Source organism: Bradyrhizobium sp. CB2312 (assembly GCF_029714425.1).
Taxonomy (GTDB): Bacteria; Pseudomonadota; Alphaproteobacteria; order Rhizobiales; family Xanthobacteraceae; genus Bradyrhizobium.
Genome location: NZ_CP121668.1, coordinates 6,671,252 through 6,783,920 on the forward strand (window position 1 = coordinate 6,671,252; position 112,669 = coordinate 6,783,920).

Consider the following 112,669-nt stretch of genomic DNA (forward strand, 5'->3'; position numbering starts at 1 on the left):
TGGACCGGCCATCGGCATGACGAGCTCGCCGCGACCGGTGGCGAGGCCTATGAGCAGTTCTGGAGCGATCCAGCGCGTGGAAGGCCGCCGGGCGGCGAAAGCTTTGAGGATCAGATCGCGCGTGTCCGGCTCGGCCTGTCACGGATCGGCGCGGGGCCCGCCGCGATCGTCGTCCATTCTGGCACGATCCGCGCTGCGCTCTGCATCGCGCTCGACCTGACGCCGCAGGCAGCCCTGCGCTTCGTCATCGATCCGCTGTCGCTGACCCGGATCGACCGGCTCGCGACCGGCTGGCGAGTCGTTTCCGTCAATCAGCGGATCAGCTATGCATGATCCGGAAAAGTGCGCAGCGGTTTTCCGAAAAGATCATGCTCAAACAACAACCTAAAGCGCGATGATCTCATCGCGCTTTAGGCCGATCCGGCACGTTCGCCTGCGCGAACGTCGCCATGCCGTTGTGAAGCGCGCAGGCCGACCGCACCAGCGGCAGCGCGATGGCGGCACCCGATCCCTCGCCGAGCCTGAGATCGAGGCTGATCAGCGGCTGCACGTTCAATGCGCGCAGCACCAGCCGATGTCCCTGCTCCGCCGACTGATGCGAGGGCAGCAGGAACGGCTGGCACGACAGATTGAGCCGCGCTGCCGTGAGCGCCGCGACCGACACGATGAAGCCGTCGATCAGCACGGGAATGCGGCGCTGCGCGGCGGCGATGATGGCGCCGCAAATCGCGGCGATCTCGAGCCCGCCGACGGCGCACAGGATTTTTTCGGGCGCCGCGCCCGCAACGCCGTGGCGTGCAATCGCGGCATCGATCACCCGCGCCTTGTGCGCGCGGCCCGCCGCATCGACACCGGTGCCGCTGCCTGCGATCTCCTCGGCGCTGACGGCGAGCAGGCTCGCGGCGATCGCCGCCGATGTCGTGGTGTTGCCGATGCCCATCTCGCCAAAAATCAGGAGATCGGGTTTGGTGGCCTCCGCGCGCGCGACCGCGCGCTGGCCGGCTTCGAACGCAAACGCCAGTTCGGCAGGCGCAAGCGCAGCCTCGACGCTGAAATCGCGGGTGCCGCTGCGCGGCTTGTCGGTGACGACGCCTCCCATCGCCTCCTGCGCCAGCGTGCCTGCGTCAACCACTTCCAGAGTCGAGCCGAGCTCGCGCGCCAGCACCGAGATCGCCGCGCCGCCGGAAGCAAAATTCGCCATCATCGCGATGGTCACTCCTTGCGGATAGGCAGACACACCCTGCGCGACGATGCCGTGGTCGCCGGCAAAAACGATGATCGGCACCCGCGCGGCGCGCGGCTGCTCGGTCGCTTGCAGGCCCGCAAGCTCGATCGCGAGCTGCTCGAGCCGGCCGAGCGCGCCGGTCGGTTTTGTGAGCTGCGCCTGACGCGCAATCGCTGCCTCGCGATGGACCGCGGAGACGTCAGGGCACTTTTGGTAGACCCATTCGGGAAGCATGCTGCCTCGCTTAACGCCCGCGCTTGAGAATGTAGCTGTCCATGATCCAGCCATGCCGCTCGCGCGCTTCCTGCCGCGCGGCGACGATGCGCGGACCAATCTCGGCCAGCGCGCCGGATAGGATGATCTGATCGGGCATGCCGAGATAGGCGCCCCAATAGATGTGAAGCCCCGCCGGATCGAGCGACCGGAACGCGGTGCCACCGTCAAGCATCACCGCCACGGTATCGACGCCCTGCGGCCAGCCGCCTTCGCGCAGGCGGCGTCCCGTCGTGACAAGGAACGGCTCGCCGATCTCGTTGAGCGGCAATGCATGGGCCGCGCACAGCGCCTGGATCGAGGTGATGCCGGGCACGACCTCGATATCAGGCAACGGATTGAGCCGGCGCGCGATGCGCAGCGAGGAATCGTAGAGCGAGGGATCGCCCCAGATCAGCAGCGCAACCTTGCCGTCACGCCCGAGATGATCCGCGATCGTCTGCGACCATGTCGCGGCAACCGCATCGTGCCAATCATCCACGCCCTTGCGGTAATCGGCTTCGCCCGCGTCGCGCACGGGGAGATCGAACTCGGCAATGCGGGTCTTGTCGCTGGTGAGCACATCCGCGCAGATCGTGCGCCTGAGATCGGCGAGATCGGATTTCGCGGTGCCCTTGCGCGGGATCAGGATCAGATCGGCGGCGTTGATGGCTTGAATGGCGGCGCGCGTGAGCTGCCCGGGATCGCCGCAACCGATGCCTATCAGGGAGAGCGTGAGCATCGCGAGCGCGAGGGGCGGCCATGACGGCCGCCCCTTAATCTCTTACGCCGCGTTGTGCAGACGCGGAGTGACGAGGCCGGGCGCGGTGACACCGCGCAGCGACTTCGCCAGCGCCAGCACCGCGAGATCGGCAAGCGGCTCGATCATGATGACCAGCGCATAGGACGCCGCGAACGTCGCGATATTGGCGAGGTTGCTCATCGCAAAGCCAGAGCCATAGAGCGCCCAGAATGCCACCCAGGCGATCACGCCGGCCTGGTAGGTCGTCGAGAGCGCCAGCGCCTGGCGATACCTGAGGTCCACATAGGCGGTGTTGCGCGAGATGATCCGCGTGGCGATCGCCTGGATCCCGAACAGCGGCACCAGCAGCGTCGTGACGTTCATGCCGTATTGCGGCAGGTCAGCGGGCTCGAAGAACACGCCCTGCAGCAGGAGTCCGAACGCAAGGCCAAGAGCCGCCGGCGCCGCACCGAACAGCAGGAACAAGGTCGAGCCAAGGATGAAGTGCACCTCGGAGACGCCGACCGGGAAGTGCGGCAGGATCTCGAAGAAGGTGAAGACGAGCGCGGTGGTCGCGAGGGTGCGCACGGCGAGCGAGCCGATGCCCTGCTCGCGCACGGTCTCGACCGCGAGCTTCAAGGCAACGCCGCCTGCGGCGATGCCGGTTGCGTAACTCAATACGAGCTTGGCGCCGGTCACGACGCCGGGTTCGATATGCATGGTTCAGTTCCTTCCTGCCGTCACACCCGACGGCCTTGGCCTCAAAACATGCACGGCCGGTCTCCTGGCTCGCGGTTCGCTGGGGTTCTCCGGCCTTCCCGGACCTTGCGGCCCAGTGGCGGTTCGGAGCCCCTCACCGCTTACAGTCGCGGGGGCGGCTGGGGTTTTGGGCGCCGCAACTGGGTCCGCCCATCCCCATTCCCGATTATGCTCCGGCGCTTTGCGCCGCGTTGAGCACCATGCCTCTCCTGTGTGCCCCTTCCGCCAGCCGGGCGTCAAGGGCCGAGAGGCAGCCCGGGCCATCATGACGGATAATCCCCCGCCAGCGCGCCGAACAGGATAACGGCCGCCGTGGAAGCCGCCCCGCCCCGCGCAAGCTGCTCGGCAAGCTCGGCAATCGTGGTGCGGACCAGCCGTTCGTCGGCGCGGCCAAGGGATTCGGCGAACAGCGCGGGGGTATCAGGGGCGAGACCGTGCGCGATCAATTTTGCGGCAAGATCCGGGAAGGTGCGGCGGCCCATATAGACCACGGTCGTCGCTTCGGGGTCGGCCAGCGCCGTCCAGTTGAGATTTTGGGGCAGCTCGCCGGTGACGTCGGCCCCGGTGACGAACTGCACCCGGCGCGAGGTATGGCGCCGGGTCAAGGGAATGCCGGCTTGCGCGGCGGCCACGCAGGCCGAGGTGACGCCGGGAACGATCTCGTAGCCGATGCCGGCGTCGCGCAGAGTCTCCAGCTCCTCCTCGAGCCGGCCGAAGATGCCGGCATCGCCGGACTTCAGCCGCACCACGCGCGCGCCGGTGGCGGCGTAGTCCACCAGCAAGCGGTTGACGTGGTGCTGCCTGGTCGAGGGCCGCCCTGCCCGCTTCCCCACCGCAACGAGATTGGCGCCGGGCCGCGCCAGGTCGAGGATCGCGCCGGAAGCAAGATCGTCATAGAGCACGACGTCAGCCTCGCGCAGCCGCGCGGCGCCCTTCACGGTCAGGAGCTCGGGATCGCCGGGGCCGGCGGAGACGAAGGAGACAAAACCGCTCACCGGTCCTCCGCGATCAGATGAAAGAACGTACCGGTGGCGTGGCCACGCCGCGAGCCGGTCTCAGCGATGACCGCGCCGGTTGCATCATGCACGACCGCCAAGGGCGTGTCAGGCTGCGCAAAGATCGTCGAATAGTGGAATTCGTGGCCGCGCAAGCGCGCGCCCGCCTGATGCCCCGGCATCGGCGCTGCGAGCGCGGCCAGACGATAGCCGAGATGCATGCGGCGCCTGGCAAAGCTCGTCTCCAGGCCAAGCAGGCCTGTCATCTCGTGGCGGACGCCGTCGGCATCGGTCAACGCGGTGCCCAGCACCATATAGCCTCCGCATTCGCCGTGCACCGGACGCGTTTCGGCGAAGGCGCGCAAGCCGGCCCGAAAGCGTGCACTGGCCGCGATCGTGCCGGCATGGAGCTCGGGATAGCCGCCGGGCAGCCAGCACACATCCGCGCTCATATCAGGGCCTTCATCGGCGAGCGGCGAGAATGTCGCAATCTCCGCGCCAGCCGCGCGCCAGGCTTCCAGCATGTGCGGATAGACGAAGGAGAACGCGGCATCGCGCGCCAGCGCAATGCGCTGACCGGGCGGCGTCACGTTGAGGCCGTTCGACGCAGCTTGCGGCGACCAGCTCGCTGCCGATCGCAGCACCGCATCGAGATCGACATGCTCGCCGACGAAGCGCGCGGCCTCGTCGATCAGCTTGCCGATCTCGGCCTGCTCCTCGGCCTGCACCAGGCCGAGATGCCGTTTCGGCAGCGAGATCTCGGCATGGCGCGGCAGCGCGCCGAACACGGCGATGCCGGCATCGTTCAGCGCACGGCGCACCAGGTCCTCGTGGCGCGGGCTGGCGACACGATTGAGCACGACGCCGGCAAGCCGCACGCCGGGGCGATAATCGCGCAGGCCTGCGGCGATCGCCGCCGCGGTCTGCGCCTGGCCGGAGGGATCGATCACCAGCACCACCGGCCAGCCCAGCATCTCCGCGATATCAGCGGTGGCGCCGGTGCCGGAGACACCGCGCGCGGCGACGCCGTCGAACAGGCCCATCGAGCCCTCCGCGAGCACGACATCGGCATCCGCGCCGCGGCTGACGAGATGGGCGATCGTGCCACGATCCATCGCCCAGCTATCGACGTTGACAGAGGCGCGGCCCGTCGCGGCGGCGTGGAAGGCGGGATCAATATAGTCGGGCCCACTCTTGAAACATTGCACGTTCAATCCGCGATGGCGCCAGGCACGCGCGAGCGCCAGCGTCAGCGTGGTCTTGCCGACGCCGGAGGCCGGTGCGGAGATGACGAGGCCTGCCGGCATCACGACGCCTCCGGAAAGCGCGGCTCGGCGCCGACGGGGCGATAGCGGCGGTCGTAATCGACGGCATAAAGGCGGCTCTCGTCGAAATCCGCAGCACCAAGCGTCCTGCCGACCAGGATCAACGCGGTGCGCTCCATCTCGGCACCCACAGCAGCATCGAGGGTTGCGAGCGTGGCGCGCACGATGCGCTGGTCCGGCCAGCTCGCGCGCCAGACGATCGCGACCGGGCAGTCCGCGCCGTAGTGCGGCGAAAGCTCAGCGACGACCTTGTCGAGCAGATGGATCGACAGATGGATCGCGAGCACCGCGCCGGTCGCGGCGAACGCAGCGAGCTTCTCGCCTTCAGGCATGGCGCTGGCCCGGCCCGGCGTGCGCGTCAGCACCACGCTCTGGGCAAGGCCGGGCAGCGTCAGCTCGGCCTCCAGCGCCGCCGCGGCGGCCGAGAAGGACGGAACGCCCGGCGTGACCGTGAAGGGAATGCCGAGCGCGCGCAAGCGGCGGAGCTGCTCGCCCATCGCCGACCAGATCGAGAGATCGCCCGAATGCAGCCGCGCGACATCCTTGCCCTCGGCATGGGCCGCAGCGATCTCCGCGATGATCTCGTCGAGCGACAGTGGCGCGGTGTTGACGATGCGCGCGCCGGACGGGCAATGCGCCAAAACGCCTTCAGGCACCAGCGAGCCGGCATAGAGGCAGACCGGACAGGCCGCGATCAAATCGCGGCCGCGCAGCGTCAGCAAATCTGGCGCGCCCGGCCCGGCGCCGATGAAATGCACCGTCATGCGCCATCTCCTTCCGCGATCGCGGCGGTCGCGGTGCGATCCTGCGAGACTACGCGCGTCGCAATCAGGCGCGCGCAAGGGCCAGCGGCGGCGAGTGCAGCCGCCTCAGCAACCGAGCCCGTGCCAAACATTTCCCCGACGAGCTTCGACTGCGTTGGCGTGTCGATGCTCGTAAGCACATCAGCGGCGACGGCCTTGATCGGCACACCGCATTCCCGCGCGAGCTGCTTCAGGACCTCCGCGTCGGCCTTGTCGCTGACAGTTGCCACCGCCGCGAGGCCTTCAGTGCCGCCAGCGGCCAGCAACGCCTCGCGCAGCGAAGCCAGCGTGACATCCTTCTTGAATCCGAGCCCGGCGACCTTCATCGCACTGTACTCCACTGCACAACCGGCCGCGCTGCCTCCCAGGAGCGATAGCGGCCGAGCGGGGCTGCATGCGCGATCTCGACCCGCATCAGCTCGCCGCCATGGCGCTGATGCAGCTCGCCGAGCAGCGCTTCCGTCTCAAGCGTGACTGAATGCGCAACGAGCCGCGCACCCGGCGAGAGACGAGACCAGACAGCATCGAACAACGCGCGATCGAGACCACCGCCGATGAAGACGGCATCCGGCACCTCTTGGCCAGCAAGAGCTTCAGGCGCCTTCCCCGTAACGACGGTGATCCGATGCGCCAGTCCAAATGCGGCTGCATTGCTGCGGATGTTCGCCGCGCGGTCTTCGCGCGCCTCGATCGCGATCGCCGTTCCCCCGCACAGCGCCCACTCCACCGAGATCGAGCCCGAACCGGCGCCGACATCCCACAGCCGTTCCCCGGCACGCGGCGCCAGCGCCGAGAGCGCGAGCGCGCGCACCGGCCGCTTGGTGATCTGGCCGTCGTGGACGAAGAGATCGTCCGAAAGTCCGGAGCTGCGGGAAATGCCACGCCCGCCTCTCGCCTCGAGGGCAATTGCGACCAGATCTTCGGCGAGATCGCCCGCAAAGCCGTCGGCGCGATGTTCAACGATGCTTTCGCGCGGCCCACCGAGCGCGGCGAGCGTCCAAAACGCCGAGGCGCCCCATCCGCGCTCGCTGAGCCATTTCGCGAGGTCGCCGGGCGCCTTCCCGTCACGCACGAGGCAGAGGATGCGAGCATCATTCGCCAGATGCGGAATGAGACGCTCGAATGGTGCGGCGTGGAGGCCGAAACAGGCAGCAGTTTCGAGACGCCAGCCTAGCCGCGCGGCGGCAAGCGAGAAGGTCGACAGCGCGGAATGCGCGATCCACTCTCCTGCATCGAGCTTCTCGGCAAGGCTTGCGCCGGCGCCGTGCCAGAACGGATCGCCCGAAGCGAGCACCGCCGTCGGCCGGCCGCGACAGCTCAGCACGACATCTGCATCGAACGGCACCGGCCAGGGGTGGCCGCGGCTGCCAACGTCTGCAAGCGCGAGGTGACGCTCGCCGCCAAAAACAGTTTCCGCTTTGGCAAGCGCGTTTCGGCTTGCCTCCGACAGCCCGTCAAGGCCATCTTCGCCGATACCGATGATGGTCAGCCAGGGATCAGCCATGATACGCGCCCTCATACTGGGCGGAACTGCCGATGCGAGCGTGCTCGCGGCGGAGATCGCGCGCACACAGATCGACGCCGTCTATTCCTACGGCGGCCGCACCCGCACGCCCGCCGATCAGCCGCTGCCGACCCGCATCGGCGGGTTCGGCGGCGTCAGCGGGCTCGCCGACTATATCCGCAGCGAGGCCATCACGCATGTGATCGACGCGACGCATCCCTTCGCCGCCGAGATGAGCCACAACGCGGTTGCGGCGTGCGCCGAGACCGGCACGCCGCTGATTGCGCTCGAACGTCCACCCTGGACGAAAGTGCCCGGCGACAACTGGATCGAGATTCGCGACGTCAATGCGGCGGTCGCCGCGCTGCCCGACGCGCCGGCAAACGTGTTCCTTGCCATCGGCCGCCAGCACATCGCCCCGTTCGCGAGCAAGCCGCAGCATGCCTACACGCTGCGGTTCGTCGATCCGCCCGAGGCGCCCCTGCCCTTCGCAGCCGATGTGATCGTGTCGCGCGGACCGTTTACGCTCGAGGGCGAGCTCGAGATGCTGCGCGGTCGCGGCATCGCCTGGATCGTTGCCCGCAATTCCGGCGGCGACGGCGCCCGCGCCAAGATCGACGCCGCCCGCAGGCTCAGCCTGCCCGTGGTGATGATCTCGCGAGCGCGGCTGCCCGAACGGCCTTGCGTGGAGAGCGTGGCCGAGGTGATGGAGTGGCTCGGTCATTCTACCCGCCTCGGCGCATAGACCCAGCGGCCGACACGGCGCGTCTGCGAGTTGCCGATGATCACCAGCGTGCGCATGTCGGCCATTTCAGGCGTCGCTTCGTTCAGCGTGACAGTCTCGATCTTCTCCTCAGCCGAGCTGATCGCGCGCGCGAAGATGACGAGGCGGTCGCTACAACCAGCATCCCTCAAAACTGCGAGCGCACGACCAAATCCCTCCGGCCGGCTCGCCGAGCGCGGATTGTATATCGCAATCGAAAAGTCGGCTTCGGCCGAGAGCCGCAAGCGTTTCTCGATCACCGCCCAGGGCTTGAGATTGTCGGAGAGATTGATCGCACAGAAATCATGGCCGAGCGGCGCGCCGGCGCGCGCCGCCGCCGCCAGCATCGCGGTGATGCCGGGCAGCACGCGGATCGGCAGTTTTTGATATTGCGGCGCCTGCTCCAGTGCCTCGAACACGGCCGAGGCCATCGCGAACACGCCGGGGTCGCCGGAGGACACGACAACGACGTGGCCGCCTTCGGCGGCAAGCCGCAAGGCGTCGCCGGCACGCTGCAACTCCTCGCGATTATCCGACGGATGCAGCGTAAGTCCCGGCCGCAGCGGCACGCGCGCGACATAGGGCGCATAGCCCAAAATATCGGTCGCGGCGGCAAGCGCGGCGGAGACCTCGGGCGTCACCAGCGCATCGCTGCCCGGCCCGAGGCCCGCGATGGTTAGCGTGCCCGTCATTCGGCCGCGTCCAGATGCCGGCCCTTGCCGTGCACCAGCACGATAGCAAAGTAAGGACAATCGGCGGCATCGATCTCGGCGAGCCGCACCACGCGCTCGCCGGGCATGGTGCCGCGCTCGACCAGCCAGGCATCATCGAGCCGCCCGGCGGATGCGAGCGCACGGCGCACCTTTGCGAGATTGCGCCCGGTCTTCATGATGACCAGCGCATCGGAATCGCGCATGCGGCGTTCGAGCTCATCCTCGGGAAGCGTGCCCATCAGCACCGTCGTCACGTCGTCGCCGAGCGCGATCGGCTGGCCCACGCCGTTCCAGCAGCCGACCATGCCGGGAATGCCCGCGATCACCTCGATCTCGACGCGGCCCTGCAGGCGCATGTGCAGATGCATGAAGGAGCCGTAGAAATAGGGATCGCCCTCGCAGAGCACGACAACGTCAACCGCACGCGCAAGCCGTGCGAGGCGCTCGACCCATTCGTCGTAGAAACCGGCGAGCAGCTGAACGTATTCAGGGCTGTCGAAGGCAATTTCTGTCGTGACCGGATATTCCATGGGATATTCGGTGACGTCGGCCGCCAGCATGCCCTCGACGATGCGCCGCGCCTGGCCGGGCCGGCCCTTCTTGCGGAAGTAGGCGACGTGCTTGGCGCCGCGCACCGTGCGATCAGCGCGCACGCTCATCAAATCAGGATCACCGGGGCCGAGACCGCAGCAGATGATGCGTCCCATCTCTATTCGCTCCGGCTCGCGAGCGCGTTCACGGCGGCAACCGTGATCGCGGAGCCGCCGAGGCGGCCCTCGACCGTCAGCGCCGGCACCGGCGGATCCGCCATCAGCGCCGCCTTGGACTCGGCCGCGCCGACAAAACCGACCGGGCAGCCGATGATCGCCGCGGGCCGCGGACAGCTTTGGTCCTCCAGCATGTTGAGCAGATGGAACAGCGCGGTCGGAGCATTGCCGATCGCAACGATCGCGCCTTCGAGATGCGGGCGCCAGAGCTCGAGCGCGGCGGCCGAGCGCGTGTTGCGCATGGACTGTGCCAGCGCCGGAACGGCCTCGTCGCCGAGCGTGCAGATCACAGCGTTGGCCGCAGGCAGTCTGGCGCGCGTGATCCCTTCCGAGACCATGCGCGCGTCGCACAGGATCGGCGCGCCCTTCTGCAAGGCGGCGCGCGCGGCGGTCGCCATGCCCGGCGTGAAACGGATATGCGCTTCCAGCCCGACCATGCCCGCGGCATGGATCATCCGCACCACGACCTGCTCCTCGTCGGGTGTGAACCGCGCAAGATCGGCTTCGGCCCGGATGGTCGCAAAGGACTGCCGGTAGATCGCCGCGCCGTCGGTTTCGTAAATGTGCGGCATCAGTGCCCTCCGACCAGAATGGAGGGATCGCTGACGATGTCGGCACAGTTCAGGCCGCGCAGGACCGGCTCGTCGCGGGTCGAGCCGTTCCGCACGAGATCGAAGCCGGCGCTGGTCGCAACCAGCGTCACCGGCGACGCTCCGGAGCGGGCGCAGCCCTTGGCGCAGCCGGAGACATGGAGCTTCGTGTCGAGGGCGATGCGCGGTGCCAGCGCGGCCGCCAGCGCGCGCGTGTCGGCATGCGCTTCGCGGCAGCGCGGCGCGCCGCTGCAGGCGATCACGCGCAGCGCCGGATCGTGAGGCTCGGTGATGAGGCCAGCCGCGGTCGGCATCTCGCGCTTGCCTTCGCTCAGCACCATCCGCCATGGCGTCATGCGTAGCGCATGACCGCAACCGGAAAACTGATGCAGCGTGGTGTGCAGCATCTGCCCGAACGCAACGCCGACCAGGGCGCCATGCGGATAATGGCCGGGCCGCGACGCCGCCATCACGGGCGCCGGCTCGGTCTCGCCGCGCAAGGCCGCGGGCAATGCCGCGCCGGCCGCGATGTGGGCGGCCATGCGCCCACGTCCGCCCTTCGCGCCGCCGGAGGCGATGAACCAGCCTGCGAGCGCAAGCGCCGCATTCACCGCCTCTCCGCGCGCGACGGAACAGCCAAACCTTGCGCCATCGGCCCGCACCAGCAGATGGCCGCCGTGATCGCGCTCGATCCGCACGTCGGCGGAATCGCCGGCGAGCACACGCGACTTGCCGTCGTCGATGGCGAAGCCGAATTTGGTGGGAAGATCGAGCGCGCTGTCGGCGAGCGCTTCTTCAAGCTCCGCGGCAAGCGCCTGCGTCTCGTCACCGGCAGTCCAGAACGGCGTCACCAGGATGTTGCGGCGGGCTTCGATGTCAGCGTCGGGATCGAGCAATTGCAACCGCGCAAGGCCGTCGATCAGCGGCCGATGGCTCTCCTCGCTCACACCCCTGATCTGGAGGTTGGCGCGGCTGGTCACGTCGATGAGACCGTTGCCGTGGCGCTCGGCGAGCTCGGCAAGCCCGGCGATCTGGTTTGCCTCGAGCCGTCCGCCGAACGGTCGCACGCGGACCACGAGCCCATCGCCCGATTGCATCGGGCGCAGCGCGCCGGGGCACCAGCCCTTGACCATCGATGCGCTCATGACGCCTCCCGCAGCGCAGCCGCGATCGAATTGCGGCGCGTTCGCCAGAGCGAGGCCTCGTGCAGGCGCGTGAAGCAGATCTCCATGGCGGCGAGCGCCGCCGGGTTTTCGTGGGCCATGAAGGCGCGAACGTCGGCATCGCCAAGCGTCGCGTCATAATAGAGATCGAACAGATGCGGCGGCACGGCGCCGGCCAGATGCGCGAAAGCCGCCATGTGCTCGAGTGTCGCGGCGATCTCGGCGGCCCCGCGAAAACCGTGACGCATCATGCCGGCGATCCAGGTTGGGTTAGCCGCGCGCGCGCGAACCACGCGCGAAATCTCTTCCGTCAGCGTGCGCGCATGCGGCTGCTCGGGGCGCGTCGTGTCGAGGTGATAGAGCGAAGGTCCGGCCGCGCCGAGATGCGCGGCAGCCGCCGCGACGCCGGCTTCGTGCGCGGCATAGTCGGCGGCGAGCAGCAGATCGGTCTCCGGCAAATCCTGGACGTGAACGAAGGCATCGGCGGATGCCAGTCGCTGCTCGATGCCGGCGCGATCGGGCTTGATCTCGCCATCGGCGGAGAATGCCCAGGACGATGCCGACAGCCAGGCTTCGCCGGCGGAATCGCGCGTCTCTTGCGTGAAAGCATCGGGGATCGCCGAGAGGCCAACGCCGTATTGTCCGGGCCGCGGCGCGAACACGCGCGAGGCGCGCTGGCGGTACGGATTCTCGTCGCCCTCTTCGACGCGCGATGCGAGCGCCTCGGATGCCGCCTCGAACAATTGCGCGAGGCCCGAAAAGACATCACGGAATAGGCCCGACACACGCAGCGTCACGTCGATGCGGGGACGCCCGAGCTCGGCCGGCGCGATGATGTCGTAGCCGGTGACGCGGCCGGAGGCGTGATCCCAGCGCGGCGCGAGACCGGCCAGATGCAGCGCCATCGCAAACTCCTCGCCCGCGGTGCGCATCGTCGCCGAGCCCCAGAGGTCGACCACGAGGCCGTTCGGCCAGTTGCCGTGATCCTGCAAATGGCGACGGAGCAGTTCTTCAGCGAGTTTTACCCCCTGCGCATGTGCCGACGGGGTCGGCACCGCGCGCGGATCGACGGCGAACAGATTGCGCCCCGTCGGCAGCACGTCCTGACGTCCGCGATAGGGCGAACCCGACGGCCCCGGCGCGACGCGCTGCCCAGCGAGCGCGGCGCGCAGCGCGTCCCGCTCCGCCTCACCGCAGGCGCCGCGACCAAACACGTGCAGGCCATCGCCGAATTGGCTTTCCTTGAGATCGCAGACGAAGCGGTCGATGCGCGGAATGGCTTCGGCCGGCGCAGCCGATGCATCGAGACCGAGATCGTCTTCGAGGCCCGCCGCACGGGCCTCGTCACGGATCGCCGCGATCAGGCGCTGGCGACGGGCGGGATCGAGACCATCGGCGGTCGAATATTCATCGAGCAGGCGTTCAAGCCGGCGCAAACCTTCCGGCACCGTGGATTGCTCCAGCGGCGGCGGCAGATGGCCGATGGTGACAGCACCTATGCGCCGTTTGGCCTGCGCAGCCTCGCCGGGATCGTTGACGATGAAGGGATAGATGACGGGGAGATCGCCGATCAACGCTTCCGGCCAGCATTGCGACGACAGCGCCACGGATTTCCCCGGCAACCATTCCAGCGTCCCGTGCGCGCCCATGTGCACGACGGCATCAATCCCCTGCTCGCGGAGCCAAAGATAGAACGCGACATAGCCGTGGCGCGGCGTGCGGGCGAGATCGTGATAGTCGGAATCGCGCGTGGTCACATCGCCGCGCTCCGGCTGGACCGCGATGATCGATTGGCCGCATTGGATGGCTGCGAAATGAAACGCACCGTCGCGGCAGCTCGGATCAGCCTCCGGCGCGCCCCAGGCTTGCGCGAGATCGTCCTGCAGGGTTTGCGGCAGGCGCGCGAGCGCGGCGCGATAATCGGCGACACTCCAGGTCAAATGCTGTTTCAGCAGCGTCTCGCCGAGCAGATGGACCGGCGCAACATCGAAGCCGGTCGCCGCGAGGTCGGACACCAAGGCCTCGACCGACGCCAGCGCATCGAGACCAACGGCATGTGCGATCTGGTGCGGACGGCCCGGATAGTTCGAGAGCACGATCGCCAGCCGCTTTTCGCCGGCCGGCGTCTTCGCGAGGCTACGCCAGGCCGCAACGCGCGCGGCGACAGCTTTCACGCGTTCCTCGTCCGGCCGATGCGCCAGATGCGAGAATTGCAGATCCGGATCGCGCTCCGCCGCCGATTTGAAGCTCACGACGCCCGTGAACAGACGGCCGTCAACCTCGGGCAGCACGACATGCATCGCGAGGTCGCCCGGCGAGAGGCCGCGCAGCGATTCTGCCCAGTCCTCGCGCCGCGCGGTGGAGAGCGCGACCTGGAACACCGGACACGGCGCGGCATCGAACGGCGTCGTGCCGTCGTCGCCCACGGCAGAGAACGCCGTCGCATTGACGATCGCAGCCGGAGGATGCTGTGCGAGATGCTCCCGCAGCCAGTCCGCAGCGCCCGGGGCCTTCAGCGAGGTGACGAACACGCCATAGGCGTCAAAGCCCTTCTCGCACAGCGCAGCGATCAGGGCATCGATCGGACCGGTGTCAGCGGCAGTGAGATAAGAGCGATAGAACGTCACCAGCGCGAGCGGCTTCCCCTCGCCCGACGCCGGCGCGGCAATGACACCACGCGCGGGATCATAAAAGCCCATTTCGGGCACGGTCATCTCGCCGACGACTGGACCGGCATAGAGGCCCGAGGCCAGCGCGAGCTGAGCAATCGCGGCTTGGGCTGCAACGGGACCGCCGGTGTCACAGAGCACCTTCAGCCGCCGCAGCGTCGAGACCAGCAAGGTCGAGTAGGCATCGAGCCGCGTGTCGTCGCGGCCGTCGGCCGGCAGCACCGCCAGCACGATGTTGCGATCCTTCGCGAGCTGTTGCAGAGCCGCAAGGCCATAGGGCCAGTAGGACTCGCCGCCGATCAGACGCACCAGAATGCCGCGCGCCTGCGACAGCGTGCGCTCGATATAGGTGTCGACCGAGAGCGGATGACGCAGCTCCGCGAGATTGGCGAGCCGCAGCGACGGCAGGCTGCTCCGGCCGCGCCGCCAGCCTGCCGCGAACGCGGCAAGGTCGGAATCCGAGTACGAGAGCACCACGAGATCGGCCGGGTCCTGGCCGATGTCTCTTGGCGTCGCGGTCTCCTCGAGACCCCGGCTCTCTCGGAAGACGACGTGCATCAGACTCCCAATCCCGCCTTGATCGCGGCCTCGTCGATATCGCCATGCTCGCCGATCACGACGAGCTTCGACTGCCTGAGACCTGCGCCCCAGGGCTTGTCGAACTGGTGGCGCACGCGCTCGCCGACGGCCTGCAACAGCAGGCGCATCGGCTTGCCCGCGACCGCGATATAGCCCTTGGCGCGCAGCACGTTCTGCTCGCGCGCCAGCTTCTGCACCGAGGCGACCAGCGCATCGACGTCGGCGACTTCCGGAAGATCGATCACGACCGATGCGAAATCATCGTGCTCGTGCCCCTCCTCGCCATCATGATGCGAGGGGCGCGCGGCGAGATCGTTCTCCGCGGCAGCGCCAAGCCCGAGGATGACGCGCGCATCGATCGCGCCGTCGGTGACGGGGAGCATCGGCACACGGCGCGGCATCTCGGCGGTGATCGCGGCCTTGGCGGCTTCAATGCCGGCGGCGCCGGCCAGATCCGCCTTGGTCAGCAGCACGATATCGGCGCAGGCGATCTGGTCCTCGAACACTTCCGACAGCGGCGTCTCGTGATCGAGATTCTCGTCCGCCGCGCGCTGGGCTTCGACCGCATCCGGGTCCGGCGCAAAGCGACCGGCGGCAACGGCCTCGGCATCGGCGAGCGCGATCACGCCGTCGACGGTGATGCGCGAGCGGATCTCCGGCCAGTCAAACGCCTTCAGCAGCGGCTTTGGCAGAGCGAGGCCCGAGGTCTCGATCAGGATGTGATCGGGCCGCACCGGCCGCGCCAGCAATTGCTCCATGGTCGGAATGAAATCGTCGGCGACGGTGCAGCAGATGCAGCCATTGGCGAGCTCGACGATGTTCTCCTCCGGGCAGTTGGCGTCGGCGCAGGACTTCAAAATCTCACCATCGACGCCCTCGCTGCCGAACTCGTTGACGAGCACCGCGAGCTTCTTGCCATTGGCATTGCTGAGCAGATGCTGGATCAGCGTCGTCTTGCCGGAGCCGAGGAAGCCGGTGACCACCGTCACAGGGACTTTTGCGAGCGAGTTCATTCGGCGGCCTCCGGCAACACGGCAATGGGGGGAATGCGCGCAAGCGACTGCTTGCGGAAGATTTCGGGCCGGCTGCGCCAGGGCACGAGGCCGTCGGGCGCGGCCGCATAGGCCGCAGCACCGGCGATCACGTCTTGCGCATTCGCATCCGACAGGCGGCCATAGACATAGGACCAGCGCCCCGGCGCGCTGAGCGCGACCGAACAGCCCTGGCTGCATGCAGACAGGCATTCGACGGGAACCACGCGGACGCCCTCCGGCACGCCGGCCTCGAGGATCGCGCCGTGCAGGCGCTTGCCGGGCGTCGTCTCGCCCTCGCCAAGCGTCTGGCCGGCGCGGCAGGTGATGCAGACGTGAAGTGTGACGGTCATCGCCTCTTCCAGAATAACAGCGGGAGGCGAAGAGGCACACGGACCATTCTCCTGAAGGCCCGTTCCCCCGTCGCGGAACACCCCGTCCGCCGGTCCAAAACTCGTCCGCGCTGGCAGGTCTCCCGGCTTGCGGAGCAGGGTTTTGGCCCTTCGATCCCCGCCTTCCCGATCCCGGGGGATCAGTGGCTTCGGGCATCTCTCCGGTCACGGTCGCGGGGGCGGCTGCATTTTGGACCCAAATCTTGCCGATTCGGACCCTATCGCATTCCCTCTTCGCCTGTCATAGGACAGGAACCAGTGCCGGGCCACCATTTGCCCCCGGCCGCCTCTTGTCAAGCCGAAGGACCGGGACCAATGACGCCTGAACCGGATACCCAAACAGCTGAGGAAACCGACGCCCGGCACGCCCAGAAAATGGCGAAGAAGAAGGCCGCCCGCGACAAGATCATCGCGACCAAGAGCGGCGAGAAGGGCCTCATCATCGTCCACACCGGCGCCGGCAAGGGCAAGTCGTCGTCGGCCTTCGGCATGATCGTCCGCTGCGTCGCCCATGGCTTCCCCTGCGCGGTCGTGCAGTTCATCAAGGGCGCCTGGGACACCGGCGAGCGGCGCCTGCTCACCGGCCATTTCGGCGAGCTCTGCCAGTTCCACGCCATGGGCGAAGGTTTTACCTGGGAGACGCAGGACCGGGCCCGCGACATCGCGGCCGCCCGCGCCGGCTGGGAGAAGGCCAAGGAGCTGATATCAGATGAGAACCTGCGCATGGTCGTGCTCGACGAGATCAACATCGCGCTGCGCTACGACTATCTCGATATCGCCGAGGTGGTCGAATTCCTGACGACCTCGAAGCCGCCGATGACGCATGTCGTGCTCACCGGACGCAACGCCAAGGACGAGCTGATCGAGATCGCCGATCTCGTCACCGAGATGACGCTGGTCAAGCATCCGTTCCGCTCCGGCATCAAGGCGCAGGCCGGCGTCGAGTTCTGAAGTCGATGGCACGCGCGCTGATGATCCAGGGGGCCGGCTCGGACGTGGGCAAGTCGCTCATCGTCGCCGGTCTCGCGCGCGCCTTCACACGGCGGGCCTTGCGCGTGCTTCCCTTCAAGCCGCAGAACATGTCGAACAACGCGGCCGTCACCGTCGATGGCGGCGAGATCGGCCGCGCGCAGGCGTTGCAGGCGCTCGCCGCCGGCGTCGAGCCGCACACCGACATGAACCCGGTGCTGCTCAAGCCCGAGACTGATGTCGGCGCGCAAATCGTCGTGCATGGCAAACGCATCGCGACGGCGCGGGCGCGCGAATATGCGTCGATGAAGCCACAGCTGATGGGCGCCGTGCTGGAGAGCTTTGAGCGGCTCAAGGGGCGTGCTGATCTGGTGCTGGTCGAAGGCGCCGGCAGTCCGGCCGAGGTGAATTTGCGCAAGGCCGACATCGCCAATATGGGCTTTGCGCGCAAGGCCGATGTGCCGGTCGTGCTGGTCGGCGACATCGACCGCGGTGGCGTCATCGCCCAGCTCGTCGGCATCAAGACGGTGATCGACCCCGACGATGCCGCGATGATCCAGGGTTTTGTCATCAACAAGTTCCGCGGCGACCCCACACTGTTCGATGACGGCTACAGGCTGATCGAACAGAAGACCGCATGGCGCGGCCTCGGCGTGCTGCCCTGGTTCGCCCGTGCGGGCGAACTGCCGGCCGAGGATGCGCTGGGCCTCAGTGACGCGCGCAAGCCCGGCCAGTGCAAGATCGCCTGCCTTGCGCTCTCGCGCATCGCGAACTTCGACGATCTCGATCCGCTCAAGCTCGAGCCTGGCATTGACTTGGTGATGGTACGCCCGGGCGAAGCGATCCCCGGCGATGTCAGGCTCGTCATTATCCCCGGCTCAAAGTCCACCCGCGGCGATCTCGCCTTTTTGCGCGCGCAGGGCTGGGACATCGATCTTTTGGCGCATCATCGCCGCGGCGGCCATGTGCTCGGCCTCTGCGGCGGCTATCAGATGCTGGGCCGCAGCGTTGCCGACCCCGATGGCATTGAAGGCCCCGCAGGCGACACGCCGGGCCTCGGGCTTCTCGATGTTGAGACGGTCATGAGCCCGCAGAAGACGCTGACGCGTGTCGCGGCCGTGCATGCCGCCACGGAGCAGCCGATCAAAGCCTACGAGATCCACATCGGCCGTACCGAGGGGCCCGATCGTGCCCGGCCGTTCGCGAAACTGAACGGCGCGCCGGAAGGCGCGATCTCCAGGGATGGCCGCGTGCAGGGCAGCTATCTGCACGGCCTGTTCACGTCGGATGATTTTCGCAAGGCGTTTTTGGCGAAGCTCGACATCTGCGCCGGAGACGAGCCGTATCAAGCCCGCGTCGAGAGCGCGCTCGACGCCCTCGCCGATCACATCGAAAAACATCTCGATGTCGAGGGGCTACTCGCGCTAGCGCGCTAGGATTTCGGCGAGGCGCGTCCACTCGGCTTCGCTGCCGGGAAGCCCGAGCCGCAGCCATGTCGGCTCTTTCGCGAACACACGCGACCAGATCTGGCCGCCTGCCAGCTTCTCCCGCGCGGCAAGCGCGCCCGGAGTTTCGTAGAGACGAAAGAGCAGCGCACCGCCGATGAGCCGCCAGCCCTGTCCTCGCGCCATCTCGTCGAGGCGAGCACAATCCTGCAAGAGCCGCGCCGATGTCGCCTCGGCCCACGCATCGTCACGCAAGGCGCGGCTGCCGATCGCGATCGCTGCGCCCGACACCGGCCATGGACCTGACGCCGCCGCGAGCTTGCCGATGTCGGCCGCATTGCCGATCGCGAACCCAAGCCGCAGGCCGGCAAGACCATAGAACTTTCCGAACGAGCGCAGGATCAGCAATCCCGACCGATCCGCCTCCGGCGCCAGCGACAGATGCGGAACGGCGTCGACAAAGCTCTCGTCGATGATGAGCCGGCCGACGCGCGGCAGCAACGCCAGCAAATCCTCTGGCGCAAAGCTTCGGCCATCAGGATTATTGGGATTGACCACGATGGCAAGGTCCGCGCCCGCCAGCGCGTCGAGTTGCGCGACCTCCTGGACGTTCCAGCCCGCGGCCGACAGCACGCCGGCATATTCATTGTAGGTCGGCGTGAGGATACACGCGCGGCCGGGCACAGCGAGTTGTGGCAGCAATTGAATGGCGGCCTGCGCGCCGCCCATCGCGACGAGCGGTGCGCTCGTATGGTAGGCATGCCGCGCCGCCTGGTGCAACGTCTCGATCTCGGCCCGCGACGGCAGCGCACTCCACGCACGCGCGCTCACCTCGCCCACGGGATAAGGCAGCCGGTTGATCCCGGTCGACAGATCGATCCAGTCCTCGGCGCGGCCGCCGAACCGCTGCTGGGCCAGATCGAGATTTCCACCGTGCTCGCGCATGTCCCGTTCTTTCACGCGAAGGCGAGGATCGCAAGCAGGCCGGCGAGCAGCAGCATGGCGCGGCGGTAGACATTCAGTCCCTCGCCGATGTCCGCGGGACGCGGATCGCGCGCGCCTTCGTTGAGCCAGGGCTCGTTCGTGACGCTGCCATGGTAGATCCGGGGGCCGCTGAGCCGCACACCGAGCGCACCGGCCATCGCCGCTTCCGGCCAACCGGCGTTGGGAGAACGGTGACGGCGTGCATCCCGTGTCATGCACGCCAGCGCCTCCGATCGCTTGGGAGCCAGCAACACGAACAGAAACCCAGTCAGGCGCGCCGGAATGAAGTTGGCGACATCGTCGATGCGCGCCGCGGCCCAGCCGAAGGCCTCGTGCCGTTCGCTGCGATGACCGATCATGGAATCCAGCGTGTTGATCGCCTTGTAGCCCAAAATGCCGGGCAGGCCGAACAGTGCGCCCCAGAACACCGGCGCGACGATGCCGTCGGAGGCATTTTCCGCAAGACTCTCGATCGCCGCGCGCGCGATACCGGCTTCATCGAGCGCCGCTGGATCGCGACCGACGATGCGCGAGACCGCGTCGCGCGCAGCGGCGATGTCACCGGCCTGCAGCGGCTGCGCGACGGCGGCGACGTGATCATGCAACGAACGCAACGCGACCAGCGGCCAAGCCAGGATGCCCACCAACACGATCTGAATCCAGCTCGAGCGCACCAAGGATTGAAGTACCCAGCCGACCGCGACCGAGAGCGCAATCACCACGAGCGCGCCGGCAATACCCGCAGCGCGGCGGAGCGCCGGCGGGTCGGAATCGCGATTCCAGGCGGCATCGATGGCACCGATCAGCCGGCCCAACCAGGTCACGGGATGGCCGATCCGCGCGAACAGCCATGAAGGCCAGCCCGAAAGGGCATCCACCGCCATCGCCACCACCATCGCACCCGCAAAGCCCAAGCCTGCCTCCTGTCCCGCCCCTGTTGCGCAAAGCGAGCGGCGAGCGCAAGCCCCTGCCCGCCTGATTTCGGCTTTGTCTTTGGCCGCGTTTGGTGGTTAGTCAGGCCCAAGGAGACTTTGATGGCCGTCATCTTAATCACCGGCGGAGCGCGATCGGGCAAGAGCAAGCGTGCGGAAATGCGCACGCGCGCCTTTCCGGGGCAGCCCGTCTATGTCGCGACGGCCGAGGCGCTCGATGCGGAAATGGAGGCGCGCATCGCAAAACATCGCGAGCGGCGCGGAACAGACTGGATCGAGCGCGAGGTGCCGCTCGATCTCGTGCCCGCGCTACTCGCAACCGATGGCAGCGGCGCAAGGCTGGTGGACTGCCTGACGCTGTGGCTCTCCAACCTGATGCATACAGAGCGCGACTGGGAACGTGAAGTGAGAGAACTCGCCGGCGCCCTGCCCCGCCTGAAAAGCCCCGTCGTCTTCGTCACCAACGAGGTCGGCCTCGGCATCGTCCCTGACAATGCGCTGGCGCGCAGCTATCGCGACGCCGCCGGGATCATGAACCAGACCATCGCCGCTGTCGCCGACGAGGTCGAGTTCGTCGTTGCCGGCCTGCCGATGAAACTGAAATGATTCCGCGCGCCGAATTGTTGAAAGACATCATCGCCGATCTCAGGATGGCGGCGTCATTCGTCACGATCCTGCCCGTGGCATCGTCAAAACCCGCGGGCGACGGGGCGGTCGCGCGCGCAACCTGGGCCCTCCCCGTCGCGGGATTGCTGGTCGGCCTTGCCGGCGCCTTGGTCTACAAGCTCGCCACCCGCTTCGGGCTGACACCGAACCTTGCCGCCCTGCTCGCGCTGGCTGCGACCACACTCATCACCGGCGCGCTGCACGAGGACGGGCTTGCCGATACCGCCGACGGGCTCGGCGGCGGCCGCACCCGCGAGCGCAAGCTCGAGATCATGCGCGACAGCCGGATCGGCACCTATGGTGTCTGCGCGCTCATCCTGTCGTTCGGCCTGCGCTGGAGCGCGCTCGCGGCGATCGCCAGTCCCGCGGCCGTCACGCTCGCGCTCTGCGCCGCGCATGCCGCGGCGCGCGCGGGCGTGCCGGCGTTCATGTCGCTGGTCCCGCCGGCGCGGGCGGACGGATTGGCGGCCAGCGCGGGAGTGCCGCCGGGCCGCAGCGTCGCTATCGCCTTCGCGTTTGGAACGCTCGCGCTCGCTCTGGCGTTGGGGCCGGGCAAGGCGCTGGTCGGCCTGATCCTGCTTTCGCTCGCCGGGCTGCTGCTGGCACGGCTTGCGATTCGCCAGATCGGCGGGCAGACCGGCGACATTCTCGGCGCGTTCGAGCAGATCGGCGAAATCCTGATCCTGCTGGTCGCCGCAGCCTTTCAGATCGGACGTTGAGGCGATGGTCGAGTTCGACGACACCTTCCGCCGGCAATTGCACGAGCTGTTCGTGTGGCGCCGCGACGTGCGCCGCTTTTGCAGCGATTCCTTGCCGGACGGCGCCATCGACCGCCTGATCGAGACCGCCTGCCTCTCGCCCTCTGTCGGCCTCAGCCAGCCCTGGCGCTTCGTCATCGTCGACGATACCGCCCGGCGCGGCGCTGTGATCGACGATTTTAGGGCGTGCAACGCCGATGCGCTCGGTGCGTATGCCGGCGAACGCGCCGCGCGCTATGCCACGCTCAAACTGTCGGGGCTCGAACAGGCGCCCGGTCACCTCGCCGTGTTCGCCGACAAGGCCAGCGACATCGGCCACGGCCTCGGCCGCGCCACCATGCCCGAGACGACGGAATATTCCGTGGTCGCCGCGATCACCGCGATGTGGCTCGCCGCGCGCGCCGAAGGCATCGGCCTCGGCTGGGTATCGATCCTGAATCCCGATCGCATACACGCCATTCTCGACGTGCCGGACACGTGGAAATTCATCGCCTATCTCTGCGTCGGCTATCCGGAAGCTGAATGCGACCAGCCCGAGCTCGAGCAGGCGAAATGGGAGCATCGCCGCGGCGCGGGCGAGTTCACGCTGCGGCGCTAAGGCCGCACTCTCCATCGTCATTGCGAGCGTAGCGAAGCAATCCAGAGTCCGTCCGCGGAGGGAATTTGGATTGCTTCGTCGCAAGAGCTCCTCGCAATGACGACGGAGAGAGACAATCTTTCGCTACGACTTGCTCTTGCCGGCCGCCGCCGCCACCGGCGCGGCGCTTTCCTGTTTCTGGAACATCAACAGCGGCCGCAAGATGACGCGGCCATAGGCCTCGTAATGGTTCTGGGTCGAGACGGCCATCCTCAGCGGCGTCGCGTAATTCGCCTCGAACGTCATGAACGGCGCGTAGGTCCAGGAGAAGCCGACGCCGACCGAGGCCATTTCGATGATGCCGGGGAAGGTCGAATACACCGCACCCCAATCGGTGAAGATGTAGGTGTCAAAACCCCTCAGCCATTGCGACCAATTGTAGTGCAACTCGGCGTTGAAATAATAGCCGCTGTCGCCGGACGCCGCGTTGGAGGGATAGCCGCGCACGGTGGTCGGGCCGCCGATCGAGAAAATCTGGTCGCCCGGCAGCAGCTTTTCCTGCGTGTGTTGCCAGCTCGCCAGTGGCCGGTGTTCGATGTCGCCGCGATCAGGCTGGCGGATCCATGGGCATTGATCGATCCCCCCGCCAGCATGCCGGTAGCGGCGATGATGCCGACGGCGCCGGCATCGCTCGGCGCGCCGTCGGTGGTGAGCTGGCTGAACGTCACGTTCTGCCGGGCCTGCAAGGTCATGCTGCCGCCGCTATGGGCCGTATCGAGCGTGATGCTGCTGCCGCTCGAGGTCATCGCGAGCGAGGCTCCGGCGTCGAGCGTGTTCCAGTTCACGAGGCCGCCGCCGGTGATCGCGCCGGAGCCGGTGGCTGCGGTCAGCACCCTGCCGGTGTTGGTCGTGCCGGCGCTCAGCGAGGCCGAGCCATTGGCCGCGACCGAGCCCTGCGTCGCCGTCCCGTTCACCAGGACCGTCTGCGCCAGGACGAACCCGTTGGTCGCCGTCACCGCGATATTGCCGGCGTCGGTGCTGGCGCCCGTTGCGGCCAGACTGTTGAAGGTGATGTTCTGGCCCGCCCGAATGGTCTGCGTGCCTGGCCGCGTAGGCTTACGGTATCGGGCTGCCAAAGGCTGCGAATGAGCATTCATAAACGCAGTTTTTCATCAATTGTGGTTGCTGGCCATTCGGGATATGCACTGCGTCAGGGACAATTTTTGCGAAACATTTCATGATTGAGCGGCCCGCTTCTGCCCGCGCTGTGCCGGCGGTCGCCCGCCGCGATTTCCTTCGCCTCGCCGGCGCAGCTGCCGCGGGCTTCTTCGCGCTCGGCGCAACACCGGATCGCATGCGTATCGTCGCCACGCTGACGGCATTGGCGCTCGACGACGAACTGACGAGGCGCAGCATGACTGAAGCTGCAACCACCCGGCTCGGTGGTCTCATCGCAGGTCTGAGGCAACGCGGCTGGGTCGAAGGGATCAATTACCGCTTCGAGCTCCGCTCGAGCTTCGGCGGACCCGACAAGTTGAAGACGGCGATCCAGGAGCTCATCGATCTCAAGCCCGACGTCATCCTGACCGGCTCGACAGGTGAGACCGCGGCCGTGCTCGCGGCGACCAAGACGATCCCGATCGTGTTCGCCACCTCCAACGATCCCGTCGGCAACGGCTTCGTCGAGAGCCTCGCCCATCCCGGCGGCAACGTCACCGGCTTCACCAGCAGCACGCCCGAGATGGGCGGCAAATGGCTTCAGCTCATCAAGGAGGCCGTGCCCGACATCGCGCGTGTCGGCGTCCTGTTCAATCCGGCGACGACGCCGCGCGCCGGGCGCTACTATCTCGACTCCCTCGAGGCAGAGGCCGTGACATGCGGGGTCGAGGTGGTGCTCGTCCCCGTCGGCAAGGCCGCGGAGATCGAGAGCGCGATCAGCCGCTTTTCCGAGCCGCCCAGGGCCGCGATGATCTCGCTCGTCGACAGCTTCCTGGTGGTGAACCGCCAGGCGATCGTCGCGGCAACTTCAAAATATCGCGTCCCGATGATCTATCCGTTTCACTACTTCGTGGACGCGGGCGGGCTGATGAGCTACGGGCCGACGCTCGAGGTGCGCTCGGCCGACTATGTCGATCTCATCCTGCGCGGCACCAAGGCTGGCGACCTGCCGGTGCAATCGCCGCGCAAATACGAGCTATTGATCAACCGCAGCGTTGCCAACACACTCGGATTGAGGATTCCATTCACGCTGCTGGCGCGTGCCGACGAGATCCGCGAGTGAACGATCAGGTCGACCAGGGACATTTGCGGACGCCTCCCGGCCGGCTGTTCCGCAAATATCTCGTCTCGATCGTCGCCCTCGCCTTCGCCGCGCTCGCCATCAACACCGGATTCGACGTCTGGTTCTCCTATCGCGAGCAGAAGCAGCTGCTCGCGGCGATCCAGCGCGAGCAGGCCGCAAGCGCGGCGATCCAGATCGGCCAGTTCATCGGCCAGATCGAGAACCAGATCAGATGGCTCTCGCGCCTGCCGCCGGAGCTGTCGACCAACGAAGACGATCGCCTCAACGCCATCCGCCTGCTGCGCCTCTCGCCCGCGATCGCGGAGATCGCCGAGCTCGATGCACAGGGCCGCGAGCAGGTGCGCGTGTCGCGTCGCATCGCCGACAGGATCGGCAGCAAGGCCGATCTCTCGACGTCACCCGCCTTCCGCGGCGCCAATGAAAGCCGGGCCTATTACGGGCCCGTCTACTTCTTCGGCGACACCGAGCCGTTCATGACGATCGCCACGCGCGGCACCGGCCGCAACCCCAATGTGGTCGTCGCCGAGGTCAATCTGCGCTTCATCTGGGACCTCGTCGCCGGAATCAGGGTCGGCAATACCGGCAATGCCTATGTGGTCGACCGCGAGGGGGTCTTGATCGCGCATCCCGATCTGTGGCCAGCACTGCAACGCAGTGATCTCTCTCGGCATGCGGATGTGCGCACCGCGCTCGACGGAGTGGGACCGCCCTCGGGGGGCCTCGTCAAGGAGGACCTGTCGGGCCAGCGCGTGCTGTCGACTTATGCGACGGTCCCCTCGCTCGGCTGGCTGGTGTTCGTCGAGCTGCCGCTCAGCGAGGCCTATGCGCCGATCTATGCATCGATCGGGCGATCAACCTTTTTGCTTGTCATCCTGCTCGCCGGTGCGGTGCTGGTCTCTCTCTTCCTCAGCCGGCGCATGACCGTGCCGATCCAGATCCTGACGCAGGGCGCACGCCGGATCGGCAGCGGCGATCTCGGCCTGCGGCTCGCGATCAAGACCGGCGACGAGCTGGAAGCGCTCGGCGACCAGTTCAACCGCATGGCCGCGCATTTGCGCGAATCCTATGCGACGCTGGAGCGCAAGGTGACCGAGCGCACCTCCGAGCTGGAGAAGGCGCGCGATCAGGCCCTTGCCGAGCACGATGCCGCCGAGCGCGCGCGCAGCGCGGCGGTGGCGGCCAACGAGACCAAGTCGCGCTTCCTCGCCGTCGTCAGCCACGAGCTGCGGACGCCGCTGAACGGGGTCATGGGCGTGCTGCAACTGCTCGACGACGGCAGCCTCAGCGAAGCGCAGCGTCGCCAGCTCGCGACCGCGGCCGCATCGGGCGAAACGCTGATCGCGCTGGTCGATGCCATCCTGGAATATGCGCGCCTGGAGGCCAGCACCGAGACGCTGGAGACACGCGATTTTCGTCTGGACCAACTGATCGAAGCCGCGGCCGACCTGATGCGTCCGCAGGCCTTCGGCAAGGGCCTCGCCTTTGACCTCGCCTGCGGGGCCACGGCCGATATCTCGGTACACGGCGATCCCGTCAGGCTTAACCGCATCCTGCTCAACCTGATCGGCAACGCGATCAAGTTCACCCCGCACGGCGGGATCGCTGTCAGCGCAGCCGCCGAGCAGCACGACGATCGTGTGCTGCTGCGCATCACCGTCCGCGATACCGGCATCGGCATCGCCCCCGACATGCACGAGCGGATCTTTGAGGATTTCGTGCAGGCGGACGACAGCATCGCGCGCAGGTTCGGCGGGACCGGCCTCGGCCTTGCGATCGCACGGCGCCTCACGCGCCTGATGCGCGGCGAGCTGACGGTGGCGAGCACGCCGGGCGAAGGCAGCACATTCACGCTCGAAGTGCCGCTCGGCCGCGCCGCGAGCGGCGTCGCGCAAGGTGCAATTCCGCCGCCGTCGCGGCAGCTCAGCGTGCTGCTGGTGGACGACGATCCCGTCAATCGCGAGGTCGGCGAAGCCATCCTGAACCGGCTCGGCCACCACCCTACCCTCGCCGGCAACGGCGCCTCGGCCATCGCGCTTGCCCGCGATCGGGCCTTCGACGTCATCCTGATGGACCTGCACATGCCCGACATGGATGGCGTCGAGGCGGCATCAAAGATCGGCAAGCTGGCCTTGCCGAAGATGCCGCGCATCATCGCCGTGACCGCCGACGTTTCGCGCAGCGCCCGCGAGCGGCTTGCAGGCGCAGGAATCGCCAAGGTGGTCAGCAAGCCGATCCTGATCAATGCGCTGCGCGAGGCGATCGAGGACGATCTCGAGGGCGAGCCGGCAGAAGTGCAGCTCGCCGCGGGCGCATTGATCGACCGGCACTTCCTCGACGACCAGAAGGAGCTGCTGGGCGCGGCGCAAATCGCAAAGCTCCACCATCTGCTGGAAGACACCAGCGCAGGGCTGATCGATGACATCGCCGAGGCCGCAGCAATTGGCGACCGCGCGCGGCTCGCGCGATCCACGCACCAGCTCGGCAGCGCCGCCGGCGCGCTCGGCCTCGTCCACCTGTTCGAGCGCTGCCGCGAGGTCGAGCTGGCAGCACCGTCGATGTCCCCGCCGGAGTGCCAGAGCGCAGCCCGCGATCTCGCCGCGCTTCGGAAGGCCTCGATGAGCGCGCTGGACGACTTGCTCCGGCCCGTGGAGCAAGGGTCAGTCCGCTAGCGCGCCGCCTGCTGGATGGGGTTGCTATCCCATCCAATGTGGGGTGGGCAGATTCTTCTTGCGCAGAAATTCCGGGTTGAACAGCTTGGATTGATAGCGCTGTCCGCCATCGGCGAGGACGGTCACGATGGTCTTGCCGGGGCCGAGGTCGCGCGCAAGTCGCATCGCTCCGACGATGTTGATGGCGCTCGATCCACCGAGCACCAGCCCCTCATGCTCGATCAGATCGAACAGAACGGGCAACGCTTCCTGGTCCGTGATCTGATACGCCGCATCAATTGGCGTGCCTTCCAGGTTCCTGGTCACACGCACTTGCCCTATTCCTTCGGTGATGGAGTCACCTTCGCTCGTCAGCTCCCCCTTTGTGAACCAGTTATAGAGCGCGGCTCCCATGGGGTCGCTGAGCGCAATCCTGACCGCTGGATTGCGCTCCTTGAGGGCGCGCGCAACCCCACCCAAGGTCCCGCCGCTGCCGACGGCACAGGTAAAGCCATCGATCTTTCCGCCCGTCTGTTCCCAAATCTCCGGCCCGGTCGTGCGGTAGTGGCCCTCGCGATTGGCAGTGTTGTCGAACTGGTTGGCCCAGAATGCACCGAGTTCTTCCGCGAGTTGACCCGAATAGCGCGCGTAATGACCGGGATTTGAATAGGGAACGGCGGGGACCAGTCGCAGGTCCGCACCACACAACCGCAACATGTCCTTCTTCTCCTGACTTTGTGTGTCAGGCATCACGATCACGCTGCGATAGCCGCGTGCATTCGCGACGAGCGCGATGCCGATGCCGACATTTCCCGCCGTGCCGTCGACGATGACGCCGCCGGGCTTGAGCCTGCCACTTCGCTCGGCATCGTTGACCATGGCGAGGGCCGCGCGATCCTTGATCGATCCGCCGGGATTGAGAAATTCGGCCTTGCCGTAGATCTCGCAGCCCGTGGCCTCCGACGCCCTTCGCAGCCTGATCAACGGCGTATTGCCGATGGAGTCCAAAAATCCCGTTCGGATAGCGTTCATCACCCCCTCACTTTCGCTCCCCAACCTTAGGCTGCCGAGCGGACAATTTCGTTCTCTAGTTCAGGCGATACGGGCAACAACTTTGGCGTTCAACCGACCGGACCGGCAATTCCATTCCCTGCACTGTGCATCCACCGACGTAGTTTCCGCCGATGATGGGAGCGCGCCGGTCTGGTCAGCGTCGGTGGCATTCCCTAGACTGTCTATATCCGGTGGATCAAAGCGCGAGCAGTTCAGATGGCGATGGAGCAGAGGGGTGCGACAGGTGCGGGATTTGCGACCATTTCGACTGACGGCCGCGTCCTGGATTCCTGGTTTCTTCAGTTGCGCCTGAGTGCGGAGGCAGGCCGAGCGGCGACGGCGCGGTTGACGGAGCAGGAGATCAGGGGATCATTGGGCGAGCCGGCAGGTGGATATGCGCGGCACGACGATATTCGCAACGTCGACATCGTTCCGATCCGTACCGAGATTGGGTCGCTCGCATCCGCGCCCGTTGACGTGCACGACGCGTACCTTCGGCTCCACCTGCTTAGCCATCGGCTTGTCGAGCCCAATCGCCTGAACCTCGAAGGGATTTTCGGCCTGCTGCCGAACGTTGCCTGGACCACTCTCGGTCCGTGCGAAAGCTCTCGTGTGCCGGAAGCGCGCATGGAGGCACGAAAGCGCGGCCTCAATTTCGAGGTGGCCGGCGTGGATAAATTTCCGCGCATGACCGACTATGTGACGCACGCGGACGTGAGAATTGCAGATGCGGATCGCGTGAGGCTTGGAGCCTATTTGGCACCGGGCACGACCGTCATGCATGAAGGCTTTTGCAATTTCAATGCAGGCACGCTTGGTCACTGCATGGTCGAAGGCCGGATCAGTGCCGGAGTGGTCGTGGGGAGCGGCAGCGACATTGGTGGCGGAGCGTCGATCATGGGGACGCTGTCAGGAGGAGGAAAAGAGAGGATTACAGTCGGCGAGCGCTGCCTGATCGGCGCCAACGCCGGCATCGGCATTTCACTGGGCGATGATTGTGTGGTCGAAGCAGGCTGTTATGTCACGGCAGGCGCCCGCATCCTTTTGGAGGATGGTCGAGTGGTGAAAGCCAGAGAGCTCTCGGGTCAGAAGGGCCTTCTTTTTCGTCGGAACTCGCAGAGCGGCGCTCTTGAGGCAACCAGACGCACACCCAATTGGAACGGCCTCAACTCGCAGCTTCACGGCTAAAGCGTGATCCGGACCCGGAGGGCCGCGTTAGTGCAAAGTGCGTAGCGGTTTTCCGAAAAGATCATGCGCAAACAACAAGCCAAAGTGCGATGACGATTCTTCCTGATCTCATCGCGCTTTAGGCGGATCACGCGAAGAATTCGTCGGCGACCATTGTGGCGGGGTTAGCCCGCCTTCTCCTCGCGCCCAAAGCTCGGGAAATTCACTGCGAACTCTAAGGGTATGATCGGATCATCATCCGGAACGCTGAAGTTATAGTTGGCTCCGATGCCTTCCACCCCAAGGGAGCACAGGTGAGCACTCACCCAACGAGCAGTACAGGAGGACTCCGATGTACCGTATTCTGTTTGCTGCGGTCTCCGCAATTTTGATCCTGGTCACGGTCGGATCACTCTCGCCCGCGGTCGCGGCCGCAGATCGCTACTGCCTGCAAGGCCGCCGCTGGGGCCATCCCGGCAACTGCCAGTTCGCGACCCTCCAGCAGTGCAGGGCGGCTGCCTCCGGCACCCATGCGTCCTGCGGGGTCAATCCGCGCCATGCATTCGGACGCTCGCAGCAGGGTAGACAGTGATTGAGCGCCGCGGGCACAGCGGACGAGGCTCTCGCTTGAGTTCGGCTCCTGGCCTTTGGTCGACTTGCGTCAGTTTCGGCTGAGGCACGCGTGCGGCCTGATGATTGAGAAATTCGTCGACCTGGACGAGTCCGTCTGCCTGACTTTCAAGGAATCAAATGGAGGGATGAGAATGTCGGTCCCCTGCAAGCTCGAACGCAGCCTCCTCAGCCACGAAGAATATGAGGCGATCCGCCTCACGCACCATCCCGCCATCTATGACGTCGACATCGCTGAGCTTGAGGCCATGCGACCCCGCTTGCGCAAGATGCGCGACAAGGAACGAACGCTCGGCCGACAAAGGCAGCGAGAGGGGCGCGGAAAGGCCGAGGCTCGCGGAGCCAGCTTTCCGGGAACCGCTGCGCATGCATCAGAACGCAAGCAAGTCTTCGCCGCGGCGTTGAAGCGGTTGAACAACGAGCTTAGGCGTCTTCACAACCTGGCAGCTCGGACCGCGCATGTCGAAGCGGCGCGAAAGGCTCTCGCGCTGCATCGCGCCGCGAACTTCACGACCTATCCCCCAGCCGGAGCTAACGCGAACGAAGGCATGGTGCCGAAGGCAAGCACACGCCGAAGAAAGATCATTGCAGGCGCAAAGATCGGACGAGTGTCGCAGGCGACGAAAGTCGCGCAGGCGGTACGTGACGCGCGAGCTGGATGAGCCCAAGGCATGATTCGGAAAAGTGCGCAGCGGTTTTCCGAAAGATCATGCTCAATGAACAACCTAAAGAGGATGACGATTCATCCGAATCTCATCGCGCTTTAGGCCGACCATCTGATCCGAACGTGGTTTCCGCTTGTGATCCCGTGTCTGACCTTAGCTCAGAGCGCGAGTTCTGCTTTCTGAAGGTGACCGAGCAGGGCAATGCGGGTGGGCCAAGGCAGCCTTTGATCATTGTTGGGCCGGCCGACGGCGCGGACGAACGTAGCCGCGCTTTGAGCCGTCGCTTGCAATAACGCGATGACACGGGACCGATGGGTCGTCATTCGTGCGCATGATGGCACCAACCGCGCGTGCAGCTTTCGGATTGCCGGCTTTGGCAGCGACGGCTTTGAACGTCATGGTGTTCCCCTTTGGGATCTTGCGCACGATGTCGCGGACTTTATCCGAAAACGTTTTCATGGGCCCTCAATGTGCCGCCAGCTTTCTGTATGCCGCGATGGCGCGCTTGAGATCGTCATATTCCTCGCAAGGAAGAAGGAGGCAGAGATTTTCCAATGCAGCCAGATGTTGCTCAGCTCTGGTGGGCTCGCCGAGCACCAGATAAGCCTCGCCAAGATGCTCGTGTGCGCTGCGGTGACGCGGATTTAGCATGAGCGCCTGCTGATAGTGTCCAATAGCCGGCCCGAGTTGGCGAAAGCGTCGATAGGAATAACCGAGGTAGTTCTGGATATCGGCATTGAGCGGGTCACGCAGGGCGGCGCGCGTGAACGATACAATGGCCCCATTCCAGTCCGCAGCGGCAAGCGCCCTCTTGCCCGCCTTGAAATCGGGATCGAGCTCCACCCACTCGGCTTCCGCCGCCACCGGTCCCATGGTGGTGCAGATCGGCCAGGCTTCGGGCGTGACTGCGGTCGTCCCTTTGCCGGTGGACCCGCTGACCAGCTGCATAATCCCCCATTCCGTCCGGTCATTCCCGTAGACGGCGAAATAAGCGACAAGCCCACCGAGCACCGTCGCCGCAGCAATTGCCGGGATCAGCCTTGTCATTCCTACATTGACGGCGCTCTTGGGCATGGTCGGACAGCCGAAGCATCATTGTCGGGAAGTACCCACGGTGTCGTTCCGCAGTTGCGCTTTGGCTTCACGGATTTCCTGCCGCTCCGTATCGGCGTTCCCAGCGAGCTCTATCAGCTTGCTATAATACTCGGTTGACTTCTGACGGTCGCCGGAGCGGTCGGCAGCGCGCGCGGCGCCCCAGAACGCGCGGAAGCGATTGGGAGTTTGCTTGAGTGCGGTCTCATACTCGTTCAGTGCGGCTGTGGGCTGTCCTGTCTCCAGGAGCAATTCCGCCAACAGTTCGCGCAACGGAAAGAGGCGGTTCTCCATGGCCACGTGTTTGACACTGCCGTCTTCGCTGTCGGCGGCTGCCCTCATCAACTTGAGGGCCCGATCGTGGTCGCCTTCCTTCAGTGCCACCCACGCGGAAACCGCAAGCATCTGCTCTTCGGTGCGTTCGGCCCAGTAGGATTGGTCAGCACCCTGCAGCATCGTGCGCAACACTTTCATCTCCTCGATCTCTTTATTGGCGCCGGCGATATCGCCGACACGCGCCATGCCGAGACCGCGCGTGAAGCGGATCAACGAATCCGCCATGGGATATTTGGTCGGCGTCATCGCCAGGTTGGCAGCGCCGGCCCAGTCGGCACGCTCCAAGACATAGCGCGCCGGCATGGCGGCCTTGGCAGTGAAATTGACGAAGTTGATCGGTCGGTCGCCGCGATCGGCGGTGGCCAGCGACTTTTTGATCATCGCGTCGGCTTTGGCGTCTTGCGCGAGCTGCAGATGCGCATACACCGTGAAGTCCGATGCGTGATAGTAGTCGGGCTGAATCTCGAGCGCTAAGGCGTTTGAGGCGATGGATTCCTCCCAGAGCCCGACCATGGAATAGATGTGAGACGGCATGTGCCGCGCATGCGGCACCGCCGGAGCGATGCCGGCGTAGCGACGCGCTGATGCAATACCCTTTTCGGCAAGCGGAGCGAAATCGTAGGCGTGAATGAGGTAATGCGTCACACCCGGATGTTGAGGGTTCTCTTCGAACAAGCTTTCCAGAAGTGCCGCGGATTTCAGCTGGTTGGTGTATGAGAGGTCGTTCTTCTTCGCGGAAGCTTGCAGCGTGAGAGCGTAGTACGCCTTCGCCTCGTAGTCGTCAGGATAGGTCTGCACCATGCGCTCCATCGCAGCATTGTAGGCCGTCAGACGGGCATCAACGGGAACCTTATTGTAGTCGCGAAAATAGGCGCTCAGCGCCTCGATCCAGTCCCGCTCACGTTGAGTCTTCGCCCCGACCGACCGTGCCTTTTCAAGTGCATCCCAGGCTGCTTGTGCCTCGGCATTTGATGGCGTGGTCGCAAGCGTGTTGCCAAGGAGGTCCATCGCCACACCCCAATATGCCATGGCGCAGCCGGGATCTTGTTGCAGTATCGCTTCGAATTTCCGGCGGGCGATCAGGAACCAATATGAATGCAGCATGGCGACGCCGCGGTCGAATTCGGCTTGCACACCGGGATCGCAGGAGGTGGGGAATGTCACCTTACCGAGCTGTTGGTCTTGCTGACCAATTGCACCGCTCGTGATGGCAGCACCTAGCAGGGCTGTCGCAAAAGATATCCTTATCGAGTGAGTCCTCATCTAACTCTCCTCTCCAGAATGCACGCGGTGACGCGCGTGACCTGCCGCGTGCAAAGTTGCGACAAAGACCAAGCCCAGGGAGGCGTATTGCTGAATTGGTTGAACTCGATCGGAGCTTACTACACGCGCCACCTCCTTAATAGGACAGCGAAATTTCCGTTATTGGCCCGAAGCTGTCCCCGCTGAGCGCCGAGCAAGGGTCCGCTTTCAAGGCGAGAACGGACGATTGTTGCCGTCGCCAGGGTTGTCCGCCTTTGACCCCATTGCAGACTTCGCGGACCGCAGTCAGCAAGTCCAATAATCGTTAACTCAAGCCCCCTTATGAGCCGCCTATCCACTTCCTCATATGAAGCCTAGACACGATTGAGCAAGCTGCAATCTTAAGCTTAATATGCGTCCGCTTGCCCGTTTCGAACGTTGCAGGTGGGAGATAGCTGATGGGTGACGAGACAGCTGAACCGGCAAGAAAACCGCTGTTTGGGCCACTGGCGGCGTTACTAAAAAAGGACAGGCCTGTTTCTAACTGGGCCCAAATAGCCTCGGCGTGCTTCGCTGGCGCAAGTTTTGCCCTCGCACTTGGCGCGCTTGGTGCAGTCCTTTATCAGGTTACGTTGATAAAAAATAACGCCGCTATAGCGTCGGCTCGACAGGTCTTCATGGAGTATTCCAAAGCGGGAATTAAGTATCCGATGTTTGCGGACCCAGATTACAAAAAACTAAAAGCTGGAGATGCGACAGAGTTTGCTCGCTATAAGCTCTTTGTGACTCTCATGCTCTGGGCATACGACGAGATGCTGCTCGTATATGATGATCCAGAGTGGAGAAGGAGCTTCGAGAATGACATTGATGGTCACCGTGAGTATATCTGCGCGGAGACTAAGCCAGGTGATTTTTTGGCTCTATCGAGACAGATGCGAAAGCGATTGACTGAAGTACGCTCGCAGTGTCGCCCCTAAGGAAAACTGCCTTCAGCTTCCATCACTTTTACAGGGCTTTGGAGTGACGAGACAAACTTTGGGTGTCTCGCGATTTGTAAGGTGTGCTGGCGGCGATTGCTTGGTTTATTTCGGCCCGTATAAAAGCACCGAACTTCCAAGGCCTCGCCACCCTTCGTTGATAACGGCTCAGGCACCGCCCCTGTAAACCGTTATCTGAAGGATTTTGGATGACGAAAAGAAATAGACAGTGGCGGGCGCGTATAGATGATCCCATTCCCGAACAGCATCGCCCGGGACCGGCCTTCCAGCGATGGAGCGAAAGCTGGCAAGGTCGGCCCTCATTTCCGGTACTGGGCCCTTTGCCGTCATCGAGCAATGTCCGGCTCAGGTCGGCGGTATGGAGAAAAGCCGACGTTGGTACCGTCCGTGCTAAAGCCACGTCAGTGTGGGACGCAGACCTGCATGTGGCCGGTCGTGGTGTCGGGCTACTTGCGGCTCAGGCGCTGGCCTCTCTCGTGGAGGCGTGTACGCGTGATGCGTTGCCGCGCGGGCGCGTTTGGCGCGGCTTCGCGTGCCCATTGCTGGCACATCTTCAGCCCGATCTATTGAACCCTATGACCGATGATCACCGAAAAGGCTCCAATGGCGCCGCCAACGATAATTTTTATCAAGTCCATGAATACCGGAATAGCAGCGCTTAGCTGCGGAGTCGCGGTCGGTGCGTAAACTGAAAAGATGACGGTAAAGACGTAGAGGGCGAGTATCGGCAATAAGATACCCAGATACAGTCCAATAACTCTTTTAATGGGCACGCGCGGCCTCCCATTGCAATTGCAACCTTTGCTGGTAGGCTAGCTCAGCTTGATATTTCGCGCCAGCCTGCGGGAGCGCCAAGCCATGACCCGTTTTGCCACCGGAATCATCGAAATATTCTTCAGCACGCTTATGATTTCCGCCGCGCTCGCGGAGCCGACGGAGGAGCAGGGGCTTCGCCGCTCGTATGCTGCCCGCGATCTCTGCGTTGGGCCGATTGCCAGGTTTGCCAACACCCCTGATCCTGAATCAGCCGTGAGCTACGACCAGGGCAAATTCAAGATCATAAGGTCGAAGGAAGGCATAACCGTGCTGGAAGATAACGTCCAGATCGCGCAATTTCCCAAGTTCGACTACAGCAAATACACTGAGTGCCTGGAGAAATTTAAATAGCCGTGAAATTGCTCCGCCTTTTTGTCATCGGCTCGGCACTTATCGCGAGTGCAGAAGCGGGGGCCCAGAGTTCTTCCTCTGACGAACGACGCGCCCTCATTGCGAGAGACGTATGCGTTGGACCGCTCGCCAGGTTTGCGAACGCGGATAGCGGAAATATTTCCTTTCAGGATGGACGATTCAGAGTTGAGCGAGCAGGCTCCTCCGTCACTGTTTTTGAGAACTCGCTTCGAGTTACCGAGCTGCCCGGATTCACCTTTACTTCCTACGATAATTGCGTTGAACGCTTCCTCTCGGGTGCGGAGAGAACGCGTAAGGCGGAGGACTCGAAGCGGCAGAACGATGCATTCCTTGCAGGCTATGAACTCGGTGAAATCCTCAGCGTCGGAATCTGCCTCCGTTCGGCAGCGATGGGAGGATTCTATTTCGGAGACAGCCAGAGTGGTAACATTCCTTACCAGGAGGAGCAGCTACGAAAGCTTCTCCTGTCGACAGGCAAGAGCATCGCTCGAAGAATGCGACGGCTCAATAATCAGGCGCCCCAATTGGATCTGGAAGGCGGTCTCAGTTTCTATCATTTTGTGCGCGATAGGCCCGTCCCTTATTTCGAAGTGCGTGACGCGCAAGACTATGCTGACCAGCTCACCGACGCTGCCTCCGCTTCGGCTGACGATGAGGATCACGTAAAGCTTGGCCTGATTGTGGGACGAATGAATAAGACGTTTCAGTTCTCAGGCGGTATTTCGGCGTTATATCAGGCGCTTCGGGGAGGCTTCGACGCTCGTTCAGCGAGAGCAGATCAGTTTTTGCCGCCCACATTGGACTGCTTGGCAAATACGTATTCGCAAGATGCTCCCAGGCTGAGGCAGGCCCTCGCCGCGGTTGGAATTCAAAACGTTAAGCCTCCTCCCTTGATGATTGCTACGAGCCAAGAGGTCGTGGAGCGCTTCAATAACGATGTGACCGGCGTTGTAAGGCAATACATTGCACAGCGCCGCTAGCGCGGGATGAAGGCCTGCATTGACTGTTGTATGGTGAAGGTTTCGGCTTTTTCAATCTTCTCGGGCAGAAGGCTTGGGGGAGGCTATGCGATTCTTGAAGAGTGTACACAGACATATCTCCGCATTCATTTCGCATAGCGCAGCAAATAATGACGAAGCTCAGCGTTATGGGAAAGTTCTGAAGGATGGAGGCTTCTCCGTCTTTCAATATGGCGACGGTCTACGTCCCGGCGATCCGATAGGAAGCGTGTTGCGGGAGAAGATCTCGAAGTGCCATTTCTTCATGTTGGTAATCAGCGAACATTCGCTAAATTCGCAGTGGGTTCAGCGCGAGCTTGGCCTTGCCCTGTCGTTGCAGAAGGAGCGCCACAACTACAGGCCTATCATTATTCCGATTTATGCGAAGGAGGCGACTTGGCGAAGAACCGGCGAGCGACCAAAGCAGTTTCCGGTGCTGGACTTCGAGTCCGGCAAGATGGTTGGTCAGTTCGATTTGACCGTGCGAGGATGGGACAAATATTCAAGCCCTTCGGCTGACTCCGATAAGAACTTGATTTCGTTTCTCAAACCGAACTTCATCGTTTCAAGGTCGGATTTCGACAGCTCCGCAGCCTTCTTTGATACGGGCGTGTTCAAGCTGTACAAGGACCTGTTTCCACCAGTCGAGCGTGATGACGAGCAAGACATCATGCGTTGGGTGCTGACCGGAGATGTTGGCCAGAAGCGAACCTTTGTTATCTCAGAAGGAAATGAGATTTCCTACACACTCGATTCTCGCTATTTTATCCTAAAACTGGCCGGTAGCGCGATTGGGCTCGGATTCTTCACATATGACTATGCCCATGACCTGATCTACGGAAACTACATCGGCGTCCAGGAGTGCTGGCGTGGCGGCGACATCGCGCGGGCTTTTTTCTTGGAGATCATGAAATTTCTCGAAGAGCTGTTTCCGCAATATCAAGGCATGGTTTTCGAGGTCGAGAAATTCGACCACCGGCGGGTAGAGCAGATCATTGCGGGCCTGGAGAAGTCTAGACCAAGACCAGACCACATTAAGGATCCGAAGGATCTCAATGAAATCCGCAGATTTCTGCGAGTCACCTGGTATCACAGCTTGAATTGTTTCTTCTTCTTCGACCAACTCGCCAAGGAGCCGTTGTTGTGCAGGTCTCCATGCATCGATCCGTCATTGTCACGCGAGGAATGGTCGAGGGAAGAAGAGGACTACTGGATCATGTGGTACCGGCCGATGCACTCACGTGTGAACTTTTCCAATGCGAAGGAGCTTTGGTCCAAGGCCGTCAAGAGCATCTATATCGAGATCCTCGCGAAGTCCCTCTGCGATTCCTCTCCGCAATGCGCTCAGCAATATTGGGATTACGTCAACGCCATCACGCATAAAACGTTGAAGGATGTCGAACTCAACGATGTCTGCTTCAGCAAGTTCCTGGATCGCCACAGTAGCCCGCTTCTCGCGCGATGGATGGCGCTCGAAATCGACGTCCCGATTTAGCGCGATTGGCGGGCTTCCTTCAAAGTCGTGGTTTGGTTGTCCAATGAAACCCATCGTGCGCCGCGGCGCGGCGGGTTCGTTACTCCCTGTCTAGGCGCTCGCGGATTTCGTAGAGGCGTTCCCTGGTTATCCTTCCGCCGCGCGTGTAGCGTAGGAGTTGCGTTGAGAGTGTTAGGGGCGGCGGATCAAAGCCGGTCGGCCTTACCGAATGGCCGAAAGACATCCGTCGGTTACAGCCGACTTTTGCAACAAAATCGGCCCAGAGGCGAAGTCGCCGCACGCCCCGTTTTTCGTCGCTGCTCGAGGTGAAGCGGACACCGGCAAGCCCTGCGTTTGACATGAGTCCACATGGCCAGCCTCAGCGCGTCGGCCCGCCTCCTCCTCGCGGCCAAAACGCTCCACGAGAAAATCGATGAACAGCCGGACCTTCACCGACAAATGCCGTGTCGGCGGATAGACCGCGTAGAGTCCAAGCGGCGGCGCTGAATAGTCGTCCAGCACCGTGCGCAGCTCACCCTTCTTCAACGCATCGGCGGCGATGAATTCGGGCAGCAGCGCGAGCCCCCTGCCCTTGATCGCGACGTCGCGCACCAGCTCGGCAGCGCCGCCGGCGCGCTCGGCCTCGTCCGCCAGTTCGAGCGCTGTCGCGAGGTCAAGCTGGCGGCCGGCTCGATGTCGCCGTCGGAATGCCCGAGCGCCGCGCGCGAGCTCGCCGCGCTCCAGAAGGCCTCGATGAGCGCGCCGGACAGGTTGCTTCAGCCCGACGAGCAGCGTACGGACACTCCCTGAACTTCAAGACGATAGGAGTCGCCGGTGCGCGCAAAATGTCTCGCCATTCTTCTCATGCTGCTCGCACCTGCCGCGCGCGCCGAAACGGAGTCCTTCCCGTCCAGCTTCAAGACCAAAACCATCCCGGCCAACGGCACGCAGATTCATGTGCGCGTCGGCGGCCAGGGTCCCGCCGTGATCCTGATCCATGGCTTCGGCGACACCGGCGACATGTGGACGAAGCTTGGCGCGGACCTTGCGCGCGATCACACCGTCGTGGTGCCTGATCTGCGCGGCATGGGCCTCTCGGACAAACCCGACAAGGGCTACGACAAATGGAGCCAGGCGGCCGACATGCGCGGCGTCCTGCAGTCGCTCGGCATCGACAAGGCCGTCGTCATCGGACATGACATCGGCACCATGGTGGCCTACGCCTATGCCGCGCGCTATCGCGACCTCACCGAGAAGCTCGTCGTCATGGATGCGCCGGTGCCCGGCGTGCCGCCGTGGGACGAGGTCGTTCGCAGCCCGCTTCTGTGGCACTTCGACTTTGGCGGCCCCGACATGGAGCGGCTGGTCAAGGGCCGCGAGCGCATCTATCTCGACCGCTTCTGGAATGAATTCGCCGGCACGCCCTCGAAGATCACCGAGGCCACGCGCCGTCATTACGCGGAGCTCTATGCGCGGCCAGGCGCGATGCGCGCTGCATTCGCCCAATTCAGGGCGATCCGCACCGACGCCGAGGACAACAAGAAGGCGATCGCGACCAAATTGACCATTCCCGTGCTTGCTGTCGGAGGTGCAAAATCGTTCGGAGCGATGGAAGCCGTCGTAATGCGGAACGCGGCGACCGATGTCACGGAGGTCGTCATTCCCGATGCCGGTCACTGGCTGATGGAAGAACAGCCGGTGGCGACGGTGAAGGCGGTGCGCGAGTTTCTCGACGGCAAAAAGTAGATCGGCGCGACAAGCCGATCATTTCGATCGGCTTGTCGCCTCCTCCTCGCGGCCAAACCGCTCGACCAGGAAATCGATGAACAACCGCACCTTCACCGAGAGGTGCCGCGTCGGCGGATAGACCGCGTAGAGCGCAAGCGGCGGCGCAAAATAGTCGTCCAGCACCATCCGCAGCTCGCCCGTCTTCAACGCATCCGCAGCGATGAACTCGGGAAGCAGCGCGAGCCCCCTACCCTTGATCGCGACATCGCGAAGCACCTCCGCATTGTTGACGCAGAGCGACCAGGCCGGCTGGATCCAGTGGTCGCCATCGCGGCCGGTGAGCTTCCACTGATTGCCTGTCAGCAGGAAGCCGTAGGTAAGCGAGGCGTGCTCGCGCAGATCCTGCGGATGCCTGGGCGTGCCGTGACGCGCGAGATAATCCGGCGAGGCGCAGATCATGCGAGCCACCGGCATGATTTTTCGCGCGATCAAGCTCGAAGATTCCAGTTCGGCAATCCGCAACGTGACGTCAAAGCCGTCCTGGACAGGGTCGAGCAGATCGTCGCTGAGCACGATCTGGAGCTGAAGCTCGCCATGGCGCGCCATGAATTCGGCGAGCACGGGACCCAGCCGCATCGTCCCGAACGACATCGGCGCGTTGACGCGCAACAGGCCGCGCGGCGCCGACTGGGCCTGCGTCACTGCCTGATCGGCGGCCTCGATCTCCGAGAGGATCACGACCGCCCGCTCGAAATAGCGCTGGCCGTTCTCGGTCGGGCTCGCATGCCGCGTGGTCCGGTTCAAGAGCTGGACGCCGAGGCTCTCCTCGAGGTCGGCGATGTATTTGCTGATCGCCGAACGCGACAGCCTGAGCTGCCGGCCCGCTTCGGCGAAGCTGCCGCTCTCGACCACCTTCACGAAGGCCCGGAGGCTGGCGACCTTATCCAAGGGCCGGCTCCGGCGATTGTTTCCAAATCGTAGACATAGCCGTCATATTTGCATGGATTGTCTCCAATCCAAAGCGGAACGATATTTCCACCCAGAGCAAGACCGCTCCCCGCCTTTGGAGGACGACAATGTCTGGACTGCACCACGTCACCGCGATCGCCGGCGATCCCATCCGCAATTTCGGCTTTTACACCCGGGATCTCGGCCTGCGCTTCGTCAAGAAGACGGTCAATTTCGACGATCCTGGCACCTATCACTTCTATTATGGCGACGAGACCGGCCGCCCCGGCACCATCCTGACCTTCTTCCCCTGGGCCGGCGTTCCGGCCGGGCGCCGCGGCGTCGGCGAGACCCATCAGACCGCCTTCCGCGTGCCGCAGCTCTCGCTCGGCTACTGGACCCAGCGTTTCATCGAGAAGGGCATTGCCTATGAGGCGCTCGAAAAGCGCTTTGGCGAGTCCGTGCTGCCGTTCACCGACCCTGACGGCATGGCGCTCGCCCTCGTCGGCATCCCCGGCGCCGAGAACGAGCCCGGCTGGAGCAATGGCGACGTCCCGGCCGAGCACGCGATCCGCGGCTTCCACGGCGTGACCCTGCTGCTCGACAGCGCGGCGAAGACGGCTGCCGTCCTCACCGACGTGTTCGGCTTCAAGGAGACTGGGCGCGAAGGCTCGGTGATCCGCTTCAAGGCGCCGGGCGATGCCGAAGGCAGCGTCGTCGACATCTACGAGGCCAAGGGTTTTCTGCGCGGGCATCAGGGCGGCGGCTCGGTGCATCACATCGCCTTCCGCGCGGCCGACGATGCCGAGCAGGGCAAGATGGCGGAGAAGCTCGTGAGCAATCACGGCCTGCATCCGACCGAGCAGAGGGACCGCAACTACTTCCGCTCGATCTACTTCCGCGAGCCCGGCGGCGTGCTGTTCGAGATCGCGACCGATATCCCCGGCTTTGCCGTCGACGAGCCCGTCGCGACGCTGGGACGTGACCTGAAGCTGCCGGCTTTCCTGGAGCAGCATCGCAAGCAGATCGAGGGCGTGCTGCCGAGCCTGGAGGAGAGCGTATCGTGACCGAGTTCATCCATCGTTTCGAGCCCGCGACCACCGCGGGCTCCCCTCCACTGCTGTTGCTGCACGGCACCGGCGGTGACGAGAACGACCTGCTCGGGCTCGGCAAGATGATCTCGCCCGGCTCCGCTCTGCTCTCGCCGCGCGGCCGCGTGCTCGAGCACGGCATGCCGCGCTTCTTCCGGCGTCTGGCCGAAGGCGTGTTCGACGAGGACGACGTGCGGCGACGCGCGATCGAGCTCGGCGACTTCATTGCGGATGCACGGAAGCAATACGGCATCGCCGCGCCGGTCGCGGTCGGCTTCTCCAACGGCGCCAACATCGCAGCCGCGCTGTTGCTGCTGCAGCCGGAGGCGCTGGCGGGCGCGATCCTGCTGCGCGCCATGGTGCCGCTGTCGGATCCGCCCAAGGTCGAGCTCGACGGCAAGCCGGTGCTGCTGCTGTCGGGGCAAGGCGACCCGATCGTGCCGGCCAGCAATTCGGGACAACTTGCAGCGCTGCTGCTGGAGGCGGGAGCGCGTGTCGACCACAGGGTGCTGCCCGCAGGCCATCAATTGTCGCAGGCCGACGTGACGCTGGCCCGCAACTGGATCGGCAGTGTCGAGGCGAAAGCGGCATAACTCAGAAGCGGCGCATCGTTGCGAAACGGTGCGCCGCTTCCGTCACTCGAACCAGCCGCGTCGCTTGAACCAGATCAGCGGCAGCAAGGCGCTGGCGATGACCGCGAGCCAGGCCAGCGGATAACCAAACGTCCAGTCGAGCTCGGGCATGCGCTTGAAGTTCATGCCCCAGATGCCGACCAGGATGGTCGGCGGCACGCCGACGACCGAGACGATCGTCAGGATCTTGAACAGCTCGTTTTGCTGGATGTTGATGAAGCCGAGCACCGCATCGAGCAGAAGCTGAATCTTGTCGGTCAATCGCGTCTCGTAATCGCTGAGCGAGGCGACGTCCTTCGAGACGGCCTGAAGGCGCTTCTTCGATGCAGCCGTGATCCAGTCGCTCCCGACATCGTGGGCGAACGAGGCGACGCGGCCGACCCCGAGCAGGACGTCCCGCACCTTGGCGAGACGATCGGCGAGATCGCCGATGTTCTCCAGCGCTTCCCGCATCCTGCGGCTGGAGCGCACCGGCCGCTTGGTCCGGACGAGCCCGCCCTTGAAGACACCATGCGATAGTTTGTCGACCTTGGCGCCGAGATGCTCCAGAACATCTGCGCCGCGGTCGATCATGGCTTCCAGCAGGCTGGTGAACACGCACATGCCGTTCTCCAGGCTGTCGTCGGAGCCGATGCGCTTGCCGACGTCGTCGAAGGTCGGCAGTTGCGCGAAACGCACCGTCACCAGCACGTGCGGGCCGATGAGAAACCCCACCGGCGTGATCTCGGCCTCGTTGTCCTCGTTGTGCCGGACCGCAGGCGAGCTGAGATAGAGCGTGCCGTGGTCGAAGATCAGGCGGCTCGACGCCTCGATCTCGCTGAGCGACTCCTCCGATGGAATGCGTATCTTCAGCAAGCGTTCGACGAACTGCTTCTCCTCCGCGGTTGCATTCAAAAGATCAGCCCAGATGATCTCCGAGGGCATTTCCGTGTGGATGCTTTGCCAGTCGTCGGACGGCCACCTGTATAGTTTGAGCAATGAGCGAACTCCGCAAACCCTCGCGCCGGATCGCACGGCAAGCGACCATCCTGCGGGCTAACGCATCAGGGTTTCAATCGTTCAAGGTGGGGAGATCAACAGAGGCGGCGCTCAGGGGCAGCCTGCTTCGATGATGCCATCATGCCAGTGTTTTGCCCGACGGGTCAACCGGCACCGAGGATTTTGCGCATGGCATCGAGCGGATCGCGCAAGCCATTGAAATGACTACCCCCGGCTACTGTGCATGGGGTTGTTTTCAGATTTTTTGTCGGGCGACCCTTCCTTCTCCCCTTGTGGGAGAAGGTGGCACAGGCGGCCAGCGGCCGCCGTTCTTAAGAACGCCGAAGCGCAGCTTCGGCTATGGCGCCGGATGAGGGGTTCTCTCCGCGGGTAAAGCTGTTGAGATTGAGAGAGAAGCATCCGCGGAGACAGACCCCTCACCCAAGTGAGTTCGCGTCTACCGGCGTCGATGCCCTCTCCCGCAAGGGGAGAGGGCGCAGTCACGGGCCGCAGTCCCTACTCCCAGGACCAGGTCGAAAAGTCGTTCTCGAACTGCGGGACTTCCTTCCAGACGCCCTTGAGCTTCTTGTTGATGACGGTCGGCCATTGCGGCTGGAACAGGTAGGCGGAGACGGCGTCGGTCGCCAGCATGCGCTGGGCGTCGCCGAGCAGTTTTGCGCGCGCAGCTTCGTCCGGCGTCGAGACGATCTGCTTGTAGAGCGCGTTGAACGCCTCGTTGTTGTAGCCGAGATAGTAGTCCGGCTCGGTGATCTTGACGAGGTCGAACGGCTCGACATGGCTGACGATGGTGAGGTCGAAATTATGCGGGCTGTTCGGCGCGAACACCTGCGACAGCCACTGCGCCCATTCGACGTTCTCGATCTTGGCGATGATGCCGACCTTGGCGAGCTGGGCCGCGACGATCTCACCGCCCTGGCGCGCATAGGGTGGCGGCGGCAGCTTCAGCGACAATTCCAGCGGCGTGGTGACGCCGGCTTCAGTGAGCAGCTTCTTGGCCTTCTCAGGGTCGTAGGGATTGATGCCGGTGGTGTCGACATAGCCGAGCGATCCCGGCGTGTAGAAGCTGCCGATCGGCGTGCCGAAACCTTCGACCGCACCGTCGATCAACGCCTTGCGGTCGATCGCAGCGAGGATGGCGCGGCGAACGCGGACGTCATCGAGCGGCTTCTTCCGCTCGTTGATCGCGACGATGGTTTTCGCCTTGGAGCCGCCGATCAGGACCGTGAAGCGCGGGTCGCTTTTGAACTGGGCCACGACGCGGGTGGCGATGCGCGGAAATGCGTCGACGTCGCCCGAGAGCAGTGCCGCCGCCTGCGCTGCGGGATCGGAGATGAACCGGATCGTCACCTTCGAGAGCTTGACCGCGGAGGCGTTGCGGTAGTCGGCCCATTTGTTCAGCGTGATCGAGGAGCCTTTGGCCCACGCCCCCAATTGATAGGGTCCAGTGCCGACCGGCTGCGTGACATTGATGGGGGCGCTCTTCGGCTCGACGATCGAGCCGCTCGCCTGCCCGAGCAGGAACGGCAAGTTCGGCTCGCCATATTTCAGGGTGATCACCACCGTGTCGGCGTCGGGCGCATCGACCTTCTCGAACGCCTGGAACAGGCTCTTGTCCTTGTTGGTGCTAGCAGGCGCCGCGTTGCGCTCGAACGAGAATTTTACCGCGGCGGAATCGAACGCCTCGCCGTTGTGGAATTTGACGCCCTTGCGCAGCTTGAACGTGTAGGTCTTCAGATCAGGCGATGCGGTCCAGCTCTCCGCCAGCAAGGGGGCGACGGAGCCGTCCTCGTTGATCTTGGTCAGGGTCTCATAGATGTTGTAGAGCGTGACCTCGGCGATCGCTGCCGCGGCCGCGTTGGTTGGATCGAGCCCGGGCGGCTCCAGCGTCATCGCCATGACGACGCTGTCCTTCTTGCTCTGCGCCAGCACCGGCAGCGGCGCCGCGGCGAACGCTGCAGCAATAGCGACGATCGATAGCTTCCTGAACATCTCGTAACTCCCCGGCCTGCTTTCTTTGAGCCTACGCCAATCCTGCGGCGGACACTAACCTTGCATGGCCGCCTGCGGCAACGCCATCACCGCCTCCGCCTTGTGGCAGGCGGCAAGGTGCCCCTCGCCCACCTTGCGTAGCAAGGGCGGAACCTCGCGGCAATGCTGGTCGGCGAGCGGACAGCGCGCCACATATGGGCATCCGCTGGTTGCCGCCGATTGCGAGGCGATCGCCTGTGCCCCGCGCCGCCGCCGGCCGCCCCCGGCACGCGCCCGGGGCACGGCATCCAGCAGCGCCCGCGTATAGGGATGGGCACAGCGCTCGAACAGATCCTCGGGACGTCCCTGCTCGACGATCCGGCCGAGATACATCACCGCGACCTCGTCGCAGAGATAATCGACGACGGCGAGGTCGTGGCTGATCAGGATGTAGCTGAGGCCGAACTGCTCCTGCAGGTCCTGCATCAGGTTGAGCACCTGCGCCTGCACGGAGACGTCGAGCGCGGAGACCGGCTCGTCCGCGACGATCAGTTTTGGTTGCGTGATCAGCGCACGCGCGATCGCGATGCGCTGGCGCTGGCCGCCGGAGAATTCGTGAGGATACTTGTCCATGTCGGCATCGCGCAAGCCGACCTGCCGAAGCACCGTCGAAACGCGTGCGCGGAAGGTGGCGCGGTCGGCGCCTTCCAGCACGGTGAGCGGCTCGGCGACGATGCGGGCGATGGTCTGGCGCGGATCGAGCGAGCCGTACGGATCCTGGAACACCATCTGGAAATCGCGGCGCGCGCGGCGCAGCTCATCGGCCGGGATGCGGTTGAGATCGCGGCCGAGCAGCGTGACCGCTCCCGATGTCGGCCGCTCCAAGGCCATCACGACGCGCGCGAAGGTGGACTTGCCGGAGCCGGACTCGCCGACGATGCCGAGGCTCTTGCCGGCCGCGACCGTCACGCTGACGCCGTTGAGCGCGCGCACCTCGCCCGGCGGGCGGAACAGGCTTTCCCGCGGCAGCATGTAGCGCTGCTCGAGATCCCGGACGTCGAGAAGCGGCGCGGTGCTCATGCGGACAGTGCTCCGACATTCGCAGCCATCGAGATGTCGGTCCGGATGCAACGAACGCCATGCCCGGGTCCGACATCCACCATCGGCGGCAGCGCAGCGCGGCAGGCATCGATCACGAGCGGGCATCGATCGGCGAAGGTGCACCCCGCAGGCAGATCGGCAAGCTCCGGCACGGTACCCGAGATCGTCGTCAGCCGTGTCCCTTTGCGCGCGCCGAGTTTGGGGCGGGCGCGGAACAGGCCCTGCGTGTAGGGATGTCCCATGCGGCGGAACACCTCGTTGGTCGGGCCGCTCTCGACCACGGTGCCGCCATACATCACCATCATGCGCTGCACGTTCTCGGCGATGACGCCGAGATCGTGCGAGATCAGGATCATCGACATGCCGCGCTCCTCGACGAGATCGGCGATGAGGTCGAGGATCTGGCCCTGGATGGTGACGTCGAGTGCGGTTGTGGGCTCGTCCGCGATCAAGAGATCAGGCTCGCAGGCAAGTGCCATGGCGATGGTGACGCGCTGGCGCTGGCCGCCGGAGAACTGGTGCGGATAGGCATCGACGCGCCTCGCCGGATCGGGCAGCCCGACGCGGTCGAGCAAGGCGATCGCCTCCTTGCGCGCCTGTGCCGCCGAATATTTCTTGTGACGCCGCAGCGGCTCGGCAATCTGATGGCCGATCGTGTGCATCGGATTGAGCGCGGTCATCGGCTCCTGAAAAATCATGCTGATGCGGTTGCCGCGCAGGCGGCAATACTCCGCATCCGATAGTCCCGCGAGCTCGCCGCCGTCCAGCTTGATGCTGCCGGTGACCACGGCACTGTCCGGCAACAACCCCATCAGCGACAGCGCGGTGACCGACTTGCCGCAGCCGGATTCGCCGACGAGCCCCAGCGTCTCGCCGCGCTTGAGCGCAAAGCTGACGCCGCGCACGGCCTGTGCCGGGCCGCGGCTGGTGTTGAGGCGGACGCCGAGATTGGCGACCTCGATCAGCGGCATGTTTGCGCCCTCGCCCATCGTCACCGCTCCCGCGCCAGTCTGGGATCGAGCAGATCGCGCAAGCCATCGCCGAGCAGATTGAGGCCGAGCACGGCGATCGCGATCGCCGCACCCGGATAGACCGCGAGCATCGGCGACTGGAACAGCAGCGTCTGCGCGTCGTTCAGCATGCGGCCCCAGGACGGTTGCGGCGGCTGCGTGCCGAGACCGAGATAGGAGAGCGCAGCCTCGGCAAGAATGGCGAGCGCGAACTGGATGGTCACCTGCACGATCAGGATCGACAGGATATTTGGCAGCACGTGCTCGATGGTGATGCGGAATTTACCCTTCCCCGAGGCGCGCGCGGCCAGCACGAACTCGCGCGCCCAGATCGCGTTGGCCGAGCCGCGCGTCAACCGCGTCAGCGTCGGGATCTGGAAGATGCCGATCGCCACGATCGAGGTCACCATGCCCGGCCCCACGACCGCGGCGAGCATGATCGCCGACAGCACGGCCGGGAAGGCGAAGGTGAAGTCGGAGAAGCGCATGATGATCTCTTCGGTCCAGCCGCGCTTGGCCGAGGCGATCAGGCCGAGGCAGACGCCGAAGGTGAGACCGATGCTCACGGCGATGATGCCGACCAGGATGGTCGAGCGCGCGCCGGCGAGCAGCAGCGAGACGATGTCGCGGCCGAAGGAATCGGTGCCGAGCCAGTGCGCCGCCGAGGGCGGCCGCAGTTTCGAGGCGATGTCGATCTCGTACGGAGACCATGGTGTCCACACCAGCGACAGCAGCGCGGAGGCCAGCACCAGCAGGCTGAGCGCACCACCCAGCACAAAGCTGCGATGGCGCAGTGCACGGCCCCAGAAGCTCTTGGCCGGCAGTCGGTGCGGCGGCGCGTCAATGGTCAGGGGCGCGCTCACAGGTCGTGGACCTTGATCCGGGGATCGATGAAGGCATAGAGCACGTCGACCACGAAATTCACGACGACGACCATGGCCGCGAGCAGCATCACGCAATTGCGCACCACGATCAGGTCGCGGTTGGCGATCGACTGGAAGATCAGCCGGCCGAGGCCCGGCAGATAGAACACGTTCTCGATCACGATGGTGCCGGCGAGCAGATTGGCGAATTGCAGGCCCATCACCGTCATCACGGGGATCATGGCGTTGCGCAGCACGTGGCGCCACAGCACCTCGCGCTTGCCGAGCCCTTTTGCGCGCGCCGTCCGCACGAAATCCTCACGCAGCACTTCGAGCACGGCCGAGCGCGTCACCCGCGCTAGGATCGCGGCCTGCACCACCGCCAGCGAGATGGCCGGCAGCAGCAGCGACTTGATCCCCGGCCAGATGCCGTCCTCCCAGCCGGCAAAGCCGCCGGCCGAAAGCCATTGCAGCCGCACCGAGAACAACAACACCAGCAGGATCGCGAACCAGAAATTCGGCAGCGCGATGCCCACTTGCGTCAGCGACATCACGCCGACGTCGCCGAGCTTGTTGTGGTTGGCGGCAGTGTAGATGCCGGCCGACAGCGCCAGCGTCACCGTGATCAGCATCGACATGATCGCGAGCGGGATGGTCAGCACCAGCCGCTCCGCGATCAGGCTCGCGACCGGCGTGCCGTAGACGTAGCTGTTGCCGAGATCGCCGACGAAGGGACCCTTGATCCATTGCAGATAGCGGACCGCCAGTGGCTGGTCGAGCCCGAGCTTGACGGTGAGCGCGCGCACTGCGTCGGCCGAGGCGTCGGCGCCCATCAGCATCTGCGCGGCATTGCCCGGCAGCGCGTCCAGCACCAGGAAAATGATCACGGATGCGCCGACCAGCGTCGCCAACAAGGTCAGGACACGTCGAAGGACAAATACGCTCATGCGCGTTCAGGTTCGGGGCTCATCCGGGGCACGATCAACATGTCCGGGCGGCCAACGCAAGTCCTTTGCGGCATGGTCCTCACCTCAGCCGGGCCGGCGGGACAGAAGGTCGGTTGAAGCCTCGAACAGCGCGCTGACGCGCAGCAATTCTGCGTCAGTGCGGAAGCGGCCGACGAGCTGGAGCCCGATCGGCAGGCCGTCACGACCGAAGCCGCAGGGCAGACTGATCGCGGGGTGTCCGGTCATGTTGAACGGCATGGTCCAGGGGAACCAGTGCGGGCGGACGCTGTCGAAGAGCTTGCCGTCGATCTCGATGGTGCCGAACAGGTCCTGCTCGATCGGCAGCGCGGTGCGCGTCAGCGTCGGCATCGCCAGAAGATGCCCACGCGCAAGCAGCGATTGCACGCGGCGGAACAGCGCGGTGCGCGCGAACATTGCCTCCTGATAGTCGACGCCGCTGACATGGGTCGCGAGCGCGACCTGCTTGACGAAGGCCTCGCTCAGCGCGTCGCCATGTTCGGCCACGAGCTTGGCGAAGCGCGTGCGCCAGACCGTGTGGTTGATCGCGCGCCAGATCGGCTCGACGTCAAATCCCTCGCCGGAGAATTCCTCGAGCTCGGCGCCAAGGCCCGCCAGCCGATCGAGGCTCGCCTTGAAGCTGGCCGCGACATCGGCGGACACCGGGCGGCCCGGCGGCGTCAGGCAGTACAGGATTTTTTGCCCGCGCAGGTCGCCGCGCGGCGCGGCCGTACCGACGAAATCGGGCACGGGCACGCCGATCGACCAGGGATCGCAGGCATCCTCGCCCGCCATCGCCTGCATCATCAGCGCGGTGTCGGCGACGGAGCGCGTCGTCGGCGTGACATAGGTCTGGTTGCCGAAGGCGTCGAGCGCCTGGCTGTGCGCGATCACGCCGTTGCTTTGCTTCAGGCCTACCACGCCGTTACAGGCAGCGGGAATCCGCGTCGAACCGCCGCCGTCGGTCGCGATCGCGAGCGGCGCGATGCCGCTCGCCACCGCCACCGCCGCGCCGCCGCTGGAGCCGCCGGAGGAACGCCGCGCGTCCCACGCATTGCGGGTGCGGCCGAACAGCGGCGAGTCGGTCAGGCACTTGCTGCCGAATTCCGGCGTCGTGGTCTTGCCGATCAGGATCGCGCCCTCACTGCGCAGCTTTGCGACCGCGGCGGCATCTTCCGTAGGCACATTGTCCTTGTAGGGAACGGCGCCGAAGGTGGTCTTCACGCCGCGCGTGTTGACGATGTCCTTGACGGTGACGGGGAGCCCGTGGAGCAGGCCGAGCGGCTCGCCGGCCATTACCTTGCGCTCGGCCTCGCGCGCCGCCGCCATCGCCTCGTCGCCGCACAGCGTGATGAAGCAGTTCAGCTCCGGCTGAAGCGCCTCGGCGCGCGCGAGCGCGGCGCTGACGACCTCGACCGGCGAAATCTTCCTGGCGGCGATGAGGCCGCGCAGCTCGGTTGCGGACAGGAGACAGGGATCGCCGTTCATCGTCACATCACGCTCCGAAAGCCCGCCACCGTTGGCGGGCATTGACAGCGAGAATGACAGTTTTGTTAACTCGACGTCCAATACGTTTTTTGACATCAACCCATACGTTTTCGGTATGCCAATGGATCTCCGCCGGCTTCGCTATTTCGTCGCGGTCGCCGAGGCGCGCAGCGTCGGCAAGGCCGCCGAGCGGCTGCGGATGGCGCAGCCGCCGCTCTCGGTGCAGATCCGCAAGCTCGAGGCCGAGGTCGGCGCCCCGCTGTTCCGCCGGGGCACGCACGGCATGGACCTGACCGAGGCCGGCCAGGCGCTGCTGGCGCGCGCCGGGGAAGCGCTGGCGCTGGCGGCCGACGGCATCGAAGCCGCGCGCGCGGTCGCCTCGGGCCGGCGCGGGCGGCTGTCGGTTGGCTACATGTTCGTGCTGGCCAATGCGATGCTGCCGCGGCTCATTCCCGAGCTGCGCCGCTCGATTCCCGGCGTCGACCTCGAGTTTGCCGAGCTCAGCGCCTCGACCCGCGAGGCACGGCTGCTCGACCGCAGCGTCACGGTCGCGCTGTGCATGCCCGCCATCAACCATCCCGAGATTCAGGTGGCGCGGATAGGCGCGCAGCCCTTCATGCTGGTCATGCCGACCACCTCGCCGCTCGCCCGCCTGAGCTCCGTGCCGATGGCGAGGTTGCAGGGCCGTCCGCTGATCGCGCTCCCGCATCCCGACCATGGCCCCGCCTCCTCGGCCGTCGTGGCCTTGCTGCGCCGGCACCAGGTGGTGATGCCGATCGCGAGCCGGGTGGAGACGGTGCATTCGGCGATGAGCCTCGTCCTCGCCGGCGAAGGTTTTGCGATCCTGCCGGCCTGCGCGCAGCTCGGCGCACCACGCGGCATCGTGTTCCGGCCGCTGCGGGATGCGACCGATTCCATCGACATTGCGGTGTGCTGGCGGCGCGACTCGCACAGTCCGCTGATCCGCACCTTTCTCAAATGTGCCGAAAAGGCCGTAGCGCGGCTGTGACGCGAGTTAGACGCTCCACGTCACCTCATGGCTCCGGGGCGGATCGGCGCCCGGACGGGTGCAAGTCAGCCCAGCGCAGTTGGCGGCGAAGGACAACGCGCGGCGAAGCTCGTCGGCACCGATGTCCTTCAGCCTGTCGCGGGCGATGCGGCCCTGCTTGTGCAGGGCAAACAGCAGCGCCGCCTGAAAACTGTCACCGGCGCCGATGGTGTCGGCGACCTCGACCTTGGGCGCTGCGACCTCGATCTGCCCTGCGCCCGCGTGCCAGGCGACCGCGCCATCCTTGCCGCGGGTGAGGACGACGAGACGCGTCCCCTGCCCGAGCAGCATCTCCGCGCGCTGCTGATAAGGCTCCTCGCCGAACAGATAGGCGAAGTCGACATCCGACATCTTGATGAGATCGGCGCTGGCAGCGAACGCCATCATGCGCGCGACATAGGCCGGCTTGTCCTTGACGAGATTGGGCCGGCAGTTCGGATCGAAGGAGATGGTCGACGAGGCCTGCGCATCAGCGATCAACGCTTCGGTCTCGGCCGCGCCCTTGTCGTTGACCAGCGTCGTCGAGCCGACATGGACAGCCTCGATGTCCGCGAAGGGAACTGTGCCGCGCCGGTAGCTCCAGTTCCGCGTCGCGGTCCCGACATCGTAAAAGGCGTAATGCGATTCGCCCGCGACGATGCGGACGAAGGCGAGCGTGGTCTGGTGATCGCTGCGGGTGGCGAGGCCAAGCTCGACATGCGAAGCCGCGGCATGATCCGCGATCATCTGCCCGAAGAGATCTTTCGAGACGCCGCCGACAAAGCCGGTCGGCGCGCCCAGCCGCGCCATTCCGATCGCGACGTTGAGACAGGAGCCGCCGACGGCCGGCATCACCGCTTCGCGCCCGGCGGCGTTACGCGTCGGCACGAAATCGATCAGCGCATCGCCGCAAGAAATCAACATCAGTTTCAACCTTTGGCGATCTCGCGCATCGCGGCGCGGCTGCCGCGATCGACCTCGCGCAGCAGCTTGTAGACCTTGCGCTTGCGGGCGTGGAAGGCGGCCATGTCGGGCGTCGTCGGCTCGCTCTTGCCTCCGAGCGCCGACATCTTTGCCATGGTCTCGCCGATCGAGGCATAGGCGCCGCCCGCGACCGCGCCTAACATAGCAGCGCCCAGCAGCACCGGCTCTTTGGTTTGCGGCAGCGCGACCGTAAGACCGGTCGTATCGGCCATGATCTGCCGCACCAGAGGGCTGCGGCTGGCGCCGCCGCCCATGATCATCAGACTGGAATGAACGCCGTGCGCGGCAAAAGCCTCGATCACCTCGGCGAGGCCATAGGCGAGCCCGCACAGGCCGGCGATGAACAGCCGCTCCATCGAACCGATATCGGTGTCGAGATCGAGGCCGGCGATCACCGCGCGGGTGTCAGGGTCGGCGTAGGGCGAGCGATTGCCGATGAATTCTGGGAGGACGTGAACGTCGCGGGCGAGCAGCGCGGCGCGGCTGGCACTGCCGGCACGCGCGATGATGCGGCGCTCGAGGAAGTCGATGAGGTCGAGACCCTCGCCGTGCGCCGCCGCGCTCGCCTCGGCGTGACCGGGATGCGATTTGAGCAGATGGTCGATCGCAGCGCCCGCGGCCGACTGGCCACCCTCGTTGAGCCAGAAGTCCGGCACCATGCCGGAATAATAAGGGCCCCACACGCCCGGCACGAAGCACGGCTGCTTCGTCGTCGCCATGATGCAGGCCGACGTTCCCATGATATAGGCGAGGCGATCGGTGACATCCGTCGTTCCGCCCGAGCCGTCGCGGCCGCCGATCGCGCCGATACCGCCGGCATGGGCGTCGATCAGGGACGCGCCGACCGGCGTGCCCGGCGACAGGCCGAGATCAGCCGCAGCGGCCGGGGTGAGCCCTTCGCCGAGGCGGGTGCCGGGCGCGACGATCTCGGTGCCGATGCGGGCGTATTTTTCGTTGACGAAATCCGCAAGCCCAATGCGCTTGAAGAACGACGCGCTCCAGCCGCCGCCGTCATGGGCAAGATAGTTCCACTTGCAGGTGACGGTACACGTGGAGCGCTGGAGCGAGCCGGTGGCGTGCCAGGTCAGATAATCCGCCAGATCGAAGAAGTGGCCGGCGCCATCAAAACTCGCGCGCAAATGCCGCTTCAGCCAGAGCAGCTTCGGCATCTCCATCTCGGGCGAGATCGAGCCGCCGACATAGCGCAGCACGGCGTCCTCGGTCTCGTTGATCAGCCGTGCCTCGGCGATGGCGCGATGGTCCATCCAGACGATGACGTTGCGCTGCGCCTCACCGGAGGCGCTGACCGTGAGCGGCTCGCCCTGCTTATCGAGGACCACCAGGGAACAGGTGGCGTCAAAGCCCATGCCGCCGACGCTGTCGGGCGCGACGGCGGCTTCCGCCATCGCCGCCCGCACCGATTTGACGCAGGCCTCCCAGATGTCCCGGGACGATTGCTCGACGATATCGCCGGCCTCGTGCCAGATCCGGATCGGATGCCGCGCGGTCGCAAGCAGCGTGCCGGCCTCGTCGAACACCCCTGCCCGCGTGCTCGTGGTTCCCACGTCGACGCCGATATACGCTCGCGGCATGGTCGCTCCCGGTCGCTTTCCGTCGGTTTTGACGGTGAGCCTACCAGCAAGTGTAGCCGCCATCCACCAGCACGATGCTGCCGGTCATCAGGCTCGCGGCCTCCGAGGAGAGGAACAGCACGACGGAGGCAATCTCCTCGACCTGCCCCATCCGCGCCATCGGGGTTCCACCGATCCAGGCGTCGTACATTTTGGGGTTACTCTTCACGAAGGCATTGAGCGGCGTCTCGATATAGGTTGGCGCCACCGCGTTGACGCGGATGCCGCGCGCGCCCCATTCGGCGGCGAGCGACTTTGTCAGGTGATGCACGCCGGCCTTGGAAGCGTTGTAAAAGCACTGCTCCTGCGGCTTGTTGACGATGAAGCCGGACATCGATCCGACATTGACGATGGCGCCGCTTTTCGCCTTCAGCATGTGCTTGCCGAACTCGCGGCAGCACCAGAAGGTGCCGTTGAGATTGACGTCGATGACGTTGAGCCAGTGCTCGTCGGTGACGGTCTCGGCCGGCGTCTCGCTGCGCGCGATCCCGGCATTGTTGACGAGGATGTCGACCTTGCCGTGACGGGCGACGATATCGTTCGCGACCTCCGCCACCCGTTTGGTGTCGGTGACGTCCATGATCGCGGTCTCGACGTCGAAACCCTTGGCCTTCAGGGCCGCTTTCGCGTCATCCGCGACCTTGCTGTCGCGGTCGCCGATGATCACCTTGGCACCGGCCTCGGCCAGTGCTTCGGCGCAGCCGAGGCCGATGCCCTGCCCTCCGCCGGTGATGAACGCGGTCTTGCCGTTCAGCTTGAATTTTTCCAGGTACATGGTGGTCTTCCGTTTCTTGTTAGCCGCGAAGTGCGTTCCCGCTCTGGTCGAAGCGATGGATGCGCGCGGGGTCCGGCACCAGCGACACGCGGTCGCCGGCATGCAGACTTAGTTCGCCGATGTAGCGTGCCGTCAGCATGCCGAGCGGGCCCGCGTCGACATACAGGAAGGTGTCGCTGCCGAGATGTTCGGCGACCGAGATCGTTCCCGGCCAGCCGCCTCCGCCATCGCGCTCGATCTTCAGATGCTCCGGCCGCACGCCGATCGTTGCCGCCCCCTTCTGCAATGCAGGCTCACCGGTGACGAAGTTCATCTTGGGCGAGCCGATGAAGCCGGCGACGAAGAGATTGGCAGGCCGTTCGTAGAGCTCCAGCGGCGAGCCGTATTGCTCGATCTTGCCGGCGTTGAGCACGACGATCTTGTCGGCCATGGTCATCGCCTCGACCTGATCGTGGGTGACGTAGATGGCGGTGGTGCCGAGCTGCTTCTGGAGCCGCGTCACCTCGATGCGCATCTGCACGCGCAGCGCGGCGTCGAGATTGGAAAGCGGCTCGTCGAACAGAAATCCCTTGGGTTCGCGGACGATGGCACGGCCAATCGCAACGCGCTGGCGCTGGCCGCCGGAAAGCTCGCGCGGCTTGCGGTCGAGATAGGGCGTGAGGTTCAGGGTCGCGGCCGCCGCCTCGACCTTGCGGTTGATCTCATCCTTGGGCAATCCCGCCATCTTCAGGCCGAAGCCGATATTGCCGCGCACGCTCATATGCGGATAGAGCGCGTAGGACTGGAACACCATCGACAGCCCACGCTTGGCCGGCGGCGTGTCGACGACGTTCTTGCCGTCAATCAGGATGGCGCCGCCGGTGACGTCTTCGAGCCCGGCGATGAGCCGCAGCAGCGTGGTCTTGCCGCAGCCGGAGGGACCGACAAAGACGACGAAGGAGCCGTCGGCGATGTCGAGATCGGCGCCCTTGATGATGTGCACGGGGCCGAAGGATTTCTGCACGCCCTGAAGTGTGATCTGACCCATCGCAGCCCCCTTACTTCACCGCGCCGAAGGTGAGCCCGCGCACGAGCTGCTTCTGGCTGAACCAACCGAGGACGAGAATGGGCGCGATCGCCAGCGTCGAAGCCGCCGACAGCTTTGCCCAGAACAGCCCTTCCGGGCTCGAATAGGAGGCGATGAATGTCGTGAGCGGCGCGGCATTCGAGGTCGACAGATTGAGCGTCCAGAACGCCTCGTTCCAGGCGAGGATCAGGTTGAGCAGCAGCGTCGAGGCGAGCCCCGGAATCGCCATCGGCGTCAGCACGTAGACCAGCTCGCGGCCAATCGTGGCGCCGTCCATGCGCGCGGCTTCGAGGATGTCGCGCGGGATCTCCTTGAAATAGGTGAACAGCATCCAGATCACGATCGGCAAGTTTCCGAGGCACAGGATGAAGACGAGGCCGATGCGGGAATCGAGCAGGCCGAAATTCTTGAAGATCAGGTAGATCGGTACGAGCACGCCGACCGGCGGCATCATCTTGGTCGAGAGCATCCAGAGCAGGGTGTCCTTGGTGCGCTTGGTCGGCGAGAACGCCATCGACCAGGCCGCGGGAATGGCGATCAACAGCGCGATCAAGGTCGAGCCGCCGGCGATGATGATCGAGTTCATCGCGTGGTGGAAATAGTCGCTGCGCTCCTGCACCGTTGCATAGTTCTCCGTGGTCCAGTGGAAGAACAGGAAGGACGGCGGAATGGCAAAAGCCTCGAGCTCGGTCTTGAAGCTTGTCAGCACCATCCACAGGATCGGGAAGAAGATCAGGAAGCCGAAGAACCACGCCCCGATCGTCGAGACCACCACCCGCTGCGTCGTCGCCATCCGTGCCATGTCAGGCCTCCAAATTGCGGCCGACGATGCGGACCAGGAAGAAAGCGACGATGTTGGCGATCACGACAGCAACGAGGCCGCCCGCCGAGGCGCTGCCGACGTCGAACTGGATCAGCGCCTGCGAATAGATCAGGAAGGCGATGTTGGTGGTCTGCAGGCCCGGCCCGCCGCCGGTGGTGACGTAGATCTCGGCGAACACCGTGAGCAGGAAGATCGTCTCGATCAGGATCACCACGGTGATGGGCCGCGCCAGATGCGGCAGCGTGATGTAGATGAAGGTCGAGACCGCGCTGGCGCCATCCATCTCGGCGGCTTCCTTCTGCTCCTCGTCGAGCGATTGCAACGCGGTCAGCAGGATCAGCGTCGCGAACGGCAGCCATTGCCACGCCACGATCAGGATCACCGAGAACAGCGGCACGTCGTTGAACCAGTCGATCGGCGTCAAATGGACCAGCGAGGCGAGCCAGGCGAACAGCCCGGAGACCGGGTGCATCAAGAGGTTCTTCCAGACCAGCGCGCTCACCGTCGGCATCACGAAGAACGGCGCGATCACCATCAGCCGCACGAAGTTGCGCCCCACCACGGGCTGGTCGAGCAGCAGCGCGAGCGGAATGCCGAGCAGGATCGTCAGCGCCAGTACCGAGCCGACCAGCACCAGGGTGTTCCGGAGCGAGGCGAGGAAGGCGGGATCGGTGAGGAAGTAGCGGAAGTTTTCAAGCCCGACGAACGATTCCGAACCGGGATCGAGCAGACTGTAGTGCAGGGTCGAGAAATAGATCGTCAGCGCGAGCGGAACGATCATCCAGATGAACAGCAGCCCGACGGCCGGGGTCAGGAGCGACCGCGCAAGGAATTGCGTCTGCCGGGTTGCCATTCCTGAGGTCTCCTCTGGGGGAAGAAGGCGGCCATCCAACCGGGGCTGGGCTGGTGGATGGCCGCTAGTTTGAGCTCAGGAGGAAGAGCTCAGGTTCACTTGATGTAGCCGGCGCGCTTCATCTCGCGCTCGGTGGAGGACTGTGCGGCGGAGAGCGCCGCATCGACGCTGGTCGAGCCCGCGAGCGCGGCGGAGAACTGCTGGCCGACCTGCGTGCCGATGCCCTGGAATTCGGGGATCGCGGCGTATTGCACGCCGACATAAGGCACCGGCTTCACCGTCGGCTTGTTCGGATCGGCCGCGTCGATGGAGGCCAGTGTCAGCTTGGCGAAGGGCGCGACCTTCAGATACTCATCGTTCTGGTAGAGCGAGGTGCGCGTGCCCGGCGGCACGTTGGCCCAGCCCTCCTTCGATGCGACGAGCTTGGTGTAGTCCTTGCTGGTCGCCCAGGCGATGAACTTCTCGGCGGCTTCGGTTTTCTTCGAACCGGCGGGGATCGCGAGATTCCAGGCCCACAGCCAGTTGGCGTTCTTGCCGAGCCCGGTGTTGGGCGCGAGCGCGAAGCCGACCTGGTCGGCGACCCTGGAATCCTTGGGGTTGGTGACGAAGGACGCCGCGACCGTCGCGTCGATCCACATCGCGCACTTGCCGGCGTTGAACAGCGCGAGATTCTCGTTGAAGCCGTTCGAGCTCGCGCCGGGGGGGGCCGGCCTCCTTCATCAGATTGACGTAGGTCGTGAGCGTCGTCTTCCATTCAGGCGTATTGAACTGTGGCTCCCACTTCTCGTCGAACCAGCGCGCGCCGTAGGAATTGGCCATCGCCGAGAGGAACGCCATGTTCTCGCCCCAGCCGGCCTTGCCGCGCAGGCAGATGCCATAGACGCCGGCGCTCTTGTCGGTGAGCTTCTTGGCGGCGTCGATGACGAAGTCCCAAGTCGGCTTTTCCGGCATCTTCAGACCGGCCTTCTCGAACAGGTCGGTGCGGTACATCACCATCGAGCTCTCGCCGTAGAACGGCGCGGCGTAGAGCTTGCCGTCGACGGAGACGGCATCCTTGATCCTGGGCAGGAGGTCGGCGACGTCGTAATCCGCGCCGAGATTGGCGAGCGGCACCAGCCAGCCCTTCTTGGCCCAGATCGGCACCTCATAGGTGCCGATGGTCAGCACGTCGAACTGGCCGCCCTTGGTTGCGATGTCGGTGGTGACCCGCTGGCGCAGCACGTTCTCCTCCAGCGTCACCCATTTGACCGAGATGTCCGGGTTCTTCTTGGTGAACTCACCGGTCAACCCCTGCATGCGGATCATGTCGCCGTTGTTCACGGTGGCGATCGTCAGGGTGGTTTCGGCCATCGCGGGGACGGCCAGCAGGACAGACGCGCCGCAGACGGCGCCGAGGAATCGTTTCACGGTGACCTCCCTAAGCTCGCGCTTTTGAGCATATGCTCACGCGTTGGGCGTATGTTCAACCCAGGGGCGGCGGTTGTCAAGCAGGGGTGCGTGTGTTCGCGCAACTTATGAGTGCTGCGGTGCGGGAGTGGAGGGAGGTGATTTTCACATGAGGTCGTCATGCCCGGGCTTGTCCCGGGCATCCACGTTCTTAGTGCGGTAGGAAAGGCGTGGATGGCCGGGTCAAGCCCGGCCATGACGATGTGGAAACAGAGGAGCGCCCTACCGCTCCAGGATCGCCCTTGCGGTCGCCTCGTCCGTGATCAGGCCGTTGATCAGCCGCCCGTCCAGCGCTGCCGCGATCGCCGGCACCTTGGCGGCCCCGACGGCGGCGCCGATGGTCGTGGTCTTGGTCGGCACTTCCGGCGGAATGCTGGTGAGGCGCTTGTTGGTGCCGGCCTTGAGCAGGCGGCCCTTGGCATCATAGGCCCAGCCGGTGATCTCGCCGATGGCACCTAACCGCATCATCTCGAACAATTCGTCGCGGGTGACGAAGCCGTCGATGTGGACCTGCGCCTTCTGGTCCATCTGGCCGATGCCGACGAGGCGCAAGTCGGCCTTGGCCGCGACCGCCTTCACCTTCGCGATCGGCTCGATCCGCACCATCTTGTTGCGCTCGTCCTCGGACGACATCAGGAACGGCAGCGGCATCGGATAATGCCGCGCGCCGGTACGGTCGGCGAGCCGGCCGACGGTGTCGTAGAAGCTCGCCGAGCCGTCGGCGGAGATGTTGCCGACCAGCGAGACGATCTGGTGATTGGGCCGGTCGATGGGTGTGACGCGCTCGACCGCGGCGCGCACCGCCCTCCCCGTGCCGAGCGCGACGATCACCGGCGTCTCCGAGCGCAGCGTGGAGTCCAGCAGATTGGCGCAGCGCTCGGCGATGCCGGCGGTGGCCTGCGGCGCCGCGGGATCGGCCGGCACCACCTCGCAATGGACGAGATCGAATCGCTCCTTCAGCCGTGCGGCCAATTCCATGCAGGCCGCGATGGGATGTTCGAGCCGGAAGGTGATGAGACGTTCAGCGAGGCACAGCGAGACCAGCCGCTGCGCCGAGGCGCGCGAGACCTGGAGCATTTTTGCGATCTCGTCCTGGGTGTGGCCGGCAATGAAATAGAGCCAGCCGGCTCGCGCCGCATCGTCCAGCCTCGACTTGTCGTTCTCGCCAGCCAAGGCGTCACGCCTCCTTCCAAAAGTCGCTCATCTGCGCGAAGACCCGATCGGCTCCGGCGTCGGATAGTATAGCGCGGCCGTCCCGCTCCAGATAATGGCTGCCGCCGACAAATCCCCAGACTGTCATGCCGGCCGCCTTGCCTGCCTGCACGCCGCTGACGCTGTCCTCAATCACCAACGTGCGCGCAGGATCCGCGCCCATCTTGTCGGCCGCGTAGAGAAAGAGATCAGGCGCCGGCTTGCCACGTTCGACCATTTGCGCGGTGTAGATCTGGTTGCCGAAATACGGCGCGAGGTCCGTCACCTTCAGCGACAGTGCGACGCGATCGAGATCACTCGAGGAGGCCACGCAATGCGGCACGCGCAGTTCGGACAGGACGGTATCGACGTCCTGAACCGGACGGAGCGCCTTCGCGAAGGCGGTCAGCACGCGCGCCTTCAGTCGCAGCGGAAAGTCGACCGGCACCATCTGGCCGAGCTCGCGGTAATGCTGGGTGACGGCGCTGGTGCTTCGCCCGAGAAACAGCTCGAGCGCCTGCGCGAGCGTCAGCGATATCCCCGATACGGACAGCTCGTCGGACAGGCACTGACAGCTCAACAGCTCGCTGTCGACGAGCACGCCGTCGCAGTCGAAGATGATCAGATCGGGCTTCGGCCGGATGTGGTCCATCCGGCCATTCGATCATATACCCATCTCCTGAGCAATAGTTCACCCGGGAACATGGCGCGGCGGGGTTTGCCCTAGTCGTTCAATGGGCGACCTGCCGGTAGATCGCCGGCAGCGCCGCGGGCAGCCGTCTGATATTGCCGACGATGGCATAGCCGCTGCGGCCAAACAGCGTCGGGAAATAGGATTGCGCGGCAGCATCGACCGTGACGCCGAAGACCGCGATGCCGAGCCGCCGCGCCTCCTGCACGGATTTGCGGGTGTCTTCGACCGCGAAGCGTCCCTCGTAATGATCGACATCGTTCGGCTTGCCGTCGGTGAGGACGAGCAGCAGCTTCTTGCGCTGCGGCTGGCGTGCAAGCCCGGCGGAGGCATGGCGCACCGCGGCGCCAATCCGGGTGTAATAGCCCGGCCTGAGCGCACCGATGCGGCGCTCGACCGCGCCGCTCATCGCTTCGCCGAACGCCTTGACCGTTTCGAGCCGCACCCAGGAGCGCCGGCGCGAGGTGAAGGTCAGGATGCTGTGGTGATCGCCGCAGGCCGACAGTCCATGGGCGAGCACGAGCAGCGCCTCCTTCTCGACGTCGAGCACGCGATAACCATTGACCCAGGCATCGGTCGAGAGCGAGACGTCGACCAGCAGCGTGACCGCGAGATCGTGGCCTTGCGGCCGCATCGCCATATGCACGCGATCAAGACCGGCACCATTGCCGCCGGCGCGCAGATCACAGCGCGCACGCACCAGCGCGTCGAGGTCGAGATCGTGGCCGTCGGCCTGCGCACGCATCAATTCGTGACGCGGCCGCAGGATTTCGAAGCGGCGGCGGACCTGGCGGATGTGCCGGCGCATGGTCTCGTCGGGCGTCCAGATTTCGCCTGTTTCGGAAGCTGGTGCGGCGAGCACGCGGCAATGATCGGGTAGATAGGAGCCGCTGCGATAATCCCATTCGGGATAGGAGAGGTCCGCGTTCAACCGCGAGGCATCGAGCGCTTCCGGCGGCAAATCGAGATCGAATTTGAGGCGGCTCGCCGGCTGACCGCTGCGGCGGGTGAGCGTGATCTCTTCCAGGTCGTCGGCTGCCTTCTGCGCATCCTCGTCCTCGCTGTCGTCGGCCGGACGGTCGACATTGACCATCTCGGCCATGGCAAGGATCTTTTCGAAACGGTTGAGCACGAAGGGATCGCGGCGACTGGCGCCGTCCCCGCGCTCGCGCACGGCGAAACGCTTGCGATTGTCCTGGTCTGCCGGCACCGCGGCCGGCGCGCCCTCGTCCTCGCCCGCAGTGGCCGGCGACAGCGCGCGCGTCCAGCAATCGCCCCAGAGCGGACACGGCAGAATCGAGCGATAGCCCGGCGGCGCGCTGTCCGGCAGCGCTCCCGTCCCCATCATCGCCGGCCACAGCTTGCCCTCAGGTGGCACATCAGCGCCAAGCAGAGCGAGCACGATCTGCTCCATGTCCTGCTCGATCCGTGGCAACGGGCGGTGCGGCCGCGCCATGGCGGTGGCCGCGGCCAGCCGGCCGTACTCTTCTGCAAGGCCCGGACATTCGGTGAGCACCAGCACCGCGATCTCGCTGGCGCGCCGCAGCATCAAGAGATCGCGCCGCAGCGGATCGGCCTCCGCGATCGCCTCAGTAGGCGCAAACGCGAACCACGCCGCGAGCCAGCGGTACAGCGCGGCGTTCAGTTCGCGGTCGGCGAATATCGCGATGCTGTCGGGCAGGAAGATCGTCGCGGCATCGCGCCCCGGCTGCTCCAGCCGCTCGTCGCCGAGCCCGATGCGCTGGCGCCAGCCGAGCCGATGCCCCGCCCTACGGGCAGTCGCGCTGGCGATCTGCACGCCGGTCTCGCCGCCGAACGCGCGAAACATGGTCGCGATCCGGCCGCGCACCTCCGCGAGCGACACGGCGTGCTCGGCATGAACAGGATAGCTCGCGGTCCCGCCGACCAGGCGATGCCAGGCCCGGCCGACCGTTTCTTCAAGCTCGAGGAAATCGAGCATCACATCACCTTCAGGAGATCACGGCGCGCGCGACGTCGAGCAGCGCGGTCTTGACGTCGGCGTCGTCGGTCAGCGGTTCGATCATGGCTGCCAACACGGCATCGGCAATCGAGGCCCCGGCTGCAATCATCGTGGCGCAATAGACGACGAGACGGGTCGAAACGCCCTCCTCCAGATCGTGGCCCTTCAGCGCGCGCAGCCGGCCGGCCAGCGCCACCAACGGCCGCACGTAATCAGGCGCGAGCCCGCTCTCGGCCGCGACCACCGCGATCTCCTGCTCCGGCGGGAGGAAGCCGAACTCGATGGCGACGAAGCGCTGGCGCGTCGACGGCTTCAGCGCCTTCAGCAGCGTCTGGTAGCCGGGATTGTAGGAGACGACGAGCATGAAGCTGCTCGGCGCCGCGATCTCCTCGCCGGTGCGCTCCAGCGGCAGGATGCGGCGGTCGTCGGTCAGCGGATGCAGCACCACAGTGACATCCTTGCGCGCCTCCACCACTTCGTCGAGATAGCAGATGCCGCCATCGCGCACCGCGCGCGTCAGCGGACCGTCGGTCCATACGGTGTCGCCGCCCCTCAAGAGATAGCGGCCGGTGAGATCGGCGGCGGTGAGATCGTCGTGACAGGCAACGGTGTGGAGCGGCAGCCCCAGCCGCGTCGCCATATGCGCGACAAAGCGGGTCTTGCCGCAGCCGGTCGGCCCCTTCAGCAACACCGGCAGCCGATGCCGCCAGGCGTGCTCGAACAGCGCGCATTCGTTGCCGCTCGCGACATAGGCCGGGAGTTCGGGCGCGGGGGCCGCCAGGGCGTGAAGTGCTGCTTTCATGATCCTTCTCCGAAAATCGGTTTGACAAGGCGGCCGCGACGTTCGCGGCCGCCTTCGCATTCACTCGGCCGGCTGCAACGCAGCCGGGATCGTCACCGGCTTCTCGCGGCCCGGCACCAGCACGGCCCAGACGAACATCAGCGCGGAGATCGCGACGAACACGCCGGAGCCGAGCCGCACCCAGTAAAAGAAAGCGAGCTGATCCTGCACGTCCATGTAACTCTGGCCGAGCACGCGCTGGAGATGGACCTGGATCACGCCAGCAAAGGTCAGCGCGAAGGTCATGGTCATCATGGCCGTGCACATGATCCAGAAGCTTGCCATCGAGAGCCACTGGTTATAAGGCGCGCGTCCCTTGATCTGCGGGATCGCGTAAGCCATCACGGAAAGATTCAGCATCACATACGCGCCGAAGAAGGCGAGATGGCCGTGCGCGGCGGTGACCTGCGTGCCGTGGGTGTAATAGTTCACCGAGGACAGCGTGTGCAGGAAACCCCAGACGCCCGCTCCGAGGAACGCCATCACCGAGCAGCCGACCGACCACAACAGTGCGGCGCGGTTCGGATGCTTGCGGCCGGCCTTCCAGGTCATCTGCACGGTGAAGATCACCATGGTGAAGAAGGGTGCGACCTCGAGCGTGGAGAACAGCGAGCCGATCCACTGCCAGTAGCCGGGCGCGCCGATCCAATAGAAGTGGTGGCCGGTGCCGAGGATGCCGGAGAACAGCGCTAGCCCAATGATGACGTAAAGCCACTTCTCCACCACCTCGCGGTCGATGCCGTTGAGCTTGATCATCAAGAAGGCGAGCACGGAGGCCATGATCAGCTCCCAGACGCCCTCGACCCAGAGATGGACGACGTACCACCAGTACATCTTGTCGACGGCGAGGTTGGCCGGATTGTAGAAGGCGAACAGGAAAAAGATCGCAACGCCCCACAGGCCGAACAAAAGGATGTTGGTGACCGTGGTCTTGCGGCCCTTCAGCGCCGTCATGGTGACGTTGAACAGGAACATCAGGCAGACGACGACGATGCCGACCTTGATGATGAAGGGCTGTTCGAGGAATTCGCGGCCCTCGTGGTAGTGGAAGAGATAGCCGACCACGGCCACGCCAGCGGCGCCAAAAAACATCCAGAACTGGATCTTTGCCAGCAGCGGGCTGTACAGCTCGGTCTCGGTCTCCTCGGGCAGCAGGAAGTAGGTCGCGCCCATGAAGCCAATCAGCGACCACACGATCAGCGCGTTGGTGTGGATCATCCGGACGATGTTGAACGGCAGGATGACCGACAGCGTGTTGGGCAGGACGTAGATGGTTCCGGCGAGCAGGCCGAACAGGACCTGGGCCAGGAACAGCGTCAACGCGCCGTAGAAATACAGCATCGCGACTTTCTGGGTCTGATATTTCATCTCGGGTTCTCTCTGTCTTGAAAGAGGCAAGGTCTTGAAAGAGACAGGCGCGCTAGCCCGCCTTGTTCGGCGGCCATTCCTGGCGCTTGATCTTGCTGGTCCATTGCAGGAAGTCGGCGAGGTCGTTGAGCTCCTGGTCGGTGAGGTTGAACTGCGGCATCTGCCGCCGCCCTTCCGCGCCCGAGGGCTGCGATTGCATCCAGGCCTTCAGCGTCTCGCGCGCCGCGGCCGGATCCTCGTTGCCGCCCCAGCGGTCCCAGACGTTGCCGACTTCAGGTGCGAAATAGGCGCCCTCGCCGAGCAGCGTGTGGCAATTGATACAGGAGTTCTTCTCCCAGACATGCTTGCCGCGCGCGACCGACGACGTCAGCGTCGATGCATCCGTCGAGGTCGTGGCCATGTAGTAGTGGCTGTGCGCCGTCAGCCCTAAGAAGATGGCGAAGAAGAAGGCCGAGCCGCCGTAGAAGACGTTTCGAGCCGCCGACTTGGTCAGGCGTTCAGCCATTGCCAATCCTTTCCGTTGTGAATTCAGCCGTGAGGAAGCGGTGATGCTGTATCTTGCCTGTTAGCGCGGACGGGTCTTTGTCGGGGCGCAATGAACGCTCGCGTCGACCGCGTCAGATCAGGGCGATGACGGCGGAGGCGAGCCAGGCGAACAGCGGCACGATGATGATCCAGGCACCGACGAGACCGCGCCACAGCGCGGGCACGGCGCGCAGATCCATGAAGTCGAGCGCGATCCGGCGGCCCTTGACGGCGGCCAGCGACAGCAGCACGGCGTTTCCGAGCAGCGGACGCGGCATCAGCGGCGGAAGCAGGATGGTCGCGAGTGCGAGGCCGATCAGCACGATCCAGGTGATGTCGAGGCGATCCGGCATCGTCACCGCGCCAGATAGAGAATCGGGAACATGACGATCCAGACCAGATCGACCATGTGCCAGAAGGCGGCGCCCGTCTCGACGCCCACTGTCTCGGCGCGGCGGCAGACCACGGCGAGGATGATGATGCCGAGACCAACATGTAGGAGATGGAAGCCGGTCAGCAGGAAGTAGAGCGTGAAGAACGGGCTGGTCTCCAAGCCAATGCCGCGCCCGATCTCCTCGGCATATTCAGCCAGCTTGATCGCGATGAAGAAGCCGCCGAGCGCCATCGCGATCAGGAGCCAGCGGCGTGATGTCCGCTTCTCGCTCGCCCGCGCGGATTTCGTCGCCCGGGCCGCGGCCCAGCCGCTGGTCACCAGCACCACGGTATTGAGGCCCGCGAGGTTCGAATCGAGCGCTGCCTGCCCCGTCGCAAACACCGCGGGATGGATCGCGCGGGCGACCACGAAGGCGCCGAGAAACAGGCCGAAGGCGACGAGCTCGCTGAAGATCAGCACCCAGATCATGGGATCGCCGGGGAGATCTTCCAAAATTCCCCAGCCGGTTCCCTCTTGTTCGCAATCGGCCGCAGACATCGTCTTTCCGGATCAGGACACCAGTCAGTCTTAGCTCAGCCGTCCTGTTCGGAATTTGTTGCAGAACAAACTGGGGATCGCCGGCGGAGATGTTTGCGCCGACGCAATGTCCGGTTCGCTCGATCGCGGTACGAACCGGCTCAGGATTCCCAGGGAGCGGCGAGCGACGACATGAGCGATGCACAGATCGGGCTGATGACCGCGACACCCATCATCATCGCCTTCGCCATCGCGCTCCGGCGCATGGGCGTGTTGTCGACGGTCGCGACGGTCTCGGCGGTGAGCCTTTCCGTCGCGATCGCGACGGTGCTGTTCACGACACAATAATTCGGACGCCGCGGATCGGGGGCGCGATCAGCTCGCGCCGGATCGCCGATTGGGCGCCGTTCTCGGCAGGACCAACTGAAACCGCGTGCCCTCGCCGGGCTGGCTTTCGAGCCGGAGCTGTCCGCCCAATCGGTCCACGACGATGCTGTGCACGATGTGCAGGCCGAGGCCGCTCGCCCCGTCATGCCGGCGTGTGGTGAAGAAGGGATCGAACGCCCGCCGCTCCACGTCGGGCGCCATGCCGCAACCGTCGTCGGCAAACAACAGCTCTATATGCCTGTGGCCTGCCGCGCGGAGCGAGACGTCGATCTTCCCTCCTCCGCTGCCGGAGAAGGCATGCGTCATCGCGTTGACGGCGAGATTGGTGAGCACCTGACCGAACGGACCAGGATAGCTGTCCATGGCCAAATTTGGCTCGCAGCTCAGGCCGAGCGTGACGTCGCGCGTGCGCAGCTGCCGCTCGAACTGGGAGAGAACCTGGCCGGTCAATTCGCCCGCATCGAAGCCGCGCCGGTGTGACTGGGTCTGATCGGCCGCCACCTGCTTGAAGGACTGCACCCGTTCGGCGGCGCGGCCGAGATTGGTGACCAGCTGCGCCGAGGCATCGCCCACCAGCTCCAGAAAGCCCGTCAATGTCGAACGCTTGAGACTGCCTCGCGCGACCTCCGCGGCGAACTGCTCGGCCTTGCGTTGGAGCGTCGAGGCGACCGTCAGGCTGCTGCCGAGCGGCGTGTTGATCTCGTGCGCGACACCGGCGACCATGCGCCCGAGCGCCGCCAGCTTTTCCGCCTCGATCAGAGTGTCCTGGATATCACGCAAATGACGAAGCGCGGTCTCCGCGGCATCCCGGGCACTGCGGATCTCCCGCTCGGCGCGCTTCCGCTCGGTGATCTCCTCCGCTGCCACGTTGACCGCGACGATTTCGTCGTTCGGCATGCGCAGCGGATGCCAATAGGTGACCCAAGAGCGCTCCTCGACCTGGTCGGCCCGCTGCCCTGCCACCTCGATGCCGATCACGGGCTCGCCGGTCTCCATGATCGAACGGACGATCTGTTCGACGGACTCCGCCAAGGCTGGCACGCAATCCCTGACCGTATGCCCGAGATGGCCCTCGACGGATATGCCGCAGATTTCGGTCAGGCGCTGGTTGATCAGCAGGTAGCGGCAGTCCGGTGACAGACAGGCGAGCCCGATCGGGGCGGTGTCGTAGATCAGCTGCAACGCCGGCAACGTCGAGACCAGCATCACCTCCGAAGCCGGCGATGACCTCACTGTACGCGTCACTCAGGTTCCCCGCGATCCCTTGCGCCAACCGCATGAAATTCGAGCGAAACTGGTTGCCGGTTGATCTAGATCAAGAAGACGCGCCGGCACCTCTCGTTCCGAGGCTTTGACGTGAAGCGACTTTCAAAACAGAACAAAGGCCCCGATCAACAAACCTGCAGCAAAGGACCAGAGCCCCAGGGTGCAGACGGAAACGATGCGCACGAGGATGCGAAGCCGCCCCTCAAATTCGTCGTCCGTCATCTCGCGGATATGAGCCGCCACTGGTGCTGCCCTGCCCGTGCCCCCGCTCGGCCCCGGATCTAGACCCCAAATCATGGTCATCGCGAGGCATCGGACCCGGTCGCGATGCCGATGCCGTGATCGAAATCTGGCGCGGCCGGCGCCAGAATCTCACCTCCGCGACGTGATTTTGCGCCTACCGCCGCTGATTATACACATCGATGCACACCGCCCCGAGCAGCACCAGGCCCTTGATGACCTGCTGATAATCGATGCCGATGCCCAGAATGGACATGCCGTTGTTCATCACGCCCATGATCATGGCGCCGACCACGGCGCCGCCGACGCGCCCGACACCGCCATAGGCCGAGGCGCCGCCGATGAAGCAGGCGGCAATGACGTCGAGCTCGAAGCCCAGACCTGCCTTTGGGGTCGCGGTGTTGAGGCGCGCGGCGAAGACGAGACCGGCGAGCGCGGCGAGCACACCCATGTTGACGAAGGTGAGGAAGGTCAGCCGTTCGGTCTTGATGCCGGACAGGCTGGCCGCCTTGGCATTGCCGCCGACCGCATAGATCTGGCGGCCGATCACGGTGCGGCGGGTGACGAAGCCGTAGAGCGCGATCAGCGCGCTCATGATCACCAGCACGTTGGGCAGGCCGCGATAGGTCGCGATCAGATAGGTGAAATAGAGCACGGCGCAGGCGAGCACGACACTCTTGCCGAGGAAGAACGCATAAGGCTCGACCTCGATGCCGTGCGACACTTCGCGCGCGCGGCTTTTGGCGCTGGCGTAGACCAGGCCGAGCGCAAGTACCGCGCCGATCAGCATGGAGGTCGGATGCAGCGTTCCGGCCTCGGGCAGCAGCTCCGGAATGAAGCCCGACGACAGTTTCTGGAAGGTCGACGGGAACGGTCCGAGCGACTGGCCCTGCAACACCGCGAGCGCCAATCCCTTGAACACGAGCATGCCCGCCAGCGTCACGATGAAGGACGGGATCTTGAAATAGGCCACCCAATAGCCCTGCGCGGCGCCGATGGCCGCGCCGACCGCGAGGCAGGCGATGAAAGCGAGCGTGTAGTCGACCTTGTAGGTCACCATGAGCAGGGCGGCGACGGCGCCGACAAAGCCCGCGACCGAGCCGACCGAGAGGTCGATGTGGCCGGTGACGATCACCAGGAGCATGCCCAGCGCCATGATGACGATATAGCTGTTCTGCAGCACCAGATTGGTCAGGTTGAGCGGCTGGAGCAGCGTACCGCCGGTCATGACCTGGAAGAACAGCATGATCGCAACCAGCGACATCAGCATGCCGTAGTTGCGCAAATTGTTCTTGATGAAGCTGCCGTGCCGGCGCTCCTCGGGCAGCGAAACCGTCTTGTCGGTCATGGCCGCTCACCTCCCATCTCCGCGGCCTCAGCCGCGCTGTTTCCATTGCTTCGTTCGTTGCGCATGATGGCGCGCATGATCTTTTCCTGTGTCGCATCCGCGCCCTTGAACTCGCCGACGAAGGCGCCGTCGTTCATGACGCAGATGCGGTCGCAGATGCCGAGCAGCTCGGGCATCTCCGAGGAGATCACCACGACGCCGCGGCCGGCTTCCGCGAGCTCGTTGATGATACAGTAAATCTCGTATTTGGCACCGACGTCGATACCCCTTGTCGGCTCGTCCAGGATCAGGACCTTCGGGTCGGTCATCAGCCATTTCGACAGCACCACCTTCTGCTGGTTCCCGCCGGAGAGCTGCCCGGTCTCCTGGTAGACGTCGGAGCAGCGGATGCGCATCCGGTTGCGGTAATCGCTGGCGACTTTCAGCTCGGCGATGTCGTCGATCACCTTCCCTGGCGCGACCTGCTCGAGGCTGGCGAGCGTGATGTTCTTGCGGACGTCGTCGGCGAGGATCAGGCCGAGCTGCTTGCGGTCCTCGGTGACATAGGCAAGACCGGCATCGATCGCCGCGGCGACGCTCGGCAGCGCAATCTCCCGGTCCTCAAGCCGGATGCGGCCGCTGATATTGGTGCCCCAGGAGCGGCCGAACAGGCTCATGGCGAACTCGGTGCGGCCCGCCCCCATCAGCCCGGCGATGCCGACGACCTCGCCGCGTTTGACGCCGAAATTGACGTTCTTGATCACCTGCCGCTCGGGATGGATGGGGTGATAGACCGACCAATTCTCGACGGCCAGCACGGGCTCGCCAATCTTCGCGCTACGCTCCGGGAAACGGTGAGCCATATCGCGGTTGACCATGCTGCGGATGATGCGGTCTTCCTGGATCGGTTCGGCCCGGCAGTCGATGCTGTCGACGGTGCGGCCGTCGCGCAGCACGGTGATGTGGTCGGCGACCTTGGCGACCTCGTTGAGCTTGTGCGAGATCAGGATCGAGCCGATGCCCTGCTCGCGGAACGCCATCAGGCGCTCGAGCAGCGCGGCGCTGTCGGCCTCGTTGAGGCTCGCGGTCGGCTCGTCCAGGATCAGCATGCGGACGCGCTTGGAGAGCGCCTTGGCGATCTCGACCAGCTGCTGCTTGCCGACGCCGAGGTCGGTGATCAGCGTATCCGGCGACTCCCTCAGGCCGACCTGCGCCAGCAGCTCGCGCGTGCGCCGGTAGACCTCGTCGCGGTCGATGACGCCGAACTTCGACGGCGGATGCGACAGGAAAATGTTCTCAGCGATCGACATCAGCGGGATCAGCGCCAGCTCCTGGTGGATGATGATGATGCCGAGCGCCTCGGAATCGTTGATGTCGCGGAAGCGGCGCTCCTCGCCCTCGAAGACGATGGTGCCCTCGTAGCTGCCGGCGGGATAGACGCCGCTGAGAACCTTCATCAGGGTCGATTTGCCCGCGCCGTTCTCGCCGACGAGGGCGTGGATCTGGCCGGCCTCGACCGAGAAGTTGACGTCGCGCAGCGCCTGAACGCCGGCAAAGCTCTTGCTGACGTTGCGCATCTCCAGCATGGCGGTCATCGTGTCATGTCCCTAAATCACCGTCGTTCCGGGGCGCCCGAAGGGCGAACCCGGAACCTCGAGATTCCGGGCTCGATGCTACGCATCGCCCCGGAATGACGGAGAAGCAACTTTTACTGGAACTGCGACTTCTTGTAGTAGCCGCTGTCGACCAGCGTCTTCTCCCAATTGTCCTTGTACACCACGACCGGCTTGAGCAGATAGGACGGCACGGTCTTGACGCCGTTCTCGTAGGTCTTGGTGTCGTTGACGGCGACCTGCTTGCCGGCGAGCGCGGCATCCACCATGTCCGCAGTCACCTTGGCGAGATCGCGGGTGTCCTTGAAGATGGTCGAATACTGGTCGCCGCGCAGCATAGCCTTGATCGAGGGTACCTCGGCATCCTGGCCGCTGATGATCGGCATCGGCTGGTCGGCGCTGCCATAGCCGACGCCCTTCAGCGAGGAGATGATGCCGATCGAGAGGCCGTCATAGGGCGACAGCACCGCGTGGACCTTCTTGTTGCCGTAGTAGGCGCTGAGCAGATTGTCCATGCGGGCCTGGGCCGTGGCGCCGTCCCAGCGCAAGGTCGCGACCTTGTCCATGCCCATCTGGCCGGAGACGACGACGAGCTTGCCGCTGTCGATATAGGGCTTCAGCACGCTCATCGCGCCATTGTAGAAGAAGTAGGCGTTGTTGTCGTCGGGCGAGCCGCCGAACAGCTCGATGTTGAACGGACCCTTGCCCTCCTTCAGGCCGAGCCCCTGCACGATCGACTCCGCCTGGAGCACGCCGACCTGGAAATTGTCGAAGGTCGCATAATAGTCGACGTTCGGCGTGCCGCGGATCAGGCGGTCATAGGCGATCACGGTGATGCCTTTTGCCTTCGCCTGCTTGAGCACGTCGGACAGCGTGGTGCCGTCGATCGCAGCGATCACCAGCGCCTTGGCACCCTTGGTCACCATGTTCTCGACCTGCGAGAGCTGGTTCGGGATGTCGTCCTCGGCGTATTGCAGGTCGGTGTTGTAGCCGCGCTCCTTCAACACCTTGACCATGTTGTTGCCGTCATCGATCCAGCGCGCCGAGGACTTGGTCGGCATGGCGATGCCGACGGTTGCCTTCTCCTGTGCGGAGGCGGTGACGCCAGCTGCCAGCGTTGCAGCGCCGGCCAGCGCCAGCGCGAGAAATGTCGTCTTCAGTTTCAACATGCTTCACTCCCTTTGGGTGTCAGACTGGTTCTTCGTTTCGTCGAGAACTTGGGTGGATTGCCTCTGGCCTCCTATGCGAGCTTGACGTCGGGTTCCGCTCGGCCACGCGCGGATGCCTCCAAGAGAAAGGTGCAACCGGCTTGCGGATCGGCGGCGCGCGCTGCTGCGTCCATGTCCTGCCAGGCCGAAGTGACGAGCAGGCGCGACAGATCGGGGCCGACGAAGGCCGGGCAGCTCGACTGTTTTGCCGGCACGCTGAGCGTGCGCAGGTGTTCGCCCTGCGGCGAGTAGACGTCGATACGGCTCGCGCCCCAGCAGGCGTTCCAGATATTTCCATCGGCGTCGCACACCGAGCCATCGAGGCCGCCGACGCCGGTGTGGCGCAGCAGCACCTCCGGCTCACCGCGCGGCAGGCCGGTGGCCGGATTGAGCGGCACCGCGTAGAGCACGGCGCGCGCAGTGTCGGCGAAATAGCCGGTCGCGCCGTCAGGCGAGAAGCAGATCGAGTTCGGGATGCTGATGCCGGGAAACAGCGTCGAGATCTTGCCGCGATGGAACGCGTAGATCGCGCCGGCCCCGGCTTCCGCCTTGCGACCCATGGTGCCGATCCAGAACGTGCCGGACTGATGCACGCGGGCATCGTTGGAGCGCGTGGCGGGATTGTCGGCTTCGAGCGGACAGAGCGCGGTCATCGAGCCATCGGCGAGCTTGCGGATGTAGAGGCCATCTTCCGCGACGATCAGCTGACGCTCGGCGTCGATCCGCCCGAGCGCGCTCGCCATCCGGCCGAGATCATGAACGCGGATGCTGCGGCTGGCGAGATGCGCCTCGAACAGCCGTCCTTCGCGGATGTCGAACCACCACGCGGTGTCGGTGGTCACGTCATAGGTCGGCCCTTCGCCAAGGTGACACTGCTCGGCGGACAGGACGGAGGTCGGCACCTGTTCGATCATGGCGTCCTCACTGTGAAGCGATAGACGGTGTGATGCCGATAGACTTGGCCGGGATCGAGGCGCGGGCTTGGAAAATCCGGCCGGTTCGGCGAATTGGGCCACATATGCGGTTCGAGACACATGGCGTCCGATTGCCGAATGAGCTTGTCCCCCTTGCCCGAGATCGTGCCGTCGAGATAGTTGCCGGAATAGACCTGAAGCCCCGGCTGATTGGTGAACAGCTCCATGATGCGCCCCGAGCGCGGCGCCTCCAGCCGCGCCGCGAGCGCAAGCTTGCCGTCACGTCCAAGGCAATAGGTATGGTCGTAGCCCCTGCCGTTGCGCAATTGCTCGTGGCTGTCGCGGATGCGCGCACCGACGGCCTGCGCGTCGCGGAAGTCGAACGGCGTGCCCGCCACCGCGCGTGGCGGCTCGGGCAGCGGAATGGCGGTGGGATCGATGGCGAGGAAGTGCTCGGCCGCGACCGTCAGCTTGTGATCGAGAATGGGCGTGCCCGAGGTCGCGCCTTCCAGGTTGAAGAAGCTGTGGTTGGTGAGGTTGACAATGGTCGGACGGTCCGTCCGTGCTTCCATCATCAGCGACAGCTCGGCCGGGCCAGTGACGCGATAGGTCAGGCGGACCTCGAGCTTGCCGGGATAGTTTTCCTCGCCGTGCGGGCTCGTGTACGTCAGCGTCACTGCGGGCTCGGCGCCATCGTCGATCCCGCCGATGTCCCACAGCTTGCGATCGAAACCGTCCAGGCCGCCATGCAAGGCGTTCGGGCCGTTGTTGACGGGGAGCTGGAAGGTCTCGCCATCGAGTGAAAACTGTCCCTTGGCGATACGGTTGGCGTAGCGGCCGACGGTGGCGCCGAGAAACTTCCGCTCGGCGAGATAGCCGGCGAAGGCGTCATGGCCGAGCACGACGTCGTCGGTGCCACCCTTGGCGTCCGGCGCGATTAGCGCCTGGATCACCGCGCCATGGGTGATGATGCGGGCTTCGAAACCACCCTCGCCGCGCAGCACGATACGCTCGACCTTGCGGCCGTCAGGCAGCGTTCCGAAGACGTCTCTTGTTGTTCTTGAGCCAACCATGTTCAGTCCACGAACGGTTCGACCAGGGTACGCTTGCCGAGCAGGAACGCGTCGGCGACGAGACGGAGCGGCGCCAGGTCGACGTCGCTCGTTCCGGTCGCGGTGAGTGCGACGAAGCGCCGATATAGCTCGCGATATTCCTCATCGGGCGCCTCGGCAACAACCTTGCCATCGAGCGCCATGATCCTGCCGCCCCGGGACAGCGTCATTTGCCCCTCGTCGGTTTCGACCAGGATATCCCAGCTCTGAGGCCCGGTCTGGCGGAAATCGAACTCGGCGGTAACAGGGAGGCCATCGATGTCGGTCAGCGTCAGGTACGCGGCGATCGGCGCCTGGCAATTGGCTGGAAATGCGAGCTCGGCCGCGGTGACGAAGACCGGCTGCGGCAGGATCCGGGTCAGGATCGACAGCGCGTTAATGCCGGGGTCGAACACGCCGAGCCCGCCTGGTTCCCAGATCCAGGCCTGCCCGGGATGCCAGACGCGGACGTCTTCTTTCCAGTTGATGTGCACCGATTTGAGCCGGCGCGTGGCGAGCCATTCGCGCGCGGGCTCGACCGCCGGTGCGTAACGCGAATGCCAGGTCGCAAACAACGTCCGCTTTGCCTTCGCCGCCATCGCGACAAGCGGATCGAGCTCGGCAACGCCGGTGCCCGGCGGCTTCTCCAGCATCACGTGCTTGCCGGCCGCGAGCGCCGCAGCGGCCTGGGCGCGCCGCACCTGCGGCGGCGTGCAGAGTGAGACCGCATCGATCGGCGGTCCCTGCTCCAGCAGTTCTTCGACGGTGGCGAAATGCGGCAGCCCCGGCAGCGATGCGTTGCGGCTGGCGACGGCCGCGAGTGCCGCGCCCGGGACCGCGGCGATCGCACCGACATGCTGGTCGCGTGCGATCTTGCCGAAGCCGACGATGGCGATGCGAAGTTCGCTCACGCTTATTCTCCAGTATCTACCGATGGCAGCGGGTCCACCGGGGCGGTCTCGATCACCGTGCCCTCGTGACGGCGCATGCCGTTGTGAATGACGTAAATCATCGCCTCGGATGCTGCTTCCGCATCGCCCGCGGCGATCGCATCGACGATCTTCTGATGCCAGAGCAGCACGGTGTCGCGGTCCTCCGACTCGACCGGAGCACTGAGCAGGAACGAGGCGCGAAGCGCGGCCTCAATCACGTGCCCGATCGAGCGCATGAACAGGTTGCCGGACGCACGCGCCACGGCAACGTGGAGCGCGAGGTCGGCATCGGCGAAGCCGACCGAGTCGGAGGCTTCGCGCCGCATGCGCTCCATGCTGCGGCGAAGCTCGGCGATGTCCTCCTCGGACCGCTGCACTGCGGCGAGCATCGCCGCGCGCGGCTCGACCGCGAGACGGATTTCGGCGAGGTCGTTGAGGAAGCGCTTGTCGATACCGGCGTCGAGATGCCAGGCTAGCACGTCGGCATCGAACATATTCCAGGCGCCGCGCTCGCGCACGACGGTACCGACGCGCGCCTTGGTGCTTAGCAGCCCCTTGGCGACCAGAGTCTTGACGCTCTCGCGCAGCACCGGCCGCGACACGCCGAACATCGCAATCATCTCGGCATCGCCGGGCAGGCGCGTTCCCTCCGCATAGCGGCCGGCGATGATGTCAACGCCGATCGAACGCGCCACTTCCGCGTGGTTGGAATGGGCCCGCCGGGTCGGAATGACGACGATACGCGAGGTCATGAGACGGCTCCCGCACGCTTCGCCAGCGGCCGGCGCGCCAACACGACCAGCCCCTGCTGCAACGCGATGAAAGCGAACAGTAGCACGCCGGTTGCGATCTTGGTCCACCAGCTCGACAGCGTGCCGTCGAAATTGATGTAGGTCTGGATCAGGCCCTGGATCAGCACGCCGAGGAAGGCGCCGATCACCGAGCCCTGCCCGCCCGTCAGCAGCGTGCCGCCGATCACGACCGCCGCGATGGTGTCGAGCTCGACGCCGACCGCCGAGAGTGAATAGCCGGCGCTGGTGTAGAACGAGAACACGATGCCGGCGATGCCTGCGAGCAGACTCGACAGCATGTAGATCTTGATCGTCATCTTGCCGACCGCGACACCCATCAGGCTCGCCGTCGTGCGGCTGCCGCCGAGCGCATAGACATTGGCGCCGAACCTCGTCAGATGCAGCAGCAAGGCGCCGCCGATCACGATGACGAGCATGATGATCGCGATCGCCGTCAATCGTCCGCCGCCGGGCATCCGCAGCGCGAAGTCAGACACGCAGCCATGGCGCTGGCCGCAAAGAGGGCTTTAGAGGTCATCAGGCGTGTCTCCCAAGAGTGATCTTGTGTTTATCTCGGGCGCCGATTGGTAGCATAACACCCGCAGGCGCGGCCTTTTGGGGCAGCGGGAGGCACTATTTCACGGAAGATGGGTTCCGTATAGTCATATTATTTGACTATTAGGTGAAATGATCCGGACTTGAGGGATGACCGCGCGGATAACACGCTAAGCGCGATTATGTTCCACAGATGCAACGCGGGGATGAAGGAAAATCTGTGGGGTGGTTTGCGTGCCCAGCAATGCGTCATGCCCGGGCTTGTCCCGGGCATCCACGTTCTTTGTGCCGCAAGCAAGACGTGGATGGCCGGGACAAGCCCGGCCATGACGAAGCCGCAAGCAGACGCAAGGAAAAGCGCTAAATCAGCTTCCGCTGCGCCAGGTTCTTCATCAGCGCGCCGATGCCGAACGTCCAGGGCTCGCACTCGTCGCTGGTGCGCATGCGGTTGACGAGCTTGCCGAGCTGGGGCGCGGCGATAGTGACGATGTCGTCGCGCTTGTGGGTGAACCCCTGCCCCGGCGCGTCGCGATCCTTCACGGGCGCGAACATCGTGCCGAGGAAGAGAACGAAGCCGTCAGGATATTGATGGATCTTGCCGATGGTCTGCGCGACGAGGTCGGTCGGATCGCGGCTGATCTTGCTGATCGAGGAATGGCCGTCGAGGATGAAGCCGTCCGAGCCCGTCACGTTCAGGCTGATGTCAAGCTTCCTCGCGTCGTCGAGCGTGAAGGTGTCGTCGAACAGGCGCAGCAGCGGGCCGATCGAACAGGACGCATTGTTGTCCTTGGCCTTCGACAGCAGCAGCGCCGAGCGGCCCTCGAAGTCGCGCAGGTTCACGTCATTACCGAGCGCGCCGCCGACGATCTTGCCGCGGCTGGAGGCGAACAGCACCAGCTCGGGCTCGGGGTTGTTCCAGGTCGACTTCGGATGCAGGCCGGCATCCATGCCGGTGCCGACCGAGGACAGCGTCGGCGCCTTGGTGAAGACCTCGGCATCGGGGCCAATGCCGACCTCGAGATACTGGCTCCAGGCGTTCTGATCGATCAGCACCTGCTTCAGGTGCATCGCCTGGTCCGAGCCCGGCTTGAGCTTCGACAGATCGTCACCGATCAGCCGCGTCACCTCTTTGCGGATCGCTTCGGCCGACGCGGGATTGCCCTTCGCGCGCTCCTCGATCACGCGCTCCAGCATCGAGATCGCGAAGGTGACGCCGGCCGCCTTCAGTGTCTGGAGATCGACCGGCGCGAGCAGCCACGGCTTCTTGGGATCGCGACCATCGGGCGCCGTGTTGGCAACGATGGCTTCGAGATCGCCGATGCGCTCGCCCTTGACGGCAGCGAGCGCCTTGGCCGGATCGTCCTCCTCGCAGAGCGCGCTGATGGTCGGGAATTTTGCCGTGACGTCGAACACGCCATCGCCGCGCACGGCGACCACGGCCGGACCATTGACCTGCGGCAGCCAAACGCGGCCGGCGAGCCTGCCGCGTGTTCCGTCCTCGGGGAGAAGGTCCTTTACCGTCAAAGTCGTCATGGCCGCGTCCTCGCTCTTGTCGGATCGGCCGCATTTACCCAACGGCCAACCAAGTTATCGAAAACCAATAACGGTCTGTCAGGGGAAGTCCACGGCCATTCGCTGGCGAATGTGATTTGATTTCGGTTTCGAATACGGGATGACGGTTTTGTAGAGTGGGCAAAGCGGAGCATGTCCACCACTCTTGGTCGAACGCTGAGACGAATGGTGGGCACGGCGCGTTCGCGCCTTTGCCCACCCTACGGCAGTCTCGCGTCCCTCACTTGAACCAATGCACCAGTGCGATGCTGATGCCGAGCAGCAGCATCAGCGACAGCGTCACGGCCGCCGTCACCCGGCCGCCGACATTGGCGAGCACACGGACGTCGACGCCCAGACCCAGCGCCGCCATCGAGACCACAGTGAGGAAGCTCGTGATCTTCGTCACCGGACCGACCACCGTGGCCGGCACGATTTCGAGGGAACGCAGGGTCGCGAGCGCGAGGAAGCCGAGGATGAACCAGGGGGCGAGACGAAAGAAGCCGACATTGGTCTTCTTGGCGCCGCTCTGCCAGCGCGAGGCGACGAGCGACAGGCCGACGACCACGGGCCCGAGCATCAGCACGCGCATCAGCTTCACAAGGGTGCCGATCTGCGTCGAGATGAGACCGGCCGGCACCGTCGCCGCCAGCACCTGTGGCACGGCGTAGACGGTGAGACCTGCGAGGATGCCGTATTGCGTGGCGGACAGTTGCAGCAGCGGGATCAGCAGCGGCAGGCCCAGCACCATCATCACGCCGAGGATCGCGGTGAAGGAAATCGACGAGGCGATCTCGTCATTGTTGGCACCGATGATCGGCGCCACCGCGGCGATCGCGGAATTGCCGCAGATCGAATTGCCGCAGGCGATCAGGATCGACAGCCGCGTCGACAGGCCGAGCATCCGGCTGATGCCGAAGGAGACGCAGAGCGCGACCACGACGACGGCCGCGATCGACGCCAGCAGCGCGATGCCCGAGGCGGCGATTGCGGCAAAGCTGATGGAGGCCCCGAGCAGCATGACCGCGACTTCGAGCAGCTGCTTGGCGCTGAAGGCGATGCCGGCCTGCCAGCGCGGCGCCGGCTTCCAGAAGCTGCGCAGCGCCATGCCGAGCAGGATCGCCATCACCAGCGCCTCGACATAGGGATGCTCGAAGACGCCGAGTTCCGCCCGCTCAAGCAGGGCCGAGACACCGGCCACGAGAATGCAGAGGAGAATGCCCGGAATCAGCGCCGCAATGCGGCTAACGGCGGTGGCCGGCTTGGAATCGGCCGGGTTGGATGCTTGATTCTGCGACACAAATTTCTCCCGGAGGAGAAGGATTTATACGCAGCGCGACCCGATTGGGAAATATGTTTTCAGCATAACAGGGCCGAGGGAAGTTCTGTCCTCGGCCCGGAATAATCCGGTTCAGAAGATCAGGCTTTTGGCCAGCGAGGCCACCCGGCTGAAGCCGTCATAGATGCCCGGCTCGAAGAAGGCGGCACGGGCGAGCACGATGCCGGCGACCAGCGACCAGAACAGCGTGGTGCCGGCCCGCAGCAGCATTTTTGACGCGCGCGACCGCGGCTGGGTGTCCGTTGCGGACACCAGTTGCTCGCCAAAGGGCTCAAATCCGGTGCGTTCCATGGCCGTCAATTCCATCAATCTCTGGCGGAAATGTCGTCGTTTCGGTCCAAAACAGCAATGGAAGTGATTGGCGTTTTTATCCTCCGGAGGGGAAACTCCTTCCTCCCGACGGCGGCAGGACAATAGTTTTCTTCTTTCGGCCTATTTGGACACCGGCGACGGGCCTAGAGGGCCAGATAGCGGCGACGGATGGCGTCGTTGGCCTTCAGCTCGCCGATTCCGGCGGCATAGACGATCTGGCCCTTATCGATGACCGTGGCGTGGCTCGCCAGCCCCAGGCAGAAATGCATGTTCTGCTCGGCGATCAGCACGGTCGAGCCGAGCTGGCGGAGCTGGCGTAGCAGCTCGCCGATCCGCTGCACGATGATCGGCGCGAGCCCCTCGCTCGGCTCGTCCAGCAGCAGCAGCGCCGGATTGCCCATCAGCGTGCGCGCGATCGCGAGCATCTGTTGCTCGCCGCCAGAGAGGCGCCCGGCGATGCGATGGCGCAACGGCTCCAAGAGCGGGAAGACCTCGTAAATGCGCTTGATCGGCCATTCGTCCTGGCCTTCCGGACCCTTCTTGCGACCGATGACGAGATTGTCCTCGACCGTGTGCTCCGGAAAAATCTGGCGATCCTCCGGAACGAAGCCGAGGCCGGCGCGCGCGATATGGTGCGGCTTCTGGCCGGAGATCACCGCGCCGCGCAGGCTCACTTTGCCCCGCCGCGGCGGCGCCAGGCCCATGATCGCCTTCATGGTCGTCGACTTGCCGGCGCCGTTGCGGCCGAGCAGCGCCATGGTTTCGCCCTGCCGCACCGAGAGGCCGACGCCGAACAGGATCTGGCTGGTGCCGTAATAGACGTCGAGATCGGCGACTTCGATGACGACGGCGCTCATGCGGCAGCTCCCGCATGTTCGGTGCCGAGATAGGCCTCGATCACCGCGCCGTTGTTGCGGATCTCGTCCGGCGTGCCGGTCGCGAGGATGCGGCCGTAGCACAGCACGACGATCTTCGGCGCGATCTTGAACACGATGTCCATGTCGTGCTCGATGAAGACGACGGTGATCTTCTGGCTCTCCCAGAGCTCCCGCACCTTGTCGATCATGCGCCAGCGCTCTTCCGGCCCCATGCCGGCGGTCGGCTCGTCCAGCAGCAGCACCTTTGGTTCGAGCACCAGCGCCAGCGCGATATCGAGCAGCTTCTGATCGCCATGCGACAGCGTCGCGGCGGTGCGGTTGCGTTTGCTCGCCAGTCCCAGCAGCTCCATCACATGTTCGGCGCGGTCGCGCGTCTCGGGCAGCGGAAAGCGCTTGTGCAGCACCGCCGACGAGCGTTGATCGGCGCTGACGGCTGCTAACATTGTCTCCTGCACCGTCAGCGATTTGAAGATGCTCGCGACCTGGAAGGCACGGCCGATGCCGTGACGCACGATCTCCGGCGGCGAGCGGCCGGCGAGATCGACGCCGTCGAGCAGCACCTGGCCGGAATCCGGCCTCAGCGCGCCGGTGATCAGGTTGAAGAAGGTGCTCTTGCCGGCGCCGTTCGGACCGATCACGGCGGTGAGCGAGCCGTCGGGGAAATCGAGCGAGACGTCGTTGGTCGCCTTCACGCCGCCAAAGGACTTTGCGAGGTTGCGGATCTCCAACATGACTAGCGCCCCTCGCCCGCGTCACGCCGATGCGCGAACCATTCGGCAACGAAATCGAGCAGCCCTTTGCGCAGGCCCAGCGCGAAGAACAGAATGACGATCCCGAGCACGATGCCGTGGTACTCGGTGAAGCGCGTGACGGTGTCGTTGAGCAGCAGCAGCAGCACGGTGCCGACCATCGGCCCCAGGAAGGTCGAGACGCCTCCGAGCATGTTGATGAAAATGCCCTCGCCCGAGATGGTCCAATAAGCGAATTCCGGATAAGCGCCGGAGACGAACAGCGCCATCACCATGCCGCCCATCGACGCGAACAACGCCGCCAGGACGAAGACAGTGAGTTTTGCGCGCCAGACGTCGATGCCGAGGAAGCTCGCGCGCGCGGCGTTGTCGCGGATCATGCGCAGCGTGTAGCCGAACGGCGATTGCGCGATCTGGCGCATCGCGAGCAGACCGAGGATCAAGAGCGCACAGCTCGCGACATAGAGATGGACGTGGTTGGCGAGATCGATGCCGAGGAAGACCGGGCGCGGAATACCGCCGCGCAGACCCTGGTCGCCGCCGGTGAAGGACGCCCAGGAGAGGATCGTCGAATGGATCAGCATCTGGAACGCGAGCGTGACGAAGGCGAAGTAGATCTCCTTCAGCCGCACGCAGATCGCACCGATGATGGCTGCGATGACCGCGGTGATCGCCAGTGTCGCAACGAAGGCGACCGGGATGGGCACGCCGAGCTTCTGCATGATGAGGCCGAAGCTGTAGGCGCCAAGGCCGAAGAACATGCCGTGGCCGAACGAGGTCAGGCCGGTGTAGCCGACCAGCAGATTGAGCGAGGTCGCGAACAGGCCGTACGCCGAGCAGCGAATAACGAAATCGAGCAGCGCCTTGCTGCCCGTGAACAGCGGCAGGCTTGCCAACACCGCGAAGGCAATCAGCGCGATCAGCACGTCGCGATAACGATGAAGCGCCGCGCCGCTCCGCACCGGTGCCAGCGTTTCGGCGCGCCCGGCCTCCAGCTCGGTCATGCCGCCTCCTTGCCGAACAGGCCGGTGGGTTTGGAGACCAGCACGATCACCATGAAGAGATACATCAGGCCTTCCGTGAACAGCGGAAAGCCGAGCGAGCCGAACGAGCGGATCAGGCCGAGCAGCAGCGCACCGATCAGCGCCCCCAGGATCGAGCCCATGCCGCCGATCACGGTGACGATGAAAGATTCGATCAGCACCGAAAATCCCATGCCGGGGGTCAGCGAGCGCACGGGCGCGGCGAGTGCCCCGGCAAGCCCCGCCAGCATGCCGCCCAGCGCGAACACGCCGCCATAGATCAGGCCGGTATTGATGCCGAGCGCAGAGACCATGCCGGGATTATGTGCGGCGGCGCGGATCACCTTGCCGATGCGTGTGCGCGACAGGCCGGCACCAAGTACGACCGCCGCAAGCAGCGCGACGCCAATCAGCAGCAGATAATAAGGTGGCACCACGCCGCCGGCGATGAAGAGCGGCATCACCTGGAACGCCGACGGCATGCCCATCGACCTGAATTCAGGCCCCCAGATGATGCGCACGACATCGTCGAAGATCAGCACGAAGGCGTAGCAGACGAGGAGCTGCATCAGGACGTCGGCGCCATAGACGCGACTCATGAAGACGCGCTCGAAGATCAGGCCGAGGATGGCGGTGCCGGCCGCGCCGGCCAGCATCGCGAGCGCAAAGCTGCCGGTGAGCTGATAGGCCGTCATCGCAAAATAGGCGCCGAACATATAGAAGGCGCCGTGGCTGAAATTCACCACTTTCAGCACGCCGAAGATCAGGGTGAGCCCGACCGCGACCAGGAACAGCAGCATGCCGATGATGAGGCCGCTGGTGGTTTGCGTCACCAGGCAGGCGGAGCTGGCGAGACAGCCGGCAAGCGCATCGAGATCCACAGGAGCACCTTCTTTACGGCGCGGAAAACGAAACCAAGGCGGAGACGGTCATCCATCTCCGCCCTGCGCGTGATCAGGTGTAGCCCTTGCTCTTCTTCCACTCGGCTTCGAGCTCGAAGATGGTCTTCCAGTCGCCGGCCTTGACCTCCGGCACATAGGGCTCCTGCGGGATCGTGGTGCCCCAGCCGATGGCGTAGCCGACCAGGGTGTGGTCGTCGCCGCGCATCGTCACTGTGCCGTCGGCGCCGAACGGGCACTTGATGGTGAGACCCTTCAGCGCCTCCGCGATCTTCTTGCCGTCGGCGGAGTTCGCCTTCTTCGCGGCTTCCGCCATCAGCATGATGGCGGTGGCGTTCTCCCACGACCAGTTGGTCGGATATTCATTGTACTTGGCCTTGTAGGCGTCGCCCCAGGCGGCATTCTCCGGCGTGGTCGGGAACGTCTTGATGTAGCGGTTGCCGGAGTGGATGCCCTTGGGCAGGTTCTTCACCACGGTGAGCGCGGTGTAGTCGGCCATGTTGACCGCGAACACCTCCATCTGGCCGAACATTGCGTAGATGTTGGCCTGGTCGATGTAGGAGGTGAGATCGCCGCCCCACAGGCAGGAATAGAGCGCTTGCGGTTTGGCCTGCAGGATCTTGGTGACCACCTCGGTATAGTCAGGCTGAAACAACTTCGGCCAGGACTCGCTGATGATCTCGACCTCGGGCGCGAAGCGCTTCAGGTACAGCGTGAACTCCGCCGTGGTGTCGCGGCCATAGGCATAGTCGGGCGAGCAGGTCGCCCATTTCTTCAAGCCCTTCGCCTTGGCGATCGCTGCGGCATAGCTGCCGCCGACGATGGAATCGTGCACGCCCTGGCGCGCGGTGCGGAACGCATTGGGAATGTGCTGCTTGGGGTCCGCGGTGAGCGACGAGGTCTCCGAATTGGTGTGGATGCAGAACACGCCGAGATCGCGCGCAACCTCGTGGACCGCGAAGGCGCCGGAGGAGGCTTCGGCGTCGATCATCAGCTCGCAGCCATCGGTGTTGACGAGCTCGCGCGCGACGCGGGCGGCTTCCTGCGGCTGGCCCTTGGAGTCGCGGATCACCATCTCGATCTGCCGGCCGGCAAGGCCGCCAGCGGCGTTGACTTTCTCGACCTCGAGCATCACCGCGTTGCGGGACGAGGTGCCGAGCTGCGCGACACGACCTGACAGGATCGTCGGCATGCCGATCTTGATGGTCTTGGCTTGCGCACGCGCCACCCACGGCGCGGCAACACTCATCGCGCCGGCGCCCATCAGCGCCAGTGTTGAACGGCGGCTGATGCCCGGCGTGCGGGTTCTCGTCATTTTCCCCTCCCTCTTTCGGGTCGGCGTTCCAGTCCCTTGTCGAAGATCGTCTCGTCTCCGTGTTCCCAAGGATTTCAGAGGCAGGGGGTGACGTCAAGCCAAAGATGAATTATGAGTCAGAATTCATCAAGGTAGGAAACGAGGCCGGCAATCGGCCCGAAACCGCAGAATGATCAACCTTTCGAGCTTCATCGCCTTTCATGCCCGGCGAACGCCGGACCGGCCCGCGCTGAAATATCGCGGCGAGGAGATCCCCTACGCGACGTTCGATGCGCGCATCCGGCAAGTGGCTGGCTGGCTCGCGTCGCAGGGCATCGGCGCCGGCGATGTCGTGGCGGTGCTGATGAAGAACAGCGCGGCGTTCCTGGAGCTGGTGTTCGCCACCAGCCATCTCGGCGCGGTGTTTCTGCCGATCAATTTTCGCCTCTCGCGCGACGAGGTCGGCTACATCGCCGGCAATGCCGGCGCGCGGCTATTGATCGTCGACGAGGAATTGGCTGCGAACGCAGCGGGCGCGAAGGTCGTCGTGCTGAGCGAGGCCGCGCAGCAAAGCGTCACGCATCTCGCAGGCGATGCGTCGCCCGCGTCCATGCACGTCCGCGCGCGATCCGATCTGATGCGGCTGATGTACACGTCCGGCACGACCGACCGCCCCAAGGGCGTGGTGCTCTCGTACGATAATTTCTACTGGAAGTCGGCCGACCAGACGATCGCGCTCGGCCTCAGTGCCGAGACGCGCCTCCTCGTCGTCGGTCCGCTCTATCATGTCGGCGCCCTCGACCTGCCCGGCATCGCCGTGCTCTGGCATGGCGGCTTCATCCGCATCGAGCGCAACTTCGAACCTGAGACGGCGCTTGCGGCGATCGCCGAGGACAGGCTCAACGCCGCATGGTTCGCGCCTGTGATGACGACGGCAATGCTTACCTGCCCCACGCGCGATCGCTACGACGTCTCCAGCCTGAGATGGGCGATCGGCGGCGGCGAGAAGACGCCGGAGGTGCGCATCCGCGCGTTCTCGGAATTCTTCCGCAACGCGCGCTACATCGACGCCTATGGCCTCACCGAGACCGTCGGCGGCGATACTTTCATGGAGGCTGGTCGCGAGATCGAGAAGATCGGCTCGACCGGGCGCGCCATCGCCCATGTCGAGATCGAGATCCGCGACGAGGAGGGTAAGAGGCTGCCACCGAACGTCAATGGCGAGATCTGCCTGCGCGGCCCCAAGATCACGCGCGGCTATTGGAAGGATCCGGAGAAGACCGCATCGGCCTTCTTCGGCGACTGGTTCCGCAGCGGCGATATCGGCTATCTCGACGAAGAGGGCTTCCTGTATCTGACCGACCGTAAGAAGGACATGATCATCTCCGGCGGCGAGAATATCGCCTCCTCCGAGGTCGAGCGCGTCATCTACGATCTGCCTGAGGTGCGCGAGGTCGCCGTCATCGGCCTGCGCGATCCGCGCTGGGGCGAGCGTCCGGTCGCCATCGTCGTGCTCGCTGAAGGCGCGAGCCTCGAGCTCCCTGCCCTCACCGAGCACTGCCGCGCGCGACTGGCGAGCTTCAAGGTACCGAAACAGCTGATCATCCGCGACAGCCTCCCCCGCAATCCCAGTGGCAAGATCCTCAAGCGCGTGCTGCGCGCCGAGCTGGAGACTCCTGAATGACGCAGACGAACGCGAACGCCAAGGTGACCAAGCTCAACCGCGTCGAGCGCAACGCCTGGACCAAGCAGAAGATCTTTGACGCCGCGACCAAGATCGTCGGCAAATATGGCTATGCCGAAGCCTCCGTCGCTCGCATCACCGAAGAGGCCGGCGTCGCGCAGGGCACCTTCTACAACCATTTCGAGAACCGGCAGGAGCTGCTCGACCAGCTGCTGCCGAAGATCGGCCTCGACATGGTCGAGTTCATCCGCGCCCGCACCGGCACGGCGGATGCGGCGCTGCAGGAAATTTCGCGCTTCTCCGCCTTCTTCGACTTCATCCGCGAAGTGCCGGAATTCCTGCGCATCCTCAACGAGGCCGAGTTCTTCGCGCCCACCGGCTACCAGAAGCACCTCGACAACATCTCGACAGCCTATGTCCGCATTCTGCGTCGCGCGCGAACGGCAGGCGCGATTCACGATTACAGCGACGAGGAATTCGAGGCCATCGTCCACATGCTGATGGGCTCGCGCGGCTATCTCAGCCGCCGCTATTCCTATTCGGACGGCGGCGTCACCGCCGTGCCCGACCACGTCATCTCCGCCTATCGCAAGCTGATGACGCGCGGCCTCTTCACTGCATCCGGGGACACGCCATGAACATCGCATCTCCACACAAGCCGCTCGACCTCGCCTCGGCGATTGCCGAAGCCGACATCCGCTGCCTGCTGATGGTGCTGATGCACATGACGGGCGACGAGAAATGGCTCGAGCCGCCGTACCTGCCCAAGCGCGACATCCGCCTCATCCCCGACCCCGAGGCCGGCGTGCCCCGCGAGATCCAGGACGAGATCCGTGCCGCCGTGGTGACGCTCTTTGCCGGTGGCACGCCAAAACCTGTCATTACCGATCCCGGCGAGGAGCTGCTGCTCAGGATGATGCGCGCCTGCCTCGGCGAGAACGTCGCGCCGGAATATGCGCCGCTGATGCGCGAGGAGATGGGCTTTGTGCCGCGCGAGGCGCGCTGGACCAAGCGGCCCGCCGACGAGAAGCTTGCGGAGCAGCACGTGCTGATCGTCGGCGCCGGCGTCTGCGCCATCGCGCTGGGCGTCGCGCTTGGCCATCTCGGCATCCCCTACACCATCGTCGAGAAAAACGACGAGCTCGGCGGCACCTGGTGGATCAACCGCTATCCCGGCTGCGGCGTCGACACGCCGAACCACTCCTATTCCTACTCGTTCGGCTCGGGCAATGCATGGACGCGCTATTTCTGCCAGCGCGAGGAGCTGCTCGGCTATCTGCTCAAGGTGGCCGACGAATACGGCATCCGCAAGCATCTGCGCGTCAACACCGAGCTGACCTCGTCGCGCTGGGACGAGAGCAAGAAGCGCTGGATATCCACGCTGAAGACGAAAGACGGCGAAGAGATCTTCGAATCCACCGCGCTGGTCAGCGCGATCGGCCAGCTCAATGATCCTTCGCGGGCGCACTTCCAGGGCGAAGAACTCTTCAAGGGCACGATCCTGCATTCGGCGCTGTGGTCCAGCGACATCAATGTCGACGGCAAGCATGTCGCCGTAATCGGCACCGGCGCGACCTCGATGCAGCTGGTGCCGTCGATCGCCGGCCGCGTCGCGTCAGTCACGGTCTATCAACGCAGCGCGCAATGGGCGCGGCCGGTGAAGGGCTATTCCGACCCGATCACCGAGGGCGCGCGCTGGCTGCTGGCGCATCTGCCGTTCTATGTGCAGTGGTATCGCTTCAACATGTTCTGGCGCTACGGCGACGGCCTGCTGCCGTTCCTGCGCAAGGACCCGGCCTGGCCGCATCCCGAGCGCGCCGTCAACAAGGGTAATGACCGGCACCGCCAGGAGCTGACCGATTTCATCCTGTCCGAACTGCAGGGACGGCCGGACCTGATCGAGAAATGCGTTCCGACCTATCCGCCCTACGGCAAACGCATCCTGCTCGACAACAACTGGTTCAAGACCTTGAGGCGGGACAATGTCGAGCTCGTCACCGATACGATCGACCGTTTCGACGAGAGCGGCATCATCACCGCCGACGGCAAGCACCGCCCCGCCGACATCATCGTCGTCGCCACCGGCTTCAAGGTGACGGAGATGGCCGCGCGCCTCAACATCAGCGGCCGCGGCGGCAAGGATTTGCGGCAGGCCTGGGCCAACGACAATCCGACCGCGTTCCTCGGCCTCACCGTGCCTGATTTTCCCAACTTCTTCTGCATGCTCGGCCCAAATTCCGGCCCTGCCCATGGCGGCAGCGTCATCTTCCAGTCGGAATGCCAGAGCCGCTACATCTCGGCCTGTCTCGCCGAGATGATCGAGCGCGATATTGCCGCGATCGACGTTCGCCCCGACGTGCTCGACGATTACGTTCGCAAGGTTGACGTCGAGCACGAGGCCATGATCTGGACCCATCCGGGCATGAGCACTTACTACCGCAACTCAAGTGGCCGCGTGTTTTCGGCCATGCCGTGGCGGTTCGTGGACTACTGGCGCATGACGCATGACCCCGATTTGGGGCAATATAGGCTGACGAAGGCGTAGACTGGAGGGAGTGCCCAATGCCCAAGCCGATCGTCCGCGTCTACACCGACTACAAGAGTCCCTACGCGTTCGTGGCCAACAAGCGCCTCTTCGAACTTGAACAGACGCATGGGGTCGAGCTCGAATGGCTGCCCTACACGCTGCGTATCGCCGAGTTCATGGGCAAGGTCGAGGAGCGCACGCCGCATTTCTGGCGCAAGCTGCGCTACGCCTATATGGACGCGCGGCGCTATGCCAATGCGCAAGGGCTCGTCATGAAGGGCCCGCGGCGAATCTACGACGCCTTCTATTCCAGCGTCGGCATGCTGTTCGCGCAACGGCACGGCCTCTTCCGCACCTACCACGACACGGTGTTTCGCAAATTCTGGAGCCATGAGCTCGAGATCGACGATTTGGCCGCAATCACTGAAATCATCACCTCGTGCGGCGGCTCGGCGAGCGAATTTGAAGCCTATGTCAACGGCCCTGCCCGCGCCGAGCACGACCGCATCATCGACGAGGCCGAGGCACTTGGTGTGTTCGGCGTGCCGACCATGGTGTTCAACGGCGAGCTGTTCTGGGGCGGCGACCGCATCGACATGCTGATCGAGCGCATCGAGAACCCCGAGACGATCGCGGCGGCGCTCGGCAGCCGCCACCGCAAGCCAGATTGAGAGCTGCCCTAAGCCGCGAGCCCGCTCTCCACCGGAGCAAACTCGAGCCCGAGGCTCTCCGCCACCGCCTTGTTGGTGATGCGGCCGCGATGCACGTTCAGCCCATTGCGCAGATGCGGATTCTCCAGCACCGCCGCAAAGCCCTTGCTCGCGAGCATCAGGCCGAACGGCAGCGTCGCGTTGTTCATCGCCTGGCTGGAGGTCACCGGCACCGCGCCCGGCATGTTGGCGACGCAGTAGTGCACGACGCCGTCGACTTCGTAGGTCGGATCGGTGTGCGTGGTCGGATGCGAGGTCTCGAAGCAGCCGCCCTGGTCGATCGCGACGTCGACCAGCACCGCACCCGGCTTCATGGATTTCAGCATCGCGCGCGTGACGAGCTTCGGCGCGCTGGCACCCGGCACCAGCACGGCGCCGATCACGACGTCGGCGGCGAACACCTCGTCCTCGACCGCCTCGATGGTCGAAAAGCGGGTGCGGACTCGCCCGAGAAAGACGTCATCCAGCTGGCGCAGGCGTGGAATTGAGCGATCGATCACCGTGACTTCGGCGCCAAGACCCGCAGCCATGCGCGCGGCCTGCGTTCCGACCACACCGCCGCCGAGCACGACGAGGCGCGCCGGCTGCACACCGGGCACGCCGCCCAGCAGCAGTCCGCGACCGCCCGCGGATCGCTTGAGCGCGGCGCCAGCGGCCTCGATCGCGAGGCGGCCGGCGACTTCGCTCATCGGCGCCAGCAAGGGGAGCTGACCGGCCGCGTCGGTGACGGTTTCATAGGCGATCGCCGTACAGCCGGAAGCCAGCAAGCCCTTGGCCTGTTCAGGATCCGGCGCAAGATGCAGGTAAGTGAACAGGATCTGGCCTTCGCGCAGCTGGGCCCATTCGCTCTTCTGCGGCTCCTTCACCTTCACGATCATGTCGCATGCGGCGAAGATGTCGCGCGCGCTCGCGGCGACGGTGGCCCCTGCCCGCTGATAAACCTCATCGGACGCGCCGATGCCGCTGCCGGCGCCGGTCTCGACCGTGACCTGATTCCCGGCCGCGACATATTCACGGACCGCGCCCGGGGTGAGCCCGACGCGATATTCCTGCACCTTGATCTCCTTGGGCACACCGACGCGCATCTTCAGCTCCCTTGTCAACGCATTGATTCCGTTGTTGATCGTAGCGACGGGGCCGGTTTGGTTTCGTGCAAATATCCGCTAGGTTTGCCACATGCGCGCCGGTTTCCGGCGCGGAAGCGCCCTTTCACGCCGGAAACAAAACCTTGGCCCTCGACCGGAAAGATCTCGCCATCCTCGCGGAACTCACCACCAATGCGCGGGCCAGCCACACCGAGCTCGCCAACAAGGTCGGGCTATCCAGCACCGCGCTGGCGCGGCGGCAGAAGGCGCTGGAGGACGACGGCTACATCCAGGCCTACCAGGCCGCGCTCGATCTCAACCAGTTCGGCCTCACCACCACCGTGCTGGTCCGCATCGCGCTGGAGAGCCAAAGCGACGAGGCGCTGAAGGCGTTCGAGGCCGAGGTGGTGAAATGCCCCTCCGTCGTGCGCTGCTTCCTGATGTCGGGCACCGACGACTACATCCTGATCGTGCTCGCCCGCGACATCCAGGATTTCGAGCGCATCCATCGCACCGAGTTGTCGCGCCTGCCGCGCGTCGCGCGGGTGCAATCGAGCTTTGCGCTCCGCGAAATCGTCAACCGCGCCGTGCCGACGGTGGTGTTCGGCGAGGCGAAGCGGTAGCTCTTTTCCCTTTCCCGTTCTTAGGGGCTGGCACGGCACAGTGAATTGGGGGTCGCGGAGAGTTTCCCCTCTACGCAATCCGCGCCGGCCCCCTCGCTGTCATAGAACTGTCATCGAATGTGCAGAGACCTGTCGGTCTCGCACATTCGGGACACGCCATGGACTATTTCAAGCGCTTCAACTTCCTGTTCGCCGCACCTGCGTTCGACGCCGACGACCTCGAGGGTCTCCGCTTCAACCAGATCATTGAGGAGATCCAGCGCTCCGGCTTCGAGGTGGTCCGGGCCCGCAAGCTGGAAGACGCCGAGATCGCGGTGCAGACCGATGCCGCGATCGGCTGCATGGTGGTGGACTGGGGCAAGAAGGGCCTGGAAGGCAGGACCTCGGCCCTGATCAACCTGATGCGGCGCCGCGGCCTCGACTTCCCGATCATCCTCTTGATCCGGCGCAAGCGCTTCGAGGACCTGCCGGTCGAGGTGCTCGACTTCATCGACGGCTATGTCTTTCTCTCCGAGGAGACGCCGACCTTCATCGCCAAGAACCTGATCAGCCGGCTCAAGCAATATGCCGAGACGCTGAAGACGCCGTTCTTCGGCGCCCTCGTCGACTATGCCGAGGAAGGCAACCAGCTCTGGACCTGCCCGGGTCACAACGGCGGCGTGTTCTACAACCGCAGCCCGATCGGCCGGGTCTTCGTCGAGCATCTAGGCGAATCCGTGTTCCGCGACGACCTCGACAATTCGGTGCTCGATCTCGGCGACCTCCTCACCCATGAGGGGCCGGCGCTGAAGGCGCAGAAGGAAGCCGCGCAGATCTTCGGCGCGGAAAAAACCTATTTCGTGCTCAACGGCACCTCGACCTCGAACAAGGTCGCGCTCGGCGCCCTCGTCACCGACGGCGACCTCGTGCTGTTCGACCGCAACAACCACAAGGCCGCCCATCACGGCGCGCTGATGATCAATGGCGGCATCCCGGTCTATGTCCCGACCGTCCGCAACGCCTGGGGCCTGATCGGCCCGATGCGGTGGGACCTGCTCGACGAGAAGGCCTTGCGCGAGGCGATCCGCAATCATCCACTGGTGACCGACAGGGACGCCTGGCGGAAGGAGCGGCCGTTCCGCGTCGCCGTGGTCGAGCAGTGCACCTATGATGGCTCGATCCATAGCGCCGAGATGATCCTGAAGCGCATCGGCCATCTCTGCGAATACATCCTGTTCGACGAGGCCTGGGCCGGCTTCATGAAATTCCACCCGCTCTATGCCGGCCGATTCGCCATGGGCCTCACCAACCTTCCGCCCGAGGCGCCCGGCATCATCGCGACGCAGTCGACCCACAAGCAGCTCGCGAGCTTCTCGCAGGCCTCGCAGATCCACATCAAGGACCGCCACATCCGCGGCCAGAAGCGGCGCGTCGAGCACCGTCGTTTCAACGAAAGCTTCATGCAGCACGCCTCGACCTCGCCGTTCTACCCGCTGTTCGCCTCGCTCGACGTTGGCGCGCAGATGATGAAGGGCCGCTCCGGCGAGGTACTCTGGGACGACACGATCCGCCTCGGCATCGAGCTGCGCAAGAAAGTCCGCGCGATGCGCCGGGAGTTCGAGGAAAAGGAGCAGAATCCGGACCGGCGCTGGTTCTTCGAACCCTTCGTGCCGGATCGCGTCGCCATTCCCGACGTCAGCCGTCCCGGCGCCGCGCACAACGTCGCCTGGGAGTCGCTCTCCACCGACGAGCTCGCCACCAATCCCGCGCTCTGGCAGCTCTCGCCCGATACAAACTGGCACGGCTTCCCCAATCTCGCTGAAGGCTTCGCCATCACCGACCCGAACAAGCTGACGCTGCTGACCCCCGGCTTCGACCGCACGACCGGTGCCTATGCCGAGCACGGCATCCCCGCGCCCGTCGTCGCACAATATCTGCGCGAGAACCGCATCGTCCCCGAGAAGAACGACCTCAACTCCCTGCTCTTCCTGCTCACCCCCGGCGTCGAGGCGAGCAAGGCCGGCACGCTGATCTCCGGCCTCGTCGCCTTCAAGAAGCTGCATGACGACAATGCACTGCTGGCCGACGTCATCCCGGAGTTCTACCAGCGGCGGCAGGCGCGCTATGCCGGCGTGCGGTTGCGCGATCTCTGCGCCGACATGCACCGCTTCTTCCGCGCCGCCGACGTCAGTGCGCTCCAGGCCCGGCAGTTCATGCCCGAGCATATGCCCGAGATCGCGATGTCACCCCGCGATGCCGCACGCTATCTGTTCAAGAACGACGTCGACTATCTGCCGATCGAGGCGATCGCGGGCCGCATCGCCACCACGCCCTTCGTGGTCTACCCGCCCGGCATCGCCACCATCGTGCCCGGCGAGCGGCTGACGGAACGGGCCAAACCCATGGTGGATTATCTCAAGATGTTCGAGACCTGCTTCAACACGTTCCCCGGTTTCGATGTGGAAATCCAGGGCGTCTACAAGGAGATCGATGCGCAGGGACGTATCGGGCTCTATACTTACGTCGTTGCCGAGTAGGTGCCGATGAACGAAACAGCTGTGCGCGCGAGTGAAGAACCTGTCCTGGTCAGGCCGTCACGCGAGAGCGATGTCGAGGCGATGCTGGCGATCTACCGCCATCACGTCCGCAACGGCGTGCCGCGCGACGTCGAGGGAACCGGCGCCCCGGAGCCGGACGATTTGCGCGACCGTCGCAAGAATTTGAAGCAGACCCGCCTGCCGCACCTGGTCGCGACCTGGCGCGGCGAGGTCGTCGGCTACGCCTATGCAGTGCTATTTCGCAAGCGGCCGGCCTATCGCTACACCGCCAAGCACTCGATCTATGTCCACCACGAGCATCTCGGCCGCGGGGTCGGACGGCTCTTGCTCGGCGAATTGATCGACGCCTGCGCCGCGGCCGGCTTCCGCCAGATGATCGGCTATATCGATGCCGACAATGCGCCCTCGCTGGCGCTGCACGAGAAGTTCGGCTTCGTGCGCGCCGGCCTGCTCTGCGGCGTCGCCTATCGCCACGGCCATTGGTCCGACACCGTCATGGTGCAGCGCTCGCTCGGCGCGGGCGCAACCTCTCCGCCGTCGCTCACGGCACCCGGACGCTAAACCTCAGGACGGATAGTCAGCCGGTCTGACCTGGATGCGGTCGGCATGCAGCGACCAGTGAAGCAACGCCTGGTCCTTGCAAAACTTTGCTTTCGCCCGTTCTTTGGCTTCGTTCTCATCGCAGGCGTCGACCTCGAGGGTGCCCTGGCAAACCTCGATTTCCCGGCCGTGGCCGAGCACGTCCTTCATGAACCTCACGACATAAGTGGACATGGAACCTCCTGCCTACCCCGGCGGCACTCTAATCCCATTTAGGCCGGATAGGGGAAGGAGATTTTGACGCGGATCAAGGTCGGCGATGGTTCCCGCCGCCAAAGGGAGGCTTCGAAACGATCCGTCAGCAATCACGTCTTGATATCGAGGAGCGTGTCTTCCGTCTCGGCGTAGGCTTGAATGACCTTCGCGTTGGCAATGAAGCTGTACTTTGCTGTCGCCAGCTGAGCGAACTCATTGGCGAGATCGACATTCGGTGCGGCGACCAGGCCATCCTGATTTGCGAAGGGAGCGCTCGGGTCGGATTGCGCGGTATAGCTTGGCGAAACCGCCGACACGGTCGCGATCGTACCGCCGGGCGCCGAGCCGCTCGATTGGGAGACCTGATCGACGCGCAGCGGCACATAAGCGGTAGGATACGTCGGAGCAATGCCCGAGCTGGCCGCTGTGCTCGGTCCGCCTGATGCTGGAAGCGGCCCGGTCGTGTTGACGTTGGCGATATTGCTGGCGGCCACGTTCACGCGCAGGCTCGCCGCAGAAAGTCCGGATGTCGCAATCGAGAGTATGCTCATGCCCCCTGATCTACAGCACAAGTCATACGTGTTCATTCACCGCATCGGTAAAATCCGCCGCTTTCTGTTTTCAGCCTCGTAACCAACGATCGGAGCCCGATCAGACTTCGCGCGCGTTCCCTACCTCGGCGTCACGCCAAAAGCCTGCTTGAAGCGCTCGACATAGCGCGGCCAGACTTCGGGATTGATGATGCGAGGCGGGCGCTTGCCGTCGAGCGTCTCGAGCACCTGCTCGGCGGCGATGCGGCCCATGTTCTGACGCGCCTCGATGGTGACGCCGGCGGTGTGCGGGCTTGCCAGCACATTGTCCAATTGGAGCAGAGGATGCTCCGGCGGCGGCGGCTCCTTGGACCAGACGTCGAGGCCGGCGCCGGCAATGCGCTTGTCGCGCAAGGCCTGGAGCAGCGCATCCTCATCGTGGATGAAGCCGCGCGCCGTGGTGATGAAATAGGCGTGCGGCTGCATCAGCGCGAATTCGCGCGTGCTGATCATGTTGCGGCTGCGCTTGTCCAGCGGGCAGGAGATCGAGACGAAATCGGCGCGGCGCAGGAGCTCGTCGAGCTCGACCTTCTCCCCGCCCCGCTCGGCCATCACCTCGGCCGATAAATACGGGTCGTAGGCCAGCACCTTCATGCCGAGCAGGCCCTTGCACAGCGCGGCAATCCTCTTGCCGACATTGCCGAGACCGATGATGCCGACGGTTTTGTGCTCGATCTCGTTGCCGACGAGCTCGTTGCGGTTGACGTTGGACTCCCTGCGGAGCCTGCGGTCGGACTGGATGATGCGCTTGGACAAGGTCAGCATCATCGCCAGCGCGTGCTCGGCAACGGAATGGGCGTTGCCGCCGGACTGGTTGACGACCAGGACACCCGCATCCGTGCAGGCCTCGACGTCGACCGGATCGAAGCCGGCGCCATTGCTGGAGACGAGCAGGAGGTTCGGCGTGCGCTTCAGGAGGGCGGCGTCGACATGGAAGTGCGGAGCCAGTTCGTCGCGGGCCGCGCCGATCTGGTAGACATGGGCTGCGCTCACGATCGGCGCGTAAAAGTCCTCGGGGCTTTCGTTCTCGATGCGATCGAGCCGGACGTCGGGCCGCGCCTTCAGGATGTCGATATAGATCGGATTGGCCAGATACTTGACGTAGAAGACGCGCTTGCTGTTGACGGACATCGGTATCCTTCCGGCTCTCTCATGGAGACCCGCAAGGCCAGCGCAATCTGTGCCCCGTCCATGCGTCCCTCCCGTTTCTCATTGTCGCCGCTTATGCCATGGCGGTGCCGGCAACAGCAGGCCGTCTGGCGCAGATCACGGTGCCGACCCGGACATGTTGACAATCCCGCTGCCTGCGTCAAGTTCGGCAGACCGCCGCGACGGCCGGAACCAAGAAGCATGCGCGGCTCGAGGGAGAACGCAATGGCGACTGCAGAACAGCAGGCCCAGGCAGCACAGGGGTCCGGCGACAAGAGCTGGCACGGCATCGTCCTGCAGACCCTGAAGCGGAACGAGATCAGCCTCATCCCTTACGTGCCCGACCGCGTGCTGACGCCGCTGATCAAGAATTTGCACGCCGATCCCTTCTTCACGACCTTCGCCACCGCCCGCGAGGAGGAGGCCGTCGGCATCGTCTCCGGTGCCTGGATGGGCGGACAACGCGGCGCGGTGCTGATGCAGACCTCAGGCTTCGCCACGCTCGCCAACGTACTCGCTTCGCTCGCGGTACCCTACCAGATCCCGCTGATCATGTTCGTGTCCGAGCGCGGCACGCTCGGCGAGTTCAATTACGGCCAGTCGCTGGTCTGCCGCACCATGCGCCCGGTTCTGGATTCGCTCGCGATGGAGCACCACACCATCACCCGGCTCGACGAGCTCGAATTCATCGCCGACCGCTCGATCAAGCAGGCCGTCACGACGCAGGCGCCGGTGGCGCTGATCCTCAACCCGCTGCTCACCGGCGGCAAGGTTTTCGACAAGTGAGTGCGGCCATGGACAATCGCAATACCAAGGTCATGAACCGCTTCGACGTCACCTCGCGCCTGATCGCAAAGCTCAAGCACGAGGAAGCCGTGATCGGCGGCATCGGCAACACCAATTTCGATCTCTGGGCCGCCGGCCATCGCCCGCAGAATTTCTACATGCTGGGCAGCATGGGCCTCGCCTTCCCGATCGCGCTTGGCGTCGCGCTGGCGCAGCCAGACCGCCGCGTCTTCGCACTCGAAGGCGATGGCTCGCTGTTGATGCAGCTCGGCGCGCTCTCGACCATTGCGGCGTTGAAGCCGAAGAACCTCATCATGATCGTGATGGATAACGGCATCTACCAGATCACCGGCGCGCAACCGACGCCGGCTGCGAGTGTGGCCGACATCGTCGGCATCGCCACCGCTTCGGGGCTAGCCAACAGCGCCTGGGCCGCAGACGAGGACGATTTCGAGCGCCTGGTCGACGAGGCAATGTCCCGCTCCGAGCCCAGCCTGATTGCGGTGCGCATCGACGACAAGCCGGGGGTTGGCACCACCCGGCGCGACCCCGTGCAGATCCGGGAGCGCTTCATGCACGGCCTCGGCGTGCGCGAGCCACTTTAACGTTCCGTCATTAACTACACGGCGATCTGATCCATATCCGGTAACAGGCCGTTGCAAATCCGTGCTATCGGCGCCGGATGTCCATTCTTGTTCGCCTGTTCGCCTGGCTTCTTGCGGCCGCCGTTACCTTTGCGACCCTGGGACCGCCGACCCTGCGGCCGCATTCCGACCTCGGGCAGGACGGCGAGCATGGCCTCGCCTTCGTCCTGGTCGGGCTGGCCTTTGGCGTCGCTTACAGGAACCGCCGCGGAGCCGTTACCGCTATCGCAGTGGCCCTGATCGGCGTGCTCGAACTGATGCAGTTGTGGGCACCGGGACGGCATGCACGGCTTGAAGATTTCCTGGTCGATGCCGGCGCGGCCTGCATCGGCTTTGCCCTCGCCGCCGCAGCCGATTGGGCGCTCGCGCGCCTTCGCGCTGGTCCCACCCTGACAAGCCAAGGCCCCGCGGAGTGATGCTCCGCAGGGCCCGATCTTCACAGCCTACGCTTTGATCAATCGATGATCTTGACCACGCGGCGCGTGCGCGGCTCGACGATCACGCGGCGATCGTTCACGACCGCGTAGCGATACTCGGTGTAGTTCGGCACCGGGCGCAGCACCACGGTCGGGGGCAGCGGTTCGCCGACCACGACGCGCTCATGGATCACGACAGAGTCATCGCGGGGGATTCCGCCCAGCACTGCATTCGGAATTTCGAGACCGGCGCCGACGGCCGCGCCGACGGTGCCGCCGACCATCGCGCCGACCGGTCCGCCGATGTCGCCGCCCGCACGCGCGCCGTCCCTGGCGCCCTGTTCGGTCGTCGACTGGGCAAAGGCTGCGCTAGACGCCAGCAGCGACGCGGCAGCCAACGAAATCGCAAGACGGGTCTTCATGTCCACACTCTCCAGTGTTGTTGTGCGCCTTCAACCGCGGGGCCGGAGCATTGTTCCGGTTCCGCCGCGACGAAAGAAGCATCAAATCTGCAGAGTGTTACCGCGTAACAGTTCAGGCCGCGGCGATCTCGTGGCCTGCCATCAGTTCCAGCGCCCGCACCATCGCGGAGTGATCCCAGGCCTTGCCGCCATGGGCGGTGCAGGACGAGAACAATTGCTGCGCCACCGCCGTGCTCGGCAGCGACAGGCCGAGCGAGCGCGCGCCTTCCAGCGCGAGGTTGAGATCCTTCTGATGCAGCTCGATGCGGAAGCCGGGCTCGAAGTTGCGCTTCACCATGCGCTCGCCATGCACTTCGAGTATCCGCGACGAGGCGAAACCGCCCATCAGCGCCTTGCGCACCAACGCCGGATCGGCACCGGCTTTCGATGCGAACAGCAGCGCCTCGCTCACCGCCTCGATCGTCAGCGCGACGATGATTTGGTTGGCGACCTTGGTGGTCTGGCCATCGCCATTGGCACCGACATGGGTGACGTTCTTGCCCATCTTGTCGAACACGCCCTTCATGGTGCTGAAGGCGCGCTCGGGACCGCCGACCATGATGGTCAGGCTCGCAGCCTTCGCCCCGACCTCACCGCCCGACACCGGCGCGTCGAGATAGTCCGCGCCGAGCGCCTCGATCTTCTTCGCGAACTCCTTGGTCGCCAGCGGCGAGATCGAGCTCATGTCGACGACGATCTTGCCTTTGGAGATGCCGGCCGCGACGCCGTCCTTGCCGAACAGCACGGCCTCCACATGCGGCGTATCCGGCACCATGATGATGACCGCATCCGCCTCCTCCGCGACCTGCTTTGCTGATTTGCAGGCGACGCCGCCCGCAGAAATCAGCTCAGGCGCGACCGGCGCGACGTCGTGCAGCAGAACGCGATGACCCGCAGCCAGAAGGTGGCCGGCCATCGGCCGTCCCATGGTGCCAAGTCCGATGAAGCCGATGTCGATCATGTCCAGATTTCCTCAGGTCTCAAAAGTCTGCGCGGCGTGCCAGGACAGGCCTTCCAGCGTCGTGGTGCGCGGCTTGTATTCGCAGCCGATCCAGCCCCGATAGCCGATCGCGTCGAGGTGGCGGAACAGGAAGGGATAGTTGATCTCGCCGGTGCCGGGCTCGTGGCGGCCGGGATTGTCGGCGAGCTGGATGTGCGCGATCTGCGGCAGATATTCCTGCATGGTGCGGGCGAGATCGCCCTCCATGATCTGCATGTGATAGATGTCGTACTGGATGAACAGATTGTTCGACCGCACTTCTGCGATCAGCTGCACCGCCTGCTCGGTGCCGTTGAGATAGAAGCCGGGAATGTCGAGCGTATTGATCGGCTCGACCAGCAGCTTGATGTTCTCCCGCGCCAGCGTCGAGGCGGCGAAGCGCAGGTTTCCGACCAGCGTCTCCTGAAGCTCGCGCGGATCGGCGTCGACAGGCGCGATGCCGACGAGGCAGTTGAGCTGGTCGCAATCGAGCGCCTTGGCATAGTCGATGGCGCGGAACACGCCATCGCGGAATTCACTGACGCGATCGGGCAGGATTGCGATGCCGCGCTCGCCGGCCGCCCAATTGCCGGCGGGGAGATTGTGCAACACCTGGGTCAAACCATGCGCTTCGAGCTGCTCGCGGAGCTGCGCCTTGTCGAAATCATAGGGGAAGAGATATTCGACCCCGGCAAAGCCCGCCGCCTTCGCCGCGGCAAAGCGGTCGATGAACGGCATCTCGTTGAAGAGCATGGTGAGGTTGGCGGCAAATTTCGGCATGATGCTCTCCCCTATTCCGCCGGCTGCAACACGCCAGGCTGCTTGGTTCCGACCTCGTCGAGCGGGAGATCCAGCACCTCCTCGAACTCGACGATGTTGTCGATCTCGGTGCCCATCGCGATGTTGGTGACGCGTTCGAGGATGAACTCGACCACCACGGGCACGCGGTGCTTCGCCATCAGCTCGCGCGCGGTCGCGAACGCAGCCTGCGTGTCCTTCGGGTCCGTGACGCGGATCGCCTTGCAGCCGAGCCCTTCGGCCACCGCGACATGGTCGACGCCGTAGACGCCGATCTCCGGCGCGTTGATGTTCTCGAACGAGAGCTGGACGTGATAGTCCATGTCGAAGCCCCGCTGGGCCTGACGGATCAGGCCGAGATAGGAATTGTTCACGACGACGTGGATGTAGGGCAGATTGAACTGCGCCCCGACCGCGAGCTCCTCGATCAGGAACTGGAAGTCGTAATCGCCCGACAGCGCGACGATCTCCCGCTCGGGGCACGCCGCACGCACGCCGAGTGCCGCCGGCAGCGTCCAGCCGAGCGGCCCCGCCTGTCCGGCATTGATCCAGTTGCGCGGCTTGTAGACGCCGAGGAACTGCGCGCCGGCGATCTGCGACAGGCCGATCACGGTGACATAGGTGGTGTCGCGGCCGAACGCCTTGTTCATCTCCTCATAGACGCGCTGCGGCTTGATCGGGACGTTGTCGAAATGGCTCTTGCGCAGCATGGTCTTCTTGCGATCGCGGCAGGCCGCGGGCCACGCCTGGCGCTCGCGGAGCCTGCCTGACCGGCGCCACTCCCTGGCGACGGTGACGAAGAGTTCGAGCGCAGCCTTGGCGTCCGAGACGATGCCGAGATCGGGATTGAACACCCGCCCGATCTGGGTCGGCTCGATGTCGACATGCACGAATTTGCGGCCCTTGGTGTAGGTCTCGACCGAGCCGGTGTGACGGTTGGCCCAGCGATTGCCTATGCCGAGCACGAAGTCGGATTCGAGCAGCGTCGCATTGCCGTAGCGGTGGCTGGTCTGGAGGCCGACCATGCCGGCCATCAGCACGTGATCGTCGGGGATCGCGCCCCACCCCATCAGGGTCGGCACGACCGGCACGTTGGCGATCTCGGCGAATTCGACCAGCAGGTCCGAGGCATCCGCGTTGATGATGCCGCCGCCCGCCACGATCAGCGGCCGCTCGGCCGCGTTGAGCATCTCAAGCGCCTTCTCGACCTGCTTGCGGGTCGCGGTCGGCTTGTAGACCGGCAACGGCTCGTAGGTCTCGTCGTCGAACTCGATCTCGGCGAGCTGGACGTCGAGCGGCATGTCGATCAGCACCGGTCCCGGCCGGCCCGAGCGCATCACATGAAACGCCTGGCTGAACACGCGCGGCACCAGCGCCGGCTCGCGCACAGTCACAGCCCACTTCGTCACCGGCTTTGCAATCGACTCGATGTCGACGGCCTGAAAGTCTTCCTTGTAGAGCCGCGCGCGCGGCGCCTGGCCGGTGATGCAGAGGATCGGGATGGAATCGGCAATCGCCGAATAAAGCCCGGTGATCATGTCGGTGCCGGCCGGCCCCGAGGTGCCGATGCAGACGCCGATATTGCCGGCCTTGGCGCGGGTATAGCCCTCGGCCATGTGCGAGGCGCCCTCGACATGGCGCGCCAGGATGTGGCGGATCGACCCGCGCTTCTTCAGCGCCGAGTAAAGCGGATTGATCGCCGCCCCGGGAACACCGAAGGCAGTCGAGATGCCTTCCTTCTCCAGAATTCGCACGGCAGCATCGACAGCGCGCATCTTCGCCATATCGGACCTCGCTTTGGCTTAAGTCAGCGAGCGAGATCATCAGGCGTGCAAGATGCGATCTCAACGAGATCGATTTTATTTTCCACGATGCGGCAGCCGTGGGAAAAATGCGGCCGCTTCAAGCGCTTAGATCGAGAACTACATGAAAGAAATTACTCGAACAGCGGCGCCAGCTCCATCTGAGGCACCAGCACCAGGCCCTTGTCGGTGATGCGAATTTCCGGAATGACCGATAGCGGAATCAAATTGAAGCCCATGTAGGGAATGGTGCAGCCCGCCTCGGCCCATTCCTTCTTCAGCGCCTTCACCTCTTCGGCGACTTCCGTCACACGTTTGTCGGAGAGCAGGCCTGCGATCGGCAGCGGGACCAGTGCCCTCACCTTGCCGTCGGCGACCACACAGACGCCGCCCTGCTTTTCCTTGATGGCCGAGATCGCGACTTGCATGTCCGGTTCATTTGTTCCGGCGACGATGATGTTGTGACTGTCGTGCCCGACGCTGGAGGCGACCGCGCCGCGCTTCAGGCCAAAGTCCTTCAGGAGGCCATGGGCGGCGTTGCCGGGCGACTTGCCATGGCGCTCGACCACCGTGACGAAGCAGAGGCCGTAGCGTTCGAACAGCGACGGCCAGTCCTTTGCCGGCTCAATCCTGACCTTCTCGTGGATCAGCGTGATGCCCGGCAGCGCGGTCTTGATCGCGTTGACGGTGCAGGCCTTCGTCGGCAGTTCCGGCGTCAGCTTCATCTTCTCCGGCAGCTTCACGGTCGCATAAGCCGCCTTCGGATATTGATAGCGCTGCGACAGCGCCTGATCGAGGAGCTTCGTGATCTTGCCGTGCTCGACCACGAGCTCGCCGCCATACCAGGTGCATTGCGGCTTGAGCTGATCGTCCATCAGCACGAGATCGGCGCGGCGGCCGCCGCCGAGCCCGCCAATGTCACCCTCCATGCCGAAGCGCGTCGCCCCGTGCAGCGAGCCCATCGACCAGGCCTGCTCCGGCGACATCCCGGCCTTCACCGCCTCCCGCACCACCCAGTCGAGGCCGAACAGCAGCAAATCGTCGGCATCGCGGTCGTCGGTGCAGACGGCCGTGCGCTTGTGCGAGGCGCCGAGGTCGGTGATCGTCCGGATCGCCTGCGGCAGCGAGTGCCAGGGCGTGGTCGGCGGCCCGCCGCGCAGGAAGACCCAGACGCCGGCGTCGAGCAGGTCGTCGGCGATGTCGCGGTCGATCGCCTCATGGGTGTCGGTGACGCCGCTCGCCGCATACGCCGCGACGAATTCACGGCCGTAGACGTGGCCGGACACCGGCCGTCCCCGCTTCAAGGCAGCGGCGAGAATGGCGTGGCTGCGCTCGTCCCCCATCGTGACGGGCACGAAATCCATCTTCTCGCCGAGCGCGACCGCCTCGGGCCAGCGGTCGAACAGACCGGCGATCTTGTCCGGCGTGAGATCGCCGCCGGCGGTCTCAAGCTCAGCCGAGGTCGCCGGCACCGTGCTCGGCACCGTCAGGAAGATCGAGAGCGGCGCCTCGCGCGCGTCCTCCAGCATCGCCTCGACCCCGGCGACGTCCATGACGTTGCCGATCTCGTGGCTGTCGCAGAAGATCGTCGTGGTGCCGTTGAGCAGCGCGGCCTCGGCATAGGCGCAGGCCGTCACCATCGAGGACTCGATGTGGATGTGCGGATCGACGAGGCCCGGCGCGATGATGCCGCCGGCCGCGTCGTAAGTCGCGATGCCGCTCCAGACCTTCTTCGCCGCTCCGGCAGGCTTCACCGCCGCGATGCGGCCGCCGGTGATCCAGACCTCGCGGCCTTCGTGGATACGCTCCGAATAGGTCGAAAGCACCCGGGCGCCTGATATGACGAGATCGGGCGCGACGCGCGCCGAGGCGACATCGGCCAGACGCCGTGTCATCGAATGGAGCGGTGCGACGGCGAAGCGGGTAAGTTTGGTCATCGGGACCCTCGCGTGGCGTTACGGCCACGCGATGGTTACGCCCTGCGCCAAGCCGGGCAAGCGTAAATATATCGGCACGCCCTGCTTACGCCTTAGGCGGCGAACCGCCTGCCGTCCCCGACCTTGCAGTCCTGCGCGAGTTCCGCCGTCTCGGCGGTGCTGCGGCAGCGGGCTTGACCCGAATCCGCATCGACCGGCCCTTTGGCTCATCGATCTCGAACGAATTCGTCTTTCGCACCAGGTCACTCAGCTTGCGGAAACCGAACGTTCTCGGATCGAAATCCGAGGCGAGATTGGCGAGCTGCCGGCCGACGTCACCGAGCGTGACCCAACCGTCTTCACTCTCCATTTGGGTGATGACTTTCTTGATGATGGGTGTGGCGGCCTCAGGCGGCTGAAGCGGCGCCGGCCTCGAGGCGGCATCCTGGGTGGTCGCCGCGCCGGCAAGCAGGTTCTCCGTGTAGACGAACCTTCGGCAGGCCTGCCTGAAGCTTTCCGGTGTCTTCTGCTCGCCGAACCCGAAAACATCGACGCCCTGCTCCCGGATGCGGGCGGCCAGGCGGGTGAAGTCGCTGTCGGATGACACCAGGCAGAAGCCATCGAACCGGCCGCTGTGAAGCAGGTCCATGGCGTCAATGACCAGGGTTATGTCGGACGCGTTTTTCCCCGTTGTATAGGCGAACTGCTGCTGCGGGATGATGGCGTGCTTCGACAGAATGTCGGCCCACCCCCTGGATCGCGCATTGGAAAAGTCGCCGTAGATGCGGCGAACGCTCGCCTCGCCGATCTTGGCGATCTCCTCGAACAGTCCATCCGCGATCTTTGCGGAGGCGTTGTCGGCGTCGATCAGGACGGCGAGACGGGGCGAGCGAAGGTCCGGCATGGCGTTTCCTCAACGAGAGGGACGCAGCACTCGGAGACGCGCGCGTCGGGACGGCTAATCCTCGTTTGCCTTGAACCGCCCGAGACCCTTTAGCACGAAGGGCGCCAGCAGCGCGATCAACGCGACGCCGAGCAGCGTCGCCGAGATCGGGCTCTGCAGCAGCGTCATGGGATCGCCGAGGCTGATCGCGAGCGCGCGGCGCAACTGGCTCTCGGCGATCGGGCCGAGGATCAGGCCGACGACGACCGGCGCGATCGGGAAATCGAACCGGCGCATCAGGAAGCCGAGCACACCAAAGCCGGCCAGCATCGACAATTCCACCACGGACGGCTTTGCCGCGATGGTGCCCATGGTCGCGAAGACGAGGATGCCGGCATAAAGCCAGGGCTGCGGAATCGCGAGCAGCCGTACCCATAGGCCGACCAGCGGCAGGTTGAGCACCAGCAGCATCATGTTGGCGATGAACAGGCTGGCGATCAGGCCCCAGACCAGGTCAGGCCGCTCGGCGAACAGCAGCGGCCCCGGATTGAGGCCGTATTGCTGGAAGCCGGCCAGCATCATCGCGGCGGTCGCCGAGGTCGGCAAACCCAGCGTCAGCAGCGGCACCAGCGTGCCGGCGGCGGAGGCGTTGTTGGCGGCTTCGGGTCCGGCGACGCCTTCGATCGCGCCCTTGCCGAACTCCTCGGGGTGTTTCGTCAGCCGCTTCTCGGTCGAATAGGACAGGAAGGTCGGGATCTCGGCACCGCCCGCCGGTAGCGCGCCGATCGGGAAGCCGAACATGGTGCCGCGCAGCCACGGCTTCCACGACCGCTTCCAGTCTTCCTTGGTCATCCACAGCGAGCCGCGCACCGGCTCGAGCTTCTCCTCGGTGTGGTGGCGGCGCGATGCGACGTAGAGCGCCTCGCCCACCGCGAACAGGCCGACCGCGAGCGTCGTCACCTCGACGCCGTCGAGCAATTCAGGGACGCCGAACGCAAGCCGCGCCTGACCGGTCAGCTTGTCGATGCCGACGAGGCCGAGCGTCAGGCCGATGAACAGGCTGGTCAGGCCACGGACAGGAGAATCGCCGAAGGTCGCCGACACCGTGACGAAGGCGACGCACATCAGCGCGAAATAATCTTCGGGGCCGAAGCGCACGGCGAAATCGACCAGCCATGGCGCGAGGAAGGCGAGCCCGATGGTGGCGATGGTGCCGGCGACGAAGGAGCCGATCGCGGAGGTCGCGAGTGCCGGGCCGCCGCGGCCGGCCTTGGCCATCTTGTTGCCTTCGAGCGCGGTCGCCATCGATGCGCTCTCGCCGGGCGTGTTGATGAGGATCGCGGTGGTCGATCCGCCATACATGCCACCGTAATAGATGCCGGCGAACATGATCAGCGAGCCGCCGGGGTCGAGCTTGTAGGTGACGGGCAAGAGCAGCGCGACCGTCAGCGCCGGGCCGATGCCGGGCAGCACGCCCACGGCGGTACCGAGAAATACGCCGATCAGCGCATAGAGCAAATTCATCGGCTGGACGGCGACCGCCATGCCGTGGGCCAGCGCGGCAAAAGTGTCCATCACAGCAGTCGCTCCAGCGGGCCGGCGGGAAGGCTCAGCGTCAACAGGCGGTCGAACGCCAGATAGATGAGGGTCGACATCACGAGCGCGATGATGCTGTCGACCAGGATGGCGCGGCGCCCGAACGCCGCCGACGTCGTCACGAACAGCGCCGAGGTCGCGAGGATAAAGCCGCCGCCGAAACCGATGATGGCGATCAGCAGCGCAAGGCCAACGAGGATCAAGACCACCGGCACGGGATCGGCGCTCTCGCGCGCCGGCAGGTTGCCGCGCAGCGCGTCGATGAAATTGCCGATCGCGAGCAGCGCAAGGCCGCTGGCGACCACGACCGGCATCGCCTCCGGCCCCATGCCGTACATCGCGGCCGATTGCAGGCCGCGCGCGTCCCAGACCAGCACTGCGGCAAGACCTGCAAGCAAGGCAGCGATGACGATGCCGGCGCGATCGACGCGCCGCGGCGGCTGGGCGGGATCGCCTGAGCTCATGACTTGACGAGACCGACCGATTTCAGCACGTCGGTGACGCGGACGATTTCCTTCTTCAGGAAGTCGGCGAAGGCGTCACCGCCGAGATAGGCATCCTCCCAGCCCTTCTGCTTGAGGATTTCCTTCCAGGCGTCCGACTTGACCATCTTCTCGACCGCGTCGCTGAGCGTCTTCTTCTGCTCCGGAGTGATGCCGGGAGGAGCGACCACCGAGCGCCAGTTGGCGATGACGAGGTCGATGCCTTGTTCCTTGAAGGTCGGAATGTCGCTGCCCGCGATGCGCTTCTCCGAGGTCACGCCGATCGCGCGCAGCTTGCCGGACTTGATCTGCCCTTCATATTCGCTCAGGCCCGAAATGCCCGCGGTGACCTTGCCACCTAGGATCGCGGCGAGCGACTCGCCGCCGCCGGAGAACGGGATGTAGTTGATCTTCTTGGCGTCGGCGCCGACGGCGCTTGCGAACAACGCGGCCATCACATGGTCGACGCCGCCGGCCGAGCCGCCGGCGAAGGTCACCTTGGCAATGTCGGCCTTCACTGCGGCGGCGAGATCCTGCGCATTCTTGATCGGCGAGTTCGCGGGCACCACGATCACCTGGATTTCCTCGGTGAGCCGCGCGATCGGCGTCACCTGCTCGAGGGTCACCGGCGACTTGTTCATGGCGAGCGCGCCGACCATGACGAAGCCATTGACCATCAGCTGGTTGCCGTCGCCCTTGGCGCCGTTGACGAACTGCGCGATGCCGACGCTGCCGCCGGCACCGGGAACGTTGGTGACCTGCACGCTGCGCGCCACGCCGGAGGCGACCAGCGCCTGCTGCATCGAGCGCGCGGTCTGGTCCCATCCCCCGCCCGGGGCCGCCGGCGCCATCAGCTTGAGCTCGAGCTGCTGGGCAAAAGCCGGAGTTGCTGCCGCAAGGGTCAGCGCGACGGCTGCGCCGACAAGGCGCGCGGGGAATTGAAACATTAGGGCAGTCTCCAGGCTCATGCGGACGTGTTGATCGTGTGCCGCATTGTGTCGTTTGGTCGCATATCAACCAAAACGGCCGATGCTGTCCAGCGACAGCGCCCGGTTTCCTCGTTAGGCGGAGGTGGGCATCACCCCGCCGAGCGCGATGGTCAACTCACCGGCGACTTCGCGCACGATCTGGCCGATTTCCGGCAATCTGTCGTCGGTCAGGCGGCTGGTCATGCCCGAGACCGAAATCGCCGCGAGCGGCTCGGCACAGTCGTTATAGACCACTGCGGCAATACAGCGCAGGCCCATGCAAGCCTCCTCATCGTCGATCGCAAAGCCTTGCTTGCGGATCTTCTCGAGCTCCCTGAACAGATCGCTCGGCCGCACAATCGACTTCTCGGTCAGGCGAGGCATGCCGTGATGGCGGATCACCGCGCCGACGTCCTCGTCGGAATAGGTCGCGAGCACCGCCTTGCCGACACCCGAGGTCACCATGGGGACGCGTCCACCCATCTGGGTCAGCGACCGCATGATCTCGCGGCTCTCCATGCGGGTCAGCACGATGATGAACTCGTCGTCGACCACGGCAAGATTGGCGGTCTCGCGGGTGAGATCGCGCAGCTTGCGCAAATATGGAATCGCCTGCGTGGAGAAATTGCGCCGCCGCGCAAAGCTCGCGCCGACGGTGAAGCTACGCACACCGACATGCCATTTGGATTCGGCGCGGTCGAACTGCACGAAGCGACGGCTTTCCAGCGTCGCCAGCAGGCGGTGCACGGTCGAGGCGGACAGGCCGGTACGTACGGCGAGATCGCTGAGGCGATAGCCTTCGTCGTCCTCGGCCAGTGTCTCTAGGATCGAAAGCGCGCGATCGACGGACTGCACGCCGCCGTCACGCGCCTCGTGCTCGGCCTCCGATGGCGACCGAGGTTCGAGCGATTTGCGCCGGATCACGTTCTTGCTCATCGCGACCTGCATTTGCCAGTCAGACAAGACGCGAGCCGCCTCTTCTCCCTCTCCCCGTTCTTACGGGGAGAGGGTTGGGGTGAGGGGCTATCTCCGCGAGTAGGGTGAGAGATGGACTTGCGGAGAGTCCCCCTCACCCGGAATTTGCTACGCAAATTCCGGCCTCCCCGCAAGCGGGGAGAGGCGAATGTCAACGGCTCAGAGCAGCCCTGCCCCGCGCGCCCACTTGTACTTGGCGCCCAAGACCTCGACCGGCAGCTCGGTCGAATAGGCGTAGGCCGGGATGCCATGCTGGTAAAGATATTCGGCGGCCTCCTCGACCTCGACGTCGCCGGCGAGCGAGGCGACCATCGGCTTCACGAAGCCCTTGGCCTCCATCTCCTTCTTCACCTCGACCATGTTGCGGGCGAACACCATCGGCGGCGTGACGATGGTGTGCCAGTAGCCGAGGATCAGCGCGTGGATGCGCTCATCCGACAGGCCGAGCTTCACCGTGTTGACGTAGGTGATCGGCGGCTCGCCGCCGGTGATATCCACAGGATTTCCGGCAGCTCCAAACGGCGGGATGAACTTGCGGAAGGCCGCGTCGAGATCCGGCGGCATCGACATCAGCGACAGGCCGTTGTCGACGCAGGAGTCCGACAGCAGCACGCCCGAGCCGCCGGCGCCGGTGATGATCAGCACGTTCTCGCCCTTCGGCGTCGGCAGCACCGGCACGCCGCGGGCGAATTCGAGCAGCTGGCGCAAGCTGCGGGCGCGGATCACGCCGGACTGCTTGAACACGTCCTCATAGATGCGGTCGTTGCCGGCGAGCGCGCCGGTGTGTGACGAGGCCGCCTTCGCACCGGCCGAGGTGCGGCCGGCCTTGAGCACAACGACCGGCTTCTTCTTGGAGACACGCTTGGCGGCTTCCGCGAAGGCGCGGCCGTCTTTCAGATCTTCGCAGTGCTGCGCGATCAGGTTGGTGTTCGGGTCCTGCTCGAAGAAGGCGAGCAGATCGTCCTCGTCGATGTCGGACTTGTTGCCGAGGCCGACGATCGCCGACACACCCATTTTCGCCGAGCGCGAAAAACCGATGATGGCCATGCCGATGCCGCCCGACTGCGACGACAGCGCCGCGTGGCCCTTGACGTCGTAGGCGGTGCAGAAGGTCGCGCAGAGATTGGCGGGGGTATAATAGAAGCCGTAGATGTTCGGCCCCATCAGGCGGATGTCGTACTTCTTGCCGACCTCGACGATCTCGGCCTGCAGCTCCGGCGCGCCGGCTTCGGCAAAGCCTGACGGAATCAGCACCGCGCCCGGGATTTTCTTCTCGCCGCATTCGGTGAGCGCAGCGGCCACGAACTTGGCAGGGATCGCGAACACCGCGACGTCGATCACACCCGGCACGTCCTTGACGCTCTTATAGGCCTTGTAGCCGAGGATCTCGGCGGCCTTGGGATGGATCGGATAGATCTCGCCCTTGTAGCCGCCGTTGATGAGGTTCTTCATCACGGAGTTGCCGATCTTGCCGTCCTCGGCGGAGGCGCCGACCACGGCGACCGCCTTCGGCTGCATGATGCGGTTCATGGCCGCGACGATCTCTTCGGTCGGACGCGGCTTCGGCTTCGGCTTGTAGGCGAAGTCGACGACGATGCGGACGTCCGCGGCGGTCGCGCCCTTGGGGGTCGCGAACACGGGGTTGAGGTCGAGCTCGACGATTTCAGGGAAATCGGTGACGAGCTGCGAGACCTTGACGATGACGTCGGCGAGCGCCGTGCGGTTCACCGGCTCGCCGCCGCGCACGCCCTTGAGGATCTCGTGCGCCTGGATGCCATCGAGCATCGACAGGGCATCTTCCTTGGTCGCGGGCGCGAGACGGAAGGTGATGTCCTTGAGCACCTCGACCAGCACGCCGCCGAGGCCGAAGGCCACCAGCTTGCCGAACGAGCCGTCGGTGATGGAGCCGACGATGACCTCGGTGCCGCCGGCCAGCATCTGCTGCACCTGGACGCCTTCGATCTTGGCATCGGACTTATATTTCTTGGCGTTACCGAGGATGGTCTCGTAGGCCTTCTCGGCATCCTCGGCCGTCTTGAGGCCGACGATGACGCCGCCGGCTTCGGTCTTGTGGAGAATGTCCGGCGAGACGATCTTCATCACCACCGGGAAGCCCATCGCGGAGGCCATCTTGCCGGCCTCGCCCGCCGACTTGGCCACGCCCTCCTTCGGCACCGGAATGCCGTAGGCGTCGCAGACCAGCTTGCCTTCCGGGGCCGTCAGGCTGGTGCGGTTGTCCGCCTTGACCTGGTCAAGCACCTTGCGGACGGCATCTTTGGAATTGGACATATGGCTTCTCCCTTGACCTCAGTTCGTTCTTTTCAAAGCGCGCGCGCGTTGCGGCTGCCCGTGATGCTTGCCATTCGCCGCGCTTTGTTCCATGCGGCGGAACGGAGTGGCATAAAGCCAACAATACTCCGCCGGCTTGGATCAAAAATGGCTGGCGATGGCATTTGGTATGCCAGAAGCCAACTTGTCAAGCCGCCGCATGACTTAGAACGCCGCAAAAAATAGGCAGCTTGACATTCTGGCATGTGGTATGCCAAAAACTTTCCCGCTAATAATCCTGTAAAAGACGACTCCCACCTGGAGGA

Annotated in this window: 109 protein-coding genes, 3 pseudogenes and 2 riboswitches (1 of these 114 only partly in view); of the genes and pseudogenes, 32 read left to right on the plus strand and 80 right to left on the minus strand. The window is 64.9% G+C overall.

Going from position 1 to position 112,669, the window contains the following annotated elements; genetic code table 11:
* On the plus strand, positions 1-333 hold the 3' portion of the coding sequence (locus QA642_RS32570) for a histidine phosphatase family protein (RefSeq protein WP_283080538.1). It extends 246 nt beyond the left edge of the window; the window shows 333 of its 579 coding nt (coding positions 247-579); its start codon lies beyond the left edge, outside the window; its stop codon occupies positions 331-333.
* A 67-nt stretch (positions 334-400) separates the two neighbouring features.
* Here QA642_RS32570 and cobT read toward each other — a convergent pair whose 3' ends face one another.
* The 8 genes from cobT to cbiE form a co-directional block, all read right to left on the minus strand.
* Entirely contained in the window at positions 401-1,459 is a 1,059-nt protein-coding gene (cobT, locus tag QA642_RS32575; protein WP_283080539.1) for a nicotinate-nucleotide--dimethylbenzimidazole phosphoribosyltransferase, read from the minus strand.
* 10 nt (positions 1,460-1,469) lie between these two features.
* A complete protein-coding gene (gene cobF / locus QA642_RS32580; RefSeq protein ID WP_283080540.1) occupies positions 1,470-2,219 on the minus strand; it encodes a precorrin-6A synthase (deacetylating) in 750 nt (249 codons plus the stop codon).
* Positions 2,220-2,261: 42 nt separating this feature from the next.
* Entirely contained in the window at positions 2,262-2,939 is a 678-nt protein-coding gene (locus QA642_RS32585; protein WP_283080541.1) for an energy-coupling factor ABC transporter permease, read from the minus strand.
* 36 nt (positions 2,940-2,975) lie between these two features.
* Positions 2,976-3,196: riboswitch (cobalamin riboswitch) on the minus strand.
* Positions 3,197-3,241: 45 nt separating this feature from the next.
* Positions 3,242-3,973 carry a uroporphyrinogen-III C-methyltransferase gene (gene cobA, locus QA642_RS32590; protein ID WP_283080542.1) on the minus strand — a complete coding sequence of 244 codons (732 nt, stop codon included), beginning with the start codon at positions 3,971-3,973 and terminating at the stop codon, positions 3,242-3,244.
* The gene (locus QA642_RS32595) at positions 3,970-5,280 is read right to left on the minus strand and encodes a cobyrinate a,c-diamide synthase (RefSeq protein WP_283080543.1); all 1,311 of its coding nucleotides are present in this window, start codon (positions 5,278-5,280) and stop codon (positions 3,970-3,972) included. The genes cobA and QA642_RS32595 overlap by 4 nt, the downstream gene beginning before the upstream one ends.
* Positions 5,280-6,062: a precorrin-4 C(11)-methyltransferase gene (gene cobM / locus QA642_RS32600; RefSeq protein WP_283080544.1), complete on the minus strand. Its 783-nt coding sequence runs from the start codon at positions 6,060-6,062 to the stop codon at positions 5,280-5,282. Before cobM ends, QA642_RS32595 begins: the two co-directional genes overlap by 1 nt.
* Positions 6,059-6,427 carry a cobalamin biosynthesis protein gene (locus QA642_RS32605; RefSeq protein ID WP_283080545.1) on the minus strand — a complete coding sequence of 123 codons (369 nt, stop codon included), beginning with the start codon at positions 6,425-6,427 and terminating at the stop codon, positions 6,059-6,061. Before QA642_RS32605 ends, cobM begins: the two co-directional genes overlap by 4 nt.
* A complete protein-coding gene (cbiE, locus tag QA642_RS32610; RefSeq protein WP_283080546.1) occupies positions 6,424-7,605 on the minus strand; it encodes a precorrin-6y C5,15-methyltransferase (decarboxylating) subunit CbiE in 1,182 nt (393 codons plus the stop codon). Before cbiE ends, QA642_RS32605 begins: the two co-directional genes overlap by 4 nt.
* Between cbiE and QA642_RS32615 the strand changes: the two genes are divergently transcribed.
* Positions 7,604-8,350: a cobalt-precorrin-6A reductase gene (locus tag QA642_RS32615; RefSeq protein WP_283080547.1), complete on the plus strand. Its 747-nt coding sequence runs from the start codon at positions 7,604-7,606 to the stop codon at positions 8,348-8,350. The genes cbiE and QA642_RS32615 overlap by 2 nt on opposite strands.
* Here QA642_RS32615 and cobJ read toward each other — a convergent pair.
* Genes cobJ through QA642_RS32650 form a run of 7 tightly spaced genes read right to left on the minus strand, consistent with a single transcriptional unit; the run spans position 8,326 to position 16,233 of the window.
* Positions 8,326-9,060 carry a precorrin-3B C(17)-methyltransferase gene (gene cobJ / locus QA642_RS32620; RefSeq protein ID WP_283080548.1) on the minus strand — a complete coding sequence of 245 codons (735 nt, stop codon included), beginning with the start codon at positions 9,058-9,060 and terminating at the stop codon, positions 8,326-8,328. The two genes, QA642_RS32615 and cobJ, sit on opposite strands and share 25 nt — an antisense overlap.
* Positions 9,057-9,788: a precorrin-2 C(20)-methyltransferase gene (locus QA642_RS32625; RefSeq protein ID WP_283080549.1), complete on the minus strand. Its 732-nt coding sequence runs from the start codon at positions 9,786-9,788 to the stop codon at positions 9,057-9,059. Before QA642_RS32625 ends, cobJ begins: the two co-directional genes overlap by 4 nt.
* 2 nt (positions 9,789-9,790) lie before the next feature.
* A complete protein-coding gene (locus QA642_RS32630) occupies positions 9,791-10,420 on the minus strand; it encodes a precorrin-8X methylmutase (protein WP_283080550.1) in 630 nt (209 codons plus the stop codon).
* Complete coding sequence (gene cobG, locus QA642_RS32635; protein ID WP_283080551.1) at positions 10,420-11,583, minus strand: precorrin-3B synthase; 1,164 nt, start codon at positions 11,581-11,583, stop codon at positions 10,420-10,422. The genes QA642_RS32630 and cobG overlap by 1 nt, the downstream gene beginning before the upstream one ends.
* Complete coding sequence (cobN, locus tag QA642_RS32640) at positions 11,580-14,828, minus strand: cobaltochelatase subunit CobN (protein WP_283080552.1); 3,249 nt, start codon at positions 14,826-14,828, stop codon at positions 11,580-11,582. The genes cobG and cobN overlap by 4 nt, the downstream gene beginning before the upstream one ends.
* Positions 14,828-15,862, minus strand: a complete 1,035-nt coding sequence (cobW, locus tag QA642_RS32645) for a cobalamin biosynthesis protein CobW (RefSeq protein WP_283080553.1) — start codon at positions 15,860-15,862, stop codon at positions 14,828-14,830. The genes cobN and cobW overlap by 1 nt, the downstream gene beginning before the upstream one ends.
* Positions 15,859-16,233 (minus strand): DUF1636 domain-containing protein, encoded by a 375-nt coding sequence (locus QA642_RS32650; RefSeq protein ID WP_235547757.1) that lies wholly within the window; start codon positions 16,231-16,233, stop codon positions 15,859-15,861. Before QA642_RS32650 ends, cobW begins: the two co-directional genes overlap by 4 nt.
* A 94-nt stretch (positions 16,234-16,327) precedes the next feature.
* Positions 16,328-16,547: riboswitch (cobalamin riboswitch) on the minus strand.
* A gap of 40 nt (positions 16,548-16,587) precedes the next feature.
* On the opposite strand from QA642_RS32650, the gene cobO reads away from it, so the two are divergent.
* Positions 16,588-17,223: a cob(I)yrinic acid a,c-diamide adenosyltransferase gene (cobO, locus tag QA642_RS32655; protein ID WP_283080554.1), complete on the plus strand. Its 636-nt coding sequence runs from the start codon at positions 16,588-16,590 to the stop codon at positions 17,221-17,223.
* 5 nt (positions 17,224-17,228) lie between these two features.
* Positions 17,229-18,677 (plus strand): cobyric acid synthase, encoded by a 1,449-nt coding sequence (locus QA642_RS32660; protein ID WP_283080555.1) that lies wholly within the window; start codon positions 17,229-17,231, stop codon positions 18,675-18,677.
* Here QA642_RS32660 and cobD read toward each other — a convergent pair.
* Positions 18,666-19,631 carry a threonine-phosphate decarboxylase CobD gene (cobD, locus tag QA642_RS32665; protein WP_283080556.1) on the minus strand — a complete coding sequence of 322 codons (966 nt, stop codon included), beginning with the start codon at positions 19,629-19,631 and terminating at the stop codon, positions 18,666-18,668. The genes QA642_RS32660 and cobD overlap by 12 nt on opposite strands.
* An 11-nt stretch (positions 19,632-19,642) precedes the next feature.
* Complete coding sequence (gene cbiB / locus QA642_RS32670; RefSeq protein ID WP_283080557.1) at positions 19,643-20,584, minus strand: adenosylcobinamide-phosphate synthase CbiB; 942 nt, start codon at positions 20,582-20,584, stop codon at positions 19,643-19,645.
* 120 nt (positions 20,585-20,704) lie between these two features.
* On the opposite strand from cbiB, the gene cobU reads away from it, so the two are divergent.
* The 3 genes from cobU to bluB are packed head-to-tail and all read left to right on the plus strand — an operon-like array spanning position 20,705 to position 22,624.
* Positions 20,705-21,208 carry a bifunctional adenosylcobinamide kinase/adenosylcobinamide-phosphate guanylyltransferase gene (gene cobU / locus QA642_RS32675; protein ID WP_283080558.1) on the plus strand — a complete coding sequence of 168 codons (504 nt, stop codon included), beginning with the start codon at positions 20,705-20,707 and terminating at the stop codon, positions 21,206-21,208.
* Complete coding sequence (gene cobS, locus QA642_RS32680) at positions 21,205-21,987, plus strand: adenosylcobinamide-GDP ribazoletransferase (protein ID WP_283080559.1); 783 nt, start codon at positions 21,205-21,207, stop codon at positions 21,985-21,987. The genes cobU and cobS overlap by 4 nt, the downstream gene beginning before the upstream one ends.
* Before the next feature lie 4 nt (positions 21,988-21,991).
* The gene (gene bluB / locus QA642_RS32685; protein WP_283080560.1) at positions 21,992-22,624 is read left to right on the plus strand and encodes a 5,6-dimethylbenzimidazole synthase; all 633 of its coding nucleotides are present in this window, start codon (positions 21,992-21,994) and stop codon (positions 22,622-22,624) included.
* Positions 22,625-22,747: 123 nt separating this feature from the next.
* Here the strand turns inward: bluB and QA642_RS32690 are convergent, their stop codons facing one another.
* Positions 22,748-23,242 carry a ShlB/FhaC/HecB family hemolysin secretion/activation protein gene (locus QA642_RS32690; protein ID WP_349253883.1) on the minus strand — a complete coding sequence of 165 codons (495 nt, stop codon included), beginning with the start codon at positions 23,240-23,242 and terminating at the stop codon, positions 22,748-22,750.
* On the opposite strand from QA642_RS32690, the gene QA642_RS32695 reads away from it, so the two are divergent.
* The 3 genes from QA642_RS32695 (at position 23,234) to QA642_RS32705 (ending at position 27,574) form a co-directional block, all read left to right on the plus strand.
* Positions 23,234-23,752 carry a hypothetical protein gene (locus QA642_RS32695; protein WP_283080561.1) on the plus strand — a complete coding sequence of 173 codons (519 nt, stop codon included), beginning with the start codon at positions 23,234-23,236 and terminating at the stop codon, positions 23,750-23,752. The two genes, QA642_RS32690 and QA642_RS32695, sit on opposite strands and share 9 nt — an antisense overlap.
* A gap of 88 nt (positions 23,753-23,840) precedes the next feature.
* Entirely contained in the window at positions 23,841-24,884 is a 1,044-nt protein-coding gene (locus QA642_RS32700) for an ABC transporter substrate-binding protein (protein WP_283080562.1), read from the plus strand.
* Positions 24,881-27,574, plus strand: coding sequence for a hybrid sensor histidine kinase/response regulator (locus tag QA642_RS32705; protein ID WP_283080563.1), 2,694 nt, complete (start codon positions 24,881-24,883; stop codon positions 27,572-27,574). The genes QA642_RS32700 and QA642_RS32705 overlap by 4 nt, the downstream gene beginning before the upstream one ends.
* Before the next feature lie 24 nt (positions 27,575-27,598).
* Here the strand turns inward: QA642_RS32705 and QA642_RS32710 are convergent, their stop codons facing one another.
* Positions 27,599-28,585: a cysteine synthase A gene (locus tag QA642_RS32710; protein ID WP_283080564.1), complete on the minus strand. Its 987-nt coding sequence runs from the start codon at positions 28,583-28,585 to the stop codon at positions 27,599-27,601.
* A gap of 237 nt (positions 28,586-28,822) precedes the next feature.
* Here QA642_RS32710 and dapD point away from each other — a divergent pair, with 237 nt between their 5' ends.
* The 3 genes from dapD (at position 28,823) to QA642_RS32725 (ending at position 31,065) form a co-directional block, all read left to right on the plus strand.
* A complete protein-coding gene (gene dapD / locus QA642_RS32715) occupies positions 28,823-29,794 on the plus strand; it encodes a 2,3,4,5-tetrahydropyridine-2,6-dicarboxylate N-succinyltransferase (protein WP_283080565.1) in 972 nt (323 codons plus the stop codon).
* A 331-nt stretch (positions 29,795-30,125) separates the two neighbouring features.
* Positions 30,126-30,365, plus strand: coding sequence for a DUF3551 domain-containing protein (locus tag QA642_RS32720; protein WP_283080566.1), 240 nt, complete (start codon positions 30,126-30,128; stop codon positions 30,363-30,365).
* A 172-nt stretch (positions 30,366-30,537) separates the two neighbouring features.
* Positions 30,538-31,065, plus strand: coding sequence for a hypothetical protein (locus QA642_RS32725; protein WP_283087022.1), 528 nt, complete (start codon positions 30,538-30,540; stop codon positions 31,063-31,065).
* A 231-nt stretch (positions 31,066-31,296) separates the two neighbouring features.
* Here the strand turns inward: QA642_RS32725 and QA642_RS32730 are convergent, their stop codons facing one another.
* From QA642_RS32730 to QA642_RS32740, 3 genes are read right to left on the minus strand one after another with little or no spacing between them, the layout of a single operon-like run.
* A complete protein-coding gene (locus QA642_RS32730; RefSeq protein WP_283080567.1) occupies positions 31,297-31,527 on the minus strand; it encodes an MGMT family protein in 231 nt (76 codons plus the stop codon).
* Between the two features lie 6 nt (positions 31,528-31,533).
* Positions 31,534-32,142, minus strand: a complete 609-nt coding sequence (locus QA642_RS32735) for a tetratricopeptide repeat protein (protein ID WP_283080568.1) — start codon at positions 32,140-32,142, stop codon at positions 31,534-31,536.
* A gap of 18 nt (positions 32,143-32,160) precedes the next feature.
* Complete coding sequence (locus QA642_RS32740; RefSeq protein ID WP_283080569.1) at positions 32,161-33,759, minus strand: tetratricopeptide repeat protein; 1,599 nt, start codon at positions 33,757-33,759, stop codon at positions 32,161-32,163.
* A gap of 437 nt (positions 33,760-34,196) precedes the next feature.
* Here QA642_RS32740 and QA642_RS32745 point away from each other — a divergent pair, with 437 nt between their 5' ends.
* A complete protein-coding gene (locus tag QA642_RS32745; protein WP_283080570.1) occupies positions 34,197-34,715 on the plus strand; it encodes a hypothetical protein in 519 nt (172 codons plus the stop codon).
* Between the two features lie 584 nt (positions 34,716-35,299).
* On the opposite strand, the gene QA642_RS32750 is transcribed toward QA642_RS32745, so the two are convergent.
* A complete protein-coding gene (locus tag QA642_RS32750; protein WP_283080571.1) occupies positions 35,300-35,509 on the minus strand; it encodes a hypothetical protein in 210 nt (69 codons plus the stop codon).
* Between the two features lie 85 nt (positions 35,510-35,594).
* Between QA642_RS32750 and QA642_RS32755 the strand changes: the two genes are divergently transcribed.
* The 3 genes from QA642_RS32755 to QA642_RS32765 all read left to right on the plus strand — a co-directional run bounded on the left by QA642_RS32755 (position 35,595) and on the right by QA642_RS32765 (position 38,417).
* Entirely contained in the window at positions 35,595-35,903 is a 309-nt protein-coding gene (locus QA642_RS32755; RefSeq protein ID WP_283080572.1) for a hypothetical protein, read from the plus strand.
* A gap of 2 nt (positions 35,904-35,905) precedes the next feature.
* Positions 35,906-36,904: a hypothetical protein gene (locus QA642_RS32760; RefSeq protein WP_283080573.1), complete on the plus strand. Its 999-nt coding sequence runs from the start codon at positions 35,906-35,908 to the stop codon at positions 36,902-36,904.
* A 94-nt stretch (positions 36,905-36,998) separates the two neighbouring features.
* Entirely contained in the window at positions 36,999-38,417 is a 1,419-nt protein-coding gene (locus tag QA642_RS32765) for a toll/interleukin-1 receptor domain-containing protein (RefSeq protein WP_283080574.1), read from the plus strand.
* 369 nt (positions 38,418-38,786) lie between these two features.
* Here the strand turns inward: QA642_RS32765 and QA642_RS32770 are convergent.
* Positions 38,787-39,017, minus strand: a pseudogene (locus tag QA642_RS32770) (LysR substrate-binding domain-containing protein); the annotation flags it as partial.
* A 243-nt stretch (positions 39,018-39,260) separates the two neighbouring features.
* Between QA642_RS32770 and QA642_RS32775 the strand changes: the two are divergent.
* Positions 39,261-40,142, plus strand: coding sequence for an alpha/beta hydrolase (locus QA642_RS32775; RefSeq protein WP_283087023.1), 882 nt, complete (start codon positions 39,261-39,263; stop codon positions 40,140-40,142).
* A gap of 18 nt (positions 40,143-40,160) precedes the next feature.
* Here QA642_RS32775 and QA642_RS32780 read toward each other — a convergent pair whose 3' ends face one another.
* Positions 40,161-41,072, minus strand: coding sequence for a LysR family transcriptional regulator (locus QA642_RS32780; protein ID WP_283080575.1), 912 nt, complete (start codon positions 41,070-41,072; stop codon positions 40,161-40,163).
* A gap of 128 nt (positions 41,073-41,200) precedes the next feature.
* Between QA642_RS32780 and QA642_RS32785 the strand changes: the two genes are divergently transcribed.
* Both QA642_RS32785 and QA642_RS32790 read left to right on the plus strand, forming a co-directional pair.
* Positions 41,201-42,139 carry a ring-cleaving dioxygenase gene (locus QA642_RS32785; protein WP_283080576.1) on the plus strand — a complete coding sequence of 313 codons (939 nt, stop codon included), beginning with the start codon at positions 41,201-41,203 and terminating at the stop codon, positions 42,137-42,139.
* Positions 42,136-42,756: an alpha/beta hydrolase gene (locus tag QA642_RS32790; protein WP_283080577.1), complete on the plus strand. Its 621-nt coding sequence runs from the start codon at positions 42,136-42,138 to the stop codon at positions 42,754-42,756. Before QA642_RS32785 ends, QA642_RS32790 begins: the two co-directional genes overlap by 4 nt.
* 42 nt (positions 42,757-42,798) lie before the next feature.
* On the opposite strand, the gene QA642_RS32795 is transcribed toward QA642_RS32790, so the two are convergent.
* From QA642_RS32795 to QA642_RS32825, 7 genes are all read right to left on the minus strand, one after another.
* The gene (locus tag QA642_RS32795) at positions 42,799-43,773 is read right to left on the minus strand and encodes a magnesium transporter CorA family protein (RefSeq protein WP_283080578.1); all 975 of its coding nucleotides are present in this window, start codon (positions 43,771-43,773) and stop codon (positions 42,799-42,801) included.
* Positions 43,774-44,289: 516 nt separating this feature from the next.
* Positions 44,290-45,783 carry an ABC transporter substrate-binding protein gene (locus QA642_RS32800; protein ID WP_283080579.1) on the minus strand — a complete coding sequence of 498 codons (1,494 nt, stop codon included), beginning with the start codon at positions 45,781-45,783 and terminating at the stop codon, positions 44,290-44,292.
* 54 nt (positions 45,784-45,837) lie between these two features.
* Entirely contained in the window at positions 45,838-46,842 is a 1,005-nt protein-coding gene (locus QA642_RS32805; protein ID WP_283080580.1) for an oligopeptide/dipeptide ABC transporter ATP-binding protein, read from the minus strand.
* Positions 46,839-47,852 (minus strand): ABC transporter ATP-binding protein, encoded by a 1,014-nt coding sequence (locus tag QA642_RS32810; protein ID WP_283080581.1) that lies wholly within the window; start codon positions 47,850-47,852, stop codon positions 46,839-46,841. The genes QA642_RS32805 and QA642_RS32810 overlap by 4 nt, the downstream gene beginning before the upstream one ends.
* A 2-nt stretch (positions 47,853-47,854) precedes the next feature.
* Positions 47,855-48,736, minus strand: coding sequence for an ABC transporter permease (locus QA642_RS32815; RefSeq protein WP_283080582.1), 882 nt, complete (start codon positions 48,734-48,736; stop codon positions 47,855-47,857).
* Complete coding sequence (locus tag QA642_RS32820; RefSeq protein ID WP_283080583.1) at positions 48,733-49,683, minus strand: ABC transporter permease; 951 nt, start codon at positions 49,681-49,683, stop codon at positions 48,733-48,735. The genes QA642_RS32815 and QA642_RS32820 overlap by 4 nt, the downstream gene beginning before the upstream one ends.
* 84 nt (positions 49,684-49,767) lie before the next feature.
* Positions 49,768-51,189, minus strand: coding sequence for an amidase (locus tag QA642_RS32825; RefSeq protein WP_283087024.1), 1,422 nt, complete (start codon positions 51,187-51,189; stop codon positions 49,768-49,770).
* 121 nt (positions 51,190-51,310) lie between these two features.
* Between QA642_RS32825 and QA642_RS32830 the strand changes: the two genes are divergently transcribed.
* Positions 51,311-52,198, plus strand: a complete 888-nt coding sequence (locus tag QA642_RS32830) for a LysR substrate-binding domain-containing protein (RefSeq protein WP_283080584.1) — start codon at positions 51,311-51,313, stop codon at positions 52,196-52,198.
* A 6-nt stretch (positions 52,199-52,204) separates the two neighbouring features.
* On the opposite strand, the gene QA642_RS32835 is transcribed toward QA642_RS32830, so the two are convergent.
* From QA642_RS32835 to QA642_RS32905, 15 genes and pseudogenes are all read right to left on the minus strand, one after another.
* Positions 52,205-53,140 carry a carbohydrate kinase gene (locus tag QA642_RS32835; protein ID WP_283080585.1) on the minus strand — a complete coding sequence of 312 codons (936 nt, stop codon included), beginning with the start codon at positions 53,138-53,140 and terminating at the stop codon, positions 52,205-52,207.
* 5 nt (positions 53,141-53,145) lie between these two features.
* Entirely contained in the window at positions 53,146-54,792 is a 1,647-nt protein-coding gene (locus QA642_RS32840; protein WP_283080586.1) for an FGGY-family carbohydrate kinase, read from the minus strand.
* Positions 54,793-54,832: 40 nt separating this feature from the next.
* Positions 54,833-55,606 (minus strand): SDR family oxidoreductase, encoded by a 774-nt coding sequence (locus QA642_RS32845; RefSeq protein WP_283080587.1) that lies wholly within the window; start codon positions 55,604-55,606, stop codon positions 54,833-54,835.
* A 19-nt stretch (positions 55,607-55,625) separates the two neighbouring features.
* The gene (locus QA642_RS32850) at positions 55,626-56,633 is read right to left on the minus strand and encodes an ABC transporter ATP-binding protein (RefSeq protein ID WP_283080588.1); all 1,008 of its coding nucleotides are present in this window, start codon (positions 56,631-56,633) and stop codon (positions 55,626-55,628) included.
* 10 nt (positions 56,634-56,643) lie between these two features.
* Positions 56,644-57,474 (minus strand): carbohydrate ABC transporter permease, encoded by an 831-nt coding sequence (locus QA642_RS32855; RefSeq protein WP_283080589.1) that lies wholly within the window; start codon positions 57,472-57,474, stop codon positions 56,644-56,646.
* Between the two features lies 1 nt (position 57,475).
* Complete coding sequence (locus tag QA642_RS32860) at positions 57,476-58,348, minus strand: sugar ABC transporter permease (protein WP_283080590.1); 873 nt, start codon at positions 58,346-58,348, stop codon at positions 57,476-57,478.
* A gap of 95 nt (positions 58,349-58,443) precedes the next feature.
* Positions 58,444-59,698 (minus strand): annotated as a pseudogene (locus QA642_RS32865) (sugar ABC transporter substrate-binding protein).
* A gap of 318 nt (positions 59,699-60,016) precedes the next feature.
* Positions 60,017-60,967 carry a sugar-binding domain-containing protein gene (locus QA642_RS32870; RefSeq protein ID WP_283080591.1) on the minus strand — a complete coding sequence of 317 codons (951 nt, stop codon included), beginning with the start codon at positions 60,965-60,967 and terminating at the stop codon, positions 60,017-60,019.
* 4 nt (positions 60,968-60,971) lie between these two features.
* Positions 60,972-61,637, minus strand: coding sequence for an HAD family hydrolase (locus tag QA642_RS32875; protein WP_283080592.1), 666 nt, complete (start codon positions 61,635-61,637; stop codon positions 60,972-60,974).
* A gap of 79 nt (positions 61,638-61,716) precedes the next feature.
* A complete protein-coding gene (locus tag QA642_RS32880) occupies positions 61,717-63,636 on the minus strand; it encodes a VWA domain-containing protein (protein ID WP_283080593.1) in 1,920 nt (639 codons plus the stop codon).
* Positions 63,637-63,646: 10 nt separating this feature from the next.
* Positions 63,647-64,459: a CbbQ/NirQ/NorQ/GpvN family protein gene (locus QA642_RS32885; protein WP_283080594.1), complete on the minus strand. Its 813-nt coding sequence runs from the start codon at positions 64,457-64,459 to the stop codon at positions 63,647-63,649.
* Between the two features lie 60 nt (positions 64,460-64,519).
* The gene (locus tag QA642_RS32890) at positions 64,520-65,866 is read right to left on the minus strand and encodes a cbb3-type cytochrome c oxidase subunit I (RefSeq protein WP_283080595.1); all 1,347 of its coding nucleotides are present in this window, start codon (positions 65,864-65,866) and stop codon (positions 64,520-64,522) included.
* 52 nt (positions 65,867-65,918) lie between these two features.
* Positions 65,919-66,371: a cytochrome c gene (locus tag QA642_RS32895; protein ID WP_283080596.1), complete on the minus strand. Its 453-nt coding sequence runs from the start codon at positions 66,369-66,371 to the stop codon at positions 65,919-65,921.
* A 112-nt stretch (positions 66,372-66,483) separates the two neighbouring features.
* Complete coding sequence (locus tag QA642_RS32900) at positions 66,484-66,744, minus strand: cytochrome C oxidase subunit IV family protein (RefSeq protein WP_283080597.1); 261 nt, start codon at positions 66,742-66,744, stop codon at positions 66,484-66,486.
* 2 nt (positions 66,745-66,746) lie between these two features.
* Positions 66,747-67,322, minus strand: coding sequence for a cytochrome c oxidase subunit 3 family protein (locus tag QA642_RS32905; RefSeq protein ID WP_283080598.1), 576 nt, complete (start codon positions 67,320-67,322; stop codon positions 66,747-66,749).
* A 171-nt stretch (positions 67,323-67,493) separates the two neighbouring features.
* On the opposite strand from QA642_RS32905, the gene QA642_RS32910 reads away from it, so the two are divergent.
* Positions 67,494-67,649 (plus strand): hypothetical protein, encoded by a 156-nt coding sequence (locus QA642_RS32910; protein ID WP_085965373.1) that lies wholly within the window; start codon positions 67,494-67,496, stop codon positions 67,647-67,649.
* Positions 67,650-67,676: 27 nt separating this feature from the next.
* Here QA642_RS32910 and QA642_RS32915 read toward each other — a convergent pair whose 3' ends face one another.
* The 18 genes and pseudogenes from QA642_RS32915 to QA642_RS33000 form a co-directional block, all read right to left on the minus strand.
* Positions 67,677-68,933, minus strand: coding sequence for an ATP-binding protein (locus tag QA642_RS32915; protein ID WP_283080599.1), 1,257 nt, complete (start codon positions 68,931-68,933; stop codon positions 67,677-67,679).
* A gap of 123 nt (positions 68,934-69,056) precedes the next feature.
* Entirely contained in the window at positions 69,057-69,197 is a 141-nt protein-coding gene (locus QA642_RS32920) for a hypothetical protein (protein ID WP_283080600.1), read from the minus strand.
* A gap of 154 nt (positions 69,198-69,351) precedes the next feature.
* Positions 69,352-70,542 (minus strand): multiple monosaccharide ABC transporter permease, encoded by a 1,191-nt coding sequence (gene mmsB / locus QA642_RS32925; protein WP_283080601.1) that lies wholly within the window; start codon positions 70,540-70,542, stop codon positions 69,352-69,354.
* Positions 70,539-72,116: a multiple monosaccharide ABC transporter ATP-binding protein gene (gene mmsA, locus QA642_RS32930; protein ID WP_283080602.1), complete on the minus strand. Its 1,578-nt coding sequence runs from the start codon at positions 72,114-72,116 to the stop codon at positions 70,539-70,541. Before mmsA ends, mmsB begins: the two co-directional genes overlap by 4 nt.
* A gap of 113 nt (positions 72,117-72,229) precedes the next feature.
* Entirely contained in the window at positions 72,230-73,303 is a 1,074-nt protein-coding gene (gene chvE / locus QA642_RS32935) for a multiple monosaccharide ABC transporter substrate-binding protein (protein ID WP_283080603.1), read from the minus strand.
* Between the two features lie 71 nt (positions 73,304-73,374).
* Positions 73,375-74,256: an SMP-30/gluconolactonase/LRE family protein gene (locus QA642_RS32940; protein WP_283080604.1), complete on the minus strand. Its 882-nt coding sequence runs from the start codon at positions 74,254-74,256 to the stop codon at positions 73,375-73,377.
* Positions 74,253-75,329, minus strand: coding sequence for an aldose epimerase family protein (locus QA642_RS32945; RefSeq protein ID WP_283080605.1), 1,077 nt, complete (start codon positions 75,327-75,329; stop codon positions 74,253-74,255). The genes QA642_RS32940 and QA642_RS32945 overlap by 4 nt, the downstream gene beginning before the upstream one ends.
* Positions 75,330-75,331: 2 nt before the next feature.
* A complete protein-coding gene (locus QA642_RS32950; protein ID WP_283080606.1) occupies positions 75,332-76,258 on the minus strand; it encodes a Gfo/Idh/MocA family oxidoreductase in 927 nt (308 codons plus the stop codon).
* Positions 76,259-76,260: 2 nt separating this feature from the next.
* A complete protein-coding gene (locus QA642_RS32955; RefSeq protein ID WP_283080607.1) occupies positions 76,261-77,031 on the minus strand; it encodes a FadR/GntR family transcriptional regulator in 771 nt (256 codons plus the stop codon).
* Positions 77,028-77,673 (minus strand): annotated as a pseudogene (locus QA642_RS32960) (hypothetical protein); the annotation flags it as partial. The pseudogene QA642_RS32960 and the gene QA642_RS32955, both read right to left, overlap by 4 nt.
* A gap of 312 nt (positions 77,674-77,985) precedes the next feature.
* On the minus strand, positions 77,986-79,158 hold the full coding sequence (locus QA642_RS32965; protein ID WP_283080608.1) for a fumarylacetoacetate hydrolase family protein: 1,173 nt from the start codon (positions 79,156-79,158) through the stop codon (positions 77,986-77,988).
* Positions 79,159-79,417: 259 nt separating this feature from the next.
* Positions 79,418-80,476: a putative sulfate exporter family transporter gene (locus QA642_RS32970; protein WP_283080609.1), complete on the minus strand. Its 1,059-nt coding sequence runs from the start codon at positions 80,474-80,476 to the stop codon at positions 79,418-79,420.
* A gap of 111 nt (positions 80,477-80,587) precedes the next feature.
* A complete protein-coding gene (locus QA642_RS32975; RefSeq protein WP_283080610.1) occupies positions 80,588-80,806 on the minus strand; it encodes a hypothetical protein in 219 nt (72 codons plus the stop codon).
* A 164-nt stretch (positions 80,807-80,970) separates the two neighbouring features.
* Complete coding sequence (locus QA642_RS32980) at positions 80,971-81,684, minus strand: ABC transporter ATP-binding protein (RefSeq protein ID WP_283080611.1); 714 nt, start codon at positions 81,682-81,684, stop codon at positions 80,971-80,973.
* Entirely contained in the window at positions 81,681-82,436 is a 756-nt protein-coding gene (locus QA642_RS32985) for an ABC transporter ATP-binding protein (protein ID WP_283080612.1), read from the minus strand. Before QA642_RS32985 ends, QA642_RS32980 begins: the two co-directional genes overlap by 4 nt.
* Positions 82,437-82,438: 2 nt before the next feature.
* The gene (locus QA642_RS32990; RefSeq protein ID WP_283080613.1) at positions 82,439-83,458 is read right to left on the minus strand and encodes a branched-chain amino acid ABC transporter permease; all 1,020 of its coding nucleotides are present in this window, start codon (positions 83,456-83,458) and stop codon (positions 82,439-82,441) included.
* Positions 83,455-84,357 (minus strand): branched-chain amino acid ABC transporter permease, encoded by a 903-nt coding sequence (locus QA642_RS32995; protein WP_283080614.1) that lies wholly within the window; start codon positions 84,355-84,357, stop codon positions 83,455-83,457. The genes QA642_RS32990 and QA642_RS32995 overlap by 4 nt, the downstream gene beginning before the upstream one ends.
* Positions 84,358-84,430: 73 nt before the next feature.
* Complete coding sequence (locus QA642_RS33000; protein ID WP_283080615.1) at positions 84,431-85,690, minus strand: ABC transporter substrate-binding protein; 1,260 nt, start codon at positions 85,688-85,690, stop codon at positions 84,431-84,433.
* Positions 85,691-85,859: 169 nt separating this feature from the next.
* Between QA642_RS33000 and QA642_RS33005 the strand changes: the two genes are divergently transcribed.
* From QA642_RS33005 to QA642_RS33020, 4 genes are read left to right on the plus strand one after another with little or no spacing between them, the layout of a single operon-like run.
* Entirely contained in the window at positions 85,860-87,353 is a 1,494-nt protein-coding gene (locus tag QA642_RS33005; RefSeq protein WP_283080616.1) for an AMP-binding protein, read from the plus strand.
* Positions 87,350-87,991, plus strand: coding sequence for a TetR/AcrR family transcriptional regulator (locus QA642_RS33010; protein ID WP_283080617.1), 642 nt, complete (start codon positions 87,350-87,352; stop codon positions 87,989-87,991). Before QA642_RS33005 ends, QA642_RS33010 begins: the two co-directional genes overlap by 4 nt.
* The gene (locus tag QA642_RS33015) at positions 87,988-89,898 is read left to right on the plus strand and encodes an NAD(P)/FAD-dependent oxidoreductase (protein ID WP_283080618.1); all 1,911 of its coding nucleotides are present in this window, start codon (positions 87,988-87,990) and stop codon (positions 89,896-89,898) included. Before QA642_RS33010 ends, QA642_RS33015 begins: the two co-directional genes overlap by 4 nt.
* Before the next feature lie 17 nt (positions 89,899-89,915).
* On the plus strand, positions 89,916-90,551 hold the full coding sequence (locus QA642_RS33020) for a DsbA family protein (RefSeq protein ID WP_283080619.1): 636 nt from the start codon (positions 89,916-89,918) through the stop codon (positions 90,549-90,551).
* An 8-nt stretch (positions 90,552-90,559) separates the two neighbouring features.
* Here QA642_RS33020 and ald read toward each other — a convergent pair whose 3' ends face one another.
* Positions 90,560-91,675, minus strand: coding sequence for an alanine dehydrogenase (gene ald, locus QA642_RS33025; RefSeq protein WP_283080620.1), 1,116 nt, complete (start codon positions 91,673-91,675; stop codon positions 90,560-90,562).
* A gap of 143 nt (positions 91,676-91,818) precedes the next feature.
* On the opposite strand from ald, the gene QA642_RS33030 reads away from it, so the two are divergent.
* The 3 genes from QA642_RS33030 (at position 91,819) to QA642_RS33040 (ending at position 95,396) form a co-directional block, all read left to right on the plus strand.
* Positions 91,819-92,298: an Lrp/AsnC family transcriptional regulator gene (locus QA642_RS33030; RefSeq protein WP_027558885.1), complete on the plus strand. Its 480-nt coding sequence runs from the start codon at positions 91,819-91,821 to the stop codon at positions 92,296-92,298.
* A 158-nt stretch (positions 92,299-92,456) separates the two neighbouring features.
* Positions 92,457-94,814 carry an Orn/Lys/Arg decarboxylase N-terminal domain-containing protein gene (locus tag QA642_RS33035; protein ID WP_283080621.1) on the plus strand — a complete coding sequence of 786 codons (2,358 nt, stop codon included), beginning with the start codon at positions 92,457-92,459 and terminating at the stop codon, positions 94,812-94,814.
* Between the two features lie 6 nt (positions 94,815-94,820).
* A complete protein-coding gene (locus QA642_RS33040; RefSeq protein WP_283080622.1) occupies positions 94,821-95,396 on the plus strand; it encodes a GNAT family N-acetyltransferase in 576 nt (191 codons plus the stop codon).
* Positions 95,397-95,399: 3 nt separating this feature from the next.
* Here the strand turns inward: QA642_RS33040 and QA642_RS33045 are convergent, their stop codons facing one another.
* The 3 genes from QA642_RS33045 to QA642_RS33055 form a co-directional block, all read right to left on the minus strand.
* Positions 95,400-95,609 (minus strand): hypothetical protein, encoded by a 210-nt coding sequence (locus QA642_RS33045; RefSeq protein ID WP_283080623.1) that lies wholly within the window; start codon positions 95,607-95,609, stop codon positions 95,400-95,402.
* A 131-nt stretch (positions 95,610-95,740) separates the two neighbouring features.
* Positions 95,741-96,181, minus strand: coding sequence for a flagellar basal body protein (locus QA642_RS33050; RefSeq protein WP_283087025.1), 441 nt, complete (start codon positions 96,179-96,181; stop codon positions 95,741-95,743).
* Positions 96,182-96,301: 120 nt separating this feature from the next.
* Positions 96,302-97,351, minus strand: a complete 1,050-nt coding sequence (locus tag QA642_RS33055) for a hydroxyacid dehydrogenase (RefSeq protein WP_283080624.1) — start codon at positions 97,349-97,351, stop codon at positions 96,302-96,304.
* A gap of 243 nt (positions 97,352-97,594) precedes the next feature.
* Between QA642_RS33055 and QA642_RS33060 the strand changes: the two genes are divergently transcribed.
* The 3 genes from QA642_RS33060 to QA642_RS33070 all read left to right on the plus strand — a co-directional run bounded on the left by QA642_RS33060 (position 97,595) and on the right by QA642_RS33070 (position 99,215).
* Positions 97,595-98,155: a thiamine pyrophosphate-binding protein gene (locus QA642_RS33060; protein ID WP_283080625.1), complete on the plus strand. Its 561-nt coding sequence runs from the start codon at positions 97,595-97,597 to the stop codon at positions 98,153-98,155.
* A gap of 8 nt (positions 98,156-98,163) precedes the next feature.
* Entirely contained in the window at positions 98,164-98,760 is a 597-nt protein-coding gene (locus tag QA642_RS33065; protein ID WP_283080626.1) for a thiamine pyrophosphate-dependent enzyme, read from the plus strand.
* A gap of 77 nt (positions 98,761-98,837) precedes the next feature.
* On the plus strand, positions 98,838-99,215 hold the full coding sequence (locus QA642_RS33070; RefSeq protein ID WP_283080627.1) for a VanZ family protein: 378 nt from the start codon (positions 98,838-98,840) through the stop codon (positions 99,213-99,215).
* Positions 99,216-99,253: 38 nt separating this feature from the next.
* Here QA642_RS33070 and QA642_RS33075 read toward each other — a convergent pair whose 3' ends face one another.
* The 11 genes from QA642_RS33075 to QA642_RS33125 all read right to left on the minus strand — a co-directional run bounded on the left by QA642_RS33075 (position 99,254) and on the right by QA642_RS33125 (position 112,364).
* On the minus strand, positions 99,254-99,637 hold the full coding sequence (locus QA642_RS33075) for a DUF1236 domain-containing protein (RefSeq protein ID WP_283080628.1): 384 nt from the start codon (positions 99,635-99,637) through the stop codon (positions 99,254-99,256).
* A 112-nt stretch (positions 99,638-99,749) separates the two neighbouring features.
* Positions 99,750-100,637 (minus strand): 2-hydroxy-3-oxopropionate reductase, encoded by an 888-nt coding sequence (locus QA642_RS33080; RefSeq protein ID WP_283080629.1) that lies wholly within the window; start codon positions 100,635-100,637, stop codon positions 99,750-99,752.
* Positions 100,638-100,649: 12 nt separating this feature from the next.
* Positions 100,650-101,435 carry a hydroxypyruvate isomerase gene (hyi, locus tag QA642_RS33085; protein WP_283080630.1) on the minus strand — a complete coding sequence of 262 codons (786 nt, stop codon included), beginning with the start codon at positions 101,433-101,435 and terminating at the stop codon, positions 100,650-100,652.
* Positions 101,436-101,446: 11 nt separating this feature from the next.
* The gene (gene gcl / locus QA642_RS33090) at positions 101,447-103,237 is read right to left on the minus strand and encodes a glyoxylate carboligase (protein ID WP_283080631.1); all 1,791 of its coding nucleotides are present in this window, start codon (positions 103,235-103,237) and stop codon (positions 101,447-101,449) included.
* A gap of 152 nt (positions 103,238-103,389) precedes the next feature.
* Positions 103,390-105,192 carry an adenine deaminase C-terminal domain-containing protein gene (locus QA642_RS33095; RefSeq protein ID WP_283080632.1) on the minus strand — a complete coding sequence of 601 codons (1,803 nt, stop codon included), beginning with the start codon at positions 105,190-105,192 and terminating at the stop codon, positions 103,390-103,392.
* Between the two features lie 85 nt (positions 105,193-105,277).
* Positions 105,278-106,075, minus strand: coding sequence for an NYN domain-containing protein (locus tag QA642_RS33100; RefSeq protein WP_283080633.1), 798 nt, complete (start codon positions 106,073-106,075; stop codon positions 105,278-105,280).
* Positions 106,076-106,129: 54 nt separating this feature from the next.
* Positions 106,130-107,629, minus strand: coding sequence for a tripartite tricarboxylate transporter permease (locus tag QA642_RS33105; protein ID WP_283080634.1), 1,500 nt, complete (start codon positions 107,627-107,629; stop codon positions 106,130-106,132).
* Positions 107,629-108,114, minus strand: coding sequence for a tripartite tricarboxylate transporter TctB family protein (locus QA642_RS33110; protein WP_283080635.1), 486 nt, complete (start codon positions 108,112-108,114; stop codon positions 107,629-107,631). Before QA642_RS33110 ends, QA642_RS33105 begins: the two co-directional genes overlap by 1 nt.
* A complete protein-coding gene (locus QA642_RS33115) occupies positions 108,111-109,079 on the minus strand; it encodes a tripartite tricarboxylate transporter substrate binding protein (RefSeq protein ID WP_283080636.1) in 969 nt (322 codons plus the stop codon). The genes QA642_RS33110 and QA642_RS33115 overlap by 4 nt, the downstream gene beginning before the upstream one ends.
* 114 nt (positions 109,080-109,193) lie before the next feature.
* Positions 109,194-110,036 (minus strand): IclR family transcriptional regulator C-terminal domain-containing protein, encoded by an 843-nt coding sequence (locus QA642_RS33120; protein ID WP_283087026.1) that lies wholly within the window; start codon positions 110,034-110,036, stop codon positions 109,194-109,196.
* Between the two features lie 198 nt (positions 110,037-110,234).
* Positions 110,235-112,364, minus strand: coding sequence for an acetate--CoA ligase family protein (locus QA642_RS33125; protein WP_283080637.1), 2,130 nt, complete (start codon positions 112,362-112,364; stop codon positions 110,235-110,237).
* Positions 112,365-112,669 lie beyond the last annotated feature (305 nt).

What these genes read in the sequence shown, in the direction of transcription:
- QA642_RS32630 (WP_283080550.1), bottom strand. Translation starts at nt 10,420, where the DNA reads ATGCCGCACATTTACGAAACCGACGGCGCGGCGATCTACCGGCAGTCC.
- QA642_RS32810 (WP_283080581.1), bottom strand. Translation starts at nt 47,852, where the DNA reads ATGGGCGAGGGCGCAAACATGCCGCTGATCGAGGTCGCCAATCTCGGC.
- QA642_RS33125 (WP_283080637.1), bottom strand. Translation starts at nt 112,364, where the DNA reads ATGTCCAATTCCAAAGATGCCGTCCGCAAGGTGCTTGACCAGGTCAAG.
- cobM (WP_283080544.1), bottom strand. Translation starts at nt 6,062, where the DNA reads ATGACGGTGCATTTCATCGGCGCCGGGCCGGGCGCGCCAGATTTGCTG.
- QA642_RS32885 (WP_283080594.1), bottom strand. Translation starts at nt 64,459, where the DNA reads ATGAAAGCAGCACTTCACGCCCTGGCGGCCCCCGCGCCCGAACTCCCG.
- QA642_RS32945 (WP_283080605.1), bottom strand. Translation starts at nt 75,329, where the DNA reads ATGGTTGGCTCAAGAACAACAAGAGACGTCTTCGGAACGCTGCCTGAC.
- QA642_RS32965 (WP_283080608.1), bottom strand. Translation starts at nt 79,158, where the DNA reads ATGACGACTTTGACGGTAAAGGACCTTCTCCCCGAGGACGGAACACGC.
- QA642_RS32775 (WP_283087023.1), top strand. Translation starts at nt 39,261, where the DNA reads ATGCTGCTCGCACCTGCCGCGCGCGCCGAAACGGAGTCCTTCCCGTCC.
- cobS (WP_283080559.1), top strand. Translation starts at nt 21,205, where the DNA reads ATGATTCCGCGCGCCGAATTGTTGAAAGACATCATCGCCGATCTCAGG.
- cobJ (WP_283080548.1), bottom strand. Translation starts at nt 9,060, where the DNA reads ATGACGGGCACGCTAACCATCGCGGGCCTCGGGCCGGGCAGCGATGCG.
- QA642_RS33100 (WP_283080633.1), bottom strand. Translation starts at nt 106,075, where the DNA reads ATGCCGGACCTTCGCTCGCCCCGTCTCGCCGTCCTGATCGACGCCGAC.
- ald (WP_283080620.1), bottom strand. Translation starts at nt 91,675, where the DNA reads ATGCGCGTCGGTGTGCCCAAGGAGATCAAGGTGCAGGAATATCGCGTC.
- QA642_RS32585 (WP_283080541.1), bottom strand. Translation starts at nt 2,939, where the DNA reads ATGCATATCGAACCCGGCGTCGTGACCGGCGCCAAGCTCGTATTGAGT.
- QA642_RS32725 (WP_283087022.1), top strand. Translation starts at nt 30,538, where the DNA reads ATGTCGGTCCCCTGCAAGCTCGAACGCAGCCTCCTCAGCCACGAAGAA.
- QA642_RS32595 (WP_283080543.1), bottom strand. Translation starts at nt 5,280, where the DNA reads ATGCCGGCAGGCCTCGTCATCTCCGCACCGGCCTCCGGCGTCGGCAAG.
- QA642_RS33065 (WP_283080626.1), top strand. Translation starts at nt 98,164, where the DNA reads ATGGACAATCGCAATACCAAGGTCATGAACCGCTTCGACGTCACCTCG.
- QA642_RS33075 (WP_283080628.1), bottom strand. Translation starts at nt 99,637, where the DNA reads ATGAAGACCCGTCTTGCGATTTCGTTGGCTGCCGCGTCGCTGCTGGCG.
- QA642_RS32905 (WP_283080598.1), bottom strand. Translation starts at nt 67,322, where the DNA reads ATGTCTGCGGCCGATTGCGAACAAGAGGGAACCGGCTGGGGAATTTTG.
- QA642_RS32720 (WP_283080566.1), top strand. Translation starts at nt 30,126, where the DNA reads ATGTACCGTATTCTGTTTGCTGCGGTCTCCGCAATTTTGATCCTGGTC.
- QA642_RS32850 (WP_283080588.1), bottom strand. Translation starts at nt 56,633, where the DNA reads ATGGGTCAGATCACACTTCAGGGCGTGCAGAAATCCTTCGGCCCCGTG.
- QA642_RS32825 (WP_283087024.1), bottom strand. Translation starts at nt 51,189, where the DNA reads ATGAACGGCGATCCCTGTCTCCTGTCCGCAACCGAGCTGCGCGGCCTC.
- QA642_RS32755 (WP_283080572.1), top strand. Translation starts at nt 35,595, where the DNA reads ATGACCCGTTTTGCCACCGGAATCATCGAAATATTCTTCAGCACGCTT.
- QA642_RS33045 (WP_283080623.1), bottom strand. Translation starts at nt 95,609, where the DNA reads ATGTCCACTTATGTCGTGAGGTTCATGAAGGACGTGCTCGGCCACGGC.
- QA642_RS32820 (WP_283080583.1), bottom strand. Translation starts at nt 49,683, where the DNA reads ATGAGCGTATTTGTCCTTCGACGTGTCCTGACCTTGTTGGCGACGCTG.
- QA642_RS32955 (WP_283080607.1), bottom strand. Translation starts at nt 77,031, where the DNA reads ATGACCTCGCGTATCGTCGTCATTCCGACCCGGCGGGCCCATTCCAAC.
- QA642_RS32980 (WP_283080611.1), bottom strand. Translation starts at nt 81,684, where the DNA reads ATGAGCGCCGTCGTCATCGAAGTCGCCGATCTCGACGTCTATTACGGC.
- QA642_RS33110 (WP_283080635.1), bottom strand. Translation starts at nt 108,114, where the DNA reads ATGAGCTCAGGCGATCCCGCCCAGCCGCCGCGGCGCGTCGATCGCGCC.
- cbiE (WP_283080546.1), bottom strand. Translation starts at nt 7,605, where the DNA reads ATGGCTGATCCCTGGCTGACCATCATCGGTATCGGCGAAGATGGCCTT.
- QA642_RS32605 (WP_283080545.1), bottom strand. Translation starts at nt 6,427, where the DNA reads ATGAAGGTCGCCGGGCTCGGATTCAAGAAGGATGTCACGCTGGCTTCG.
- dapD (WP_283080565.1), top strand. Translation starts at nt 28,823, where the DNA reads ATGGCGATGGAGCAGAGGGGTGCGACAGGTGCGGGATTTGCGACCATT.
- chvE (WP_283080603.1), bottom strand. Translation starts at nt 73,303, where the DNA reads ATGTTGAAACTGAAGACGACATTTCTCGCGCTGGCGCTGGCCGGCGCT.
- QA642_RS32845 (WP_283080587.1), bottom strand. Translation starts at nt 55,606, where the DNA reads ATGTACCTGGAAAAATTCAAGCTGAACGGCAAGACCGCGTTCATCACC.
- QA642_RS32835 (WP_283080585.1), bottom strand. Translation starts at nt 53,140, where the DNA reads ATGTTGATTTCTTGCGGCGATGCGCTGATCGATTTCGTGCCGACGCGT.
- QA642_RS32710 (WP_283080564.1), bottom strand. Translation starts at nt 28,585, where the DNA reads ATGAACGCTATCCGAACGGGATTTTTGGACTCCATCGGCAATACGCCG.
- hyi (WP_283080630.1), bottom strand. Translation starts at nt 101,435, where the DNA reads ATGCCGAAATTTGCCGCCAACCTCACCATGCTCTTCAACGAGATGCCG.
- QA642_RS33115 (WP_283080636.1), bottom strand. Translation starts at nt 109,079, where the DNA reads ATGTTTCAATTCCCCGCGCGCCTTGTCGGCGCAGCCGTCGCGCTGACC.
- QA642_RS32625 (WP_283080549.1), bottom strand. Translation starts at nt 9,788, where the DNA reads ATGGGACGCATCATCTGCTGCGGTCTCGGCCCCGGTGATCCTGATTTG.
- QA642_RS32800 (WP_283080579.1), bottom strand. Translation starts at nt 45,783, where the DNA reads ATGTTCAGGAAGCTATCGATCGTCGCTATTGCTGCAGCGTTCGCCGCG.
- QA642_RS33105 (WP_283080634.1), bottom strand. Translation starts at nt 107,629, where the DNA reads ATGGACACTTTTGCCGCGCTGGCCCACGGCATGGCGGTCGCCGTCCAG.
- QA642_RS33080 (WP_283080629.1), bottom strand. Translation starts at nt 100,637, where the DNA reads ATGATCGACATCGGCTTCATCGGACTTGGCACCATGGGACGGCCGATG.
- QA642_RS32895 (WP_283080596.1), bottom strand. Translation starts at nt 66,371, where the DNA reads ATGGCTGAACGCCTGACCAAGTCGGCGGCTCGAAACGTCTTCTACGGC.
- mmsB (WP_283080601.1), bottom strand. Translation starts at nt 70,542, where the DNA reads ATGACCGACAAGACGGTTTCGCTGCCCGAGGAGCGCCGGCACGGCAGC.
- QA642_RS33020 (WP_283080619.1), top strand. Translation starts at nt 89,916, where the DNA reads ATGCCCAAGCCGATCGTCCGCGTCTACACCGACTACAAGAGTCCCTAC.
- QA642_RS32730 (WP_283080567.1), bottom strand. Translation starts at nt 31,527, where the DNA reads ATGAAAACGTTTTCGGATAAAGTCCGCGACATCGTGCGCAAGATCCCA.
- QA642_RS32830 (WP_283080584.1), top strand. Translation starts at nt 51,311, where the DNA reads ATGGATCTCCGCCGGCTTCGCTATTTCGTCGCGGTCGCCGAGGCGCGC.
- cobG (WP_283080551.1), bottom strand. Translation starts at nt 11,583, where the DNA reads ATGAGCGCATCGATGGTCAAGGGCTGGTGCCCCGGCGCGCTGCGCCCG.
- cobN (WP_283080552.1), bottom strand. Translation starts at nt 14,828, where the DNA reads ATGCACGTCGTCTTCCGAGAGAGCCGGGGTCTCGAGGAGACCGCGACG.
- QA642_RS32990 (WP_283080613.1), bottom strand. Translation starts at nt 83,458, where the DNA reads ATGACCGAGCTGGAGGCCGGGCGCGCCGAAACGCTGGCACCGGTGCGG.
- QA642_RS32650 (WP_235547757.1), bottom strand. Translation starts at nt 16,233, where the DNA reads ATGACCGTCACACTTCACGTCTGCATCACCTGCCGCGCCGGCCAGACG.
- QA642_RS33010 (WP_283080617.1), top strand. Translation starts at nt 87,350, where the DNA reads ATGACGCAGACGAACGCGAACGCCAAGGTGACCAAGCTCAACCGCGTC.
- mmsA (WP_283080602.1), bottom strand. Translation starts at nt 72,116, where the DNA reads ATGACCGCCATGCTGGAGATGCGCAACGTCAGCAAGAGCTTTGCCGGC.
- cobU (WP_283080558.1), top strand. Translation starts at nt 20,705, where the DNA reads ATGGCCGTCATCTTAATCACCGGCGGAGCGCGATCGGGCAAGAGCAAG.
- QA642_RS33005 (WP_283080616.1), top strand. Translation starts at nt 85,860, where the DNA reads ATGATCAACCTTTCGAGCTTCATCGCCTTTCATGCCCGGCGAACGCCG.
- cobD (WP_283080556.1), bottom strand. Translation starts at nt 19,631, where the DNA reads ATGCGCGAGCACGGTGGAAATCTCGATCTGGCCCAGCAGCGGTTCGGC.
- QA642_RS33120 (WP_283087026.1), bottom strand. Translation starts at nt 110,036, where the DNA reads ATGAGCAAGAACGTGATCCGGCGCAAATCGCTCGAACCTCGGTCGCCA.
- cobW (WP_283080553.1), bottom strand. Translation starts at nt 15,862, where the DNA reads ATGAACTCGCTCGCAAAAGTCCCTGTGACGGTGGTCACCGGCTTCCTC.
- QA642_RS32875 (WP_283080592.1), bottom strand. Translation starts at nt 61,637, where the DNA reads ATGGACCACATCCGGCCGAAGCCCGATCTGATCATCTTCGACTGCGAC.
- QA642_RS32805 (WP_283080580.1), bottom strand. Translation starts at nt 46,842, where the DNA reads ATGAGCACCGCGCCGCTTCTCGACGTCCGGGATCTCGAGCAGCGCTAC.
- cobO (WP_283080554.1), top strand. Translation starts at nt 16,588, where the DNA reads ATGACGCCTGAACCGGATACCCAAACAGCTGAGGAAACCGACGCCCGG.
- QA642_RS32860 (WP_283080590.1), bottom strand. Translation starts at nt 58,348, where the DNA reads ATGGCAACCCGGCAGACGCAATTCCTTGCGCGGTCGCTCCTGACCCCG.
- QA642_RS32785 (WP_283080576.1), top strand. Translation starts at nt 41,201, where the DNA reads ATGTCTGGACTGCACCACGTCACCGCGATCGCCGGCGATCCCATCCGC.
- QA642_RS33040 (WP_283080622.1), top strand. Translation starts at nt 94,821, where the DNA reads ATGAACGAAACAGCTGTGCGCGCGAGTGAAGAACCTGTCCTGGTCAGG.
- QA642_RS33060 (WP_283080625.1), top strand. Translation starts at nt 97,595, where the DNA reads ATGGCGACTGCAGAACAGCAGGCCCAGGCAGCACAGGGGTCCGGCGAC.
- QA642_RS33070 (WP_283080627.1), top strand. Translation starts at nt 98,838, where the DNA reads ATGTCCATTCTTGTTCGCCTGTTCGCCTGGCTTCTTGCGGCCGCCGTT.
- QA642_RS32735 (WP_283080568.1), bottom strand. Translation starts at nt 32,142, where the DNA reads ATGCCCAAGAGCGCCGTCAATGTAGGAATGACAAGGCTGATCCCGGCA.
- QA642_RS32660 (WP_283080555.1), top strand. Translation starts at nt 17,229, where the DNA reads ATGGCACGCGCGCTGATGATCCAGGGGGCCGGCTCGGACGTGGGCAAG.
- QA642_RS33015 (WP_283080618.1), top strand. Translation starts at nt 87,988, where the DNA reads ATGAACATCGCATCTCCACACAAGCCGCTCGACCTCGCCTCGGCGATT.
- QA642_RS33095 (WP_283080632.1), bottom strand. Translation starts at nt 105,192, where the DNA reads ATGACCAAACTTACCCGCTTCGCCGTCGCACCGCTCCATTCGATGACA.
- QA642_RS32700 (WP_283080562.1), top strand. Translation starts at nt 23,841, where the DNA reads ATGATTGAGCGGCCCGCTTCTGCCCGCGCTGTGCCGGCGGTCGCCCGC.
- QA642_RS32975 (WP_283080610.1), bottom strand. Translation starts at nt 80,806, where the DNA reads ATGGAACGCACCGGATTTGAGCCCTTTGGCGAGCAACTGGTGTCCGCA.
- QA642_RS32840 (WP_283080586.1), bottom strand. Translation starts at nt 54,792, where the DNA reads ATGCCGCGAGCGTATATCGGCGTCGACGTGGGAACCACGAGCACGCGG.
- QA642_RS32855 (WP_283080589.1), bottom strand. Translation starts at nt 57,474, where the DNA reads ATGGCACGGATGGCGACGACGCAGCGGGTGGTGGTCTCGACGATCGGG.
- cobF (WP_283080540.1), bottom strand. Translation starts at nt 2,219, where the DNA reads ATGCTCACGCTCTCCCTGATAGGCATCGGTTGCGGCGATCCCGGGCAG.
- QA642_RS32615 (WP_283080547.1), top strand. Translation starts at nt 7,604, where the DNA reads ATGATACGCGCCCTCATACTGGGCGGAACTGCCGATGCGAGCGTGCTC.
- QA642_RS32940 (WP_283080604.1), bottom strand. Translation starts at nt 74,256, where the DNA reads ATGATCGAACAGGTGCCGACCTCCGTCCTGTCCGCCGAGCAGTGTCAC.
- QA642_RS33035 (WP_283080621.1), top strand. Translation starts at nt 92,457, where the DNA reads ATGGACTATTTCAAGCGCTTCAACTTCCTGTTCGCCGCACCTGCGTTC.
- QA642_RS32900 (WP_283080597.1), bottom strand. Translation starts at nt 66,744, where the DNA reads ATGCCGGATCGCCTCGACATCACCTGGATCGTGCTGATCGGCCTCGCA.
- QA642_RS33000 (WP_283080615.1), bottom strand. Translation starts at nt 85,690, where the DNA reads ATGACGAGAACCCGCACGCCGGGCATCAGCCGCCGTTCAACACTGGCG.
- gcl (WP_283080631.1), bottom strand. Translation starts at nt 103,237, where the DNA reads ATGGCGAAGATGCGCGCTGTCGATGCTGCCGTGCGAATTCTGGAGAAG.
- QA642_RS33050 (WP_283087025.1), bottom strand. Translation starts at nt 96,181, where the DNA reads ATGAGCATACTCTCGATTGCGACATCCGGACTTTCTGCGGCGAGCCTG.
- QA642_RS32985 (WP_283080612.1), bottom strand. Translation starts at nt 82,436, where the DNA reads ATGTTGGAGATCCGCAACCTCGCAAAGTCCTTTGGCGGCGTGAAGGCG.
- QA642_RS33055 (WP_283080624.1), bottom strand. Translation starts at nt 97,351, where the DNA reads ATGTCCGTCAACAGCAAGCGCGTCTTCTACGTCAAGTATCTGGCCAAT.
- QA642_RS32910 (WP_085965373.1), top strand. Translation starts at nt 67,494, where the DNA reads ATGAGCGATGCACAGATCGGGCTGATGACCGCGACACCCATCATCATC.
- cobT (WP_283080539.1), bottom strand. Translation starts at nt 1,459, where the DNA reads ATGCTTCCCGAATGGGTCTACCAAAAGTGCCCTGACGTCTCCGCGGTC.
- QA642_RS32745 (WP_283080570.1), top strand. Translation starts at nt 34,197, where the DNA reads ATGGGTGACGAGACAGCTGAACCGGCAAGAAAACCGCTGTTTGGGCCA.
- QA642_RS32880 (WP_283080593.1), bottom strand. Translation starts at nt 63,636, where the DNA reads ATGCTCGATTTCCTCGAGCTTGAAGAAACGGTCGGCCGGGCCTGGCAT.
- QA642_RS32740 (WP_283080569.1), bottom strand. Translation starts at nt 33,759, where the DNA reads ATGAGGACTCACTCGATAAGGATATCTTTTGCGACAGCCCTGCTAGGT.
- bluB (WP_283080560.1), top strand. Translation starts at nt 21,992, where the DNA reads ATGGTCGAGTTCGACGACACCTTCCGCCGGCAATTGCACGAGCTGTTC.
- QA642_RS32890 (WP_283080595.1), bottom strand. Translation starts at nt 65,866, where the DNA reads ATGAAATATCAGACCCAGAAAGTCGCGATGCTGTATTTCTACGGCGCG.